Genomic DNA, 115,343 nt, shown 5'->3' on the forward strand with positions numbered 1-115,343 from the left:
GCTGGGGGGCTTGGGGGCGGGGGCAATCTGGCATGACTGGGGCGCGTCCACCACGTATTCGCTCAGCGCCCTGGCGGCCTTGCTGGGATGGTGGGTGGCCTACAGGGGGCTCCGTCTGTCTTCAATGGAACAGGTTGCATAGCCACTGCGCCAAGATGGTGCAAGCCATATATTGCAGAGCAACATTTAATCGCTTTTTGAAGCTGGTCGGCAATAAAACTCTGTGTATAATCGAATGCTCACCTAACTGAAATCCAGACGTCACCATGGCAGGACAAACCCTCTACGACAAACTCTGGCAGAGCCATGTAGTGCATGCCGAAGCCGATGGCACCGTGCTGTTGTATATCGATCGCCACCTGATTCACGAAGTCACCAGTCCGCAAGCTTTTGAAGGTCTGAAGCTGGCTGGTCGCAAGCCTTGGCGCGTGTCGTCCATTGTGGCGACTGCCGATCACAATACCCCGACAGATCACTGGGATGAAGGTATCAAAGACCCGATCTCTCGCGAACAAGTTGAAACACTGGACAAGAATATCCGGGAAGTTGGCGCACTAGCCTATTTCCCATTCCGCGACCATCGCCAAGGCATCGTCCACGTGGTGGGCCCGGAAAATGGCGCGACGCTGCCAGGCATGACGGTCGTGTGTGGTGACAGTCATACCTCGACACACGGCGCGTTTGCCTGTCTTGCACATGGTATCGGTACCTCGGAAGTCGAACACGTGTTGGCAACACAGACACTGGTGGCGAAAAAGTCCAAGTCCATGCTGGTGCGGGTTGAAGGTCAGTTGGGCGCTGGTGTAACTGCCAAGGACGTTGCACTGGCCATCATCGGCAAGATCGGAACGGCAGGTGGCACGGGCTATGCAATCGAATTCGGCGGCTCCGCCATTCGCGGTTTGACGATGGAAGGCCGGATGACACTGTGCAATATGGCCATTGAGGCTGGCGCGCGTGCTGGCATGATAGGGGTCGATCAAATCACTATCGACTACATTAAAGGCCGTCCATTTGCCCCATCTGCCGAGCAATGGGATGCGGCAGTCAACCATTGGCGTACGCTGGTCACAGATGATGGCGCGGTATTCGATACCGTCATCAATCTGGACGCGACAGCCATTTTGCCGCAAGTGACCTGGGGTACATCGCCTGAAATGGTCACCACCATCAATGGCAAGGTGCCGGACCCAGCCAATGAAGCGGATCTGGTCAAGCGTGGCAGTATTGAGCGCGCGCTGAAGTATATGGGGTTGACGGCCAATACGCCGATTGATCAGATCCCGGTCGACAAGGTGTTCATCGGTTCCTGTACCAATTCCCGGATCGAGGATCTGCGTGAAGCGGCCAACATTGCCCGTGGTCGCAAGAAGGCGGATAACGTCAAGCTGGTGCTGATCGTGCCGGGTTCCGGTTTGGTCAAGGCGCAGGCAGAGGCAGAAGGCTTGCATCAGGTGTTTATCGAAGCGGGCTTCGAATGGCGCGAGCCGGGTTGTTCAATGTGCTTGGCCATGAATGCAGACAGACTGGAGCCAGGTGAGCGTTGTGCGTCAACCTCAAATCGTAATTTTGAAGGGCGGCAAGGGCAGGGTGGGCGTACTCATCTGGTCAGCCCGGCCATGGCTGCGGCTGCGGCCATTGCCGGCCACTTTGTCGATGTGCGCCAGTTTGCATAAGGGTGACCATCATGAAACGTATTCTCATGGCGATCTCGGCGGCGTTGGTCGTGCTGGCGCTGGGCGCCTGCAACACTGTGCACGGTTTCGGCAAGGATGTCGAAAAAGTCGGTGAAAAGATCAGCAACGCAGCCAACAAGTAAGCGAACAGCATGCAAAAATTTACTGTAATGAATGGGCTGGTATGCCCGCTGGATCGTGCCAACGTCGATACCGACGCGATCATTCCCAAACAGTTCCTGAAGTCGATCAAACGTGCCGGCTTCGGCCCCAACCTGTTTGACGAGTGGCGTTATTTGGACCATGGCGAACCGGGGATGGATAACAGCGTGCGGCCATTGAATCCGGATTTTGTCCTGAATTTCCCTCGTTATCATGGGGCGCAGGTATTGTTGGCACGAGAGAACTTCGGCTGTGGCAGCTCTCGCGAGCATGCTCCATGGGCGTTGGAGGACTATGGCTTCCGTGTGGTGATTGCGCCCAGTTTTGCCGATATCTTCTTCAACAACTGCTATAAGAATGGCGTGTTGCCAATCGTGTTGCCGGCTGGTGTGGTTGATCAGTTGTTCAGGGAGTGTGAGGCCGCCGAAGGATATCGCCTTGCCGTCGACTTGGCGGCACAGACGGTTACAACGCCATCGGGCGCTGCATTCAGTTTTGATATCACTGGCCATCGCAAACACTGCATGTTGAACGGTCTGGATGAAATTGGACTGACGCTACAGCATGCCGACAAGATTCGTGCCTTCGAAGCGGCACGACGTCAACAGCAGCCTTGGTTGTTTTCGTAAAAACTAGGCATGATGAACCGCCGGTACCAGACGGCTCGTTTTTTCAAGCGACACTGGTTGCTGGCTTTTTTCACGACAGCCTTGGCTTTTTTGGGGTTCGGGTTGGCGTCATACAACCTGATTACCTTGCTACAGGCCAATCTGGTACTGATTGCCGAGCATGGCTGGCAGGCGCTCCGGGACGGGGCGCTGGCGCAACTGATCGAGCTGGTCTCGTCCGGTTTGGGTGCCTTGGCATGTTATCTGATCTTCAAAGCGGGCGAAAAACTGCTCGTCGAAAAACTGACTGGCAACGATTCTTAACGTAAGGCACAACATGAAAATTGCGGTTCTCCCTGGTGATGGCATTGGCCCTGAAATCGTCGCACAAGCGGTACGTGTGTTGGAGCGTTTGAGAGTTGATGGCTTGGCCGTTGAATTGGAACAAGCACCGATTGGCGGTGCTGGCTATGATGCGTTTGGCGATCCGCTACCGGACTCGACGTTGGCATTGGCACGTGCAGCAGATGCTGTGCTGCTGGGGGCAGTGGGTGGCCCGCAATATGACAAGCTGGATCGTCCATTGCGTCCAGAACGTGGGCTGTTGCGGATTCGCAAGGAGCTGAACCTGTTTGCCAATCTGCGTCCGGCCATGTTGTATCCTGAATTGGCGGGTGCGTCGACATTGCGCCCGGAAGTGGTGTCCGGCCTGGATATCATGATCGTCCGCGAATTGACGGGCGACATCTACTTTGGCCAGCCACGTGGTATTCATGTCAATGAACAAGGTGAGCGCGAAGGTTTCAATACCATGCGCTACAGCGAGTCTGAAATCCGTCGTATTGGCCATGTGGCTTTCCAGATTGCACAAAAGCGTAACAAGAAGTTGTGTTCCGTCGACAAGGCCAATGTGCTGGAATGCACCGAGTTCTGGAAAGAAATCATGATTGACGTGGCCAAGAACTACCCGGACGTCGAGTTGAGCCACATGTATGTCGACAATGCGGCCATGCAGTTGGTCCGGGCGCCCAAGCAGTTTGATGTGATCGTCACGGGCAACATTTTTGGCGACATCCTGTCGGACGAAGCTTCCATGCTGACCGGGTCGATTGGCATGTTGCCGTCTGCCTCGCTGGATCAGTCGAACAAAGGCTTGTACGAGCCGTGCCATGGATCGGCACCGGATATCGCAGGCAAGAACGTTGCCAACCCATTGGCCACCATTTTGTCGGTCGCCATGATGTTGCGTTACACGTTTGGTCTGGAAGAGACGGCGGCCCGTGTTGAAAATGCCGTCAAGCGGGTTTTGGCGCAAGGTTATCGGACTGCAGACATTGCAGAAGCTGGTATGGACAAGGTCTCAACTGCCGGCATGGGTGATGCTGTATTGGCTGTGTTGTAACCTGCACAACGCTTTGTGCAGCCAGATTGGGCCGGCTGGGTTTGAATCAAACAGTTTTTTTGAGTACTTTTGGATAGTTAAAGGAAGCAATCATGCGAGTAGGTTTAGTCGGTTGGCGTGGAATGGTGGGCTCCGTGCTGCTGGAACGGATGCGTGAAGAGAAGGACTTCGATCTGATCGAGCCGATTTTCTTTACCACCTCGAACGTTGGCGGCAAAGGTCCGGATGTTGGCAAGGACGTTCCACCACTGAAAGATGCCAAAAATATCGACGAACTGAAATCCATGGATGTCATCATCACCTGCCAGGGGGGTGATTACACGACCGAGATTCATCCGATGCTGCGTGCGGCGGGCTGGAATGGTTACTGGATTGATGCGGCGTCCACGCTGCGTATGGAACAGAATGCGATCATCATTCTCGATCCGGTCAACCAGCACGTCATTGATGGGGCGTTGAACAAGGGTGTTAAAGACTATATCGGCGGTAACTGTACTAATAGCCTGTTGTTGATGGGTGTTGGTGGTCTGTTCAAGGCCGGCTTGGTGGAGTGGGTCAGCTCCATGACCTATCAGGCTGCATCAGGTGCTGGTGCCCAAAACATGCGCGAATTGATTGCGCAAATGGGGTCGGCACACGCATCGGTTGCATCGCTGCTGGCAGACCCCAAGTCTGCCATCTTGGAGATTGATCGCAAATTGGCCGATACCATGCGCTCCGATGCATTTCCGACCGAGCAATTCGGCGTGCCGTTGGCGGGTAGTCTGATTCCTTGGATCGACAAGCAGCTTGATAATGGCCAGTCCAAGGAGGAATGGAAAGGTCAGGCCGAAGTCAACAAGATTCTGGGTACGGAAGCAACGATTCCGGTCGATGGTCTATGTGTTCGTATTGGCGCGATGCGTTGCCACAGCTTGGCGCTAACATTGAAGTTGAAGCGCGATCTGCCATTATCCGAAATTGAAGCCATCATCAAATCGACCAATCAGTGGGTCAAGTTTGTGCCGAACGAGCGCGAACTGACTGTCAAAGAGCTGACGCCAACTGTAATCACCGGTGGGTTGCAAGTGGGGGTAGGACGTGTTCGCAAGTTGAACATGGGTCCAGAGTATGTCAGTGCATTTGTCTGTGGTGACCAGTTACTGTGGGGAGCGGCGGAACCGTTGCGTCGCATGCTGCGGATCTTGCTGGCAAGATAAATAGTCAAACAGGATGGGCCAAACAAAGGGCGGGTAACCGCCCTTTGCTATTTTGAAAACTGGCCTACACTGGAGAAAGTAAACTGCGCAAAAAATCAAGCGTAATATCGCCATCTTCGGATTCGGCTGGCGCCATCAGGGATGAATGCCGAAATGGTGGTTGCCTGAAAATTGTGTGCTGTTATGCCCTTGCTACTGAATAAATGAAGAAATTTCGCCATAAGCTTTGCGTACGGGGCGGGTTCGACAAATGACGTTTTCGGCCAGTGATAATTCCGGTTTGTGTCGCAAGGGGTGCCTAGTCGACAGTTGGATATGATAAGAACTCATCCGCAGCGATTTCGACTTCTAATAATGCGGATTGGCCGAATTATCAAATTAACGATTTCTTTTATACACTAAGAACATACGCTAGACTGATGAAAAACGGCCCTAGCAATTGCTTGCATGGGATATAAGCTAGTGTTAATTTACTCGTCATTTTCTTGGGATAAGGTGTCACTGTGCGGATAAGATCAAAGATTAAGGCATGTGTGCTGGCGTGTTCGCTTATGGGTATGTCGGCCGCCACCTACGCTGCTGGACTCGGCAAAATGACGGTACTGTCCGGTTTGGGACAGCCGTTGAGTGCTGAGATTGATCTCGTTTCTGTTCAGGAAGAAGAAGTTGCTACATTGACGGCCAAACTGGCTTCGCCGGAAATGTTCCGTGAAGCTCAGATTCAATATCCGTCACATCTAAATGGTTTGCGTTTTTCAGTTGAAAAGCGCGCAAATGGTCAACGCTACCTGAAGGTTGCCTCCGGTGCGCCTGTAAACGAGCCATTCATTGATGTACTGGTCGAACTCAGTTGGAATACTGGTCGTTTGGTCAAGGAATTCACTGCGCTACTGGATCCGTTGGGTGATCAGTCGCCTCGTGTTGATCAGTCGCGCGTACCACAGACGCAAGCGGTGACCAGTGATGCCGTGAGCGGCAAACCTGCTCGATCCGGACGCGCTTATGCACGTAAGGGATCACGCGTCGGCGAGCCTACCCCACCTGATCAGGTCAAACACGGCAAGACTAGGCCAACAGAGGAGATGCCACCCGCGCAAACCGCTTCAGAATCCACACCACCTACACCAACTACAGAAGCCGCATCAGGTGATTCTTATAAAGTCAAGCCTGGTGAATCATTGGCAGGAATTGCGGCCAAGTTGAAGCCTGAAGGCGTCAATTTGGATCAAATGTTGGCTGGCTTGTATCGAGCCAATGAAAATGCCTTTGACGGCAAGAACATGAATCGCCTCAAAGCTGGGCGGATTCTCAGTGTGCCGGATAAAGATGCATTGTCTGCGCTTACACCCGCAGAGGCGAGTAAGGAAGTCAAAACCCATTCCATGGATTGGCAGTCATATCGCCAGAAAATGGCTGAGGCTGTATCAAAGACCCCTGGCGAATCTACTACGGGTTCCAGCGCGAGTGGCAAGATCACTGGCAAGGTGGAAGACCGTGCTTCGCAAGAACCTGCGCCTAATCAGGATGTGGTCAAGCTGTCGCGTGGCGAGTCTGCAAAGGGTAGCAAGGGCGGTGCTGAAACCAAGGCATTGCAGGATCGTATCAATTCGATGGAAGAAGAGGCGATTGCACGAGAGAAATCGCTGAAAGAAGCCAATGAACGTGTCGCTGCCTTGCAGAAGAACGTTGAGGAAATGAAGAAATTGATGGAGATGCGCTCCAAGGGTGGTGCGGATCTCCAAGCGCAGGCGGGTGGCAAGTCTGCCAAGCCGGAAATGCCACAGACACCACCACCTGCACCAATTGTGGAAACTGCCAAGCCGGCAGAACCGGTTCCTGCGACTGATCCGAATGCGGGGAAGGTTGAATCGGTGCAGCCGCCAGCCGAGGTGGTGCCGACCGAACAGCCCGTGCCCCAACCAGAGCCAACACCTACTCCACCTCCAACGCCAGCACCGACACCAGTCGTTACTGCGCCGCCGCCTCCGGCGCCAGAGCCGACCGTCATGGATATGGTGTTTGACAACATTGCGTTGATCGGTGGTGGTCTGGTTGCCGTTGGTGCTGGTGTCGGCGCATTGATCTGGTCTCGTCGCCGGAAGCGCCCATCGTTTGAAGACAGCATCCTCACTGGTAGTGATCTCAAGGCCAATACCGTGTTGGGTAACACTGGTGGCGCAATTATCAATACCAATGCAACAGAAAGCTCGTTCCTGACAGATTTCAGTCGTGCGGGTCTGGGTACGATCGATACCGATGAGGTTGATCCTATCGCCGAAGCTGAAGTCTATATGGCTTATGGTCGCGATGCGCAGGCTGAGGAAATCCTGAAGGATGCGTTGGCGAAAGACGGGACGCGTCAAGAGATTCGTCTCAAGTTGTTGGAAATTTACGCAGCCCGCAAGAACGTGGCTACCTTTGAAGACGTGGCGACTGAACTGTATGCTGCTGTCGAAGGGCGTGGTCCGCTGTGGGCAAGTGCATCGGAAATGGGGCGTCAGCTTGATCCGGCCAATCCGTTGTATCAACAAGGTGCGATGGGTACTGCACCAATGCCCAGGTCAGAGGCACCTGCAGCAACATTTGAAAAAACTCAGGTGATTGACCGCAGTGCAGCGGCTGTTGCAGGGGCTGTAGGTGTTGCTGCTACAGCAACAGCAGCTGCGGCAACACCCGATCTTGACTTCCAGTTGGATCTGGATGAATCGAAACAAGCTGTTGCGCCAGTTCCGGCGGCGGATTTGGATCTATCGCTACCTAAGTCGGCGGCACCCGTACCTGTACCCGCTGCGGCACCCATTGCCGAGGGTAACGTGATGGATTTCGATCTGGGTGGCTTTGGAAAGCCAGAAGTACCCGCGTCAAAGAACGCTGCTGCAGAACTGGATATGCCCGCATTGGATCTGGATATCCCTGAGCTTGGCAATGAGTTTGATTTGAGTTTGCCGGAAACCGAGCAGGTTGCCAAAGTGCCAGCTGCAGCACCTGCAGGTGACAATCTACTGGATTTTGACTTCCAGCTGGATGCGGGTAAAGCGCCAGCAACGAATGCGCCGGATTCGTCAGTGCTGGATTTGGGTGATCTGGATTTGAATCTGGATGAAACCATTCAAGCAGGTGCTGCGCCAGTGACGGATGATGGATTGGACAGTGCTGATCCGATGACAACCAAGATTGATTTGGCACGCGCCTATCTGGACATGGGCGACAAAGAGGGTGCACGCGAGATTCTGCAGGAAGTATTGCAGGATGGTAGTACCTCACAGCAGGAAACGGCCAAGTCACTGCTCGAACAGCTGTAATTCTTCTCTCATCGGCGGTGCGCGGAGTATACTCGCGCACCGCCGTTTTCTTTTGTGTTGTTGTGTATGCAATGACACGGATTGCAAAGTTGCCCCTCGTCTTGTGAGATGGCGCCATGTGTTTGCTCCGGTCTTTACATCCTGCTTGTCTATTATTGGTTTGGGTGGCTTCGATATGTGGCTTACAGCGCCTTTCCTGGCCTGATTTGCTCGTCGTCTGTTGTTTCTTGGTATGCCTGTTGTGGCGGGATGGTCTTGTGCATTGGTGGCAGTTGGTCAGTCGGCATCGTGTGCTGTTGCTGTCGGTGTTGATTGCTTATACCTTGATGAGTGGTATGTGGCCATTAACCTTGGATACGGTGGGAGCATCTGCAGTGCAGGTATTTCGCCTGATCGTTACATTGGGTAGCGTATCGCTATTGTGGCATTGTTTGACGTGGGCGCAATTGCTCGCAGGTTTGACAAGTTTATTAAGACCGGTAGCCTGGGTGTGGCCGGCGGTTGGGCGTTTGCCATTGCGTGTGGCTTTGGTTTTGGCTATGACGGAGCAACGTATGACCACTCGTCATCAATTGACTTGGCAAGAGATGTTACATGGTTTGTCAACGGTGGACGAGCTGGCGTGGCAACCAACTTCGGTTCGACCGATGTGGCGGGTCTGGGATAGCCTGGTGGTGTTGGGATTGGGACTGATGATTGTGTTTGTACTATGAGATTGGCATTGGGTTTGGAATACTTGGGGCGAGGATTCTCCGGTTGGCAGTCTCAGCCGGCGGGGTGCACCATTCAGGATACCTTGGAATTTGCATTGGGGCAGATTGCCGGTGAAACAATCCGGGTAGTGGCGGCAGGTAGAACAGATGCGGGCGTCAACGCCTCAATGCAGGTGGTTCATTTTGATACACAGGCTGAGCGACCGTTGACGGCTTGGGTACGAGGTGTCAATCGCTTTTTGCCCGAAGAAATAGCGGTACTGTGGGCTCGTGAGGTGGATGATGCCTTTCATGCTCGTTTTTGCGCCACCGCAAGGCGTTATCGTTATATGCTGTTGAATCGTGGTGTCAGGCCGGCTTTGTTGCGAGGAGGGGTAGGCTGGTGTCATAATCCGTTGAATGTGCATGGGATGCAGATGGCAGCCAATATCCTGATTGGTGAGCATGATTTCAGTGCGTTTCGTGCTGCCGAATGCCAAGCCAAATCACCCATCAAGCATCTGTACCAACTCGATATCCGACGTCAAGGCGCCTTGATCCAGCTTGATCTGCGTGCCAACGCCTTTTTGCATCACATGGTTCGCAATATTGTGGGTTGCCTGATTCAGGTAGGGGCCGGACGTAGGTCGTCAACATGGCTTGAGGATGTATTGGCATCACGGGATCGAAAGCTGGCAGCACCGACGTTTTCGCCAGATGGGCTGTATTTGAGCGGCGTGGACTACGAGAATGTCTGGGGTTTGGGTGACCTGACCATCTCGGATGCTAGGGAAGTGGGTTGTGATGACAAGGGGCGAGTTTGAGCCTGCCTGGTTTGGCTAGCGGTTCCATATCAGTTGATATGTTCCAGCGGCTAAGATGAGTTGGCATATGGATGACATACATGATCTTGACCTTGTGTTGCCACTTGTCTGGTTCCCGTTTCTAGCTAGCGGTTCCGGTCACGACTGACACCGTCAGCACAAGCAGTGCGTGCATTTTCGCCCTGCACGTGGATGTGCATATGTTGAATCTATAAAAAACAAACGACAAGATCATACTCATGGCCTTAAAAACCTTTATTCCGGCATTGTGCACGGCGCTAGCGTTACACGTAAGTGCAGCAGAAGAGCCAATTGCCACTGCAGATGACAAACCGCTTGCCGAAAAGATTGAAGCGCTTCAACGTGCAGTGGCGGAGCAAGAGTCGGCACTGAAAGCGGCGCAAGCACAGAACGAAGCACTACAGGCTGAAATGCAGCAGTTGAGACAAGCAACACAGCCTGCTGTTTTGCCGCCCAATCAGACACTCTCGGCAGACCAGCCCTCTGACCCTAGCTTGCCGCCATGGGTAGGGGAGATTCTTCGGAACATTCAAGGTGATCCGATGCCCTGGGCGGCAGGTGGAGCAGGCGTCATTGTGTTGCTGGGTGCATGGGTGTGGCGCAGCCGTAGCAAGCGCCGTCGCCCCAAAATTCCCTTGTTTGAAGACAGCCTGCTGGCTGTTGGGCCATCGACGACCAATATCTTGGTTGGTGGTGGTGGTGCGGTAATTGACACTACGCTATCGATGACATCGGTGTTACAACCTGGGCATACCGAGCGACGTGATTTGGAGTCGGCTTCGGTTGACCCGGTTGCGGAGGCGGAGGTTTATCTGGCCTATGGGCGTGATCTGCAAGCAGAAGAGATTTTGCGCGATACACTGCAACGCGCGCCAGGCCGACAGGATGTCCGACTCAAGTTGATGGAAATCTATGCAATGCGGAAGGATGTGCCATCCTTGCAGGCGGCAATGGAAACCATGCGTGAGCAGGGCTTGCCGGAGGAGGACGAATTCTGGGTTAAGGCGCTTGAGCTGGTCGCAAGTGTTGCCGACACGCCTTCCGTCGAAACTGATGAGACATTATTGCAGTCCGAGCCATCAGCAGCATCCACTGATACAGGGTCAATACAAACTGAGGTGGCTACGCAACCAGAGCGTTCGCTGGCGATTGATCATCCGTTTGATGAATTGCTGCCTGATACAACCGACGATGCAGTGCCATCTGCCAGTGCGCCGTTGGTTGAACGCGTGGCTGCAGCCGCAGTACCTGCTGAAGCACCACCTATCCACGTCGCTGAGACCTCGCCCGATGCGCAAGTTGTTGAGCTCAAGGAGCGAGTAGAGCCAACTTTGAATCTGTTGCTGCCGGATGTAGAAGTGTTGCCTGCATCACGCCGGAAGCCTGAGACGGCAGGGGGGTTGGAAATCGTCATTGATGAGCCAGCCGAAGCGGCTCCGCAGATGCTATCAGCCCAGCCGGCGTTCATTGACCCAGAGCGGGTGTTGGACTTTGATTTTGAATTCGATCCATCCCAAGCAACTAACGTTTCAACAGCTGAATCTGCCGTTGAATTAACTGAACCCGTGATTGAATTGAATTTGACTGATATTAGCCTGGATTTGACGGCCCCGGTGATGGGTATTGTTGTCGATGACGTGCCCCCGGTTGTGCCGGTGGTGAATAGTGCTACTGACGTACCGGGATTGCCGGTTGTTGAAGAAGATCCGATTGCCATCAAGTTGGATCTGGCGCGCATCTATTTCGAAATGGGCGATACCGAAAGTGCCAACGAATTGCTGGAAGAAGTCATAGGAGAAGGCAGACCAGAACAAATTGAGCAGGCACGCCAGATGCAGAAGCATGGTAGTCTCACTGCCTAAGTCGGTACCTCGCTCAGTTTTTGCTCGCCGATCAGGGCTGGCCGCGGTTATACTCGTTTGCCTGCTATAGACCACTTGGTAAGTATGTCCGCTTGTAAGATCAAGATTTGTGGCTTGACGCGTGAACAGGATGTTGCGGTGGCTGCCAATGCAGGTGCCGATGCGTTGGGGTTTGTTTTTTACCCGCCCAGCCCACGCCATTTGGATGTGGAGCGCGCAAAGGTTCTGGTCGAGAGTGTTCCCCCATTCGTGACCACTGTGGGATTGTTTGTGAATGCGCGGGCAATGGAAATCGAGCGAGTGTTGCGAATGGCCCCGGTCGATCTATTGCAGTTTCATGGTGATGAAGCTCCGGAATTCTGTGGTCAATTTGGCCGCCCTTATATCAAGGCGATTCGGGTGAAAGCAGGTCTGGATTTACATGAATATGCACAGCAGTTTGCGGGTGCGCGTGGCTTATTGCTGGATGCGTTTGTGGAAGGCGTACCTGGTGGCACCGGTAGTATCTTCGATTGGGGGTTGATCCCATCTGATTTGCCAATGCCCATCATTCTTTCCGGTGGTTTGGAATCCGGTAATATCGTGAGTGCGGTCAAACAGGTCAGGCCATGGGCTGTGGATGTTTCAAGTGGTGTGGAGTCTGCAAAAGGAATCAAGGACGCAGACAAGATCGCTGCGTTCATCAATGGAGTGCGCAATGCAAATGTATGACCTTCCTGACGCCCGTGGCCATTTTGGCGAGTATGGCGGAATCTATGTTGCTGAAACGCTGATGACCGCTTTGGATGAGCTGCGGCACGAGTATGAGCGTTATCGTGATGACCCTGATTTTCAAGCTGAATTTCAGTATGAATTGAAGCATTATGTTGGTCGTCCCAGCCCGATCTACCATGCCAAGCGTTGGTCGGAAGTACTGGGTGGTGCGCAGATATTCTTGAAGCGTGAAGATCTCAACCATACTGGTGCACATAAGGTCAATAACACCATTGGCCAAGCCTTGCTGGCTCGTCGCATGGGCAAAAAGCGTGTCATCGCTGAAACTGGTGCTGGTCAGCATGGTGTGGCATCTGCGACTGTTGCTGCCCGATATGGTATGGAATGTGTTGTTTACATGGGATCGGAAGATGTCAAACGACAATCCCCCAATGTGTTCCGGATGAAACTGCTTGGTGCGACGGTGGTGCCAGTTCAAAGCGGCTCTAAGACCTTGAAAGACGCAATGAATGAAGCGATGCGCGATTGGGTGACCAATGTCGAGAGCACCTTCTATATCATTGGCACTGCTGCTGGCCCGCATCCCTATCCGATGATGGTCCGTGACTTTCAGTGTGTCATCGGCAACGAAGCAAAAGAGCAAATGATTGAAATGGTCGGTTGCCAGCCAGATGTGGTGGTGGCTTGTGTCGGCGGTGGTTCCAATGCAATTGGTATCTTCCACCCTTATCTTGGCCTCACAGAGGTCAAGTTGGTTGGTGTGGAAGCGGGTGGTGAAGGGGTGGAAACGGGGCGTCATGCCGCACCATTGTCAGCTGGCCGCCCTGGTGTGCTGCATGGTAATCGTACTTACCTGATGCAAGATCCTGATGGCCAGATCATTGAAACCCACTCAATTTCCGCTGGTCTGGACTATCCAGGCGTTGGGCCCGAGCATAGTTATCTGAAAGATAAAGGCCGGGTGCAGTATGTGGCAGCCAATGATGGTGAGTCGCTACAGGCATTCCATGATCTATGCCGTTATGAGGGCATAATCCCCGCTTTGGAATCCAGTCATGCGTTGGCTTACGCTAAGCGTTTGGCGCCGACAATGAATAAAGATCAGATCGTTCTGGTCAATCTGTCGGGACGTGGTGACAAGGATATCCAGACCGTGGCGAGATTGTCCGGCATTGAGCTTTAAGTCCCGCGGAGCCTTGAGTTCTGCGCGGGTTTTCCCCAATACGCGGCCGTGTAGGCCGTCAAGTAGAGTCCGCTAATAAACATGTCCAGAATTGATTCCAGACTGAATGCGTTGCACCAGCAGCAGCGCAAGGCACTGATCCCGTATATCACCGCAGGCGATCCAACCGCAGCATTGACGGTACCGTTGATGCATGCGTTGGCTGCTGCGGGGGCGGACATTCTGGAGATTGGCGTACCATTTTCTGATCCAATGGCAGAGGGCCCGGTCATACAGCGCGCAATGGAGCGTGCGTTGGCCAACAAGGTCAGTTTGCGTGATGTCTTGGCGATGGTGGCTGAATTCCGCCAGCGCGATGTGGATACTCCTGTTGTATTGATGGGGTATGCCAACCCGGTTGAGGCGATGGGTTATGAGATGTTTGCCCAACAAGCCGCCGCCGCCGGCGTAGATGGCCTGCTGACGGTGGATTTTCCACCGGAAGAGGCGAGTGGTTTGGTGGAAATTCTGGATCGCCATGGCATTGCACCGATTTTCCTGTTGGCACCGACGACACCGGAGTCCCGGATCGAGGTGGTTGGAAAAATGGCGCGTGGATACGTCTATTATGTATCGTTGCGCGGCGTGACTGGTGCGGGGAATCTGGACATGTCCGAGGTGGCGGCACGCTTGCCGCTGTTGCGCAAACATATCAAATTGCCGATTGGCGTGGGTTTTGGTATTCGAGATGGGAAAACCGCCCGTGCGGTCGCTGAAGTGGCTGACGCCGTAGTGATCGGTAGCCGTTTGGTGCAGGAAATTGAATCTGCAGGCGAGCGGGACGCGGTGGAAAGCATCGGCAAACTGGTTAAAGACATTCGAGAGGCAATCGATCATGCCTGATCAGATCGCAGATAGGACGGAGACGATGAGCTGGTTACAGAAACTGCTACCGCCTAAGATCAAAAGCAAAGCCAATGGGGCGAAAACCGGTGTACCGGAAGGCTTGTGGAGCAAATGTTCCGCGTGTGAGGCCGTCCTCTACCGAACAGACTTGGAAAACAACCTCAACGTCTGTCCCAAATGTGATCATCACAATGCGGTATCGGCCCGTAAACGGCTGGAGATTTTGCTCGACCCGGAAGGTCGGTTCGAAATTGGTGCTGAGGTGCAACCGCTGGATACCTTGAAGTTCAAGGATTCCAAGCGTTACCCTGACCGGCTTGAATCAGCTCGCAATGAAACGGGCGAAACTGATGCGTTGGTGGTGATGCAGGGCGCGATTCATCATGTTCCATTGGTTGCTGCAGCATTTGAGTTCAAGTTCATCGGTGGGTCCATGGGCTCAGTGGTGGGTGAACGGTTTGTGCGTGGTGTCAATACCTGCCTTGAGCAGAATCTACCTTTCGTATGTGTCGCAGCAAGTGGCGGTGCGCGAATGCAGGAAGGTCTGATGTCGCTGATGCAGATGGCCAAGACCAGTGCCGCGTTGACTAAATTGGCTGAGCGTCGCTTACCGTTTATCTCTGTACTGACGGACCCGACTATGGGGGGCGTATCTGCCAGTTTCGCTTTCCTGGGTGATGTTGTCATCGCAGAACCGCAGGCGCTGATTGGTTTTGCCGGTCCGCGCGTAATCGAGCAGACCGTACGTGAAACGTTACCAGAAGGTTTCCAGCGAGCCGAGTTTCTGCTGGAAAAAGGTGCTATCGATATGATCGTCGACCGCCGACAAATGCGTGACAAGCTGTCTGATCTGTTAACGTTGATGTTGCGTTTGCCAGCGCGCGATCATTAATACACCCAGGCAGGTGGCGTAGTCGCTTGCTGCAGTTGCAACAGCCGATTTACCAAGCTTGTTTTCATTGTGCTTGGTTGATCGGCTGTCTGTTTGTTGCATGGGTATTGCCATTTGGCACCCGTTGCAACTTTCCTACTTCAACTTGATCTCTGAACATAGTGGCGCAGGATACGTATCTGCATTGCCCTATCTTTGATGGCATTACGATTTGACATGACTGAACCGACAAATTCAAGACAATCTGTTGCGGACTGGCTTCGCTATCTTGAACAACTGCATCCGGTGGCCATAGACCTTGGCTTGACGCGTGTTGACGCTGTGCGCAATCGTATGGGCCTGAAGCTCTCATGTCCTGTCATCACGATCGGTGGGACCAACGGCAAAGGTTCCGTGTGTGCTTTTTTGAGTACGATTCTGGCTGCGGCAGGTTATCGTGTCGGTTGTTATACTTCTCCCCACCTGCTGCAGTACAACGAACGGGTGGCTGTTGATCTGCAGCCCATTGCGGATGCGGACCTGGTCAAATCATTTAATGCGGTGGAGACAGGGCGTAGTGATACGCCGCTAACCTACTACGAGTTTGGTACATTGGCGGCTATTTGGCATTTCGCACAGTCTTCGCTGGATATCGCCATTCTCGAAGTTGGATTGGGTGGTCGGCTTGACGCAGTCAATGCCTTTGATGCTGACTATGCTGCGGTGGTGAGCGTTGATCTGGATCATCAATCCTACCTGGGTGATACCCGAGAAAAGATCGGGTTCGAAAAGGCGGGTATCTATCGAACTGGCAAGGTGGCGGTATGTGGTGATGCACAACCACCCGCCACACTGATTGAACATGCCGATTCAATAGGTGCTGAACTGCACTTGATTGGCCGTGATTTTGGTTTCACCCGGCAAGAGCAGCAATGGGCGTTTTGGGGGCGGCGTGGTAAGCATCTTTCATTGCCTTTTCCAGCCCTGCGTGGCGCATATCAACTGAGTAATGCCAGTACCGCCTTGGCGATTTTGGATGAGCTGCGCGAGCAGTTGCCAGTGGGGATCGGGGACATCAAACGTGGCTTGTTGCAAGTCGAGTGGCCTGCCCGCTTTCAGGTCATGCCTGGACGGCCAAGCGTGATTCTGGATGTGGCCCATAATCCGCATGCGGCCCGAGCATTGGCGGGCAGCCTTAAATCCATGGGTTACTACGAACAAACTTTTGCAGTGTTTTCAATGCTTGCTGACAAGGATATGGCCAGTGTGGTGGCGATTCTCAAGGATCAGATCGATCACTGGTATATTGCACCGCTGACTGGGCCGAGATCCATGTCTGCCGAGGTTTTGCAGCAAGCATTGATCGCTGAAAATGTACCTGGAAAAGTAACGATATTCGAAACTATTTCACAAGCTTATCGTGCTGCCTGTGATAAGGCGGGGGAAAATGATAGAATCGCGGCCTTCGGATCGTTTTATACGGTCGCCGAGGTATTGCAAACCCGTCAGTCCCGGTAGGCCGACACTCAAGGCATGGTCCAACACACTTCGAATGATGAACTCCTGCAGCTGAAAAAACGCGCCCGCCGTCGCTTGGTGGGGGCTATCGCATTGGTATTGGTCGCTGTCACAGTCCTGTGGAATGTTCTGGACAGTGAACCCAAAACCGCTGTGCAGCATGTGGGAGCACAAAATGTGGAAATTGTCAGCAACGCACCACAGTTGCGTACGGAGCCTGCCCCAGATCTGGCGGCTCGTCCTTCTCCACTTGAAAACAACGATCCTGCTGCAATGGTGCCAGTGTTACCAACGCCAGTTCCAGAACCAGCAAAGACCAAACCTGCTGTACCAGCTACCGTAGATGGTAGCCGACCTGTTGAGTCCACACCAGCACAGGCAGAAACCAAACCCTCGCCCAAGCCACAAGAATCCTTGCATGAGCAGGTTGAGGCCAAAAAGCCTGCCAAGGTGGAAGCGCCCAAGCCTAAGAAAGAACCGGTGGAATCCAAAGAGCCAAAGTCTGAAGTGAAGAAGACGGATGCTGGCTCCGTCAAAGCAGATACCAAAGGCTCAGTTGCCATTCAGGTGGCAGCTTTATCTGAAGATAATAAGGCCAAGCAATTGGCCAGTAAGCTACAACAGGCGGGTATGCCGGCCTATGCAGAAGCAAAGGGACCGTTGACGCGTGTACGGGCTGGCCCGTTTGCCAATCGGCAGCAAGCTGAAAACGCGCTGGAAAAGTTGAAGTCCCTAGGTTACAGCGGCGTAATTGTACCTCGCTGACTATACTTTAATCGGCTATTCGCCTTGACCACTACTCACAATGACCCCATTTGACTACGGTGTGCTACTGATCGTTGGTTTTTCAGTCTTGTTGAGTGTGATGCGCGGTTTGCTGCGAGAGTTGATGGCGCTGGCATCCTGGGTAGTCGCATTTTTCGTGGCAAGGAATTACACCACTGAAGTCACGCCATTATTGCCTGATTCAATTCCCAGTGAGGAGTTGAAGCTGCTGGCGGGGTTTCTGGGCTTGTTTCTGGGTTCCTTGTTGATTATGACCCTGCTGACAATTGCATTGGCAGAAGTCATCAAGGTTGTTGGCCTGTCAGGGGCTGATCGGGTGTTAGGTGCAATATTTGGCCTGGTACGTGGATGTTTTATCGTTGTCGTGCTGGTGTTGTTGGCGGGGTTGACCTCGCTGCCTCGTGAGCCGATGTGGAAAAATGCGATGTTCAGCCCTGTGTTCGAGGCCGTGGCGCTTGCCGTCAAGTCTTGGCTGCCGGATGGGCTCGCCAAACACATTAAATATGAGTAAGTAATTATGTGCGGAATTATCGGTGTAGTTGCCAAGACGCCTGTCAATCAATTGTTGTACGATGGGTTGTTGATCTTGCAGCATCGTGGTCAGGATGCTGCAGGCATTGTTACCATGGATGGCCCACGCCTCCATATGCACAAGGGATCGGGCTTGGTGCGCGATGTCTTCCGTACTCGTAACATGCGTTCCTTGCAAGGTACGTCCGGGATTGGCCATGTCCGTTATCCAACAGCCGGCTCAGCGTCCTCACTGGCCGAGGCACAGCCGTTCTACGTCAATTCCCCATTTGGCATTGTGCTGGCACACAACGGTAACCTGACTAATGCCGATCAGCTCAAACATGAGATGTATCGCCAGGATTTACGACATATCAACACCAATTCCGATTCGGAAGTGTTATTGAACGTGTTTGCACATGAATTGCAAAAGCAGACACGTGGTGATCGTATTGATCAGGATGCGGTGTTTGCTGCTGTGTCCGCTGTGCACTCCCGTATTCGTGGCGCTTATGCTGTTGTATCAATGATTGCAGGTCATGGTTTGGTGGCGTTCCGTGATCCAAATGGAATTCGCCCGCTGGTGTTGGGTAAGGCAGAAACTGCACTGGGTACCGAATACATGCTGGCGTCGGAATCGGTCACACTGGATTCGTTGGGTTTTCAGCCAGTACGCGATATTGCCCCTGGTGAAGCGGTCTATATCACACAGGACGGCCAATTTTTCAGCCGTCAGTGTGCCGAGCATACCACCCATACCCCCTGTATTTTCGAGTTTGTTTATTTTGCCCGTTCTGATTCGGTCATGGACGGTATATCAGTGCACGCGTCGCGTCTTTATATGGGCGAATTCCTTGCGGATAAAATCCGCAAGACCATGCCCGATCTGGACATCGATGTCGTCATTCCCATTCCCGATACCAGCCGTGCGAGTGCGTTGCAATTGGCTAACCACCTGGGGCTGCCGTATCGCGAAGGGTTCATGAAGAACCGCTATATTGGCCGTACTTTCATCATGCCGGGTCAGGCAGTGCGTAAGAAATCCGTTCGCCAGAAGTTGAGTCCGATTGCTGTGGAATTCAAAGGCAAGAACGTACTGTTGGTGGATGACTCGATCGTACGTGGCACCACATCTCGTGAAATTGTACAGATGGCTCGCGAGGCTGGTGCGTTGAAGGTGTATTTTGCCTCGGCAGCTCCGCCAGTGCGCTTCCCGAATGTATATGGTATCGACATGCCAACTCGTAATGAACTGTTGGCAACAGGACGTGACGATGTTGCCATTGCTCGCGAAATTGGGGCTGATGCAGTTGTCTATCAAGATCTGGAAGCGCTTGAGGCTGCGGTACATCGTTGCAACTTTGATATCAAGACTTTTGAGACCTCCTGTTTCAGTGGTAAATATATTACTGGCGATATCGATGAGGCTTATCTGGCCAAGATCGAGAGCGAGCGCAACGATTCTGCGAAGGCGGACAAGGAACGAGATCTGGACTTCAATATTGGGGTGGCGGAGCAAAATCTGATCTAATTCCCCAATCAGGATATGTCGTAGCCTACTGTATAGTGGTGTGACTTTCTTGTGTGTAGGATCGTTGTCAGGCTTGACAGCAAACCCCAAGATCACGGACTATTTCAATTGCGCCGATTTTTTACCGCTTGCGGGCGCACTATAAATACAGCTAAACCGTCGAGTTTCTGAGGTTTTGATCCTGAACCCGCTTGGCTGTCCAAGCGGGTTTTGTTTTTTACTGGACCTAAGATGACTGATTTTGCTGACCGAGACTGGCAATTGGAAACCCTGGCAATTCGTACTGGGATAGATCGAACTCAATTTGGCGAGCACAGTGAAGCGATGTTTCTCACCTCCAGCTTTGTGTTCGACAGTGCCGCACAAGCAGCGGCCCGATTTGGTGGTAGTGAGCCGGGCAATATCTATGCACGCTTCACCAATCCAACCGTGACGGCATTTCAGGATCGTCTGGCTGTATTGGAAGGGGCTGAGTTCTGCGTGGCAACGGCCTCGGGCATGGCTGCCATTACCAGCTGCATTATGGGGCTACTGTCTGCTGGAGATCATATCGTGGCGTCAAAAAGCCTCTTCGGCTCCACGGTGCAACTATTCAACACCATTCTCAGCCGTTTTGGCATTGAGACCAGTTATGTTGATCTGGCGGATACCGAGGCGTGGGAAAGGGCTATCAAGCCCAATACCCGGCTGCTGTTTGTCGAGACACCGTCCAATCCATTGACCGAATTGGGTGATATTGCTGCATTGTCAGCTATTGCTCACCGTCATGGTGCATTGCTGGCAGTGGATAACTGTTTCTGCACTCCGGCCTTGCAACGCCCGCTGACGCTGGGGGCTGACATTGTCATCCATTCTGCCACCAAGTATCTGGATGGTCAGGGTAGGGTGTTGGGCGGAGCGGTGCTTGGCAGCAAGCAGTTGCTGGAGCCAGTTTTCGGTTTTCTGCGGACCGCAGGCCCAACGCTGTCTGCTTTCAATGCCTGGGTAATTCTCAAAGGTCTGGAGACCTTGAAACTGCGTATGGAAGCACACAGTCGCAATGCATTGGAACTAGCTGGTTGGCTGGAGCAACAGCCGAATGTCTCCCGCGTGTTCTACCCAGGCCTGCCATCACACCCGCAGTATGCCTTGGCCCTTCGCCAACAGCGCTTCGGTGGTGGTATTGTCACCTTTGAGGTGGCAGGTGGTCGTGAGGCTGCATGGTGTGTTGTGGATAGCACCCGCCTGATGTCGATCACGGCCAATCTAGGGGATGTCAAAACCACCATTACACATCCAGCAAGCACCACTCATGGACGTATTACCCCAGAAGCTCGTACTGCTGCGGGCATCACGGAAGGTATGCTGCGGATTGCGGTAGGATTGGAATCGGTTGAAGACCTTAAGCGTGATTTGAAGGCAGGGCTGGCTCAGTAATGCAAATTGCCTCAATCGATGCAACTGCAACTGTACCTGGCGTGGCTGAAGCACTTTATCAGCTGCAGCAGCTTGCCTACCGTCTGGAGGCTGAGTTGATCGGTTTTCCGGACTTACCACCATTGCATGAAACCGTCGAAGAGTTGGCTCAACTGAGGGAAACCTTGCTGACAGTGAAAGATGGAAGCGGTGCATTAATAGGGATTCTCGGTTGGGTTTGTGAGGATGGTCAGGTGGATATCTGCCGCTTAGCCATTCACCCGCGTCATACTCGTCAAGGATGGGGGCAGCGGTTGCTGCAAGCGTTGTTCGAGATAACCGCCGGTACTGCAGCTACTTGGTCCGTTACTACTGCCGTGGCCAACACACCGGCATTGGCGCTGTATCGCAAGCTAGGTTTTGTCGAGCAGACAAGATTTCATACGGCGGAGGGGTTGGCACTGGTGTCACTTGGCAAGATTTCTAATTCAACAAGTCGTTCGAGTTAATCCCATGACAAAACGTATCACCGCTTTTTCGCAGCAGAATCCTCAACCTACTTATGATCGTCCCAGAGCGGATCGTTTAGTTGTTGGTAATCCGCAACGCACGACCTGGCATCACTTCACCAGTGCTGATGGCATCATGGATTGTGGTATCTGGGCTTGCGAGCCGGGTATATGGCAAATTGCTTTCTCTGACAACAAAGATGAGTTTTTCTGTGTTATTGAAGGGGTGGTGCGACTGCATGATGCAAATGGGCAGGTGACTGAAGTGCGGGCAGGTGAGTCCGCTGTGATCCCAGCTGGTTTTATCGGGCAATTTGAAGTAGTCGAGGCCGTCTGTAAATATTATGTGATTGTTGAACGGAAATAGTAGTCAGTGTCATGAATGACGTTGCAGGTGCCTGCATTGATGCAGTCGCCTACATAATACATTTTCCTGCCTCACTGCCGTTCAACGGAACAGATAACCCATTTGGGCCAATGTGGTAATACAGGGAAATAACCTGCCATCCTTTGTCAGACTTGTACAGCTGAATGCTGTTCACACCAGTGAAGTCGGATTTGGTGGATAATTTTTCGGTTCTGGATTCGACCACACTATAGACGGTGGCAAATCGGTCAAACACTTGCAAGTCACGTGATACTTCACACTCATAAAAACCGGACTCAGTCACCCGATCAAGTGCGCGGATAAACTCCTTGGTGGGCAGAGTGTTCAGATTGGGGTGACCTTCCTTAATATCCGGGCGACGGCCGGGTTCCTTCGATAGCGCTTGCCAGCGCGACGCAACAATGGTTTCAGGAGTGGTTTCTTCAGCACGCAGGGTGGTGGGTAGCAACAGCACAGCCAATAGTAATGTTTTCATGGTGCTTCGTTGTGGCGAACCATTATGTGCCCTTTATTTGCCAAGGTTTTTTGAAAGGTTACCATTTCAAAAGATGGCTGCCTTGGTAATGCATACGGCTCGGATCTTCAGATGACAAAACACCAGTGATTCAGGCTAAGATCAAGGCTGGTAGCCATTTTACGCAAGATGGTGGTCTGCTATGATTGCTCAGCGACTGTATCTGGCTGCCAAGTGTTGCTTGGATTACAGATCGGTCGGTAAGTGGCAGATAACCCCTTCATTTGGCTAATTGACTACCAAATAGTGACGACAGCTAACCCACAGGTATAAAACATGGACCTCATTACACTAGCTGCCCTTGGTGATTTTCCCCATCAGCTTGCGGCTCATTACGCAGCGATTCCCAATGATTTCAAAAATTGGCGCCCTGAATCTTGGGTAGGTATTCCTAGCGAGCCTTTTACTCCGCTTGAACAGATTTGTCATATTCGAGACATTGAAATCGATGGCTACCATGTACGAATTCTGCGAACTTTACGGGAAGAGAATCCGCTGCTCGAATCGTTGGATGGTGAGATCCTGTCGAAAGAGCGAGACTATTCAGTAGCAAATGCTGCAGAAGTATTCGCCACATTTCAACAAGCACGAGCCAAGACGATTGAGCTTGTCACCCAGCTGAGTCCCGACCAACTGGTTCGCCCTGCAATGTTTGAAGGCTGTGCGATCACGCTTCGTGGACTGTTACACTTGCTATGCAGTCACGATCAACAACACCTTGCCGGGCTCCAATGGTTGAAGGCGAGGATCGAATCCCCCATGTCAGTGGATAACATAGCCAAAGCTTGACACGTTGATGTCTTGAGCTATAACTATTAGCTCACTACCATGGTTACTGATGTAAAAAGCCCGGGTTGTTTACCCGGGCTTTTTAATTATGACAATGCAGAAAATGCCTGCTTCAAATCACCAATCAAATCGTCTACCGATTCGATCCCGACAGACAGCCGGATGAGATTCGGGCCAATACCCAATGCCGTGCGACGTTCAAGTGGGATGGAGGCATGCGTCATGGCTGCGGGCAGGCTAATCAGACTTTCCACACCACCAAGGCTTTCTGCCAGGGTGAACAGTTCGCAGTGTTCCAATACTTGGCGTGCGCCGGCTTCGTCACTATTGAGACGGACTGAGATCATGCCACCAAAGCCTCGCATCTGGCGTTTGGCCAAGGCATGCTGTGGGTGGGACTCCAGACCTAGGTAAATGACATCCTTGACCTGAGGCTGTGTAGTCAACCATTCAGCGATTTGCTGGGCATTTTCGCAATGGCGTTGCATGCGTAATGACAGCGTACGTAGACCACGTGTGGCCAAAAAGCTTGAGAATGGGTCGAGGATACCACCAACTGCATTGTGCAGAAAGGCCAGTTGCTCAGCCAGTTCCGGATTGTCACCCACTACAGCAACACCGGCGACCACATCAGAGTGGCCATTCAGGTATTTGGTGGCAGAGTGAAGGGTAATGTCAAAACCATGCGACAGCGGTTGCTGCAGATAGGGCGAAGCAAAGGTATTGTCAACGACCGACAGAATGCCATGCTGCTTGGCGATTGCGGCAATGGCGGCCAGATCAGACAGTTTCAGCAACGGGTTGGTGGGGGTTTCGACCCAGATCATTCGAGTATTGGGGCGAATGGCAGCGGCCAGGGCCTCCGTATTGCCAGGTGCGACATAAGTGATGTCCAGGCCTTGAGTACGGCGCCGTACACGCTCAAACAGGCGAAAACTTCCACCATAAAGATCATCCACTGCAACCACATGTGAACCTTGGTCCAGCAGTTCCAGCACGGTGGACATGGCAGCCAGGCCGGATGCAAAGGCATAGCCACGACTACCGCCTTCGATTGCAGCAACGGCTTTTTCGAATGTTTCACGGGTAGGGTTCTGACTGCGCGAGTATTCATAACCGGTATGCACCCCAGGCGATTGCTGGGCATAGGTCGAGGTGGCATAGATCGGGGGCATGACAGCACCAGTTGCATCCGGGGTATAGCCGGCATGGACCGTCAGAGTATCAAAATCGGACATGCTATTCCTTTCGTGAACAAACAAGTGCCTTGAACAATCTGATGCCTCTCCACGATGAGTGGGCATTCGGGTGTGTCAAGGTACTCAGGATATTGCAAGGCACGATCAAGCCAGTTGATGGCGCCAGTGGTTGAGCAGGTCGGATTTGGTGATCAGGCCAACGAAACGGCCTTGATCGACCACAATGGCGACACGGCCCTGATCAAACAAGGGTTGTAGGGCGCTGATCGGGGCGTCCGGGCTGAGTGTTTGCAAATCACCGGACATTGCCTTGCTGACAGGCTGACGGAAGTTACCTGGCTCGGCATGCACTGCTTTCAAAAGGTCCCATTCGTCAATCAGTCCCAAGACTTTGTCGCCTTCCATGACAGGTAGTTGTGATACATCATACAGCCGCATGCGGGCATAGGCGGTGGCCAAAGTATCGGTCGGTTCTGCAATCACGGTACCCCCCTCAGCATGACGCCGGGTGATCAGGTCGCGCAGGTCGCCGTACTTGGGCAGGCTGATCAGGCCTTGGTCAATCATCCAGAAGTCGTTGAACATTTTCGACAGGTATTTGTTACCACTGTCACAGATGAAGGTGATGACCCGTTTGGGGCTGGTCTGTTCGCGGCAATAGCGTAGTGCAGCAGCGACCAGTGTGCCAGACGACGAACCGGCGAGAATACCTTCTTCTTTCAGTAGCATACGGGCAGTGTCAAAACTTTCCTGATCACTGATCCGGAATGCACGTTTGACTTGGCTGAAATCGGCTTGGGGCGGAATGAAATCTTCACCAATGCCCTCCACCAGCCAACTGCCAGCTTCGCCAAAATGACCTGTCTCGATGTGGTCCGCCAGCACTGAGCCTTGAGGATCGGCCAAAACAAATGCCGTGTGCGGCGAGCGTTTCTGGAAGAAACGGGTAAGGCCCGTCAGTGTGCCGCAAGAACCCACACCGACCACCACGGCATCGATATTGCCATCCAGTTGATCGAACATCTCAGGGCCAGTACCGTGTTCATGTGCAGCCGGGTTGGCTGGATTGTTGAATTGGTCGATATAGAATGCACCCGGTGTTTCTTCAGTCAGACGTTTGGCCAGATCCTGGTAGTAGGCTGGGTGGCCTTTGCCGACATCGGATCGGGTCAGCACCACATTGGCACCCAACGCTTTCAGGTGGAAGATTTTTTCCCGGCTCATCTTGTCCGGTACCACCAGCGTCAGCTTGTAACCTTTTTGCGCCGCTACCAGAGCCAGTCCCAGGCCAGTATTGCCTGCAGTGGCTTCGACGATGGTGCCGCCCGGTTTCAGTCGGCCATCCCGTTCGGCGGCTTCAATCATCGAGAGCGCGATACGGTCTTTGATCGAGCCGCCGGGGTTTTGATTTTCCAGCTTCACAAACAGTCGACACGGTCCGGTATCCAGTTTGGTCAGTTCAATGACGGGGGTATTGCCGATCAGATTGAGTGAAGATTGAGCAGTAGTCATGTATGTCTCCTGATCCCGGGGCGAGGGTGGCTCGCGGTGGGGAATGTGCCTGAGTGTTTGCGCTGGTAGGCAAGGGATAGGTACCTACCAAGCCAGGCATTGTTGATTTGGGTGAAGCGAAGCCTACATTATTACCAAATGAAATAGAATTTCATATTTTCATACTGCATTCGAATAAGCAGATGGTCGGTGCTCAGCAACAATTTGCTGACTCAAATGTTAACGTTACGTTAGGTCTGGCTTAAGTGGTCAGTTGTTTTTTGTTGATGCATAGCCTTGTCCCAATCGTGTTTCCAACCAACGCTGAACCTGTTCGAACGCCAGGCTGAGTACCCAGTAGATACCAGCGGCCGCCAGGTAGAGTGGTAAGGGCTGAAAGGTTGTGGCAATCACTTCCTTGGTCGCCAGCATCAGCTCGGTGACGGTGATGACCGAGACCAGGGAGGTGTCCTTGATCAAGCTGATCAGGCTGTTCGACAAGCTAGGTACAGCCAAGCGCAAAGCTTGCGGCCCAATGATGTAACGCAGCGATTGGCCATAGGTCAGGCCCAGGCTGGATGCCGCCTGCCATTGACCTGGGCCGATACCCTGAATGGCACCGCGCATACTTTCCGATAGATAGGCACCCGCATTCAGGCTGAGCGACAGAATGCCGGCAGTGATCGGTGACAATTCGAGGCCAACACTGGGTAGACCGTAGTAAATGACAAAGATTTGGACCAGTAGTGGCGTGCCGCGCATTAGGCTGACATAGAAACGTGCTATGTAATCCAGGCCCGGAATGGCCAGCACCCGGACAAGTGCCACTGCAAAGCCCATCAATAAACCGCCTAGCATGGAGGCCGCCGCAAATAGCAAGGTATAACCAGCGCCTTTGAGCATGGCTGGAAAGGCATCAATGATCAGGGTGAGAAAGTTCATGTTGGCGCGTGTCTGGCTGAGTGTAGGCCGATGTAGGGTAATACCATCAATGTGACGGGTTCACCAATTGGGTTACATAAAACGCCAATGGACCCGACTGGTGTTTCAGCAGGGTCCATTTCAGAGGCGGGCTCAAAATTGAGCATGTTCAAGCAAGGCTGCAGATTCTCTGGGACCTATGCCGGATATTCATGACAGATCTTCAACAGGTGCTTATACGCCGGGTGCTTTGCTGACATCATGCCCAAACCATTTGTTCGAAATACGAGCAAATGTACCGTCGGCTTTGATCTCGACAATGGCCTTGTCGATGGCCATTTTGAACTGTGGGTTGTTCTTTCGGAACGGGATGGCCATGGTAGTTACGTTACCAACAGCAGCCCCGGCCTTGATCGGCAATTTGGCTTCTTTGATGATGAACGGGATCAACAGACTGTCGTTCAGTGCAGCATCGATGCGTCCCCGAGTCAGGTCTTGCAAGTATTCCGGTGCGCCTGGGTAGGTTTTGACTTCCACACCTGCTGCAGCTTTGGCCATGTCGGCATAATTGCTACCCTGGCCGACCCCCACTTTCTTGCCCTTCAGGTCATCCAGCGACTTGAAAATACGGTTGTCATCATTTTTGATGATCAACTGTGCGCTGGAGAAGGTGTAAGGCTCGGAGAAGTCGAACACACCTTGACGTTGTGGCGTGATGGATACTTGATTGACGATGATATCGAACTTTCCGGCCTGCAGGCCGGCCAGAATGCCGCTCCATTCTGTGGTGGTGAATTCAGGCTTGACCTTCAAACGTTCGGCAATTGCCTTGGCGATTTCAACATCAAATCCAGTCAATTGGCCGCTTTTGTCTTTGAAGTTGAACGGTGGATAGGTGCCTTCCACCGCAATCTTCAGGGTGCCACGTTGTTTGATGGTCTCCAGCAGATCGGCTGCATTGGCAGACAGTGCCAGCCCAGCCAGTACAATAGCGGAAACGATACGTTGCAATTTCATGACGACTCCTATGAACGGAGCAGGTTTGTGCGGAATCCGCATCGGCCTGCTCTGGGCGCTTCGCCGGCTGCGGCCTGGTCAGGGCTGCCATGTGTCCGGCATCATCCAGTGAAACCGGCCCGCTTGGCAATGCCGGTGTGTAAATCTCTGATTTAGAATGCCGAGACGACGGCACCCTTGTACTGTTTTTCGATGAAGGCTTTGACATCAGCGCTGTTCAGCACCGCCGCCAGTTTTTTCACTGCAGGTGCATCCTTATTATCCGGACGAGCCACCAGCAGGTTGGCGTAAGGCGAGTTGGCACCCTCGATGAACAGTGCGTCCTTGGTGGGGGTTAGCTTAGCTTGCAGCGCGTAGTTGGTATTGATCAGTGCCAGATCGACCTGATTCAGTACGCGCGGCAGTGTAGCGGCCTCCAGTTCTTTGATGCTCAGATGCTTCTTGTTTTCGACAATATCCTTGGTAGTTGACAGGATATTGCTTGGGTCTTTCAGTTTGATCAGACCATTTTGTTGCAACAAGACCAAAGAGCGGCCAGCGTTGGACGGATCATTTGGAATTACAACGGTCGCACCATCTGGTAGGTCGGTAGCTTTCTTGTGCTTGAGCGAATAGGCGCCGAAGGGTTCAACATGTACCGGTACTACAGTCACCAGATTGGTCCCCTTGTTCTTGTTGAATTCACTCAGGTAAGGTTTGTGTTGAAAGAAGTTTGCATCCAGCCGTTTTTCAGCGACCTGGACATTGGGCTGCACATAGTCGGTAAAGACCTTGATATCCAGCTCCACCCCTTGCTTGGCCAAGGCTGGTTTTACAAATTGCAGGATTTCAGCGTGTGGCACGGCACTGGCAGCAACACTCAGTTTTTCGGCATTGGCAGTACCAATCACGGCCAACAGGCCAGCGAGCAGCGTCGGGGCAAATTTCTTCATAGTCGTTGTTCCTTAAATCGTTTCAGCAGTGAGTTGGGGCATTTTTGGCAAGGGACGTGAAATCCAGCCAGCCCTCTATCAATCTATTTACGGGTGAAGCGAACCACGATGTGGTCGCCCAGTGTTTGCAGGGCCTGTACCAGTATCAACAACAACAACACGGTAATTACCATCACGTCAGTTTGAAAGCGCTGGTAACCAAAGCGGATCGCCAAGTCACCCAGGCCGCCGCCGCCAATCACGCCAGACATGGCGGTATAGGACACCAATGCAATGGCGGTGACGGTGACTGCTGCCACCAAGCCTGGCAAAGCTTCGGGGAGCAAAGCACCGATCACGATCTGACGGGTGCTGGCACCCATGGCCTGACAGGCTTCAACAATGCCACGGTCCACTTCACGCAGGGCGGTTTCCACCAAGCGGGCAAAGAATGGTGTGGCACCGACTACCAGTGGTGGGATTGCACCGGTAACACCCAGCGAAGTGCCAACCAGCCAAACCGTAAACGGGATCAGTAAAATCAACAGGATCACGAATGGCACTGAGCGCAGCACATTTACCACAAATGATAGCGCAGCATAGAACCAGCGGTTTTCCAGCAACTGACGTTTGCCAGTCAGAAACAACAGTACACCCAGCGGCAAGCCTAGCAGGACGGTGAAAAACAGTGAGCCACCCAGCATCATCGATGTATCCAGCGTGGCTTGGCCGATGTCTTGCCAATCAATGGTAGAAAAATCCATTTATACGACCTCCACATGTACCTGATGGGCTGCAAAGGCAGCGTGAGCTGCGGCAACATCATCGGCTGCACCCTGCAACTCAACGATCAACTGACCATAAGGGGTGTCTTTGATTCGGCCGATGGTGCCTTGCAACAAGTTGACTTTGACAGCATGGGTTTTGGCGACGTGATCAATCACTGGCTGATAGGTGTTCTCACCCATGAAGGACAACTTGATCAGCTTGCCGCGTGGCTGATTCACGTCAAATGCCTGTTCCAGCTCGTCGAAATGACTGCTTTCGGCAACCATGCTGCGAGTGGCGGCATGGCGTGGGTGCAGGAATACATCGACCACAGGGCCGCTTTCCACAATCTGTCCAGCTTCGATCACGGCAACACGGTCACAGATGGTACGGATCACGTTCATTTCATGTGTGATCAATACGATGGTCAGGCCAAGCTTGCGATTGATGTCCAGCAGCAATTGCAGGATGGAGCGAGTCGTTTGCGGGTCAAGGGCTGATGTTGCTTCGTCGCATAACAGTAGCTTGGGTTGGCAAGCCAGGGCACGGGCGATACCAACACGCTGTTTCTGGCCGCCAGACAACTGCGATGGATATTTATTGCGATGTTCAAGGAGTCCGACCAGCGCAAGCAGCTCGGTGACCCGTGCTGCGTGCTCGGCCACGCCAAGCTTACCTGCCAGCTTGAGCGGAAATGCGACATTGTCGGCCACGGTTTTGCTGGAAAGTAGATTGAAATGCTGGAATACCATGCCAATTTGCTGACGCAGTGTACGTAATGCCTGATCATCAAGGTGGGTGATATCGATACCGTCGATTTCAACGGCGCCGCTGTTCGGGCGTTCCAACAAGTTAAGTGTACGGATCAGGGTGCTCTTACCCGCACCCGATCGGCCAATGATGCCGAAAACCTCACCCTGGTTAATGTCCAGGGAAATGTCCTTCAGGGCTGGTAGTGGTTTGCCATCAACCTGATACGACTTGGACACACGACTGATACGAATCAATTGACTACTTTCTGATTGAGCTCATGGCGGAATAGCCAGCTGGTTACATTAGGTAACCGGATTTTTGACGCACCGAACTGGTGCGTTTTGGCCTGTTGCGATGCACTATACCAGCTCTCTATATTTCTAATTAATAGAAAATTTGCATTTGATTATTCGTTTTTAATCTAATGGGGGCTTAGGTGTGATGTTTGCCTCCATCACGTTAAATTCAGGTTGAGTACATCCAATTCATACCCCACGATGATTCCTGGCCCCCGGTACCCGAGATTACATGGTAAGACATCTTAAATATGACATGTATATGTAAGCCTGCCGTTGGCTCTAAATTCGGAAAAAGGCATAAACTGAACTACAGTTAAAGCGTGGCCTGTCGTCGTGTCGGTTTGCGGGTGCAGCCGGCGGTCGGCCCGTTTTCCGGGGAGCGCGTCCATGCGTCATCCGACTTCAGCTGTGGTGTTGGCTTTCTGGTGGTGTATCAGTGCCACCTGTACATTGGCAGAGCAGCGGGATGCTGCCTATCATGCCTATATCAATCATGATTACGAAGCAGCAGGTCGGCTTTATGGGCAAAGTGCCCGGCAAGGTGACACGTTGGCACAGTTCAATCTGGCCATGATGATGATTCGTGGTGAATCATCCGAAGGTTCGCCACATTCTGGGGTGAGCTGGTTGAATCTGTCGGCAGAGGGAGGGTTCGCCCAGGCGCAGTTCAATATGGGTTTGCTCTATGAGCATGGTCATCTTGTACCGCGTTCGCAAACTGTGGCAACGGAATGGTTCCGACGTGCGGCCATGCGTGGTCACGGTGGTGCACAGGAAAGCCTGGCGACACAGGTCTATTTGGGACGCGGTGCGGAAAAGGATGAACGATTGGCTGGCTATTGGTATGAACAGGCAGCCAGCAATGGCGAATTGGCATCGCAATACATCGTGGCATCGATGTACGAATCAGGCGATGGGATGGAGCAAGATCTGAGAAAAGCTATATTTTGGTATACCCAGGCTGCCAAGCAAGGTGATCGCGCTGCATATGCCAAGGCGCAAGAGTTGTCACGACGATTGATGCAAGGTAACCGTTAATCATGACGTTTGCGCGTAGGCCTTGCCTGATGTTGATTTGAAGGTAGAATCCTGTCATTGTCGATATTCTGGTAACAGGCTTACACCCATGAAAAAATGGATATGGTTGACGCTTGGTTGGTTTGGCATGATGTCGGCCAGTCACGCTTCGGAAATCTTTAAGTGCATGAACCCTCAGACTGGCCGGGTAACCTACGCCAATTCACCTTGCCCGAAAGGTGAGTCGCAGACGAAGCCTGAATTGATCGAGAACCAGATCAAATTCAATTATGTCGAACCCAAGGCCAAGATTGAGAAACTGCCCGGTACGGAAGCGTTGCCAACTGGTAACGCGCTGCCACGTACTGCCGATAGCAGTGGGAAGATGGATCAGGAGCAATGTGATCAAGCCTTGAAGGATTACCGTAGTTATGTTCAATCCAAACCGGAACTGAGTAATTTTGATTTGGCCATGTCGGCGGCTGGCGTGTCCGTGCGCATGAAGTGTGGCGAGGCTGCTTTGCCGGTGCCCAAGCCTGATGCCAAGATCAAGGTTGAAAGTTTGCCAGGCGGAACCGGTTCCTGACCGGTATGCCTTGCCAATTGATACAACGCCATCCTTGAGATGGCGTTGTGGTTTATGGAAAGTCAGCGCCTGAACATAGCCGATTCAGCTTGCTGGTACTCGGTGGAATCCCTTATCAGGGCAACAGCATCCCATAATTGGTTGGTGATGGCAGGATATCTGGCCTGAAACGGTTTGCTGAAAATCAGGAAGTAGGGTTTTTCCACCAAAGGGATCGGCACCCGTTCGATTTTGTGGGTGAATTCACTGTTGCTAGCGATGGAGTTGTCACCCTCTGGTGTCAATAATGCCGCGGCAACAATCCGTTTCAGCACCAGCTTTCGCAAGGTGTCGTCAGCTGTTTTGGCGCCGTCGTCCACTTCTATATCGGCCAGCTTCAGCATGTCGGTAATCGAATAGCCGAGTTGTGTACCTACTGGGCCTTCAAGTCCCTGAAAGGTGTTGCCATCCCAGCTGACAGGGCTACCTTTGAGCCGATACAAGCTGTAGCTGTCGAACATCATGCGGCGACTTGAGTCCGGCTTACCATCCTTCATTGGATACACAGAGAATTCGGCTCGATCTGCATTGTAACTTGCCGCAAAGGCCCCGTGCATGGTGTTGTGTTTCACGTCATACAAGCAACGTTTCCAAGGCATCGGGTGCATTTCGAGCTTCAGATTGCTGGCTTTGGCGACTTGTTCCAGCATGATCAGGTTGAGGCCTTTCTGGTCTTTCAATATCCACGGAAAAGAATCTTCCCCCTCATAACACAGCTTGATGGGTGGCATGGTTTTTTCCGCTGCATGCACCGCAACAGTCAACAGGCAGATAGCCGCGGTGATCAGCTGTGCCGCTTTTATCACGCACTCGCCCCCTGTCAGACCATGCTGACTTCCAATATAGGTTTGCCAGAGTGTTTTTGCAGCTTGGTACTCATTGATTGGAGACAGGGAAGAAGGGCAGGGTTCCTGGAGAGCAACAACGCTACCGCATGGTAGCGTTGTAGAGGCGGTGGTTAGGTTAAGGGTCAGCGTTTGAAGAAAGCAGCCTCAGCCTGTTTGTATTCAGCGGATTCGCGAACGCTGGCGACAGCATCCCATACCTGATTGGCTGTACTGGGATATTTGGCCTGGAAGGGTTTGCTGAAGATCAAAAAATAAGGTTTTTCCACCAATGGGGTGGGTACCCGTTCGAGTTTGCCAGTGAATTCACTGTTGGTGGCAATGGAGTTATCACCTTCCGGCGTCAGTAAGGCAGCGGCGGCAATGCGATTGCTGACAAGCTTGCGCAACGTGTCGTCTGCTGTCTTTGCGCCATCGTCCACCTGCGCCCCAGCCTGTTTCAGCACGTCGATGACGGAATAGCCAGGTTGCGTGCCGATTGGCCCGCTCAGGTTCTGAAATTTGCTGCCGTCCCATCCAACACTGCTACCCTTGAGACGGTATAGACTATAGCTATCGAACATCATGCGGCGAGCCGGGTCCGGCTTGCCATCTTTGCTGGGATAGGCTGAAAATTCGGCACGATCAGCCTTGTAACTGGCAGCGAATGCGCCATCCATCGTACCGCTTTGTAAATCGTTCAGGCAACGCTTCCATGGTACCGCGGTCATTTCAAGTTTCAATCCACTTTTTTTGGCAACCTGCTCCATCATGATGATGTTGAGACCCTTCTTGCTTTTCAGGATCCAAGGGAAAACGTCTTCTCCTTCATAGCAAAGCTTGATGGTCGCGGGCTTGTCTTCGGCAAATGCGGTGGCGGTCAGAATGGATAGCATAGCGGTAATCAGATGTGTCGTTTTCATTGTTCAAGGTGCTCCCTGTTTAGCCACATGGATTTTCAATATAGGTAGGCTGATTGCGATTGCCTAGTGACATTGGCTCTGGGAACCCCTGCAAGCAGGATTTGGTCCGTACCCTATAATGAGGAAACACGTATATGCCCGGCTGGCGCTATATCAGGTAAAGGTGAGTGTAGCCAGCAGTACAAGCGGACGGAGACAATGATGCATCTACCCAAACACCTTCCCGAGATGCACTTGCCCAAGCATATCGCCCTGCCCGGAAAAGGTTGGGCAGGCCGGGCGAAACCGCTGTTGGGGCATTTGCTGGCCATGAATATTTACAAGAAGATTCTGATCGCACCAATGTTGGCGGTTGGTTTCTTACTGGTGACTGTTGGGGCCGGGTACTTTGCGCTAAGTCGTCAGGGAGCTGCGTTGGAAGATGTCTATCAAGTCCGGTTCAAGCAATATCAGATTACATCCCGTGCCAGTCAACAACTGGCTGAAGCCCATTCGGGTGTCTATCGGTTGTTCACTTGGTTGAAGAATTACACGGAAGCCAAAATCAAGGAAAACGGCAAGCAACTGGATAGCAGCATTGAAAAAAGCGTGGCTGATGTGCAGGCCTTTTCGCAGGCTGCCGGCTTGTCAGCCGAAGATGCCAAGGCCGCCAAACAGATTCTGGAAAAAATGGATGAGTACCGCAAAAATGTCGCACAGTCTGTCTCGGTGGCTAGTCTGGATGTGAATACAGCCATGGCAATGATGCAGGTGTCAGATAAGTTGTTTCAGGAGATCAACGCCAAACTGGTGGTATTGGTCAAGCAGCAAGCAACGCTCGCGGGGGAGTCTTACGAGCGGGCATTAGGGGTCAAGCGGACGGGGGTCATGCTGTCGCTGGTCATCGGCCTGGCGGCAGCCCTGGTGGTGATTGCTGTTTCCAACATGCTCAGTCGTGCTATCACCAAGCCATTACGCAGCGCTATCGTAGTGGCACAACATATTGCTCAGGGTGATCTGCGCCAGACAATTTCGGCATCAGGGTCTGATGAAACCGCGCAACTGCTGACTGCTTTGAAGCAGATGCAAGATCAATTGCATGCCATGATTGCGGGCATCTCGGATAGCGCTGGTCAGGTATCCCATGCGGCCCATTCGCTATCTGCCTCGACCGAACAGATTCGTGATAGTTCGCAAGGGCAAAATACTGTGGCTGCGGAGGCCGTTGAAGCAGTACAGCAAGTCACGGCCAGTATTGTTCAGGTATCGGATACCGCTCACACGGCGCGCGATGTGGCCGAACGTGCGGCTATGTTGTCCTCTCAAGGGCAGGAACTGGCGGTTAAGGCGGTAATGGAAGTCAATCGAATTGCCGACACAGTGCGATCGTCGTCAGAAAGCATTGCCAAATTATATGAGCAGTCTCAACGTATCAGTGGTATTGCCAATGTGATTCGCGAAATTGCCGACCAGACCAATCTGCTGGCCCTCAATGCGGCCATTGAAGCGGCCCGTGCTGGCGAGGCCGGCCGGGGCTTTGCCGTAGTGGCAGATGAGGTACGTAAGTTGGCAGAGCGAACTCGGAGTGCGACAGTGGAAATCAAGGACATGGTCGATGCGGTGCAAGCCGAAACCATGTCGGCGGTACAAAGCATGGAGGTTGGGTCAGGGCAGGTCAATAATGGCGTATCGTTGATCAACGGTGTAGTTGAGCCATTGGAAAAGTTGCGCAATGATGCAGGAGTGGCTTATGACAACCTGATCAATCTGTCACAGATCACAGAAGCGCAAACCAGCACCAGTAGCCAGATTGCGGATCATGTTGGGCAGATTGCTCACATTTCGCGATTGAATTCGGATGCAGTGTCGGCAGCGGCAGAGTCCGCACGTGCTTTGCAGGATCTGGCGGACCGCTTGCAAAAAGAGGTGAGTCGGTTTACCGTATAAGCGAATTGAGTGAACACAATCGCGCCCCAGGTGTTGGTACCTGGGGCGCCTTATTTTCTATGGATAATAAACACGAATCGATGATGCGGGCTGCATTGCAGCTTGCGTTGCAAGCCCAGGCGGAGGGCGAAGTACCGGTCGGTGCCCTGGTGGTGAAGGATGGTGTCATCATCGGTCAAGGTTGGAACCGGCCGATTATTGCCTCCGACCCAACAGCCCATGCTGAAATCCAGGCCATGCGGGATGCTGCCCGGTATTTGGGTAATTATCGGTTGGTCGATTGCGACTTGTATGTGACGTTGGAGCCCTGTGCAATGTGTGCAGGAGCCATCATGCATGCGCGCGTTCGACGGGTTTTCTATGGTGCACCAGATCTCAAAACGGGCGTTTGCGGCAGTGTGGTTGATCTGTTCGCAGAGACCCGGCTCAACCATCATGCCGAGGTTCTGGGCGGATTGTTGGCAGATGACTGCGCCAACCTGCTCAAGCAATTTTTCAGTCAGCGCAGGCAGGCCAAAAAAGCGGCCCATTGCTGTACCAATCATTTACACGAAGGGAAAGACATGTCGTTTATTGTCAGGAGTGCCGACTGGGCTGCGGATCGACCATTGCTATCGGTAGTGCGCCGGACGGTATTTATCGAGGAACAAGGTATTCCTGCAGAATTGGAATGGGATGTACGCGATGCCGAAGCGTTGCACGTATTGGCGCTGGATGCAGATCAGCATGCCATAGGATGTGGTCGATTATTGCCAACTGGTCAGATCGGTCGGATGGCTGTGATGGCTGATTGGCGTGGTAAGGGTGTAGGGGCGGCGTTGTTGCAGGCATTGATTGTCGCGGCACAACGTGCTGGCCATGGCGAGGTCTGGCTGAATGCACAGGAATCCGCACGAAGTTTTTATCTGGCTCAAGATTTCGTGGAAGATGGCGATATGTTCATGGAAGCGGGTATCCCACACTATCGGATGCGATTGCGCTGAACTTGCGCAATCCGGATAGGTCTACCATGATGAAACATTGGCCCATGGCAGGCCGGTTTGACCAGAAGGAGTTGACATGGACAATATGGCAGTAAGCGGCGCCAATGTGCAGGCGCAGGTACTGCAGGCAGCGGGCGTGTATGCCATGAAAGTGGCCAACAATGTCACCGCATCGACCATGATGACATTGCTATCTTCAGTGCAGCCGGCGACCTACAATAACCCACCGAACCTGGGGAACAGTATTGACGTTAAGGCTTAGAGCCGCTAACAAAGCCCTTCTGGTGTTGTTTGCAAACTGGTCGTACTTCTCGTACTGCCTTCATTTGCACGCCTAACCAGAACCACTTCGCTGGGTTTTGTTAGCGGCTCTTAAGGTCCACGATCAAAACGTGTCGAACCATTCCTGATGTCGCTGGCTTCCCGGTAGCAGGAAGGTGTGGACTCGTCTTTTTGCTTCCAGTTCGGCCATCAACTGGATGAAGGCATGTCGGTTATCAATGCCTTCATAAATCTCCATCCACGTCGCCATATCATCACACTTGCTCAATAGCCGTCCCTTCAAGCCAGCCCTGTCGACGATATCCTGCATCAATTGTTGAATCACTGGCCGAGCGGCTGCAGTATCGGTCACTCGGTAGTAAATATACAAATTCATTGTCAACTGACTGAATAAGGTAGCGTTTTGATGGTCAGTAGCGGGCCTTCCGGTGAACCCAGGTGGATACCATGTGGCAGACTGCTCATCTGGATGACGGCTAGGGCATCAACCCCGCGATTAGGTACAGGAGCAGCATTCACGATCATGCCGATAGCCTGGCCTTCCATTTCAGGGCTGTACAGTTCGGATCCCGCTTTGACATCAGGTTGGTCGATATGTACCAGATACATGCGCCGCTTGAGTTTACCCAGATATTGGGTGCGGGCAACGATCTCCTGGCCAGGGTAACAGCCTTTATTGAAACTGACCGCACCGATCAATTCCATATTGGCCATCTGTGCTACAAACTGTTCTTGAGTCGCAGGTGTAATCCAAGGTGTGCCAGCCTGAACTTCGCGTAACGACCAGCCACTTTGGCCGACAGGCGTGGCCTCGGCAGCCAGCTTCTCCCAGAGTGTTGGAGCCAGCTCGGCCTGCATTGCCAGCTGGAAGCGGTCTATGCCTAGTCGAATGACGGTCACACCATGGTGATGGATGCTGTGCATGGTGTCTGCTGGTACCTCACCTAGATGAGTGGTCAGTAGTGCAGCAGCTTGTGGGCCAGCCAAGCCCAGCAACACTAGTTCATTGCTGAGATTCTCTGCGCGGGTTTTGGTACGCAGAATGTACATCGACAATTTCTTCTGCATACCTTCGCGCAATTCACGGGGTAGTTGTAGCAGATAGTTTTCGTTGTCACGCCAGATCAGGAAGCTGGCCAACATGCGGCCTTTGGGCGTGGAGAAGCTACTCCATTGTACGTGGGTGATATCCAGTTTGCGAACATCGCTGGATAGCAGATTGTTCAGGAATGTGACGGTTTCCTCACCATGAAAACCAATGACGCCAAAAGCCGACAGATCGGCCAAGATGGTGCCGTGACTGGCTGCTGCCAGTTCTATATCAGTTTGGCCGAAGTGGGCGACCTGTTGGTTATCGAAGTGGGCACCGTGTGCAGTCAGGAAAGCTTGCCAGTTGGGATTCATATGAGGTCGAAATACCAAATCAAGTAATGAAGCCGATTATAGGGGAATTGGCCTGCAAATCGTATGCTGGCTAATTTGACGTAACCTGCTTCATTGAGTGTCGGTTGAACTGTTGGGCAAAATCTTCTGCCGGCAAAGGTGGGCTGTGCAGATAACCCTGATTTTCGGTGCAACCCCGGCTCAACAGAAAATCGCGCTGCTCCTCATCCTCCACACCTTCGGCAATCACTTGTAAGTGCAGGCTTTGCGCCATGCTGATGATAGCGGCCGTGATGGCAGCATTGTCCACATCGTGAGGCAGGTCTCGTACAAAGGATTGGTCGATCTTCAATTTGTCGATCGGGAAGCGCTTGAGATAGGATAGACTGGAATAGCCAGTACCGAAGTCGTCAATCGACAGCCGCACACCAATACCTTTCAATCGTCCCATATTGGCAATGGCAGCCTCGGCATCCTGCATCAAGATGCTTTCGGTCAGTTCCAGCTCGACCAATTCAGGTGAGCGGCCTGTCTGATCCAGTGCGTTGATGAGTTTGTCGATGAAATCCTTTTGCCGGAAATGCAGGGCTGATACATTGATCGCAATCGGGATCGCTGGCAAGCCTTGCATGATCCAGGTCTGACCTTGTTCGCAAACGGTACGTAGGACCCAGTCGCTGATTGGGACAATCAAACCGGACTCTTCCGCTACCGGGATAAACTTGGCCGGTGAAACTAGCCCGAATTCCGGATGCCGCCAGCGTATCAGCGCTTCAGCGCCGATGATGGTATGGGTGGTGACATCAACCTGCGGCTGGTAATACACCAGAAACTCTTCGCGCTCCAAGGCGCGGCGCAGGCTGTTTTCCATCATCAAGTGCTCGAACACCCTTGCGTTCATATTGTGGGTGAAGAACTGGTAATTGTTCCGGCCTGAATCCTTGGCGTGATACATCGCTGCGTCGGCATTTTTCACCAAGGTTTCAAAGTCTTCGCCATCATCCGGGTAGACCGAAATGCCGATACTGGGTGTCAGCCGCAGTTCGTGATTCTGTACTGTATAGGGCTGGGTGATGATGTTGATCACCTTCTGAGCACTGGGTGCTGCATCTTCACCATGGCGCAGATCGGTCAGCATCACAACGAATTCGTCACCCCCCAGCCTGGCAACGGTATCCGAATCCCGTACCACTTGCTGCAAGCGATCTGCAACCATTTGCAACAAAGTATCGCCGACATGATGACCCAGTGAATCGTTGATATTTTTGAAGCGATCCAGATCAATAAACAGCATGGCCAGTCGGGTGCGTGCCCGATGGGCTGCCGCAATGGCAGTATGGACCCGATCTTTGAAGAGTTGTCGGTTGGGCAACTGGGTGAGCACGTCAAAGTTGGCAAGAAACTGGATATGTTCTGCCTGGGCTTTACGTTCGCTGATATCGGAGAAGGTAGCAATGAAATTACAGATGTCGCCATTGTCCTTGCGTAACAAGGAAATAGTCAGCCACTCCGGAAATATTTCGCCATTCTTGCGACGGTTCCAGATTTCACCTTGCCAGTAATTGGTGGCCTTCAGTTCAGTCCACATTTCGCGGAAGAAGTCAGTACCGTGTCGGTTGGACGAAAGTAGGGACGGGTTGCGGCCAATCACTTCATCACGGGTGTATCCAGTGATTTTGGTGAATGCTTCATTGACTGACATGATGCGGTTGAAACGATCGGTGATCAGAATTCCTTCACCTGTGCCTTCGAACACCTTGGCATTGAGTCGCAATTCTTCTTCTGCCTGCTTTTTTTCACTGATATCGGTCAGGGTGCCAATCATTCGAATTGGCTGGCCTTGTTCGTCCCATGTGGTGACCTTGCCACGTGCAAGCACCCACCGATATTGGTTGTCAGCCAGGCTGAGTACTCGGTACTCACAAGCATAATGTCCATCTTCCTGTTGAAAACAATGCTCAATGGCTTGATAGACGCGTGGCTTGTCTTCAGCATGAATACGCTGCGCCCAATCCCCCAGGGCGTGGCTTAAGGGGTGTTGCTCACTGGCACCCAGAATGTTCTCATACTGACGAGAATAGAACGCTTCATTGGCGGCGATATGCCAATCCCAGACGCCATCCCGGCTGCCTTCCAGCGCAAAATGCCATCGTTCTTCGCTTCGTCGAAGTGCCGTTTCGATACGGTGATTTTCGATGGCAATGCCGGCTAAGCGTGCCATTCGTTCGATGGCCTCGGATTCGGCCGGGTTGGGTAATCGATTGTCCCGGAAATACACGCCTAATACGCCGATTACCCGATATTGCTTGGATTCGATTGGATAGGCCCAACAGGCCAGCAACTGATGCTGCAACGCCAGCTCACGGTTCTGTGACCAGACGATATCGTCGCCAATATTGTCGACATTGATGGGTCGTTTCAAGACGGCTGCTGCTTGGCACGAACCGTTATATGGGGTTGCTGCCATGCCCTCGGTAGCGCGGACATAGCCTTCTGGCAACTTGCCAGTGGCCAGATAGCTGAGTTCTTTGCTGTCTGGTTTCAGTTCCTGCACACAGGCGAGGGCGCCAGGCAGTTGTGCGGCTAACGAGAGACAGAGTGTGTCAAGTGTGATTTCCAGAGGCTGTCCACTGGCGATCTGTTCCAGCACCTTGCGTTCACCGGCTAACAGTCGTTCGGCATGTTTACGCTCGGTGATGTCCTGTGCCGTACCGCGCAATCCGGTGATGCGGCCGTCTGAGTTGATGCGGGGATAACAAGTCAGCCAGATGTCGGCGAAACGTCCATCTTTCAGGCGAATACGGTACTCCAGCGAGGTACGATGTCGGTCGTGCATGACACGTTCCAGCTGGGTACGAGCCATTTGTCGATCATCCTCGATGATCAGATCGAAAAAGCGGGTCAGGGTAGGGGTGAACTCCAAGGCACGAACATCATGCAAGTGGTACATAACTTCCGACCACCACATTTCATCCGTTTCCGTCATCCACTCCCAGTTGCCCAGTTTGGCAACCAGCTGGGCATCAGCCAGCCTTGCTTCGCTGCGGAGCAAGGCTTCCAGTGTGGTTTTCGATTCGGAAATGTCAGAGATGGATCCTGCCATGCGCAACGGGTTGCCCGCATCATCCCATAAAGCCTGGCCACGCAGCCTGAACCAGCCAAATTGTCCATTGCAGCGCTCCATCCGGCATTCCACATCGAATGGCGTTTTCACGCGCAGATGTGATTCAAGATAAGCAACTACCTGATCGCGTTCATCTGGGTGAATATGGTCGATAAGTGTGGCGAATTCGTCACCCATGCCCTCCGGGCCATAACCCAGCATGGCGGCGAAACGATCTGAATAATGTACTACTTGGCTGGCAATATCCCAGTCCCATAGCCCATCATTTGAGCCATGAACGGCCAATTGATAACGTTCTTCGCTGACGCGCAAGGCCCGCTGCGCTTGTTCACGTTCGGTGACGTCGATCATCAGCTGCACTTCCCCTTTATCGTCGGCAAAGCCCGCCATTTCGACCAGGCGTTTGGAACCATTACGATGAATCAGTTCAACCAGTCGACGGGTCGAGAAGCCTAGTTTGCGATCCGCCTCATACAGCTCTCGCATCACAGATGCTTGATCTTGGTAGACCGCGGTGAACCAGTTGTCCAAGGAGCGAATCTGTTCTCTCGGATAGCCTATCAGTGCTTCCGCTGTTCGATTCAGCCAGACCTGATCTCCTTCTATATATAAGGCGCCTGCTGGCAGTTGTTCCACCAGGTGCTGTAGTCGTGCTTCACTCTGGCGAAGTTGTGTTTCAACCCGAACTCGCTCTGACAGGTCGATATCCACACAATACATCAGCGGTTCACCACCGCTCAGACCTGGGTACATCAAATGACTGGAGAAAATGTTGACAGTTTTGCCGTGCTTGGTGACCAGTGCCAGTTCACTGGCAGGAATCGGAATATTGCGGTGAAACCAGTTTTCCACCGCCTGCTTGACTTGCTCGCGCATAGCGGGCGGAATGATCAGATCCTCCAGCAAGCGGCCAATCGCTTCATCCCTGGAGTAGCCGTAGAGCCTTTCTGATGCGGTATTCCAATATACCACCCGTCTTTCACGATCGTAACCCTGAACGGCAATCTTGTTCATGGCGTCGAACAACTGCTGAAGGTTGGCATCAATGGCACGTAATGGGGGCGAGCTCGGCTTCTTGCTGAAGAAGGGCATGGCGTCAGTCGTTTCCGTTGTATCGGAGATCAGAGGTAATCAAGGTTGGCACTCATTGGTGCGAGTGAACTATATATAGTTATATTGGTTGGCGCAGTCGTTTGCCAGTGTGGGCTGCGTGAACGAGCTGGCTGACCGATGAAACAGGGCAATATCGACTTCCGCTGTCTGGAAAACAAAAAGACGATACCCGAGGGTATCGTCTTGAATTGGCTCCCCGAGCTGGGCTCGAACCAGCGACCTGCGGATTAACAGTCCGTCGCTCTACCGACTGAGCTATCGGGGATCGGTAGAATTTTTTTTCGCAACCACGTGTTAAGGTGGTATTGAAGTATATGCCAAATTTGATGGCTCCCCGAGCTGGGCTCGAACCAGCGACCTGCGGATTAACAGTCCGTCGCTCTACCGACTGAGCTATCGGGGATCGGTAGAATTTTTTTCGCAACCACGTGTTAAGGCGGTATTGAAGTATATGCCAAATTTGATGGCTCCCCGAGCTGGGCTCGAACCAGCGACCTGCGGATTAACAGTCCGTCGCTCTACCGACTGAGCTATCAGGGATCATCGAAAAAATTTGCCAGTTGCTGTTTGTGAAATATGCAACTTGCATTAGAATTTGGCTCCCCGAGCTGGGCTCGAACCAGCGACCTGCGGATTAACAGTCCGTCGCTCTACCGACTGAGCTATCGGGGATCAAAGAAGGCGCGTATATTAATGACCTTTCGAATGTCGGTCAATAGCTAAGAACAACATTAGGTAACGACTCAATGAAAATTTTTAAAATTCTGATCGGAGCGCTGGTGGTATTACTGGCGTTGGTTTTGTTATTTCCTCTTGTTTATCCGATCAATTTGTATATCCCACAGTTACAAAAAGCACTCAGTACTCAATTGCGGCAACCTGTCACTATCAGCAACATTGCCATCGCATACACGCCTATGCCCAAGCTGGTGCTGGAAAACGTCATGGTGGGTGAGCACCAGGAAGTACAGATTAAAAAAGCTTTGGTATTGCCTGCTTATTTGACGTTGTTGTCCGATCAATGGGTTATCAAGCAATTAATGTTGGAAGGTGCTGATGTAAAACAGGAATTCGTGATGATTGCCCCCATCATCCTGAATGCGGGGAAAGGAACAGGTAGTTTCAGAATTGAGTCGGTGAAGTTTACTGAAAGCAATATCAAGATGAACCATGCCACATTAGGTCCATTGAATGCCGAAGTGGCATTCGATAGGGTAGGTGGTTTCAAGGATATCTTGCTGTCTCAGGAAGGCAACTCGGCCACATTGCGTATTGCACCAAAGGATGGCCAGTATAGTTTCAACTTTGTAGCTCAAGCTTGGGCTGCACCGATGGCGCCAGCCGTCAAGTTTGGATCGCTGACCGTCAATGCACTGGGTAATACGGATGGTTTGGTGATCGACGACATTCGCGCAGTGATCTCGGGTGGAACCATGGTAGGTTCAGCCAAACTGGAATGGGCGGATCAGTGGCAGCTGTCAGGCAAGTACACTCTGAATAATATGCAGTTGGAGTCGTTGACCAGTAGCTTGAGTCCTAAAACCTTTGTTGCTGGTCGTGCCAGCATGGAGGGTGTGTTTGGTTCCAGTGGTAAGTATCTTGAAGATCTGCTCCTGTTGCCGCGTGCGGAAGCAAACTTCAAAGTAGAAGAAGGTACATTGAACAACTTCGATTTCATTACCGCAATTCGTTATAACGCAGGGGCACAGGGAGATAGCGGCTTGCGTGGTGGTAAGACACGTTTCGACACTATGACAGGCAAATTGGAAATCAGTGACAAGATATACCGATTCAAGTCAGTAGCGATTCAGTCGGGCTTATTGGTGGCCAATGGTGGCTTGGTGGTTGCGCCTGATCGAAAAGCTAACGGTAGCTTCAGTGTACGAATCAAGAGTACGGTAAACCCTCTGGCAGTGCCAATTTCAGTGAGTGGTACATTGGATAGTCCATTGTTACGACCGACGGGTTCGATCAGGGCTCGTCCGATAGAGACGAATAGTGGTGCCACGGTCTCGCCAGTGGAGACAGAATAGTCCTATATCTTAAGTAAGTAAGAAGCGGTCGACTTTAGGTCGACCGTTTTTTTTGCTTTTCATCAAATCATTTGCATGATCAAACCAAAATAGGTGGCACGTGAAGAGGGGGCTGCCTGATCAGGGCGCTGATGATCAATAGAATAGATAGGGCACTTTGTCGTCTGTTGTCTATAGGGTGGGCAAGTGCATCACGTAACACAGTTGAGATTTCATATAGGACTCAATACATATCATGCAACAGTGTGATTCTGGTTGCTCTGTGCGGGCTTAAATCGTTCGAATCAGTTGTTCGTACCGCAACCACGATGGTGGTGGCAGTATGTTGAAGGTATCGAAAAGCATTATTGGAACAACATGTTAAATTCGTTTTGCCGTGCTGGTTGTTGATGATTACCTTACTGCCAAGTGGCTATGGGTATACGTAGTAACCAATCATCCCGTGCAAATGTCAAGACCACATACGGATGTCGGAATATTTTACATTGCTATGCAATTGCCATTTTTCGTATATTTTTTATTCAGATAAAACAATGGTTTGATTGATGTCATTGGCATTGGCATGATGATTGCTTTAAGTCGCTGCAAGGGAATGTGCTGTCTTTCTCTAATCAAATAACACACAACTACTCGCAAGGATTTAAATATGAAACTCAAGAAACTGGCTCTGGGAATTGCCGCCGGCTTGACTCTCTCCAGTGGTGCTTTTGCAGCCAATGCTGTCCTGTTTGATATGGATGGTGCTGGTGGTGCTTATGCCCCCAAGCTGATTGATTCCTTTGACTGGTTGCCTGGTAACGCACTGTCGATCGGTTCGATCGGTAACTTTGCGCCGTTGCCAGATGGCACCTCCAGCCAGTTGGTATATCAGGCTTCGCTGGCTGTACTAAAGTTTGGTCCCAATGTTTTCCAAGCGCCAGCTGGTAAGGAATTCACCATCCAGGCTTCGTTCTGGGAGCAAGGTAGTGGTGTTGGTGGGTCCACTGCTGTTTTTGATTTGGATTCTACCAAGCCAAGCTGGGTGCGTATCTTCTACGGCGACAAAAACGCCAATGACAAGACCGGTGGCGGTTATGGTGATGGCACCATGATTCTGGAAGGTACTGTTGTTACACAAACTGCAAACATCACTAACAATACTATTCGTCGTCCTGGTAGCTTCCCGGCCCTGGGCCTGGATCAAAAACTGGATGATGGCGATGATGATGGCGGTGTAATGTCCCATCAGACAACCGGTAGTTCGGAACTGGGCGTGAAAGTGAATTTCACTGATTCCAGTTTCTTCCTGTCAGACGTTCAGTCGTTGAACATTGGTATGGAGTTCAACAGCAACCTGCGTTCGCCTTTTACTTCCATCAACCCGTCGGATTCGATCGTTGGTCAGACACCTGTTTATGGATCGAATGGCACGATGAATGGCATGCTGTGCCAAAACGCGGGCAATCCGAATGCAGTATGTGACTTCCACTTCTTGGCTGATGGTAACAACACCTTCAATGCCAAGGTTCCTGAGCCTACCTCGATCGCATTGTTGGGTCTGGGCCTGGGTGCCTTGGGTCTGGGGGCACGTCGCCGCAAGACCAAGTAAATGATCTGATCAATCAGGCTGTCAAGTGAAATTGGCAGCCCTGATAGCATCTAAAAAACCCGCTTCGGCGGGTTTTTTGTTTTGATCGTTCGTCTTGCCTGTGATGATCGATTTCGTGAGGTGGATCGAATGGTGTATTGCGTGACGTACTTTGTCATTGGCGGTACTCAAGCACTGGTCGTCACGGTAGGCATTGGAATGGCGTCGTTTGCAATGCGGACTGCATGGCCTATAACCAAAAAGTTGCGAGACGTGAATGAGTGATGTGTTGTGCTTTAAATGGGAGAAGGCACATGCTGTCAATACTGCGTCCAGCTGCAAGACTGGCGAGTGAGTTGAAGTTTGGGGCCAAATTTTTTTTGATTGGGTCAGTCTTCGGTCTGCCATTGCTGATCATGGCCAGCCTGTTGGTTGCTGATTTGTTTGGCGATATCAAGATGATTGAACGCGAGCGACAGGGGGTGGTATTCAACCAGGCCTTGAGCGATATGCTGTCGCTGGCACAAAAACATCGAGGCATGACCAATGGGCTTCTCAGTGGTGATGCATCCTTTGAGCCGGCGATTCGTGACAATGAAACTGCATTGGAAATGGTTGTTGGCAAGCTGACACAGATCAATCGTGATTTTGGTGCCGGCCTGGGGTTGCAGGCAGACATGGCAGGGGTATTACAAGAATGGCAGCAATTGCTGGGGCAGTGGCGCAGTAGCGATGCCAAAACAAACTTCTCCACCCATACCGTCCTGATTGAGAAGGTTTTGCGATCCATGCTGCTGGTGGCTGATCGAAGTGGCCTGACGCAGGATCCAGAACCGGAATCTTACTACCTGCAGCGACTGGCCTATGAAGATGTGATGGTCGTTGCAGAACGTTTGGCCTTGGCACGTGGCTTGGGTACTGGTATCGCCAGTCGTAAACAGATCACCTTGGATGAAAGGGTGCGTCTGGCCGCGACATTGGGGATTGCAAGACACATGATTGCCACCATGCGTCTGCAGTTGGAGATGGCCTTCGGCCACGCCGAGCCTTTGAAGCAAGCGATGGGTGGGCAGAGCGAGCAATTGCTGACCCGCATTGGCACTACCTTGCAGACGATTGAGCAGCAACTGGTACAGCCTGAAACCATTACGGTCGACCCGAAAGCTTACTTTGCAGAGACCACTATTGCGGTTGAAGAGGCGTATCAATTGCTCGGTGCACTAGGTGGGCAACTCAACCTGTTGTTGGATAGGCGTGCAGTGGCAGCGCGTTCAACGGCTGGATGGCATATTGCATTCGGTGTCCTGCTTTTGACAGTGTCCGTTTGGTTGTTTCTGGGAACCTACCGTTCGTTACAGGGTGCCGTTGGCGAATTGGGACGTGTTTCTACTGCCTTGTCAGCGGGCGATTTGACGGTGGCAGCGCGAATTGGTGGGCGGGATGAACTCCAGCAGATCGGTACAGCGTTTAATGCCATGGTGGTGAGTTGGCGTGAATTGATCAGTAAATTGAGTCAATCGGCCGAGCATGTTTCGCAGGCTGCAGCCGAATTGACTTCCAATGCAGAGCAGATCGCCTCAAGCTCGCTTCAGCAAAGCAACGCAGCAGCCAGTATGGCATCTTCAGTTCAGCAAATGTCGGTCAGTATTGCTCAGGTGGCGGATAATACAGCAGATGCCGACAAACAGGCAGCTGCATCACAGCAGCAGTCGGTACAGATGCACCAGGTGGTCACTGGTGCGGTGGATGAGATCGTGCAGATCGAACAATCGGTCAATGAAACGGCACAGATGGTCAATGCTTTGGGGGCCAGTGCAACAGAGATCTCCAATATTGTCGGCGTGATCAAGGATATTGCCGATCAGACCAATCTGCTGGCGTTGAATGCGGCCATCGAATCGGCGCGTGCTGGTGAAGCGGGGCGTGGTTTTGCGGTGGTGGCCGATGAGGTGCGTACGCTGGCTGCTCGTACAACGGAAGCGACACAGCAAATCAGCATGATGATTCAGGGAGTGCAGGACAAAACCTACCGTGCCGTTACCGCCATGCGGCAAGGACATGAGCGGGTCGGTAACGGGGTACAGCTGGTCAAGCATGCGGGCGAGTCGGTACAGGGCATTCGCGCCACCATCAGCAAAGCCAAGGAGATGATCAACGACATCGCCAGTTCTGCCACTGAACAACGCCAGGCAAGTACACAGATTGCACAAAATGTTGAGCGTGTCGCGCAAATGGCGGAGCAGAATGCTGCAGCTGTGCAGAATGCACTTTACGTATCGCAGCGGTTGCAAACAGAAGCCAGCGACCTGAGTCAGTCGCTGGCGGTGTTTCGGTTGTAGGTGTCAGGCGTCCAGCGTGGCGCCACCATCTACCCTCAAGTCATGCAGCGTGATGTGGCGGGCACGGTCAGAGGCCAGAAAGCACACCGCATCGGCAATGTCCGTCGCATTGGCAATTCGTTGTAACGGGATGCCTAGTCGATGCTGCTCCAGCGAACCGCGCAGTACAGCTGCCGGGCCTTCCGGGCCAGTCCACAGCATGCGCTGCATGTTGGTATCGGTCGAGCCTGGCGAGACGATGTTGCAACGGATGCCAAATTGTGCCAATTCCAACCCCAGACACTTTGTGAATTGGGCACTCGCCGCCTTGGATGCGCAATAGGCGGCCATTTGCGTGCGCGGCACTGATGCGGCATTGGAGCCGACGGTGATGACCACGCCGCGCCGCCTGGGGACCATACGGCGTGCAACTGACTGGGATAACTGAAACAGGCCGTTCGTGTTGACTGCAAATGTGGTGTGCCAGTCTTCATCGGTCACATCCAGTATGGGGGCCATACGCAGTACGCCAGCGACGTTTACCAGAATATCGATTGGCCCAAGCCGGTGTTCCACCCGATCGACCGCTGCCTTGATCTGATCACTTTGCGTCAGATCAGCTGGTATGGCCAAGGCTTGGTGGCCGTGCGCCTGCAAGTCAGTGGCCAGCATTTCGAGCTTGTCTGCCTGGTGATCCAGCAATGCAACATAGGCACCACCGGCTGCCAGTGCATGGGCCACTGCGGCCCCAATGCCTTGTGCCGCGCCAGAAATCAATGCAATTTTGCCGGTGAATTCCATCAAAACGCCCTCGTTACGTGTGCTGCTGTGGTTGAATCAATTGCCACCAGTCACCCAATGTTGGCTTCTCGGCCAGCTCGACAAATGCAGTCTCGCTGCCCGCGGCCCGCCATTGTTCAACCAGACTCATCAAGCGGATTGAATCCAGTCCCAGCAATAGCAGGTTGTCATCCGGCATCAGGTCGGAGGCAGGCATCTGCAGCAGCGTGGCGATCTCAGCGCGCAGTGCTTCATAGCTACCTGGTAATGGGTTCGCTGCGGGTTTCAGTGCGGCCACGGCCTGGGTAGTGTTGACTACCACGCCACAGCGCTGGGTGACATAACGTAGGGCCATAGCATGTTCATCGGCCGAGAAGTCTGCCACTGCATCGCCAACCATGAAGGGTTGGATATCGAACATGAAAGCTTCCACGGCTGTCACCATGCAGCCGATATGGGCATAGACACCACCGATGATCAGTTGGTCACGCCCCTGCGCCCGCATCCGTTCCAGCAGATCGCTGCGGTAGAAGGCGCTGTAACGCCATTTGGTCAGTACGATATCCTGCTCGCGAGGTGTCAGGCCATCAACGATCGGAGTCTGGTCCGGCTTGGCAGTGATGCCGGGGCCCCAGAATGGCTGAAGCAGGCCGCGTTCAGTCAACGGTTGTTCTCCTGGCTGGGCTGTATACACAACTGGTATGCCGGCAGCGTCGCAGGCATCACGCAATGCCCGTAGGTTGCTGATCAATTCAGGAACAGGGGCAGCAGCAGGATCGAAAAAGTTGATGAAGTACTGTTGCATGTCATGAATCAGCAACACCGCGCGTTTAGGGTCGGGTAGCCAGTCCATGCGATTGGTGGGCATGGTGTTAGCGGCGGGCATTGGGTAGGTGGCAATCTTCGGAATGCTCATGATTCTCGTTATCTGAATGCTTGAACAATGCAAGGGCATCGTATCGGGTTGAAAATGAGTGACTTGTCGGTCGGGATTGCACCCGACCACTCTGGGTATCGTCAGGTTATTGATGTCTGGGGTGCAAGTTGTGCCACGATCCGTTCGCGCAGTACGCGTTTGTTGACTTTGCCGACACTGGTTTTGGGGAAGGCATCAACAAACTCAATCCGATCTGGCAGTTTGTACTGCGCCATGCCCCTCGCTTGAAGAAAACGCAACAGGTCGATGGCACGTAATGGTTCACCACGGGTCACGATGAAAGCGCAGCTCTTTTCACCCAGATAGGCGTCTGGCATGGCAACGATAGCGGCATCATGCACTTGAGGGTGAGCCAGCAAGTGGTTTTCCACTTCTTCGGCTGCAATCTTTTCACCGCCGCGATTGATCTGGTCTTTGGCACGGCCTTCAACAATCAGGTGGCCGCTTGGCAGACGTCGAACCACATCACCGGTGCGGTAAAATCCGTCGCTGGTGAAGGCTCGAGTGTTGTGTTCGTCTGCCAGATAATAGCCACGAATCGTGTATGGGCCACGTGTCAGCAGATTGCCAGTCTCACCTGGCGCGACCTCCCGGTCTTCGTCGTCGACAACCCGGATTTCGTCATCAGTTGAAATTGGCCGACCTTGGGTGGTGACAATCACGGTTTCGTCATCGTCAAAGCGGGTGTAGTTGACCAGGCCTTCTGCCATGCCGAATACCTGCTGCAGTTGGCAACCCAGTACCGGTTTGATCCGGCGGGCCGCTTCTTCGCTGAATTTGGCACCACCCACCTGCAATAATTGCAAGCTGGAGAGGTCATCTGGCCTTTTTTGTGCAGCTTCCAGCCAGATCATGGCAATGGGGGGGACCACGGCGGTCATGGTGACCTTCTCGCGGGCAATCAACGGGAAGGCATCATCGGGTGCCGGGCGGCGGGCCAACACCACGCAACCACCGGCATGAAACACACCCAACGTACCTGGCGAGCTGATCGGGAAATTGTGGGCTACCGGTAATACGCACAGGTAGATGCTGTCTGGTGTCAACCCGCAAATGGTGGCGCTTTCGCGTACGCTGTATAGATAGTCATCATGCGTGCGGGGGATCAGTTTCGGCAGCCCGGTACTGCCACCAGACAGTTGCAGAAAAGCCACTTCGTCAGCATTGGGGCCGGGCAAGGCGACTGGTTCACTATATAAAGCGTCGAAGCTGACAAATTCCTGTGCATCACCCACGATGATCACGTGCTGCAGGCTCGGGGCGACCGCCTTTACTTCCCGCGCCAGAGTACGGTAGTCAAAGCCCCCATCTTGATCGGCAATGATATAGGCACGGGCCTGTGCAAACTGGCAGAAGTGGGTGATTTCGGTTTTGCGATGGGCCGGCAGGGCGAATACGGGTAATGCCCCCAATCGGAACAGCGCAAAGCAGGCGACAAAGAATTCCGCGATATTGGGCAGTTGGACAACGACGCGGTCCTGAGCGGTAATGCCCAGCTTGTGAAGTCCTGCAGCCAGACGATCAGTGTGCTGATCCAGCTCAGCATAGCTCCAGCGGCGTTCACCACATACCAGTGCCGTGCGATCGGAAAAAGTATGAGCGCGGGCTTTCAAAAGTTGGCCCAGGGTTTCACCCTGCCAATAACCCAGTTCCCGATAACGCTGGGCAAATGCATCAGGCCATGCGGTAAAGCCCGCTAATGGGAGGCGGCTCATGCAGTTTGCTCCAAGGCGGCTTCCAGGCCCATGGCGCTCAACATGGTGCGCAGTTTGGCACTGGTTTCATTCAATTCGGAAAGCGGGGTGGACCCAGCGACCACGCCGGCTCCCGCAAACACGGTGACGTCCTGCTCGGTGACTTCGGCACAACGAATTGTGACCGCCCATTCGCCATCACCGCTGGCATCGCACCAACCAACCAGACCGGTAAACAATCCGCGATCAAATCCCTCGTGGTCCAGAATGAACTGACGTGCCGGTTCAGTCGGGTAGCCGCCGATGGCTGGCGTGGGGTGCAGGGCAAGGGCGATTTCCAACGAATTGACAGCTGGATCGATCAACTCGCCCGTGATTTCGGTGGAAAGATGCCACATGGTCGGTGTCGACAGCAGCGAAGGGCCAACGGGTATATGCAGATTACGGCAATAGGGGCGTAGGGCTTCGGCTACTGCATCCACAACCAGTGCATGTTCGTGACGATCCTTGGCAGATTGCTGCAATGCTTCGATGCGACGCTGGTCTTCAACCGGGTCGCCGGAGCGGGGTACAGAGCCTGCCAGCGGGTTGGACATGATCAGCTTGCCACGACGTGACAGCAGTAGTTCCGGACTGGCGCCAACCAAGGTACTGGGTCGCGTCTCACCGTGTTCAATTGCAAAGGTATAGCCGCGTGGGCTGCGAATGGCCAAACGAGCCAACAGACTGGGGATGTCGACGGTTGCATCGACCGTCATCGAACGCGACAGCACGACTTTTTCCATCAGCCGGTCGCGAATCTGGCTCAATGCATTGCTGACCAGCTGCTGATAGCCAACCGGGCTGGGTGTGCAGCGTACTGCCAATGGGCCGATCGGCGGTATGGGTGCTTGCCACTGCTCTGCCATCAATGGCGAGCTACCCAGGCCAAAACCCAACATGGCCCCAGCGGGTAATACCAAATGGGCGGGCTGATCGCCACGAAACGGTACGGCGCCAATCAGCATGGGGGCTGGCAGGCCATCACGACTGGCATCGGCCAACACCGCGGTGGCGGCTTGAGCCAGACCTTGCTGGGTGGCTTGACGCAGGATGGTTTCGGCACCGTGGGTGAGAACAGCGCGTTGTGCGGAAACGAACAGATTGGAGCCAGGTTGGTATCGATTCAGCAGATCGGCTGGGCGGCAAGCAAGTGCGGCAGCCTCGCGAAAGCGATCATTCATAACGTTAACCTCATTGCAGTTGCCGGCGCGGATGGACCGGCGTGCCAACAGGGTGAGACGCATGCGGTGGCAATACGTCGGCGGAATAGGTGGCAGGACATGGGTTGCTCCATGCTGCATGCCGGCATATTAAAGCAAAACGATAATTGTTATCAAATGCAAATGAGATTGACTGCTAATTGCAATATTTGGCATGATAGTTGCCACTTGATTTGCCGCAATGCCTTAGCTGTTGCGGTACTGCATGATTGGAAGCAAATGTTTCCTGTATTCACACATCGTTAGATGTGGCAAAGCAGCGGCTGTCATTGGTTTCTGTTCATGTCAGTCCAGCGATGAGACATGATGCGCGCTGCGGGCTGGCCCATCAGGTGTTGCCTGGATCGGGCAGCGTTACGCTGGGGAAAGTACTGGCTATCCAGCCCTGATATCTCCATGCCAGACTGACTGGCTTCGACCGATGACAGTACCGGTGCACCGTTTGTGCAAGCAATGCTGTGTAACCACTGGGTTGCACATCAATTCATTCGATAGCGACTAGAGAATCATGAAACGAGACCTGACCGCGACGCTAACCCATGCGACCAGTCGGCTGGCGCAGGCTGAATCCATTCCAAGCCCGGCTGAACTGCACGCCAGCCTACCTGGCACCCCAGCCACATTTGATACCATCCTGACGGGCCGGCGGACGTTGGCCGATATTCTGGATCGTCGCGATCCACGCTGGATGGTGGTGGTTGGCCCATGCTCGATTCATGACCCGGTAGCGGCGCTGGATTATGCAGCACGTCTGCGCGCGTTGGCAGACGAGCTTTCCGATACCTTATATGTTGTCATGCGTACTTACTTCGAAAAGCCACGCACCACGGTAGGCTGGAAGGGCTTGATCAATGATCCGTATCTGGATGGTAGTTGTCGGATAGCTGAGGGAATGTATTTGGCCCGCGAGCTGATGTTGAAGGTCAATGCATTGGGCTTGCCGCTGGCGGCAGAAGCACTGGACCTGTTTTCAACTCCCTATCTGGGTGATTTGGTCAGTTGGACCGCCATCGGTGCCCGGACCACCGAATCACAGCCACATCGCGAAATGTCGTCGGGTCTACCGACGCCGGTTGGCTTCAAGAATGGTACCGATGGTAATGTGGAAACTGCGATCCATGCCATGTCTGCTGCGGCACGTTCTCACACCTTTCTGGGAGTGGATGAGCAAGGCCGCACGGCTGTATTGCGTACCCCGGGCAACCGCCATGGCCATTTGATTCTACGCGGTGGCGGTGGCCGACCCAATTACGATTCGGTCAGCGTCATGCAGGCAGAAGCGGTATTGGCCAAGCACCACTTGCCAGCCAACATTGTTATCGACTGCGCTCATGGCAATTCCAACAAGCAACCGCAGCGCCAACCTTTGGTCATGGCGGATGTGGTCAACCAGATTGAACAGGGTAACCGTTCGATTGTGGGGGTGATGGTCGAGAGTTTTCTCGAGGCTGGTAGCCAGCCTGTCCTGCCAGAACGTCACCGGATGCGTTATGGCTGCTCAATCACGGATGCCTGCATTGACTGGACCACCACAGAGACCATGTTGCGTCAGGCACACCAGCGGTTGCGCCCGATTGTGGCAGAGCGTCTGTTGGAATCCGCGGCCTGAATGGCTTTGCCCCCTCAAGGGGGTAAAGCATCATATGGCGCACAAAATTGCATGGACGCAGGCCCGCCAGTACCTGCATTGTTGAACTCTCCGCTACAAAACAACATGCTGCATATCGTCTTCATTTCCCCAGTGTGTGGACAGGTTCACCACTTCTGATTCAGTCAACCCACGCGTTGGTTGTCAAATACGTCAAGGCGGGCCGATTGCTCGACCTGGCCCACCAATTACGATAGTCTTCGTCACGTTATTGAACTTGGCATCAACAGGCAGCAAGGGCTGGTCCAGTAGTTGCATAGTGGTCCCTGGTCGCTGGGCTGCGAAATTGGCGGTATTCGCCTGCATAGTGGGAAGCCACTGTCAAGAGGTTGCATGAAAAAGCGAAACGATAATCGGCCAAGTGATGCTGAAAATGCCCAGTGGGCGGGCACACAGGCATGCACCGGCCAATGTGGCCGGTAATTGAGTAGGGCCGGATTCATGCTGGATTACTCAACACTGGAAACCCTACGAACCCATCACCCAGCCTGGCGGCTGTTGGCGTCGCCACATGCACCGCTGGTTGGTAGCTTTCTGCAACGGGTGTTTGTGTTACCCAATGTGCGGGCCATGGCACAGGCCGATCTGGCCGAAGTGCTTGAGGACGAATTGTTTGCACTGCGCGAACGGCTGGGAGCGGATGCTTTCCCAAAATCGGCGCTGGAATATCTGAATGACTGGGCCGCGCCGGATAAGGGGTGGTTGCGCAAATACTACCGACAAGGGTCGGATGAGCCACAATTCGACCTGACACCGGCTACCGAAAAGGCCATTGCCTGGTTGACGACGCTGGCGGAGCGCAGCTTCGTGGGTACCGAATCCCGTCTGCTGACCTTGTTTGATCTGTTGCGGCAGATGAGTGAGGGCAGCGAAACTGACCCGGCCCTACGCATGGCAGAACTTCAGAAACGACGTGACGAGATCGATGCCGACATGGCACGCCTGGCGGCAGGGGATCTGGTCGTGCTGGACGATACGGCGCTGAAGGACCGTTTTCAGCAATTCAACCAATTGGCGCGCGAATTGCTGATGGATTTCCGGGAAGTGGAACACAACTTTCGCCAGCTGGACCGCCGAGTGCGCGAGCGCATTGCATTGTGGGAAGGCGCCAAAGGGGCGCTGCTGGAAGAAATCATGGGCGAGCGTGATGCCATCGCTGACTCGGATCAGGGGCGCAGCTTTCGGGCATTTTGGGACTTTCTGATGTCAAGCCGGCGGCAGGAGGAGTTGTCCGAGTTACTGGAGCGGGTGCTGGCGTTGCCGCCTGTGGTGGAATTGAAACCTGATGTGCGCACCCGGCGAGTGCATTACGATTGGCTGGAAGCGGGTGAACACACACAGCGCATGGTTGCACAGTTGTCACAACAATTACGGCGCTTTCTGGACGACCAGGCATGGCTGGAAAACCGACGTATCATGGATATCCTGCGCAGTATCGAATCGCGTGCTCTGGCGCTACGTGGCGTATCGCCACAAGGTGAACTGATGCAGATCGATGACTTTGCAGCCGACATCGAGCTGCCAATGGAACGACCTTTACACACCCCGGCACATAAGTCGTTGATTGCAGCGGTGACGCTGGAATCAGGGGAAGTTGAGGACGTGGATGCCGGCGTATTGTTTTCGCAGGTGGTGGTGGATCGTGTCCAATTGGCTCGCCATGTGCGCCAAGCATTACAGACCCGGTCGCAAGTGACACTTGCCGAGCTGACGACACAATTTCCGTTGCAACAGGGGGTGGCAGAACTGGTCGCCTATCTACAACTGGGGAGTGATGCATTCAAGGCCATGGTGGATGAAACGGTGACCGATACCATCGATTGGCAGATTGTTGAAACGGATGGCAGCCACACGGTGCGTCGCGCCCGGCTGCCCCGCATGATTTTTGTGAGATAGGGATGGATGAGTCACAAATGCCGGCAAACGGTGCGGATTTGTCAGTGTTGACAATCACGCTGCTTAAAGGGGTGCTGTACCGCGAAGGGGACGAACGACTGTGGGGCGCGCTGCTTAATCTGCAGGCACGGGTGCGTGACTATATACAAGTGTTGGGCCTGGAACTGGTGCTGGATGAGGTGGAAGGCTACGCCTTCCTTCGGGCTCGACCCGAGCTTGAGGAAGCGGCGACCAAGTTGCCGCGCTTGATGGTACGACGGCCATTGTCGTTTCCGGTCAGTCTGTTGCTGGCCTTGTTACGCAAGAAAATGGCAGAGTTCGATGCCGGTGGCAACGACACCCGGCTGGTACTGTCTCGTGACGAGATTGTCGAATTGATCCGAGTCTTTTTGCCCGATAGCAGTAACGAAGCGCGACTGATTGACCAGATCGAAACCCATCTGAACAAGGTGGTGGAACTTGGCTTTCTGCGCCGTTTGAAGGTCACCAATGGCCCAGCCGGTTACGAAGTGCGGCGGATACTCAAAGCGTTTATCGATGCCCAATGGTTGGCCGAGTTCGACGGCAGGCTCGCCGCCTATCAGCTACAGCTGGCAGGTCGCGAAGGAGCTGGCGATGAATGACCCAAGCCTGACTGGTCTCGATGTTGTCACCGACGATGCACTGGCGGGCTTCCGCCTGACGCGGTTGGAAGTCTACAACTGGGGCACCTTCGACGGCCGGGTGTGGACATTGACACTGGATGGCCGAAATGGCCTCCTGACCGGCGACATCGGCTCGGGCAAGTCCACCCTGGTCGATGCGATCACCACGCTGCTGGTCCCGGCCAACCGTGTTGCTTACAACAAGGCAGCCGGGGCGGACAGCAAGGAACGCACGCTGCGTTCGTACGTACTGGGGCATTACAAATCCGAACGTAACGAGGTGACCGGTACGGCCAAACCAGTCAGTCTGCGCGATACCAATCAATATTCGGTCATTCTTGGCGTGTTCCACAATGCAGGTTACAACCAGACGATCACTGTGGCGCAGGTATTCTGGCTGAAAGACCCCCAAGGCCAGCCCGCACGCTTCTTTGTGGGGGCGGAACGTGACTTGTCGATTGCTGGTGATTTCACCCAGTTTGGCACTGACATTGCTCAGTTGCGTAAACGGCTGCGAAAACTGGGGGCGCATGTCGACGATAGCTTCAAAGAGTACTGTGCCTGGTTCAAGCGCCGTTTCGGCATTGATAATGATCAGGCGTTGGAACTGTTTCACCAGACGGTGTCGATGAAGTCAGTGGGGAATCTGACCGATTTCGTGCGTAGTCACATGTTGGAGCCCTTCGATGTGGCGCCGCGTATCTCGGCACTGATCACCCATTTCGACGATCTGAACCGTGCTCATGAAGCCGTGCTGAGGGCCAAACATCAAGTTGTGCTGTTGACCCCGCTGGTGGCCGATTGCCAACGCCATGAAACCATGGTGACGCAGATTGATGAGCTGCGCTGTTGCCGAGACGCACTGAAAGCCTATTTCGGCCGCCTCAAACTGGGTTTGCTGACGCAGCGGATGGCCGCGCTGCAAGCGGAATGGGACAAGCTGGATGCGTTGGTGTCGCGACTGAATGAGCGCCGGGATCAGCAACGTAGCCAGATCGACGAACTGAAGCAAGCCGTGGCAAACAATGGCGGTGACCGCCTGGCCCGGTTAGCAGCTGAGATCAACAAGCTGGAAACGTTGCGTAACGCCCGCCAGGCAAAGGCCGAACGTTATGCGGCCCTCACGACCAACCTTGGAGAGCCGGCGGCAACGGATCAAGTGTCATTTTTGGCGCAACGGGCACAGTTTGTTGCCATGCAGGAAACCTTGGCCAGCCAGGACGCCGATCTGCAGAATACCTTGACCGAGAACATGGTCACCTTGCGGCAAGGCCGTCAGGCTCACGCGGAACTGTCTGCTGAAATTGACAGCCTGAAGCGGCGGCGAAGCAATATCGACGATCAGCAGATCCGTATCCGTGCTGCCTTGTGTGCGGCGTTGGGGATTACTGAAGTGGCAATGCCATTTGCAGGCGAGCTACTGCAACTGCGGGACGACGAGCGCGACTGGGAAGGTGCCGCAGAACGCCTGTTGCGTAGCTTCGGCCTGTCGCTATTGGTCCCGGACGAGCATTATGCGGCTGTCGCGGATTGGGTGGATCGTAGTCATCTGAAAGCCCGGTTGGTGTATTTCCGGGTGCGGGCGATACGTGGCAGTGAGTTGCCAATGTTGCACCGTGATTCGTTGGTGCACAAGCTGATCATCAAGCCCGACTCACCGTTCTATGACTGGCTGGAACGCGAACTGGCGCATCGCTTCGATGTGGCCTGCTGTACTACGCCGGATCAATTCCGGCGCGAGGCGCGTGCCATGACCCAGGCCGGACAGATCAAAGATCCGTCGGGGCGGCACGAGAAAGATGACCGGCACCTGATTACTGATCGCAGCCGCTATGTGCTGGGTTGGACCAACGCAGCCAAGATCGATGCCATGTCCGCCAAGTGCTGTCAGATGGAAGCGATGTTGGCAGGTACGGCCAGCCGCATCAGCCAGATACAGGCCAAACGGAATGCTTTGACTGAACGCTTGACCAGTTTGGCCCGCCTGCAGGAATTCATTGATTTCAATGAGCTGAACTGGACGGTGCTGACCAGCGAGATTGCCGCGTTGACCGATGAGTTGCGTCAGCTGGAAACGGCATCTGACGTATTGACGCAGTTGACCAGCCGGCTTCATGCGGTTCAGGAAGGGTTGGCGCAGACTGAATCGACACTGGACGTGGCGCGAGACAAGCGATCCAGGCTTGCGCAACGGCGCAGCGATGCCGATGTGCTGAAAGCCAAAACACATACCTTGTTGGCCGGTGAAGCCGACAGCAGTGCGCTGACCGACAAATTGCAGCCCATGCGGGCAGAGGCGTTGGGTGAACATCATCTGACGGTCGAATCCTGCGATGGCCGTGAGCAGGAGGTACGTGACTGGCTGCAAAAGCGCATTGATGCAGAGTCACAAAAACTGCAGCGGCTGCGAGATCGGATCATTCAGGCGATGATGGCCTTCAAGGAGCATTTCAAGCTGGAATCGGCCGAGTTTGACGCCAGCATCGATGCTGCCTTTGAGTACCAGAACCTGCTGATGCAATTGGGTCGTGACGATTTGCCACGTTTTGAAGCCCGTTTCAAGGAGCTGCTCAACGTCAATACCATCAACGAGATCGCCAACTTCAACGCGCAGTTGGCTCGGGAGCGGGAAACCATCAAGGAACGGATCGCCCGCATCAACGAATCGTTGACGCAGATTGATTACAATCCGGGGCGTTACATCGAACTGGCTCTACAGGTGACGCAGGATGCCGATATCCGAGATTTTCAGGGTGAACTGCGTGCCTGTACCGAAGGTACATTGACTGGATCGGACGATAATCAGTATTCCGAAGCCAAGTTTCTGCAGGTGAAAGCCATCATCGATCGCTTTCGTGGCCGTGATGGGTTGTCGGATCAAGATCGGCGTTGGACGGCAAAGGTCACCGATGTCCGCAACTGGTTTGTATTTGCCGCCAGTGAGCGATGGCGGACGGATGATACTGAATATGAGCATTATTCGGATTCCGGCGGCAAATCGGGTGGGCAGAAAGAAAAGTTGGCCTATACCATCCTGGCTGCTAGCCTCGCCTATCAGTTTGGGTTGGAGTGGGGGGCGGTACGCTCGCGTTCATTCCGATTTGTGGTGATCGATGAGGCATTTGGCCGTGGTTCGGATGAATCGGCCCAATATGGCCTGCGCCTATTCGCCAAGCTCAATCTACAGTTGTTGATCGTGACTCCACTGCAAAAAATCCACATCATCGAGCCGTTCGTATCCCATGTGGGCTTTGTGCATAACGAGTATGGGCGGGCTTCCAAGTTGCGCAATCTGTCCATTGAGGCCTATCAGGACGAGAAGGCGAGGCTGCTGCAATGAGTTGGACGCAACCGGCCGATCTCTGTGCGCAAGTACAGCGATGGTGGGATCGTGGTGAGCTGCTTGCAGCCCTGGTTACGGGGGAGGCGTTGTATCCTCGACGCCTGGTGCTAAAAACGCCGAATTCTGCGGACTTGTCTGATCACTTTGAGGCTGTACGCAACTGGATCGCCGCCTTGCGTACCCTGACCTGGTGCCGTATTGAATGGCGTCAAGTGTCGCACAGGGTGCTGGGTAGCAATGCCGTGCCGCAGACTGCCTGGGTCGATGATTTGAATGCCGCACTGGGCGCGATCGGCCGCAAGCAGGAGGCGGGGCAGTTTACCGCACTGCTTACCCTGACTCGGCAACACCAGCCCAGTTTGCTGCCGTGGCTTGCCAAACGACCGTTACGGGCGCTGGAACTGGCTGAGGCGTGGCCGTGTTTGTTGTCGATCGTTGGCTGGCTGCAAGCCCATCCCCGGCCTGGTATCTATTTGCGGCAGGTTGATCTGCCAGGGGTGGACAGCAAGTTCATCGAAACCCATCGTAGCGTGCTGTCGGAATGGCTGGATCTGGCGTTGCCGTCCATATCGGTGGAGGCAGGTTGTACCGGCGTGGCACAGTTTGCGGCACGCTATGGATTTCGCGACAAACCGGCACGGGTTCGCTTTCGCCCCCTGGATGATGGGTTGATCATGTTACCTGGCGCGACCCGGCCAGATATCACGCTGGATGCGGACAGTTTCGCAGCGTTGGATTTACCGGTAAGGCGGGTGTTCATTACTGAAAACGAAATCAATTTTCTGGCTTTTCCCGATATGCCGGGCAGCTTGGTTATCTTCGGTGCAGGATACGGTTGGGACGCGCATGCTGGAGCCAAGTGGTTGAACCGGTGCACTGTGCATTACTGGGGTGACATCGACACCCACGGTTTTGCCATTTTGGATCAGTTACGCAGTCGCTTTGCCCATGTCGAATCGTTGTTGATGGATGGCGCCACGCTGCATGCGCATCAATCGGCCTGGGGCAAGGAGCCCAACCCGGTACGGCATGATTTGCCCAGGCTGACGGATCAGGAGAAAGTGATCTACGACCAGCTGCGTGACAACGATATTCAGGTAGATCTGCGGCTGGAACAGGAAAAGGTGGGGTTTGCCTGGCTACAAACTGCACTGGGTAAGCTATAGAGCATGTTGGCCCGCTATGGCCGTGTCATGTGACGTCTGCTATGCTGCAACGCAGCTCAATTCCCCAGCAAAATTGGACGTTTCCTATCATGGCTTCCATTCTTCTATTACATGCTACCGCCGGGGCTGGCCACACGCGTGCTGCACAGGCTGTGGCGGCTGCATTGCTGGCAAATGACCAGACCGATGTCCAGGTGACTGATATTCTGGCCTGCACCAGTTCCCTGTTCCGCAAGATGTATGTGAAGTCCTACATCGATCTGGTGCAGCATGCGCCCAGGTTGTGGGGGTATCTATACGAAAAGCACGACAAAATGCGAGCGGCAGACAGCAAGACTGCGCGTACACGGTTGTTGTTCGACAAGGCGAACAGCCGTCGCTTCAAGGACTTGCTGACAGAAACGAACCCCAAGGTGATTCTGTGTACACATTTTCTGCCATTGGAACTGCTATCCGATCGTAAGCAGCGTGGCAAGCTGACCACGCCGGTGCATGCGGTGATCACCGATGTCAGCCCACATGCATTCTGGGTTTATCCGCATATCGATCATTATCATGTTGCCAATGCAGCCAGTGCCCGCGAGTTGGAATGCAAAGGGATTCCACCAGAACGTATCAGCGTGACAGGTATTCCGGTTGATCCGATCTTTGCGCAGCAGACGTCGGCCCCGCAGATGCGTGCCCAATTGGGTTTGCCGGAGCGGCCAACCGTGCTGTTGCTGTCTGGTGGGTTTGGGGTGGGGCCGTTGCTGGACATGTTGAACTCGTTTGAAGGTGAGGACTGCGGCCTGAGCCTGGTGGTGGTTGCCGGCCGCAATGCCGAACTTGAAGCGGCTTGTCATGAACGAGCGCAAACGTTGAAGACGCCCGTAACAGTCCATGGCTTCGTCAACAATATCCATGAGCTGATGGATGCGGCCGACCTGGTGGTGACCAAGCCCGGTGGGCTGACCACCAACGAAATCCTGGCAAAGGGCAAGCCAATGGCCTTGGTGGCGCCGATCCCAGGCCAGGAACAACGCAACTGTGAACACCTGCTGGAGGAAGGCGCGGCTGTGCGGCTGTATGATGTAGCCGATGCACGCTGGTTCTTCACCCAGTTGTTCAGTAACGCTGAAAAACTGGCCAGCATGCAGCATCACGCTCGTCGTGTTGCCCGGCCACAAGCTGCCATGCACATTGCTGACCACCTGTTACAGCAGTTGGTGGACGGTTGATGCAGAGCGATTGCTGGTATGCAGAATATTATTGATGACGGCTGGGCCACCTTGGGAGGCTATCGTTTTTCCGGGCGCTTGACGGCGGATACGCATCGCCCAGCTGCAGCCGGGAGTGGCCGGCTGCGTAGCACCTATCGTACACTGCGCATGCTGTTGGCCAGCAGTGCCGACGGCCCGGTCAATTGGTCGGTAGGTGGGCTGCATTGGGCTACCCGAGCAGACGAACACGGGTATTGGAGTTTGTCCGCAAATCAACCTTTACCACTTTCACCAGGTTGGTACCCTATCAGCAGCACCATTCCGCATAGCAGCCAAGCCCATGTGCTGGTGCCGGACCCACATAACCAGGTCGGCATCATTTCTGATATCGATGACACGATTCTGATTTCGGATATCTTCAGCAAGCGAAAGCTGGTCAAGCATGCATTGACGTTACCGCCAGAAGCCCGTCTGGTTGTGTCCGGCATGCCGGCCTTCTATCGTCAGCTGCTGGCAGTCAATCCCAATCCAGCACTCAGCCCAGTGTTTTATGTCTCGGCAACACCCAGGCAACTGACAGACAGCTTGCGACGTTTTCTGGCCAGGCACCAGTTTCCGCAAGGGGTGCTGATGTTGAAGGAAGTCAGTCGCCATAGTGCAGACCCGCTGTTCAAGCAACAGGCATACAAGCTGGAGCGGATCACGCAGATTCTGCATGCTTTCCCCGAAGTGAAATTTGTGCTGATCGGCGACGATGGTGAGCGGGACCCGGCAACCTATGCCGAGTTGCAACAGCAATTTCCTGATCGTATCGAGTCCGTGTGGATTCGGCACGTCATGCCCGGCCCAGCAAGCGAGTTGTCGGCCGGGCAGCGATATGTTGCGCCGTTATCGGTTTGAGCTTGTAGCAACCGGGTTGATTGGGGTCAGCGCTGCGGTGCCGTGTTGTCACCAAGGGCGATGGAGTGATCCACCAGCTTGCCGTCGCCGACTTCACCATGTCCTGGGATGACCCATTTCGCCTTCGGGTAACGCGCTTTGATGCGGCGCATCGACACAGGCCAGGCGTTGATATCAGAATCGCTGACTGGGTTGTAGGTGGTGGCATTCCCGGCCTTGATCAGACAGCCACCAAACAATAACCCCTGTTTGGGTAACCAGACTACGATATTGTCCGGCGCATGGCCGGCGCCTGGATAGAACAGCTGAATGTCGGGGGTGACATCAACAGTATCTTGAAATACACGTGTCGGGATTGACAGGCCTTTTGTCCTGGCAATATCTGCAGTCTTGGCATGCGCGTAGACCGGAATATTCTGCTGCAATAAAGTGTCGATACCGCCCATGCGATCGTTATGGGAATGAGACACGACGGCTGCAATGACTGGTTGCTTCAAAGTCTGTTTGATCCAGTTCAACAATAAGACGGTCTGATCGTTGTTCCAGCCAGTATCGACCAGGACTACGCCCTTGCCGGTCTGTACGATCAGGCCATTGGCCGGAATTCGCTCGCCATCCATGATCTCATCGGTGATGTGGCGCCACACTGTCGGCATCATCGGGGTCACACGGACATCTTCGGATAGTGCTGTCACGGGCTCGTCGGCCTGGGCGATTTGGAATAGTCCAAAGTATGAGAACGACAGGATAAGCAGCATGCGGTGTAGAAAGTTCATGGTGAGTCACGTGTTGAAAAAGAAACATCATCATAGCCAGCAAATGGCATAGACCAAGGATGTGCACGTGTAACGTCTGTCACTGCTGACTGGTAATCAGCCATGAATGAGATTGAAGCTGTTCGTCATCAGCCTATGGTAGCGAGGGACGCATGACCATCAGTGTTATCACGCCGGTCAATAGGCTGGTGCTGCACCAAGCCCATATCAGCAATTGTCGGGATGCGGTTCGCCATGAAGCAGGACGGATTCCATATGTCACCATGTCTTGTAAAGCTGCTACCGTCGGCACGCGTAGCAAGCGTTCCAACTGATTGTCGATCAGTAGCAACAGCCCGGCACCCCACAGCCAGGGCTGGGTCAGATAAAAGCCATCCGTTAGCCATAAAAAGCCGATGCCGCTGGCTACCAGCAACATGCCAGCGAGGTTGTAACAACGTTCAGCCATATTGAGTAGTATGAGCCAATGCTCGGCTCGCTCTGGCTGACTGGCGATACGATGGGCAAGTATCGGGTAGAGTAGTGCCGGCCCGACACCCACAATGGCAGCCAGAATGTGGGCAAGTTTCAGGAGTTGATAGATCATGGCAGCAGGCTTGTGTGATTGAATTGACCTGCAGCATACGTTGTGGCGTATTGGGCCGAAATTGGGCTATCGGACAGCTTTTATATCAAATCGGACAAATTACATTGTCGATATTGGATGGGCGTCAAGCTAGTATGGCGCTTGAACCAATGACTGAAACCTTGGTTGGAGTCGTAGCCCAAACGTTCGGCAATCTGATGGATGGGTAATCCCTCAGCCAGCCAGATCAGGGCCAGTCGCAGTTGCAGGCGTTGTCGCCATTGCAGCCAGCTCAACCCGGTTTCTCGTAGAAAGTACCGCCGCAAGGTACGTTCAGTTGCGCCAACCTGATTAGCCCAATCATGTAATGTTCGTACATCGGCAGGGTTGGTCACCAAAGTGTTGCAGATGCGCTTGAGGCGGGCATCCCGTGGCATATCGAGTACCATGGTGTCATGTGGCGCAATGACGATTTCATCGACCAATACGTCGATCAGTCGGTAACCCGCATCAGTCAGTGGGCTATGTTCTGTCAGGGTCACTGCCCTTGCCAGCAGCTCGTGCAGTAATGGGCTGACACGGATCAATGTCGCAGTCGTGGGCAAGCGGGCCAGCCAGTTGGGGGCGTACAGATAGATGACCTGGGAGCATATTTGACCAGCTGCATGGCCACTATGGATTACATCGGGTGGTATCCAGATGGCAGTACCGGCCTGCAGGAGCCAACGGCGGTCATGACTTTCACCGTGCAGAACGCCAGACAGGATATGGACAAGTTGTCCATAGGAATGGATATGAGGTTCGCTATCGTGCCCGTCATCAATGCGATGCAGGGCACGAACAGATGAGCACAGCGCGGGAGGGGATGTAACCGGCGCTGCCATGGCGATCAGTTCAGCTTGGCTGCGTGTTCGCGGGTTGCATGGAACCGTACTTTGGGCCAACGTTCTTCCGTCAGCGCCAGATTGACGCGGTTGGGTGCCAGATAGGTCAGGTTGTCAGCTGCATCGCGTGCCAGATTCATGCCGAGGTTTTTCTCGAAATCTGCCAGCATCCGGTTGTCTTCACAGCTTACCCAGCGTGCGGTATAGATCGAGCATGATTCAAAAATGGCATCGACGCCATATTCATTCTCCAGGCGGCTCTTCACCACTTCGAACTGCAACACGCCTACCGCACCCAGGATGATGTCAGCACCAGACAAGGGCTTGAAGACCTGTACCGCACCTTCTTCACCTAATTGTTGTAAGCCTTTTTGCAGTTGTTTCAGCTTCAACGGATTGCGGATACGCACACTACGGAACAGCTCGGGGGCAAAGAACGGAATGCCGGTGAACGATAGTTGCTCGCCTTCAGAGAATGAATCGCCGATCTGGATATTGCCGTGGTTGGGTACGCCGATGATGTCCCCGGCGTAGGCCTCTTCCACCTGTTCGCGACTGGATGCCATGAAAGTCACGACCGAGTTGGCGGCCACATCGCGTTCCAAGCGCAGGTGCTTCATCTTCATGCCGCGTTCGAACTTGCCGGAACACACGCGCAGGAAGGCAATACGGTCACGGTGTTTCGGGTCCATATTGGCCTGGATCTTGAACACAAAGCCGGAGAATTTCTGCTCATCCGGGTTGACCATGCGTACGGTGGCATCACGGCCGCAAGGTGCGGGCGCCCAATCGATCAGCGCATTCAGGATTTCGCGTACACCGAAGTTGTTGATGGCGGAACCGAAGAATACTGGCGTCTGTTTGCCCGCCAGGAACGCTTCCAGATCGAACGGATGGGAGGCACCCCGTACTAGTTCCAGCTCATTACGGGTATGTTCGATTTCCAGCGGGAACAGTTCATCCAGACGAGGGTTGTCGATACCCTTGATGATTTCGGCCACACCTTGACCCGCTTTGTCTTCACCAGGGGTGAACAACATCACTTCGTCGTTCAGCAGGTGATACACCCCGCGGAAGACCTTACCCATGCCAATTGGCCAAGTGATCGGCGCGCACTGGATCTTCAATACGCTTTCCACTTCATCCAGCAGCTCCAGGTTGTCACGCACTTCGCGGTCATACTTGTTCATGAAGGTGACAATCGGTGTGCTGCGCAGACGGCACACATTCAGCAGCTTGATGGTTTGTTCTTCCACGCCCTTTGCAGCGTCGATCACCATCAGTGCGGAATCGACTGCAGTCAGTACGCGGTAGGTATCTTCCGAGAAGTCCTGGTGACCTGGGGTATCCAGCAAATTGATCACATGCTCGCGATAGTCGAACTGCATCACACTGGATGCAACCGAGATACCACGTTGTTTTTCGATCTCCATCCAGTCGGAAGTCGCGAATTTGCCAGTTTTCTTACCCTTTACGGTACCGGCAAGCTGAATGGCGCCCGAAAACAGCAACAGTTTTTCGGTCAGCGTGGTTTTACCCGCATCGGGGTGGGAGATGATGGCGAAGGTGCGACGACGCGCCACTTCGTTGGCAATATGTTCGGACATGGAAAACAGCCGGAGGGAGAAAAGGGCGGCATTATAACGCTTATTCAGCGACTTATTCCATGTTGCCGCTGATCATGATTGTCCAGGCCGGTATGCAGCCCCTGCCTGGGCCAGGGGCTTGCGGTACCGATAATCGGATGGATTGATTTGAAAGGATTTTTTTGATCACTCCAATCTTTCAGGCAAATGTGATCACCACACGTCGATTTTGCTTGCCTTTGCTTTCAATTTTTTGTACCAGCATGGGGCCGATCTCTTGTGTGTTGCGCACGTGTGTCCCGCCGCAGGGTTGCAGATCGATTTGCTGCATATCGCCGATTTTCAGCAAGCGGACACGGCCAACGCCGCGCGGTGGGGAAACCGACATGGTTTTGATCAGTTCCGGTTGGGCATCCAGTTCTTCGTCGGTGATCCAGTGTGTGCTGACAGGGTGGGCGGCTTCAATCAGTGCGTTCAAGAAGGCGGCGGCGGTGGTCTTGTCGGGTTGCTCGCCTTGTAGATCGAAATCCAGTCGGCCCTTGTCTTCAGCAATCTGTCCACCCGTGACAGGGTAGGGCAATGCAACAGACAACAGGTGTAGTGCGGTGTGGATGCGCATCAGGCGATAGCGTCGGTCCCAATCGATGGTGGCGGTGACTCGATCCCCGACTCGCAGGCTGGGGCTCTCCGGTGCTGGTATGTGAACGATACTGTCGAGACCTTCGCCCTTGCGGGTATCGGTAATGCGAACGATCCGTCCATCGGCATGTTGCAATTGCCCGGTGTCGCCTGGTTGGCCGCCCCCTAGTGGGTAGAACACAGTATGGGAAAGCTGGATGCCACGCTCGTCGATGGCGATCACCTCGGCATCACAGGAAGTCAGATAAGCATCGTCGCGAAACAGGCATTGGGTCATGGCAGGGGCTCCGTTGATCAGTTGTCACTGATCGTAGCCTGCCCCCAAGCCCGCGTGTAGTTACAGTTGGCGGGAAACTGCGTGTGATGGTGTACTGGTTGGATCTGTCAGCCGGGGCTGGCGAAACGGTTCAAGTCCCCTCGTACCCGTGCCTTGTTGATGGCGACATTGATACGTGCCAGCAATGCCTGCTTGTTGGCGTGTTTGGCGTAGGCAAAATGAACGGGATCTTTGATCAGCGGTTTGTCGAGCACGGTAACCTGGCCTGGTCGATCCGACAATTTATCCAGCATGTGCTGGACTTGTTCGCGGGTCTTGTTGTGGGTGCTGAGCAGCACTACATCGACACGGCGCGCCATGAGTTTTCGCAAGCGAATGCTGGTGAAATCGATGTCTTCCTCAACGTGGAACAGTCGGCCACGGTGTTGTTCGAATGCATCTCCATACACATTGCCCCGAAACACACTGACCACCTTGCCGCTTAAATCCTCAATCCCTTGGCAGGTAAAGCCCTCACCAGCTCGGGTAACCATCCAGATGTCGTTGGTACGCACCGGGACTGAAAAATCGAACAATGCCCTGCGTCCGGCCGTAGCGGACATTCCCCAGATCAATCCCTTGCCCTGCTCAGCCAGTGCCTGTGCCCGTTTCCAAGGGTAGGGCTGGATATCGAAGCGCAGGCCCAGTTCTTTTTCCAGGTAGTGAAACAGGGCTTGTTGAAAACGCGGCGGCGGGCCTTCGGCGCCCTCCTTGTTGAATGTCTGCTTCAGCAACAGCACCTCTGTTTCTGGTGCTGCAGCCAGCCACGACGGTAAGCAGCCCGGTAGCAAAGCCAGGCTCAATATGGCCTTGCGGCGTATCATTTTGACCTCAATTGTCTTGCCCTAATCCAATGACCTATATTAACCGATATGCCATTGGATTAATGTGGTTTGCTGAAAATTCTCAGGGAATATTTATTTGAACTGCTCATGATTTGAATACTCACTACGGATATATATGGATTTACGTTATTCTGGGGAGGTGTGTTAGGTGGAAAGCTGGTCACATAGGCGTTTAGCATAGGCGGCCCACATTGGGCTGCACGAAAAGCAGATAGGGCATTGGCGCGTCGATCAGGGCAGGGGATAACCCTGGCATTGAATCTTATCCGTGTATATGAACATTAAAGAATTCTAAAATTTAATCAATTTAATTATTTACATTGATGAACCTACCGTTTTCTTAATCTTGCTGGAAAAATGGCCGCGACAATGTGTCGGCTATTACAGTCTGTTAAACTCGCCAGCAAGGCTTTGTGGACGTGCCATCCGGGCTTGTATTGCCAGGACTGGTCTGCAACGGGATTTTTCCACTATGTTATTCGGGGGGGCGTATGACCATTGGTGATCATCAGACAATATTCCATGGCAAGAAGGTGGCCGATTTCCGTCCAGACGAACCACTGTTGCTGGATACCACGGTGTATCGCATTGCCGTTGAATATGATGACGAGACTTCGGTGGAGGATCTGCTGAATCAGTTTCTGGACCTGGCTGACAAGAGCAAGCTGGATGCCCTGATCATCGGCATCTGGGCCGACGCTTACGAGTCATCACCCCAGCCGGTACTGGATTTACTGGTTGAACGCAGTGCCGAGCTATCGGCGTTGCGTGCGTTGTTTGTCGGTGATATCACCTATGAAGAGTGTGAAATCTCGTGGATCATTCAGGGTCGCTACAAGCCATTGCTGGATGCTTTCCCGCAGCTTGAAGTTTTGCGTATTCGTGGTTCCAGTTCATTGGAGATCGAACCATTCGAGCACGCTAATCTACGTCAACTGACCATTGAATGCGGTGGTTTGCCATCAGACATTGTCAACAATCTGGCGAAATCCCGGTTGCCCAAACTGGATCATCTGGAACTGTGGCTGGGGACGGATGACTATGGCTTTGATGGTGGAATCAAGCCATATGAGCAATTGCTGACAACATTGGATGCCTCGCGCTTGCGTTATCTGGGCCTGAAAGATGCCGAAATTGCTGATGAGGTCGCGATCTATGTCGCCACCCAGCCTTGGTTGGCCAAGCTAGAGACGCTCGATTTGTCGATGGGGACCTTGAGCGACATTGGGGCCGAGGCATTGTTCAATAGTGAATATGTGCGTTCCCTGAAACGGCTGGATGTATCGCATCACTACATGAGCGATGCGTGGATGGAAAAACTGACCGAACTGCCAATTGAGGTAATCGCAGACGAGCAGCAAGAAGCTGAAGAGGATGACTGGCGCTATGTGGCAGTGGGCGAGTAACGCGACGAATGCGGTTGGTGTTATTGGCCCATCCAGCCCATCCGCGCGTGACCAGTTTGCAGCAGGTGTTGGTGGCGCAACATTTGCCACCCGCTGTCGTGGTGTCCTATCGTGACTGGTTGACCGACCCGACCATGTTGTTGGCAGCGCTGCAGGCTCCATGTTGGTTGAAATTGGAAGCCCCGGGCGAGGCTGAACAGATGTCGGATGTATTGATTGCCCGTGGTGCCGCCGCCAGTGGGCAAGTAACACCACCAGCATTAAGACATGGAGAGCTGGCCCATAGTGCCTGGTGGTTCCGCGGTTTTGCCGACGCATTGCGGGAGTTGGAAGTCGCGTTGTGGCAACGTCCCTGGGTTCGTTGTGTGAACCCGCCTGCCACCATTTTGGCCATGTGTGACAAATTGGCCTGCCAGCAGCGTTTGCAACAGCATGGTATAGATACGCCATTACTGCTTGGGGCGGTCACCGGCTTTGCCGATCTGCAGGCACAGATGCAACAACAGGCAATACGACGGGTCTTCGTCAAGCCGCGTTATGGGTCGTCGGCATCGGGTGTCGTGGCATTGGAAACCGATGGTAGAGGCCGTTTTGCCGCTACCACCTCAGTCGAGATGCAAACCAGCCCGACGCCGCAGTTGTTCAATTCGCTACATATTCGGCGCTATCGCGATCAGGCCGTGGCAGTACTGATTGATGCGCTGACGCCCAATGCGTTGTACGCCGAAGCCTGGGTACCCAAGCCGCGATCTGGAAATCAACGCTTTGATATTCGAATGGTGACATTGGCCGGTCAACCGACTCATCGGGTAGTGCGGCTGTCTCACCACCCGATGACCAATTTGCACTTGGGCAATCAGCGCGGCAGTGTGGAGAATTATTTGTCCCTGGCTGCCATCGAGCGCATGGAGGCGACGACAGACCTTGTCGCTGCTTGTTTTCCCGAAAGCCATGTGGCGGGCATTGACATGATTGTCACCGAGCGACGTTGCCACGTGTTGGAAGTCAATGCATTCGGCGACTGGTTGCCGCAGCTGCAGTGGCGAGGTAAAACCGTACATGAAGCACAGGTGGCTGCTTTGTTTGCCGCTGTGCCCGGTGTGATAGCCCCTTTTTGAAAGCCCGATTGGACCCCCATGATTGAATTGCGTCAACTCGAAGCCATGTTTGACAACGTGCGCGCTAATACCGACTGGAATATGGATGGCCTGATGATGTGGGGCTATTTCTTCACCGATCGGTCCGAAGAAAAACTGGAAGCCATCATTCCAGTGCTGATGAAGCTGGGGTATCGCTATGTTGATCTATATATTCCGGAGCTGGAAGACGATCAGGAGCCGTTCTTCTTTCTGCACGTGGAAAAAGAGGATATTCATTCGCCTGCAACGTTGCATGAGCGTAATTTGCAGTTCTATGCCCTGGCGGAGGAATATGGGCTGGACAGTTATGATGGAATGGACGTCGGCCCGGTTCAACGACACTGATCGCTCCCCTTTTGCCTGATTGGCTGTAAAGCATGTCTCAATTCAATATGAATCAGTTGGTAGGCCGATACGATATCGTACTGATCACCCTGGATACTTTGCGTTTCGATGCTGCCCAGCAACTGTTTGCAGCGGGCCGCCTGCCGAACTTGTCCCGTTACTTGCCGGCAAGCGGCTGGGCGCGCCGTCACTCGCCCGGTAGTTTCACCTATGCGGCACATCATGCGTTCTTTGCAGGTTTTCTACCTACCCCGGCCAAGCCAGGTCGCCACCCACGCCATTTTGCAGTGGCTTTTCCAGGGAGTGAAACCACGGCCTCAACTACCTGTGTGTTCGATACCCCCGATATCGTCAGCGGCTTGGCCGGGCGGGGGTATCGCACCATCTGCGTGGGTGGGGTGGGGTTTTTCAACCTGAGTTCGCCATTGGGCAAGGTATTGCCTGCTTTGTTTCAGGTGAGCGAATGGTGCCCGGAATTTGGTGTCACGCATCCTAATTCGACTGCGAATCAGGTGGCCTGTGCGCAGCGGCACCTGGCCGATTGCCCGGGCCGTGCCTTTCTGTTCATCAACGTCTCGGCTATGCATCAGCCCAATCGCCATTATCTGCCAGGTTGTACCGACGATTGCCTGGACAGCCACATGGCCGCCATGGCCTATGTGGATGGCGCCCTGGCGCCCCTGTTCGATACCTTGGCCAAGCGGGGCGGGGCCTTTGTGATCTTGTGTGCAGATCATGGCACCGCCTATGGTGAAGACGGCTTCGATGGCCACCGTATTGGCCATCCAGTGGTGTGGGATGTGCCCTATGCCGAATTCCTGATTCAAGGGCAATCATGACCAGTCTGACCGCGCGTTTACTGTCGGCGCCTTACAGCGCCTATTCCTATTCCTATCCGCACAAGACCGCCTACCGGCCCTTGCCGGTGCCATTGCGGCTTGGCCCGCTATGGGAACCGGAAAAACGTGATGCCTTGTTTTTGTACCTGCACATCCCGTTTTGCGAGATGCGCTGCGGCTTTTGCAATCTGTTCACGCTGGCCAAGCCCAATGCGGCTTTGCCTGATCGATATGTCGCCGCGTTGCTGAGGCAGATGCAGGTAGTGGCCGCTGAGCTGGGTTCGCACCGTATTGTGCGGTTTGCCATGGGTGGCGGTACGCCGACCTATCTATCGATGACACAACTGGCGACCTTGCTGGGTGGGGTGCAACGTCATTTCAATTTGAATATGGCGATGACACCGACCTCTGTTGAGGTATCGCCCGAGACGTTGACCGCAGAGAAGCTGTCACTGTTGAAACAGGCGGGTGTCGACCGCGTCAGCATCGGCATTCAAAGCTTTCTGGAAAGCGAAACGGATGCCTTGATCCGCCCGCAACCCAACCGGGTGGCAGCCGGTGCGTTGGATTTGATTCGCGAGCAGGGTATGTCGACCCTCAATCTGGATTTGATCTATGGCATTCCGCATCAGACCCCACGGAGCTTTCAGGTATCACTCCAGCAGGCGTTGCGTTGGTGGCCTGAGGAAATCTACCTCTATCCACTCTACGTGAGGGATTTGACTGGTCTGGGTGTGATACAGACCCGTACACCGGGCCGCTACCCGACCTTTGTCGTGCATCAGGGTGAGGCGGATCGGCGTGCGCAGTTGTATCAGGTTGGCCGGGACACGCTGCTGGCTGCGGGGTATGAGCAGGTGTCGATGCGCATGTTCAAGCGGCCAAATGCCCCCGGTAAGGCCGCCCCGGTGTACTGCTGTCAGGAGGATGGTATGGTGGGCCTGGGCAGTGGCGCACGTTCCTACACCCGTTTGTTGCATTATTCGACGGAATATGCGGTGGGTCGTCAATCAACCCGCGACATCATCGAACATTTCTGTGAGCGGCCGGCGGACTGGTTCCAGTCGGCGCATTACGGCATCGCACTGGATGAGGTGGAGCGGAAACGCCGGTTTGTGATCCAGTCGTTGCTGATCAAGCCGGGCTTGTCGTTGGCGGCCTATCGCCAGCGTTTTCCGGGGGGCGATGCCCTCATCGATGTGCCGCTGCTGGCCGATCTGCTGGCAGAAGGCCTGGCGCAGCTGCAGGACGACCTGTTGGGTTTGACCGAGCGCGGTCTGGCCTTGTCGGACAGTATTGGTCCGGCGTTGATTTCAGAGCCGGTGCAGGAACGCATGCGGCAATACGCGCTGGCCTGATATGCGACTTTCCCTGCTGTACCGTGGGGTACTGGCCAGTTGCAATTATGACTGCCCATATTGCCCGTTTGCCAAGCGCAAGGATACGCGGGCGACCTTGGTGCAGGACGCGTCCGATCTGGCGCGATTTGTGGACTGGGTGGCTGCGCAAAGCGATCTGACGCTGAATCTGCTGTTCACACCCTGGGGCGAAGCGCTGACGCGTCGTCATTATCGCGATGCGTTGATTCGCTTGTCACATCTGCCGCAGGTCGAACGGGTGGCGATTCAGACCAATCTGTCGGTGATGCCGGATTGGTTGGCGCAGGCTGTGCCGCAAAAGGTCTCGCTGTGGTGCACGTATCATCCCGGCGAAACGCCCTTGCCACGCTTTCTAGCCCGAATCGACCGCTTACAGGCGTTGGGTATACCGCACAGCATCGGCATGGTCGGAATCCGCCGTTTTTTTGCCGATATTGGCGCGCTGCGCCAGCAATTGCCGGCCAATACCTATCTGTGGATCAATGCCTACTGGGATGAAGGCCGACAGTATTATTCGGCAGACGAGGCGACCTGGTTAAGCCAGATCGACCCCTGGTTCGATCACAACCTCAACCCGCCACCTAGTCAGGGTACTGCATGCAGGGCGGGTGAATTGGCTTTGTCGGTGGATGGGCAGGGCAACGTGAAGCCTTGTCATTTTGTTTCAGAGCCATTGGGGAACCTTTATTGCGATGACTGGCGCCAACGGCTTCGTAGCAAGGCCTGTCCGAATACGCTGTGCGATTGTTACATCGGTTATGTACACCAGTACGACCAACCGTTTGCCGAGGAATATGGCATGGGCGCATTGGGGCGGGTGCCGTTGCAGTTTGATTGGCAACCGCCGGCCGGCTGGTCGGCAACCGGGCCTGCCAACCGCCATGGCCGGGCTGGTTGGATACGGCTGCATCCGGCGTAGTGGCTGGGTATACAGTTCAAATAAATTGCCCTACCGGTAAACCCAACGACAGTGTGGTATTCGAAAAAGCCGCTGCATGTGCCCGGGCATGTGGGGACAATAGTCGCAGCAGTACCGCTTTGCCGAGTGTCGTGCTCGACAGGGCACCGGCTTCCAGGCTGCCCAGCACTTCGATTCCCTGCACGCTTGGCCAGCCGGCTTTTTCGTAGAACGCCGCCAACGGTGGGTCGCAAGTGAACAAGCCCAGATCAGCATGGCTGTATTCGATGCAACGGGTGGCTGCCTGCACTGTCAAGCGCCCCAGCCCTTGTTGCTGAAAAGCCGGGTCGGTGGCGACGCAGCTCAGCGCTGCCATGCGAAATGTCTGGCTGGTGTGGGTCAGGAGCAAGTGGACCACAGCGGCATAGCTGACCAACTTGTCGTTACGGTAGATAAAACAGGATAGCGCAGCCAGTGACGGATCGTGTTCATCTGGTACCACCTCTCCTGGTGGTGGCAGATCGGGCCAGACACGATGCATCAGCATCGCAATGTCGCGCCTTACACGGTCGGCGGTTTGTTGATAAGGCAGGATTTGTACGAGATCAGCAGCTTGGGTCATAGCGCCTTTGCAAATAACAGGGTGCCCGTTCAGGGCCGGATAACAATGAAGACAGGAAAGTATTCGGGATGTCGATTCGTCGTGCAACCATTGATGATCTCGCCACCTTGCAGGCCTTGGGTGAACAAACCTATCGCGAACATTTTCAGGAACTATGGACTGAGCCTTGGTTGAATCGGTTCCTTGAGCAGGATTTTTCCGATCAGGCGTTGCGACACAGCTTGCAAGATAACCCTTGCACCACTTGGCTGTTGACTCTGGATGAAGATGATCTGCCGTGTGGTTTTGCCAAGGTCAACTGGCAGGCCACGGCGCCGATTCCGACGATTGCCAGCATCGAGTTACAGAAAATCTACCTGACCCGACACCGGGTAGGAACAGGGATGGGGCGGCGATTGCTAGGTGCCGTCATCGACCTGGCGAGGGTAAATGGTCACCACAGTATCTGGCTGGAAGTGCTGAAAACCAATACCAAGGCACAGCAGTTTTATACCAGCATGGGGTTCGAGTACGTGGGAGAGATTCCCTACGCCACGGACTTGTATGAAATCGGGATGCGGGTGCTGGTGAAGTCGATCTCGCCACGTGGTTGAGTGGATGGCCCAACCACATTTGCTGCTTTGGTTTGAACAACCGGTTCACCATCAGGTGGACAGGCACCCGAGTCCAATCAGCGTGGCCTCGACTGCTTCATCCAGTGGGGTGTGGGGTTCCTGGCCCAATATTGTCAGTAGGCGAGTGTTGTCCATGCGCACAGGTTGGCGCCACAGGTAACGCATCTCCAGCAGTTCGCGCAATGTGGCAACGAAAGGTGAGGCCAGGCGGATCAGCCACCATGGGAAGGCGCGTAGTTTGGGGACTCGGCCGGTTCGCCGTTGAACTGCACGCTGGATGGCTGTGGCCATTTGCTTGCCATCGGCATCCCAATGCCCAGCCATGTGGATATTGGTGAAAGGCGCCAACAGATCCTGCCTGCCAACCAGTTCGACCATGGTGCGTGCCACATCAGGCAGATAAGACCATTGATGCCCAACACCGGGATTACCAGGTAACTGGATGGTATCGATGGTCTGACCAGGTTTGATCATTCCTTGTGCGAACCAGCTATTGCCGACTTGTGGGCCGAAGAAATCACCAGCACGGACGATGATGACCCGTGCACCCAGCTGTGTGGCCGAATGCAGGCGGCGTTCCAGCTCGACACGGATTGCGCCTTTGCGTGTGGTGGGCCGTTGCTGTGCATCCTCCGTGATGAGCGGAAACGCATCAGGGCCAAAATTATAGACGGTGCCCGGCAGTACAATGGTGGCCTGTTCTGCCACGGCGGCGGCAATCGTGTTGTCGAGCATGGGCAGTACAAGTTCCGACCATTTACGATACCCAGGCGGGTTCACGGCATGTACGATGATTGAGCAACCACGTGCTGCCTGTGCCACATCGTCACGTTGCATGGCGTCTCCACGCAGCCAGGTGATGCCGTCACGTAGTTCCGTCTCATTTGCCAACCCGCGTGCCAACCCACGGACTGTCCAGCCTGCATCACGCAATTGCCGTGCTACCTCGCCGCCAATGCCACCTGTGGCGCCCAGTACTAATGCTGTGTTTGCTTGTTTCATGTTGTTTCTCTTTAGTGTCAGTTGTGATGAGAGACATTCTGGTTCAATACAGGGTTAAAAGAAATTGCTTAAAACAAGTGATCGGCTATACATTTATGTATGGATAATGACATCGGTTGGGAGCTGTATCGCTCCTTTTTGGGCGTGCTGGTCGAGGGCTCACTCTCTGGCGCAGCCCGTGCACTGGGGACTACGCAACCCACGATCGGGCGCCACGTTGCAGCTCTTGAGCAATCACTGGGATTGGTGCTGTTTACCCGTTCACAAACCGGGCTGATGCCGACCGAGGCGGCGCTGACGCTGCGAGGTTATGCCGAGGCAATGCACCATATGGCTGCTGCGCTGAAACGTGCGGCGGATAGCCAAGGGCAGGGTGTCAGAGGAACAGTGCGGATATCAGCCAGTGAGGTGATGGGCGTTGAGGTTTTACCGGCCATCCTGAATCCATTGCAGCAGGCACATCCGCAACTCAAGATCGAGCTGGTTCTGACCAATCGGGTACAGGATCTGTTGCACCGGGAAGCTGACTTGGCAGTACGGATGACCCAACCCAAGCAGGGTGCATTGATTGCAAAGCGAGTAGGGGAAACGATACTGGGTCTGCATGCCCATCAACGCTATCTTGATCGATGTGGCATGCCAATCGCACCGGCTGATCTGGCACAGCATGCCTTGATTGGTTTCGATGAAGAAACTCCTTTTCTACGTGCCGCGCGTACAGCATTGCCATCGTGGCAACGAGAGGCTTTCTTGCTGCGTACAGACAGTGACTTGGCACAGTTGGCACTTATTCGTGCTGGTTGCGGTATCGGCGTATGTCAGGTTGCATTGGCACACCGTGATACCGCACTGATTCAGGTTTTACCGACGCATTGGCAACTCAAGTTGGAAACCTGGATAACCATGCATGAAGATTTGCGCCATAGCCCACGCTGCAAAGTCACCTTCGATGCATTGGTTGCAGGGTTGTCGGCCTATCTGAATACAGAAATCCGGTAATGCGTTGCATGCTGTGCTCTGCGGTGTTGGCCGTGGCATAGAGTGCATGACATAACAGGACTCAAAGACGACGAGGTAACTAAGAGGCTGTTCAAGGCCTGTGATGAGCTGTTTGAGTCAAAATTTTTGGTTCATTCAAAAGCCAACCCATAACCGTGTTGCCGTAGGGGGCCAGCCGCATGAACGTGCTGTGGTTTGCACTGTGGACTAGGCATAGTCGAACCGTTGCGTGTGAATGCCAAGCGCGTCGACGCGCATCGGGGTGCCTTCGGGTTGAGCCAATTGGCGAGATCTTGCGGATTGCCTAGTCCGGAGATCGGCACTAGGCCGCACAACGTCGCAACCTAACGCTGCTACTGGCCCGCACCCAGCGGGGTTTCCTGTGAAACCACCCAGGGAAATCCCCCGGCTTTGCCAGGGAGGCAATAGCCGTTTGTCATGATCTATTTTCGCTACCATGGGCATCCATCCCATTGATTCAGTTCAATTCGTAAATTGGGACCGTACTCGTTAATTTTCCACTGATGCTGGCCGGGAGGATTTTTCTTCTGATCATTTATTTTTCCTGGTGAAATGACTCTTCTTTAGTACTGTCTGGTAATATCTCGGCCCCATGAAAGTATAGGGTCATGGGTCTCGGTTAACCTAATTAGCAGCTAAACCGTCAGTATCAACTGCCACTTCTATTTGTCATGGAATAAATGCGCGCAAATCTGTTTGTGGCAAGCGAAATTAGTCTTCTGTAATAGAGTCTGATGATGGAATAGAACCTTGGTGCATCCATACTAGATACAGCATTGACGTACGCAATCTCATGCCCTGTCACTGTGGGTTGAGGAATCCATGAAAATGGACTGCCTGCTCCATTGCAGAAATATGCTAAATCTCTGCATTGTGCCTAGGCCTGAAATGCAAGCTAAAAAGTAAAATTAATTAACCGAGCTATCGTTAAAAATATCAACAAATACGGATGCTTAGATGAGAAGATTTACCTTATTATTGGCGTTTTCGCTGGTTGCACTACTGCCGACATTCGGGCACGCCAGTGAGTTCATTTGCCAGGGACATGTCAGTTCGCTCAACATGTTTATTGAAACCCCACCTACAACGACGTATGACATTAAACAGGGGCAGACAGCTCAAGTTGAGTTAGTGGCACGTACCGTGGAGACCCATCTTGAAGGTTGTCCACAGTATGGTTATGAAACGGTAGAATTTCGTTTTGTTCCTGGTAAGTCGACAGGCTATTGGCTGAATACGAGAAAGATCAGTGAGGAAAAAGAGTACCTGTCATGCCCGACAAGGAAATGCCTTGCCAAGCCTATCAAAGTAACGCGCCGGTTTGCGTTGGAGGCGGCTTTGGGTGAGGGAACCCATGTCATTGAATTCTTTGGTACCGCCAAAGGCGATGTTAGGCAATCGACAGGCTCGCAAACGATTACCGTCACGGTGCCCGGCTTAGTCGATGGCTCCATTGATGGTATTACCATGAAAGATGGCAGACCAATCCTCCGTGGTTGGGCTTGCGAAGTCAAAAAAGAATATTCAATTGATGTGAGTATTTATGCAGAGAAAGCCAATGAACCGAAGGTATTCATGGCACAGACAAATGCCAATCAGCGCAGCGAAGATTCGTTGGTCAGACGCTGTCTGACCAACTTCCGATACTATCGCTGGGAGCTAGATTTAAGTTCCTATCAAGCCAAGCTGGGTGGTAGCAAGATTTATGTGGTCCCCAATACTGGCTCTGGCAATTTGGCCAATAATGGGAAATTTGTCATTCCCGACAATCGGGGGCCGGTAATTGGTTCGTTCGATGGTTTTTACACCAATCCCAATGGTTTCTCTACCGCGTTTGGTTGGGCGTGCGATATCAATGTTCCACAGTCCATTGACGTACTTGCCTATTTGGATGGCCCAGTAGGTGTTGGCCAGGGGCCTTATCGTTTTCCTACATATGTTGCCAGCGAGGCAGGGGTGAGTGCCTATTGCAAAACTTCCAATGTGGCGCATCGGTTCAATGTCGATCTGACACCGTATCAAAAGGATATTGCGGGTCGTCGCCTGTACTTCTATGGGGTCTCCGCTAGCGGACACGAGGATGTGCTACTGCCTGGCTCAGGGCAGCATGTTGTTCCACCCGCGCCGGTACAATAAGTGTTTTACTGACGCGCTGCAGATCGACATGTCACCATGTCGATCTGCTTGGTAGTTGATGGTCATCTTACCAAGACTCCGCCCCGTGCCCTCATGCTCTTGTGTGCTATCCGGTTCCTCCTATGCTCAAACACCAATTACTTCTCCCCGGTTTGGTTGCGGTGCTTGCGACATTCATACTGGCACTGTATTGGATTGTCGATCCGAGTCCCGAACAACCGTCAGCGTCACACTGGAATAGTTCACCCCGGCAAGCAGACTTGCCCATACCTACCAACACAACGCAGACTGTGCCCGCTCCGATGGCGGTGGACATTCTTACTTCGGGACGCTTACCTGGCAACATGCCACCGGACAATTTGGCTTTATCGTTTGGCCAGGCGACAAGTTATCGACAGTTCATTGAGCTGGCCTTGAAACATCCGGAGCAAGGAGGGTACCTTTATGCCCAATCAATTATGGCCCGTTGCGACGGTCTTGTCGCGACCTTGGCAAACACAAAACCTGCCACCCTGCGTAAAGAACAGTTGGCGATGCAAGTCAAAATTTCAGAGCGCTGTGATATGTCAACGGCAGAGATCCTGGAAATGATGATTAGTCGCCCAGGCCTATCACAGCAAGATCCGTTGTACCGTATGCGCCAGCAACTATCAGAGGTAAGCTTGCAGCGGGATATGCGCGCTCGCTCGATCCTGATCACCCAAGCACTTGCCAGCAAAGATCCACAACTATTACTGGAGTCCCCGGGATTTGCGCTGACGCGTGTTGATCCCTTTGGTCAAGGTAACCCACCCGCTCACTATTTCAATGGGAAATGGCTGAATGGCGAAGACTCCACGTTGTTTGCCATGGCTAAACGGCTCGCTGCTTGTGCCTATGGCCAGCCATGCCACACCGACCATGACCCATGGCTGATGGGGGAATGTGCAATCTCTGGGCATTGCTATGCAGATCGGGCAGCGTATATTGAAGCGCAAATTGTTCAGGGCCGGCCGGCTCACCAAAAAAAACTGTGGGAATATGTCACAGCCATTCGTGACGCCATTGATCACCAGAACGTCTCCGCATGGGTGCCAGTCAATTAAGATGCGCTACCGGTGAGTCGCAGCTTGCGGGCCGACCGGGCAACGCGAATCCCCGTCATTCCTCAGTTTGAGGAGCGACCAGGAAGCTCGTCAAACACTTTAAAATCTGTTCAAGGTCTGTGATGAACGGCCACCAGCGGGGTAAAGCGCAGCGCGAAAACCGGAGTGTATGTGTGATGCATGAGGATTTTTGAGCAGCACATGAACCCTGATCTTGGTCGCGCAATTAAGACATTGAACAGGTTCTAAGGGTAACCCAAGCATGGATAGCTTGACGGCTATCTTTGGTGCGGTAAGTTCCCGCCTCAAGGTGGGCATTAAGGTTCGCACAATTGAGACGAGCTGATCTGTTGGTCATCATCCAAGGTTCGAGTGTTATCGAGCCACTACAGATAGGGTGTAGTGCTGCAGTCGCTCGTGACCGGTACCTGACACGATTGCCAGATGGCAGGGTAATTGAAATCGCCGGGGAGCATGAAGATTATTATGGCCCGGACTTTTGTATCTACAGCGACGTGGTTGTACATCAGGGTGATGGACAATTCACATTGTATGCTTATCCTGAAGTCGTCTTCCCGCCAACAGATTTTCATTCAGCTACGTTGGTAGGCGACCATATCTATATTATCGGCAACCTTGGATATCCTCATTTGCGTCGACTTGGTGATACCCGGTCTATCGTTTGCATTGCCATACCTTTGAGATCGAGTGTATTGAGACCCACGGCGTATTTCCTGGATGGATATCAATCAATGGCCATGATGCCCGATATCTCCCTGAAATCCATGCCATCGAGATTGCGGGGACATGTGTTACCGTTTGATCGACGGCAATGCGGAATATCAGGACAATATGGGCGTTTTTCGGCTGGATCTGTACACCGGCTGTTGGTCGGGTGCAAGCGGAGTCTGTCCGGTTTGGCATAACAATTAGTCGACGTCTCGGAATGCATGCGGCTTGACTGCAACCCGGTCAGGGCACGTTGTCACAGGCACCGCCAGCCGGTGCCTGTTGTTTTCTTGAGATGGATTCAGACATTTTATACATAGTAAGAAAGATCGAATGATGACCAGCCCACATGCATCACTGATTCGCGCACTGCCCAAGGCAGAGTTGCACTTGCACATCGAGGGCACGTTGGAGCCCGAATTGATGTTTGCGCTGGCGCAACGCAATGGCATGACGCTGCCGTATACCGATGTGGAGGTGCTCCGTGCGGCTTATGACTTCAACAATCTGCAATCGTTTCTGGATTTATATTACGCCGGTGCCGGCGTGTTGATCACCGAGGCGGATTTTTATGACTTGACCTGGGCGTACCTGCTGCGTGCCAAAGCCGATCGAATCGTCCATGCCGAAATTTTCTTTGATCCGCAAACCCATACCGATCGTGGTATTGCCTTTGGAACGGCGTTCAATGGTATCCGTCGTGCATTGGATGATGCCCAGTTACAACTGGGGATCAGTTCCAAGCTGATCATGTCATTTTTGCGCCACCTGAGTGAAGAAGCTGGCTTTGCTACGTTGGAACAGGCCAAGCCCTTTCTGACGCGTATCGATGGGGTGGGGTTGGATTCCAGTGAGATGGGGCATCCGCCATCCAAGTTTGAGCGCTTGTTTGCAGCCTGTCGGGCGCTGGGGCTGTCATGTGTGGCCCATGCCGGCGAGGAAGGCCCGCCCGCTTATGTCTGGGAGGCGCTGGATCGGTTGGCGGTGTGCCGGATCGATCACGGTGTAAGGGCGATGGAGGATGATGCGTTGGTTGCACGATTGAAGGCAATCAGAATGCCGCTGACAGTCTGTCCTTATTCCAATGTCCGTCTCAAGGTGTTTCCGCAACTGGCAGATCACAATCTGCGTCAGTTATTGGCTGCAGGTTTGTGTGCCACAGTCAATTCGGATGACCCAGCCTATTTTGGTGGTTATCTGCAAGAGAATTACCTGGGCTGTGATCGCGAATTGGGATTGAGTCGTGACGATGTATTGCAGTTGGTACGAAATAGCTTTGAGGCCAGTTGGCTTGCGCCAGAAGAAAAAAATGCCTGGTTGATGGAATGTGATGCAGTGGCGAGATCATACCCAGCTTGATGGTGTAGTCTGTTCTGGTGGTATCAATAAGAAACGGGGCTTGCCCCGTTTTTATTTCAAGTTGATGAACGTTGCAGTAACCGAACCTTGGCTGACTTTGGGCGTAATGAGAACCAGCCTTGTGGTTCCAGCCGGTCCAGTGGCTGGATATCCCAATGACTGAGCAGATAAGCCAGCGTCGGGTAGAGGTCGGCCATTGCCATGGCTGTGCCGGGACAAGCTCTGTCGCCCAGTCCGAACGGGAAGAAAGCGCCTTTGGGTGCACGGGCATCAGTTTGGCCGCGGTTCGGACGAAACTGGTCGGCATTTTCAAACCAGCGCTCATCGCGCTGGGTTACCCAGGCGGAGATCATCACCAGATCACCTTTTTTCAGCGATTGGCCAAGGATCTCGGCTGGAGCGGTTAGCTGGCGCGGGGTCAGGCCATAGGCTGGCGGGTAGAGTCGCAGCGATTCATCAACAGCGGCGCGTAAGTACGTCAACGGGCCGATTTCCTTCAAGGTGCTGGCCTGAATCCAGTTGATCGCATTGATTTCATCACGTACCTCGGCCAGGATGGATGGGTACTGGTTCAGCAGCAACCAGCTCCAGGTCAGGGTTACGCCAGTAGATTGATGTCCGGCAAGTAGCAATGTACCGAGTTCATCGCGATGTGGGGCCAGGCCCAGTGGTGAGGTGGCGGCAATCTCATCCAGGGTGTCGTGAATCTGTCGCAGTGCCCAGCGCTTGAGTGGACAAAGTCTGCTGGGGAACCAGTGCCCAAGCGGGATGCCGGTCGATGTTTCCAGCAGTCCAACGCGGGACAGAATCTTGACTGCCTTGGCCAGACGATAGGCATGTGGCGACAGGTCAACCTGGAACAACACATGCCCGGACAGGGTCAGGCATAGGGCTGCCAGCTCCAGATTCAGATCGATCACCTGGCCATGCTGCCAGCGCTGGCCCCATTGTTCGGCCAGTTCCCATACTTCATGCAAGGGTGCCGGGTTGAGCAAGGGGCGGATTGTTTGCCGCCCGCTGCGTGCCACGTCACCCTCCTTGACGAAGAAGCTGCGGCCATTCCATTGCTGCATCATGCACAGGCTGGGCTGCCAGCGTTTCAGATGGCTGCGATGGTCGATCAGTAAGCTGCGTACCCCATCGGGGTGAAATACACACCAGACACGTTGGATGCCAATCCGCATCAGTGCAATATCCGGAAACTGTTCATGCACACTGTCCAGCCAGGCTAATGGGTCCTTCTGAATGGCGGTCCAGTGTTTGATGCCGAAATGCTGGCAGGGTAGGGTGGGGATGGCGGTCATGGTTATTTATAGTAAAAAACTATCAAAAAATAAAAATAATTAGATTTGATTAATTGTCGTGTGCGGTTTAAGCTGCAAATCATCAGTCAGGTGCTATCACGGTATAGCCATCCTACGTTTCTTGATACATGCCTTTACCAAGAAAGGAAATTGCCATGAGTGACAACAAGAAGTTGACCACTGCTGCAGGATGCCCGGTTGTCGACAATCAGAACGTCATCACCGCTGGCCCGCGTGGCCCGCAGCTACTGCAGGATGTCTGGTTCCTGGAGAAGCTGGCCCATTTCAACCGTGAGGTGATCCCCGAACGTCGCATGCATGCCAAAGGATCGGGCGCATATGGCTTTTTCACCGTGACGCACGATATCACCCAATTTACCCGAGCCAAGATTTTCTCGCAGATCGGGAAACGCACCGAGCTGTTTGCGCGCTTTACAACTGTGGCGGGCGAACGGGGGGCGGCCGATGCCGAGCGGGATATTCGTGGTTTCGCACTTAAATTCTATACCGAAGAAGGCAACTGGGATCTGGTCGGCAACAACACACCTGTGTTTTTCCTGCGTGATCCGTTGAAATTTCCGGACTTGAACCATGCAGTCAAGCGTGACCCGCGCACCAATATGCGTAGTGCAAAGAACAATTGGGATTTCTGGACATCGTTGCCGGAAGCCTTGCATCAGATCACCATCGTGATGTCCGATCGAGGGATTCCGGCAACTTATCGCCATATGCATGGCTTTGGGTCGCATACCTTCAGTTTCATCAATGCCGAGAATGAGCGTTTCTGGGTGAAATTCCATTTCAAGTCGCAGCAAGGTATCAAGAACCTGAGCGATGCCGAGGCCGAAGCGCTGATCGGCAAGGATCGGGAAAGTCATCAGCGCGATTTGCTGGAATCGATCGAGAGCGGTGATTTTCCAAAATGGACACTGTATGTGCAGATCATGTCGGAGAAAGATGCCGATAACGTGCCCTACAACCCATTCGATCTGACCAAGATCTGGCCACATAAGGACTATCCGCTGATCGAAGTTGGGGTGATGGAGTTGAACCGCAACCCGGTCAATTTTCATGCCGAAGTGGAGCAATCGGCCTTCAATCCGGCCAATGTGGTACCCGGGATCGGCTTTTCACCAGACAAGATGCTGCAGGGCCGCCTGTTTGCCTATGCTGATGCACAGCGCTATCGGCTGGGCGTGAATCATCACCTGATACCGGTGAACGCACCGCGTTGTCCGGTACACAGCTATCACCGCGATGGCGCAATGCGAGTGGACGACAACTTTGGTGGCACACTGGGTTATGAGCCGAATTACCAAGGTGAATGGGCACAGCAGCCAGACTACGCCGAACCACCACTGCCGATTACGGGGGCAGCAGCGCACTGGGATCACCGAGTGGATGATGATTATTACTCCCAGCCCGGCGCCTTGTTCCGTTTGATGACCCCTGCTCAACAGCAAGTGTTGTTCGAAAATACGGCGCGTTCTTTGGGGGAGGCACCACGTGCCATCCAGATCCGTCATATCACCAATTGCATGAAGGCAGACCCGGGATACGGTAAAGGGATTGCTAAGGCGCTGGGTATCTCAGAAGACGAATTGTCCTGAACGATCGGCCAGCCGGCAGGGTATCGACCCTATTGGTTGGTCTGTTACAAAGTGAGGTCCACTATGCATACCGACAACCTCAGATTATATGCCTTGCCACATCATGGGTGGCGCTACCTAGTCGGCTTTGCCATTATCTTGCTGGGTGCAGCACACATGATGGCCGATTTGGCCAGCTGATTCGCAAGCACGGCACTTTTTCTGACTGTCGATGGTTACATCGGCAGTTTCTCGCCAGGGTGGCGGCCAGCCCGAGTTGGCTTGGCTACCTTGCGTGAGCGGTTTCATCGAAACATCCAGCATGCTTCCCATTCACCGGAGACCTATCATGGATATCAATCTTGGCATTCCCGAAGCACAACGCAAGCAGATTGCCGATGGCTTGTCGCGCCTGTTGGCCGACACCTATACGTTGTACCTGCAGACTCACAATTTTCACTGGAATGTGACAGGGCCGATGTTTCAAACCCTGCATCTGATGTTTGAAGCACAATATAACGAGCTGGCCCTTGCAGTGGATGCCATTGCCGAACGGATCCGGGCATTGGGTGTGCCTGCACCGGGTACCTATGCCGCCTATGCCCGTCTGACGTCGATCAAAGAGGTGGAGGGGGTGCCCAAGGCCAAAGAGATGATCACTTTGCTGGTGGCGGGTAACGAAGCGGTGGTACGTACTGCACGCAGCATTTTTGCGGTGGTGGATGAAGCCAGCGATGAAGCCACGGCCGATCTGCTGACCCAGCGTTTGAATCTGCATGAGAAGAATGCATGGATGCTACGTAGTCTGCTGGAAGAGTAAGAAGGTGACAATGGTGCCATGGCTGGGTCAAGGCTGGTCATGGTGCTGTTTCGCCATGATCAACGAAGTTGTGCTGTAGTCACTGCTTGGAGAGCGGATATGGTTTGGCAGAATAGCCAGAAGTGTTGCTGGTGCGCCGGAGAGGACTCGAACCTCCACAGCCTTGCGGCCGACAGGACCTAAACCTGTTGTGTCTACCAATTTCACCACCGGCGCAAATGGGGTGAAGCAAGCGAGGCGGGACTATAACAAAGACCTGCCAGCTTGTCGAGCCCATTCATGTTGGTTTTGTGGTTGTATGAGAACGTATTTCGCCATTTCATGTACAACTGTCTGCCAGATCAAGGTGCTATGTCATCTACACTCGGCTGCTCACGGGCAGGTTTCAGGCTTTGGGTACTGCCTGACAAGGATCAGGGCGAGCGTGGGTGGGTAGATGGATAACGCGATCGTATGAAGTCATGTCTGCTTGACTGGTTTCGATGAAACCAATCGATTGGAAATCCTGCCGAGTCATTTTCAACCAACGTGGCACACCGATACCTCGTTGTACATGGCCGTTACCCGCCAATAATACCGCTCCCTGCGATGCATGCTCACTTAACAGCTTGGCCATCCAGACATCTCTGGCAACCTGCGCATCCACCATCTTTCTGGCAACTGTGACAGGTAGGGCATTGCAGTGCCCCTGCATGATGGCTTGTTGCTGTTGTTCAACAAGATCAGAAGCCAGTGGTACATCCAGCTGATAGTGTTGGCGAGTGGAGGCGTCCAGTGCAGCGGCGAAACCATCACGCATGATTCGGCCGGCATCGTTGCGGGATACGTTGGCTGCCAGAATGGGCAGGTGGTATTGCAGCGCCATTGCAATCACCGGCTTGTAGTAAGGCCATTCCCAGCGGGTACTGCCGGCCGCCTGAATTACACAGTCTGCGTCACCACATTGTTGCATCGCCTGATCTAACTGCGGTTGTCGTTCGCGGTCGAATTGTTCCATGACCAGCACAGGGCGCCAACCGGCGTTGATGTACTGCATCAGTAACGATAGTCGTTCCTGATGCCCTTGTGGATGGTCGTGAACTTCGCCAAGCAACACGATGGATGCGGGCGGTGAGAGCGGGATATGTTGGCAGCCAGCTAAGGTTAACAGACTGGCCAGCCCGATCATGAGCGGTTTAAGCATAAGATGGCAGGGTGTGATGTGAATGATGGGTCGGTACATTTTCTGCGATACGCCACAACACACCCGAAGGGTCGATCAGCACAAAATCCCGCATGCCCCAAGGGCGAAGTTCCACCGGCGTCAGCCTGACCGGTGGTTGGACGCCGCCGCTGCGTAGCACATGGGTATGCCAAGCGTCGACATCATCGACCAGCAAATGCATCATCAGATTGTGGGCACACGCTTCGACATAATAATCCTGTAACAGAAAACTGCACTGGCTATGGTGCAGGAAAGCTACGTCGTCCTGAATGGAGGCAACATTGAAGCCCAGCGCGCGATAAAAAGCCAGTGACTGCGTGAAATCCCTGGCGGGGATAAAAGCTTTGATCTCGATGGTATGGGGCGTTGACATGACTGGACACCCGTTTGATGGGATGCATGTCACTGTATCATTGATCGTTATATTTGAGAATAATTCTCAATAGTTTTGTGGTGTGTATGGCTGGGTAGGTGCTGATCACATGGCCCAACCAACACTGGGTCGAAACTCAAGCCTGACCGGATTCAGCCCATTGTTTTCCGTGTGAAGGGGGCAATCGGTCAAAAGAATTCATCCAGCAGGCGATAGAATGCTGCGCGATTCGGATCAAGCTGCATGCCATAGTGGTCAAGGAAAGGGTCAATCCATTGCTCGCCCAGTTCTTCCGCAATATCGCGGACTGCCAGCGCCAGATCCTGATGCCGATCAGCAACACCCAGTCGGCCGCAATCGATGAACCCGGTAAAACCACTGGAATCGACCATCAGATTTGGCATGCAGGCATCACCATGCGTGACGACCCAGTCTTCAATGGATGGCTTCAATGTATGCAATTGCTGATAAAGTGCCTCAGGCGACTGCCCCTGATTCGAATCGTCCAGATCATCATGATCAACCAACCCTGCCATCATGCGTGCCAGTGCACGTTCAATGCGAATCGTTGCCTGATGGTCAAACGGGCAACTGGCTATATCAAGTTGATGCAGCTTGCGCAGCGCTGCGGCCATGATGGCGACGGTGTTGGCTGGTGTCAGTTGTGTAGAAAACAGATCAGTCCCTGGGACTGCACTTAGCAGCAGCCAGTCTTGGCCCGATTCATGTACTTCGCTGAGTACCTGGGCACACGTAATACCTGTTGTGTTCAACCAGCGCAGACGTGCCGCTTCATCGCGTAGTTCGCTGAGTGGTCCGGCAGGCTCGGTTTTGACGAACAGAATGGCGTTGTTGGGCGATGTCAGCCGAAATACCGCAGCATCTGAACAACCAACGGTCTGTCTTGTCCATGTATAACCATCTAGCTGGCTACACCATACACTCGGTGGAGTGAAAGGCTCGGTGTCCATATCAAGCTTATGCAAGCGCTGAGGTTGATCAATCTCATTCATGAAGGTGCTCATCAATATGCTGTCCCGACAGGTCATTGGTGAACTGCGGCTTAAATGTGACGACATCCTATCAACTGAGATGAGGTGTATCCAGGTGAATCAGTGATAGGGGCGGGTTGCCAGAAAAAAAACGGAGGGCCATGGCCTAGCCCTCCGCGCAACTCACCGGAGACCGGCGAGGGTGACACTGGTGCAGTCAGCAGCGATTGCTGACCGAAGCATGCGTTGATGATCAGAAATAATATTCCAGGCCCAGCAGGACGCGGGATTTGTTCCACCAGCCAGTTTCCTTGATATCGTGATTCTTCACATAGCGACCGAATACGACCAGTGAGGGATCAAGGAAAGTCAATGCCTGTACGGCGGTCAGCGAGCCACCGTTGTCGGTAACCGGGCCTTTCAGATCATCGTTCTTGGCATGGGTGACTTTAAATACCCAGTCTTCCATCTTGTAGACGGCAGCCAATTGATAGGTATTACGGGTGTAATCACCCTTGGTAGCGGTACCTAGGTCGGAGCGCAGCTCGGATTCGCCACGCATCCATACACCGTAGGCAGACAGCCCACCAACAATCGGGGTTTCGAAGCCCACTAGGTAGTTGGTGCTGTCGGAGACGGAGCTGCGCTTACGGCTGGATTCAAAGCCCGCATGCAGGGTCACCGGGCCCAGTGCCAGGTGGCCCATGCCGCTGACAACGGATGAATTGCGTACTTCGAAGTCATTCCAGACGTTGTCCTTTTGACCTACGGGGATGACGCGGTCACCGCGCCCTACTGAGATCGAGCCGGTGAATGGCCCAAGCTTGGGCGAGTCGTAGCGGACCTGGTCGGACAGGCGGACAAAGCTGCCACCGCCGGGGACTGTGGTCGCTTCGACAATCGGGCCGACACCCCCATTGGCATAGGGCCAATCCAGCGTTTCACCGAACGGTGTGACCAGCCGGCCAACACGTACTTTACCCAGGCTACCCTCAAACCCTGCCCAGGTATCGCGGGTGCCGAACGTACCGGATTCATAGGTGCGGGCAGTCAGGCCGTTGGGGCCGATAAAGCCGGTTTCGATCTGCCAGATGAACTTGGCGCCACTTTTCAGATCTTTGCTGCCCTTGAAACCGATACGGCTTTCGTTGAGTACTTCGTTGTTCTTGTGACCATCCGCCCCTTCGGTGGACATCAGACCGAATGCAACAACGCCATAAATATCGACATTCTTGATATCCGCATGGGCGCTCATCGACAGGCAAGCCGCGGCGACAGATGCGGCGATTAACTTCACGTGACGCATGGTGTTTCCCTCTCTTATTGGTGGTGCTGACAAATGACTCCTCCATCTGCGGCTTGACGGCGCCGCAACGGGCTGTACCCGAATGCCGTATGGCTACCCTGCTTGGCCAGCTTGCATTTCCAGGGCGTAAGCTGCCCCGTTGGGTCGGTTGACCCAACCTGGTACTGGTCTTGGGGTGGACTTGCTAAATGATCTGCAGTGGTGAGATGGCCCCCTTCAAGCCGCGACGGTCGTTTTGCCGTCGTCCACATGCCATGCTGACCCGGGTAATGGGGGCAGGGCGCGACCGTCACGGTCGAACAGGTGGCAACAGCGGGTATTCAGTTCGATGCGAATGGTGTCCCCGATGCGGTGGTGATGTGCTTCCGGTGCCAGTTTCACGATCAGGAATTCGGTCATGCCAGGCATTTGCACATAGGCAAACAATGCGTCACCAACATGCTCCAGCAAATCGACACGTACCTTGACGCCTTCACCATTGGTGCTGTCGTGAATGTGCTCTGGGCGCAAACCCAGTGTGACTTGTTGGCCAACACGCAAGCTTTGGCCATCCAATGGCACCTTGAAGCGGGTGTCGTCCGGCAACCGAAGGGTGACGCCTTTGGTGTTCAGGGTATCTACCGTGCAGCTCAGCAGATTCATCTTGGGTGAACCGAGGAAGCTGGCGACAAACAGATTGCGTGGACGGTCGTACAGCTCCAGCGGTGTGCCGATCTGTTCGATGTGGCCGTGATTGAATACACAGATGCGGTCGCCCAGCGTCATGGCTTCCACCTGATCGTGCGTGACATAGATCATGGTGGTTTTCAGCTCACGATGCAGTTTGGAGAGCTCCACCCGCATTTGAACGCGCAATGAGGCATCCAGATTCGACAGCGGTTCGTCGAACAGGAACACCTTGGGCTGACGCACGATGGCGCGGCCGATGGCCACCCGCTGCCGCTGCCCGCCAGACAGTGCTTTGGGCTTGCGATCTAGCAGATGGTTGATCTGCAGTACGTCGGCGGCCCATTTCACGCGATCATTGATCTCGTGCACGGAGCGCTTGGCCAAGCGCAGCCCAAAGGCCATGTTCTCGAACACGCTCAGATGCGGGTAGAGCGCATAACTCTGGAACACCATGGCCACGCCGCGTTTGGCGGGCGGTACATCGTTGGCCAATTGGTCGCCGATATACAGTTCACCACCGCTGATGTCCTCCAGCCCGGCAATCATGCGCATCAACGTTGTCTTGCCACAACCTGAGGGGCCGACGAACACCATGAACTCGCCATGCTCGATGGTCAGATCGACACCGGGCAGCGTTGGGGTATTGGCGCCTTCGTAGGTTTTTTGCAGGTTTTTCAGCGTGACGCGGCTCATGATTGGTACTCCTGCTGCTGAACAGTGGGCGGTATCGTCAGGGCGACTGGTGGTTTGCCGATGGGCTTAAACCCGCCACGCAATGCTTCCAGCAGGGCATGCAGCCCCGGTTCGCGGAAGCCGAACGTCACCAGTGCCGGCGCGGCAATATCCATCACCACGAACGGGTTCCATAACGCCAGATGCAAGTCCGGGCGGAAACGGGCTTGTTCGCTCGGACCATAGCGTTTGCGAGTGGTAGAGGCCAGGATGGTAAACCGATCATCGGCGGGCAGGTCGGCCCAGTCGAACTGGTCTGGTGATACAAAGGTCTGCAGGTCTACGTCATAGATTGTCCGCAAGCAGTCGGCCAGCGTCCGAGCACTGATACCAGGCTCGGAAATTCCATCGCAGGGCACGTCATCCTGGGCAATCAGTCGGATTCGGCTGCCTACAGCAGGAATGGATGGATTGCCAATGGCGGACAAGCCACGCATCCAAGCCTGGGTCATGATGCTGCGGTCGTGCATTTCCTGTGCACTGGAATAATCCGGCAACAGGATCGGATAATGCCCAGCCAGAACATTGACACGTGCCACACTGGTCAATGCCTGCTCGGCAGGTAGTTCACCTTTGTCGAGTACTGCCTGAATCTCGCGCACTGCACTTTCGATGTCGGCCGGGTGGCCCAGTACCAGCGCCAGATCGGCACCTGCAACCAATGAACGGGCCGCTGCCCTGGCTTGACCGTAGCGATCATCAATCGCCTTCATATTCAGTCCATCGGTGATCACCACACCCTTGTAACCCCATTGTTTGCGCAGCAGATCGGTCAGAATCCTGCTGGACAGTGTGGCAGGCCAGTCGGCATCCAGCGCGGGGTAGATGATGTGCGCGGACATCAGCATGGGCGCATCGCGCAGGGCGTGGAATGGCTTTAATTCCAAGGCTTCGATTTCGCTCAGTGGCTTGTCCACCGTGGGCAATGCCAGATGCGAATCGACATGCGTATCGCCATGGCCGGGGAAATGTTTGATACAGCAGGCCACACCACTGGCGTGGCTGCCCGTCATCCAGGCGCGGGCCAAGGCAGTGGCCCGATTGGGCTCGGCGCCGAATGAACGCTCGCCGATCACCGGGTTGTGCGGGTTGTTGTTCAGGTCCAATACCGGGCCAAGGTTGACGTTGATGCCCATTGCCTTCAAGCCACGGCCGATGGCCGCACCTACATCCTGTGCCAGCTTCAGGTCATCTGCGGCGCCCAGGCCCATGGCACTGGGTGCCTGCGGCACGAACAGAGCACGCAGTACGGCACCGCCTTCCTGGTCTACCGCAATCAGGGCATTGGGGCCCATCACATCGCGCAGGTCGGCACACAGCCGGCGGATCTGCTTCATGTTCTCGATATTGCGAGCGAACAGGCAGATGGCCCGAATATGATTGCGCCGCAGGAAATCGGCTGTGGCGGGTGTCAGCACGGTATCGGCGATGTCGCACATCACCAGTTGGCCGGGGTGAAGAGAGGTGTGCATGGGCTTGGTTATCCTTTGTTTACTTGACTGCGCCTTCAAAGCCGCGCAGGAAGTAGCGCTGCGTGAACAGGAATACGATCAGGATCGGCAGGATGGTGAGGATGGCACCGGCAGCCACCACCCGTGTCTTGAAACTGAATGCGCCGGACAGATACAGCACGCCAACCGACAGCGGGAAGTTGTCCGGGCTTTGCATGACGATGGCCGGCCAGATGTATTGATTCCAGGCGGTGACCGTGGTCAGGATGGTGATAGCGCCCAAGGCGGGTAGCGCCAGCGGCATCATGATCTTCCAGAAGATCTGCAGTTCGGTCGCGCCGTCCACCCGTGCGGCATCGATCAGGTCGCCCGGTACTTGCTCGAACGCGACCTTCATGATGAAGATGTTCACGGCCGTCACAATATTGGGCAGCACGACACCCAGGTAGGTATCAGTCAGTTGGATCTTGCTGACGGTGATGAAGTTGACCAGGAAGTTGACTTCCGAGGGCAGGATCATGGTGGCCAGAATCGCGCCAAACACCAGATTGCGGCCGGGGAATTGCATCCGTGCCAATGGGTAGGCAGCCATGCTGGAGACGATGATGGTACCGACCAACGTCAGTACGGTAATCACCAGCGAGTTCTTGAAGAAGGTCAGGACATTGATGGTCTTGAATACTTCCACATAGTTGGCCAGCGATGCACCATCGGGCAGCAGGGGTGGCGGGAAAGCGTAGACATTGCCATGGGTGGACAGCGATACCACTAAGGTCCACCACATCGGGTAGAGGCAGATCACGGCAATGGCCGACAGCACCAGATACTGAATGGCCCGTTGCATCAGCTTGCTGCGCAGGGCGCTGGTGGCGGCTTGCTTGCTCATGTCAGGGGTTGCGACGAGGGTTTGGCTAGTCATGTCGCGCCTCACTTTTGACGGGGTTGCAGGTAACGGAAGTTGACCCAGGCCAATACCATGCACACCAGGGCCACAATCGTGCTGGCTGCCAGTCCACGCCCGAAATCGAGCGACTTGATGCCGAACTGGTAGGCGTAGAACAACGCGGTATAGGTCGATTCCGATGGGCCGCCCTGTGTCATGATCTGGACTTCCTCAAAGGCTTTCAGTGCAGCCAGGGTGGACAGGATCGAGCACAGCAGGATAGTGGGCATCAGCAGTGGCACGGTGATCTTCCAGAACTTCTGCCAACCATTGGCGCCATCGAGTGTGGCGGCCTCATACACATCCTGTGGAATGGCCTGCAGACCCGCCAGATACATCACCATGTACCAGCCCAGGCCGCGCCAGATGGTGACGAACATCACTGAAAACAGCGCAATACGGTCATCCGACAGGAAGCCGATTGGTTCGTTGATCACATGCAGGGCATGCAGCACGGAATTGAGGATGCCTTCATCGTTGTACATGAAGTTCCACATCAGGCCGATGACCGAGACTGATGTCACCACCGGCACATAATAGGCCGCGCGAAACAGCTTGATACCTTTCAGATTGTTGTTGACCAGCACGGCAAGGGCGATTGACAGTACCTGGATGATCGGCACGCACAACAGGTACAGCAACGAGTTTTTCAGGCTACCGATGAACAGTTCGTCGTCGAGCAGCTCACGATAATTGTCCAGACCGACCCACTCCGGGGCAGAGATCAGGTTGTATTTGGTAAACGACAGATAGGTGCCGTAGCCCACTGGCCAAAAGGAGAAGATGGCCAGCAGAATCAAGGCAGGGGCCAGGAACAGGTAGGCCTGTACCGTCGAACGCAGCGACGTGGATTGGCGTTTCATCATGTCACCCGAGGTTGGCGGAACACGGTTGACTTGCATTTAGCAGGCGTACAACTGCCTGGTGGCATTGCCAGAGGTGGCCACAGCTACTTGCAAGTCGGGATGTTCCTGGGGCCCGGGGACTGCACCCAACGGCAGGGGCAGCCCCGAGCGGTTATGGCATCGATCTGCGCGAGATCGATCAGCTCATGTACGGCTTACTTGCGGACGATCTTCTTATCGAGGAACTCGGCAGCGTCATTCAGCGCCTTCTGTACCTCTTCGCGACCATTCACCGCTTTTTCCACGCTGGAGGCCAAGCGGTTGGAGACCTGTTCGGAATCCTTCACATTGGCCAGGTAGATGGTGCGGGTTTTATCCAGATTCTTGGCCGCCGTGGCAATGGCTTTCTTCAGCAGATCATCTTTTTCGTATTGCTGAAAGAATGGGTCCAGTGCCGCTGTCTTGGACGTGGGCAGGGTACCCGCTGCCTTCGAGAACGCCAGCTGATTGTCTGCATTGGTCAGGTAGGTGCCGAACTTGCCGATTTCCGCCAGATGCTTGGCATCCACATTCTTGGCCACGCCAAAGTTGAACATCCACCCGCCATCCACGATGCCGGTCGGGCCCACGGGCGAGGCTGCGACATCCAGCTTCTTGTACAGGTCCGGTGCATCGTCGCGAATGCGGGTCAGGGTGCTGGGGGTGGACACCAGCATGGCCATGCGGCCTTGGTTGAAGGCAGCCAGTGATGCCTGGAAGTTATCCTGCGAGAACAGGTTGTCCTTCATGAAGCCGCCAGCCTTGTATACGTCAGCAATCTTTTTGATGAAAGCCGTGTGGGCCGGTGAATTCACCGCCGCCTTGCCATCTTTGACAATATCCAGGCCGTTTTGCATGAAGTAGCCTTCGATTTTGGTCGGGCCGATGGCTGGGGCATAGCCGGCTACGCCGGTCTTGGCCTTGATCTGCTTGGCGGCTGCGAACATTTCGTCGGTGGTGCGCGGCGGCTTGTTCGGGTCCAGGCCGGCTTTCTTGAACAGTTCCTTGTTGTAGATGATGACGTTGGCGCCGTTGTAGTGCGGGAAGGCATATACCTTGCCGTTGAAGGTCACGTCAGCGATGGCGCCGGCAGCGTATTGATCCTTTTTGATCAGGGTATCAACCGGTTGCAGCAGGCCATCCTGAAAATAGTCATATGCCCAGGGCACGTTCAGGTTGATCAACGCCGGTGGTTTGCCTGCCGCGATGGAGGACGTGAACTTGGATTGGATCACATCCCATGGATAATCGACCCATACCCATTCCACATCGGCGCTTTGTGCGTTGTATTTTTTGACCAGGTCTTCAAAGTAGCCGTTGAACTTGGGCGACAGGCTCATCGTCCAGAATTCCAGCTTGGTCTTTTCCGCATGGGCCATGCTGCCCATGGCCAAGCCGCAAGCGGTCAGGGTGGCCAGCGCGATGTGTTTCATTTTCATTTTCCATCCTCCTGTTGATGCACGATTGTTGTCCGGTGCCTGCCTGCGGTGTCCGGCAAGCCAGTTCACCTGTTTTTGGGCAAAAAAGCGCCGCCCACGGTGCATGGCACCGGTGTTTACTGACGCTCTGGGGCGTCTGATTAATTGGTTCTGGTAACTTTGGCCAGGTGGCGCGGCTTGTCTGGATCGAATCCCCGGGCACGGGCCAGCGCTTCCACCATCGGATAAAAACTCTGGATCGCCAGAATCGGGTCCAGTTCGGCCACGTCCGAGGTGACCAGGGTCAGATCGCGTTCAGCGACATCGTCAGGTGCGGCCAGTAATACACGGGCGCCACGGGCACGCATCTCGCGTGCGGTCTGCAACAAGCTTTCCTGTGCTGGACCACGCGTCGCAAAAATCAGTAGCGGGTAACCATCGTCGATCAAGGCCATTGGGCCATGCTTGACCTCGGCGCTGGAGAAGGCCTCGGCCTGGATGGCGCAAGTCTCCTTGAATTTCAGTGCGGCTTCCATGGCAATCGCATGGCTCAGGCCGCGGCCCAACACCATGATGCGATCCGCATCCTGTAGCACCGGCAGGGCGGTTTGCCAGTTCTGGTGTGCGGCTTTTTCCAGCTGAGCGGGCAGTTCACGCAGGGCATCCAGCATGGCTTGATCGTCACACCAGTGGGCGACCAGTTCAGCGCCGGCGGTCAGGCTGGTGATGAAGCTTTTGGTGGCGGCAACACTTCTTTCTTCACCTGCACACAAGGGCAATACCCATTCGGCGCCTTCGGCCAGTGGTGAGCTCGCATCATTGACCAGTGCCACGGTAGTCGCACCCCCTTCGCGCAAATAATGGATCGGGCCGATCAGATCCGGGCTTTGGCCAGATTGTGATACTGCTACTGCCAGCACATCACGGGCTTCAATCGGCGAACGGTACAACGTGATCAGCGACATCGGCAGCGAGGTGACCAGTTTGCCCAGTCGTGCCATCACCAGATAGCCGAAATAAGATGACGCATGATCGGAGCTGCCGCGTGCCACAGTCACAACCGAGCGGGGCTGGTGCTCGCGCAGCGCGTGGCCCAGTTGTGACAATTTGTCCCAATTGGCACGCAGTTGTCCTGCGACGGCTTCCCCCGCAGCGCGGGCCTCGTTAAGCATCAGCGAGGTCAATGGCTTCTCCTTCCACGAAAACAGCTTTCAGTTGTAATTGTCGATTCAAAACCACGATATCGGCCCAGTTTTCTTTCGCCAGCGTGCCGCGGTCGGTCACGCCCAGATAACGCATCGGGTTGGCTGACAGTCGGTTCGATGCATCCGCAACAGTCAGGCCCAGGCTGACCAGATTGCGCAGCGCTTGATCCATTGTCAGTGTGCTGCCTGCCAAGGTGCCATCTGGCAGTCGGACACCACCCAGACATTTGGTCACGGTATGTCGACCCAATTGATAATTGCCATCTGGCATGCCCGCCGCCGCAGTCGAGTCGGTCACGCAATACAGGTGCGGGATACAGCGTAATGCCGTGCGTATTGCCCCTGGGTGCACATGCAGCAGGTCCGGAATGATTTCCGAGAACTCTGCGTGGGCCAGTGCGGCCCCAACCATGCCGGGTTCCCGGTGATGTAGGCCTGTCATGGCATTGAACAGATGCGTGAAACTGGTGGCACCGTGCTGCATCGCATCCACCCCATCTTCATAACTGCCGAGCGTGTGCCCCAGTTGTACCTTGATACCTTGCCTTACCAGCTGTTCGATCAGCTGTTGATGCCCAACCAGCTCCGGTGCTACCGTGACCAGCCGGATCGGTATGATCTCGTGGTAGGCGTTGACTTCCGCCATAACACCGCTGCGCGCATAGTTGGGTTGTGCACCTAGTTTGCCCGAATTGATGTAAGGTCCTTCCAGATGAACGCCCAGCATTCGTGCTCCATTGGCGACCCGTTTCGGGTAGATACAGTGCAAATCCTTCAAAGCCTTGGCAATGTCCTCGGTCGGTGCCGTCATGGTGGTAGCCAGAAACGAGGTGGTTCCATGCGAAGCGTGCATCAGTGAGACGACTTCGCCGGCATTGCCGCCTTGCATGATGTCCATGCCACCACCACCGTGGATGTGCAGATCCACGAAACCGGGCAGAATCAGGTCGCCACTGTCGCTTTCCGCTGCCAGCATGTCGCCGGTAATGTCGGTAATTCGTTCACCAAATCCGATACTGCCGTATACCCAACCCTGGGGGGTCAAGATGTTGCCATTCAATCTACGCATCAGCTTGTGCTCGTTAGTCCGCTTATGCGGAACTTGTTCTCTCTCTGGCCGTGCCAACCCACTGCAGCAGCGCACAAAGCGCAGAGCAAGGGTGATGACAAGCTGCCTTGTCCATTGGCGAAAACCTGGTGGTTAACGCCGCAGTTCGGCGACGAAATCGTAATAATCACTGCGACAGTAGGAATAAGTCAGTTCCACTGCTACATTGTTTTCAAGGTAACCAATCCGTGTGATCAGTAAGATCGCGTCTCCGGGGCGGATACCCGCCAGCTCTGCAACGGTGGGCGAAGCGTTCACGGCCTTGATATGCTGCAGTGCCCTGACTACCGGCGTGCCGCGCTCATCCAGATAACGGTATAGTGAATCGGTCACCAGTGCCGGGTCCGGCAGTATGTCAACCGGCAGGGAGCTGGATTCCACCGCCATCACCACGCCATCCGCTGTACGCAGGCGTTTCAGCCGTGCCACCTGGCTATCCGGCGACAAACCCAGTCGAAACATCTCTTCTTGCGTGGCGGTGCCGACCGAGCGACCTACCCAGCGCGATCCCGGTTCGTAACCACGTTGTTTCAGTTCTTCGCTGAAGCTCGAGAGTCGTGACAGCGGTTGTTCGAGCTTCGGAGCGATATACGTACCCGAACCTTGCTTGCGTACGATCAGCCCTTGATCCAGTAGTAGATCCATTGCTTTGCGGGCTGTTACCCGCGAAATGCCCAGTACCTCACAGAAGGCACGTTCCGAAGGCAATGCTTCGTCCGTCTTCCAGAACCCGGTGTTGATCGCCTCTTCCAGCTTGCGGCTGAACTGCAGATACAGCGGGGTGGGGTTGTTATCGTCCGGCTTCAGTGCCAGCAAGCTTTTCATGTCCTTGACCATGTAAGGTGTGTCCTATCAGCAATAGCGCGCCGGTAGCGGCATCATGTTGTGCGTCGCGAACGCGACGACGTTGCGCCTCCGTCAGATAGGTTAGCATGTAGCGCGCCAGGCCCCCGCACAATGCCAGCGGCAAAACATTGTTATCATCCAAAGCGTCGATCATGCGCGATACCTCAACCCCGGCCCGGCGTAACAAATCCGCTGCGGCTGGGTCGGTCTGTGCATGTTTGACCACGATCGGCGCCAATTGTGCATAAGCAGCCTGGTTGGCACCGCCCAGCCAGGTCAGCAGCAAATGGGTGGAACCACCACAGAAATTCAGCAGATCCCGCGCAAAATCCGTCATCGCTGCGCGGCCATCCAGTGCCTGCTGGGCAAGGGGGATGGCATGCAAACCCAGCCACGCGCCACTGGCTTCATCGCCGGATGGAAACCCCCAGCCCCCCACTTCAATCCGTTTGCCGTCGCCGTTGTGCGACACCCCAACACTACCCGTGCCGATGATGACGATGGCGCCGGCCTGCCCGCCATGGGCGCCCATCAGCGCAGTGTAGGAGTCGGTCTCGGTGACCAGTTTGGCCAGTGGTGGAGCGGTTTGGATGAATTGCCGCGCCCATTCCGGATTGTTGATACCGGAAAGCCCCGCAGCTAGGGCGAGGTGTGCATAGGGCACGTCGCCCAAACCTGCCTTGTTGAAGGATTCGACTAGTGCCAGTTTGATATTTCGCCAAGCTTGGTCGATGCCTTGCCCAAGTGCGGATGGTCCGGCTTCTGCGTAGGCCAGTTCATTACCATTGACGTCTGCGATGCGGACGCGGGTTAGTGTGCCACCACCATCTACACCCGCTAGAAATTTGATTACATTATCCATATTCATCAATATCCGGTATTGCTGACGTCAAGGCGGGCTGCGCTTAAGCGGCCCAAATTGGTTATCAAGTTGTAATAACATTAACACCAAAGAAAAACCATGTAAATACCACTTTGATACTTTTCCGTAAATTGGTATTGACTAATGTACTAACATAGTATGGAGTGATTGTTTTTCAATGGCTTGCGGAAACAATTGCAAGATTGTGTCTTATCAAATATATCGAATTGGTGTTTTGTTTCAGTGTGAGTTCAATGCTTCAGGGGTTGAAACCGGCAGTTCGATATGGGCAATCAGTCCACCTTCAGGGTGATTTCGCAATACCAGTTGCCCGCCATGCGCATGAATGATGTTTCGTGCGATGCTTAGCCCCAGTCCCATGCCCTGTTGGTTTCTGGCTTTGCCGTGTGGCAGACGCATATATGGGCTGAACAGCTTGTCCTGCAGCTCTGGCGGCACGCCCGGGCCATGGTCACGCAACTGCAAGTGAATGACATCCTGTAGTTGGCAAAGACTGATATCGACACGATCTCCATAACGCAGCGCGTTATCCAGCAGATTGCTGATGGCTCGCTTGATCGCCAGGGGTCTGGCCATCAAGGTGGTGGTGGTCAGGTCCAGGGTTACTTTGTGCCCGGCCAGCATGGCCACATGTGCCATCCGTTCCAACAGGGTATCCAGCCTTATTTGTGTCTGGTTCTCATGAATATCCGTGTCCTTGACGCTTTGCAATGCACCTTTCACCATCATGTCCAGTTCGTCCAGATCTTCGTGATAGTCGGCCTTCAGGGTTTCGTCATCCAGCAGTTCGGTACGTAACTTAAGCCGGGTGATGGGGGTGCGAAGATCATGTGAGATCGAAGCAAACAAGCGCTCCCGATCGTCCAGAAAACGTTGAATGCGCTCTTGCATCGCTTGGAATGCTTTGGCAGTTTTCAGGAATTCCTGGCTGCTGTTTTCCGGCAAGGGCCCCATCGATACTCCTTTGCCAAACGCATCAGCATGTTCCGCCAGCTGTGCCAATGGCCGGGTCAGCCAACGCACAACCCACATCGACAGCAGTAGCACTACGCCCAAGGTCAACAGTTGTAACAACAACCGGTCACGAGGGAAGGGATTGTGGCTGTCCAGAAAATACGGATCAGGCATGACGGTAGCCAAGTACAGCCAACCTTCATTCTCGATTTCGGTCTGAATCACCAGTACCGGTGCAGGGCGTGGCTTCAACAGCAAAGTGTGGGCGATCCAGTTTTCCGGTAGGTCTTCGACAGTGGCCCCTTCATCGGATACTGGTAATTGCTGTGGCCAAGCAAACGCCACACGCAAGTCACCTAGTGACTGCTGGCGGATAGTGCGGATGACGGTATCGCTCACTAGCTCAGTCAGCGGTGCATCCTGAATTGATGTGAGTGCTACTGGTGCATGATTCACATTCACAAAAAACCGCGTCCCACCCATCTCCCGTAACTGATCCAATAAAATTGGCCGGTAATTGGGCGGCAACTCCCGAAAAAACCGAATTGCCTCCGCCGCACTCGCCCCAATATGCGTTGCTGCCTCGGTCAATTCCTGCTGCGCCTGATGCTTCAACTGAATCGCCCAGATCAGATTGCCGATCAGTTGGGCAGTCAGCACACCCAATGTCATGACCAGCATCAGGCGACTGCGTAGGGAGTGGGGGAGGTGGGGAGTGAACGGCATGGGGTTAGGAAGAAAATTGGTTTGTGTGAATGGTACTCGGGGGAATGGGCCAACTTTTAACTTATGCGCTAACGGATACCACCCCCGCCGCAAACACATATCCCGCTCCGCGTACTGTCTTGATCAGCGCTGGTTCTTTGCCGTCGTCGTGTAGTCGTTGCCGAAGTCGGCTGATCTGTACGTCCAGTGATCGATCCAGTGGGCCCAGGTCACGGCCGCGGGTTTGTTCAGCGAGCAGGCTGCGGTCGAGGATTTCGCCGGCGTGTTCGACCAAAAAGCGTAATAGTTGGAAATCCATACCGGTGAGGCGGATCAGTTCGCCATCGGGGGCGGTGACGATACGTTCCAGGGCATCCAACACGAATCCATTGAATTGGTAATAGCGGGGCGGGTTGGCTTGATCGGCACCGGTGCGGCGGTGAATGGCCTTGATGCGCGCCAAGAGCTCACGTGGATTGTAAGGTTTGGCAATATAGTCGTCAGCGCCCAGTTCCAGGCCGACGATGCGGTCGGTTTCGTCGGAGCTGGCAGTGAGCATGATGATGGGGACGTTACAACGGCGGCGCACGGCTTGGCACAAGGCGAAGCCGTCAGTATCGGGCAACATGACATCCAGTATCACCAGCGACAATTCATCCTTATGGCGTTCAAATTCGGCCATGAAGCTGGCGCCGTCCTGAGCCAGTTTGACATCGTAATTGTTTTTTTCCAGATAGGTTTTCAGCAGGGTACGGGTTTTCTGGTCGTCATCAACGACGAGGATGCTGCGGGTCATGAGTGTCCTGCCTCAAAAAACGGGTGACGGCGCTCAGCTTACGTTGGACATCTGCGGCAGTCACGTTGTCGTCAATAAAAAAGCGATGTACCTGGGCGATGATGGCATCCTTGAACCGGTCGTCTGCAGCCATGCGGTGTGTCAGGCTGGGCGCCAGCTTGCCACGTGCAAAGCTTTGCCAGGAACTGCGGGCACAGCTGTCCAGCAGGCTGGGGTTGAGATTGCGCAGTACCGGTACCGAGCCCTTGATGCGGTTATAGCCCAGCTGTAGCCGCTGGGTGGTGATCTGGCCGGCCAGTTGCCACTGCATTTCCTGCCGGCTGTAATCGCCGCTGAACATGACCAGGGTATCGATGCTGTACAGGTGTGCATCTTGGCTACCGGGGACTGCGACACACCAGAAATCTTGCTCCGGTTCCATGCCCAGTGCCATTGCTTCACCTTTGGCCCAGTCACCCATGATGAACATGGCGGCTTCGTTTTTGGCAAACCGTTTGACTTGCTCATCCCAGCTGATTTCCTGTAATGGCGGCATCCATTGTTTCAAACGGCGTAACCTGGCCAATGCATTGGCGAAGCGGCTATCTTGAAAGGCTGCCGGCTGCTGGGCAGCGAACAGGTCGCGATAGAGCATGGTTCCACCTTCAGCCAGTACCAGGCTTTCAAACAGGGTGGCGACTTGCCAGGGTTCGCTACTTTGTAATAGAGGTGTGATGCCAGCCTTTTTGATGCTGGCAGCAGTAGATTCAAATTCCGCCCAGGTCTGCGGCGGGGAAAGCTTCAAACGTGCAAACAGCTTGCGATTCACCAGTAGCGTATTGATTCGGTGTATGCCAAGTGGAGCAGCGACCACGTGGTCGCGAAAACGGATGGTGTCATATACCGCCGGGAACAGATTGTCCTGCCATTGGCCATCACGTGCGGTGCCATCCAGTTCCAGCAACAAACCCAGATCTGCCCATTCCATCACCGGGTAACCATTGAGTTGTGCACTGGCTGGTGGTTGGCCGGACAATACTCGGCTTTTCAATACTTTCATGGCACCCGTACCGCCGCCGCCAGGCACGGTGGCATCACGCCAGGGAATATTGTCTTCCGTGACCTGGCGTGCCAGCCAGTCAACAGCGCGACGTTCGCTTTGCGATGTCCACCAATGCAACACGTCCAACGGCTCTGCCATCAACTTAGCGGCGGGCAGTAGGGTTGTCATCACAATCAAAAGGGGGGCGATTAATCGGTACATGGTCTGGAACGGGGCTGACTATAACGTAAGCTTTTCTGCGGTTTTGTAACAAATTATCACGCCAGAGACTGATCCGGCGAGCAGGGAAGTACGGCGCAACCCTTGCTGGATAAGGATTTGATTGAGTGGTGGATTGGCACTTTGTAAGGAAATGTAACAGCGTCTATAGACGGGATGTTGGAATGTCAAATAAAAACAATGGCTTGATGTGTTGTTGCGGATTTGTGTGTGGTACGTGGTGTCACACAGGGCTCGGTGATAAGGTGCACGCCATGGGTTGTTCAGTTGTGACCATTCAAATACCACCAACAAGAGGAGATGGGCATGCAAGCCTATAACAAAATCGCCGCCATGATCGCGATGCTGGGTAGCATCGGCATGGCACATGCTGGTACGTTGACCATTGAAAGCTGGCGTGTGGATGACAAAGTGCTGTGGGAGGATGTGTTGATCCCGGCCTTTCAAAAGCGTCACCCCGGCATCACCATCAAATTCGCACCCACCACCCCGACCGAATACGATTCCAGCCTGACTGCCCGCCTGACAGGTGGCACGGCGGGGGATTTGATCACTTGCCGGCCATTCGACAAATCGTTGGATCTGTTCAAGAAAGGCCATCTGGATAAGCTGGATGGCAAGCCAGGTATGGAAAGCTTCCCAACTGCAGCCAAAGTGGCTTGGCAGACCGATGATGGCAAGGACACCTACTGCATGCCGATGGCCTCGGTCATGCATGGCTTTCTGTATAACAAGAAGATTTTCAAGGATTTGAACCTGACGCCACCCAAAACGGTGGATGAGTTCTTCAAGGTATTGGGTGCCATCAAACAGACTGGCAAGATCACGCCACTGGCCTTGGGTACCAACGATCAATGGGAGACCAACCAGATCGTGTTCACCGGCATCGGCCCCAATTACTGGCAGGGTGAAGAGGGCCGTAAGGCATTGATTGCCGGCAAGGCCAAGTTTACCGATCCGCAATATGTTGCCGCGTTTGAGCAGATGGCCAAGTGGGGGCCTTATCTGGGTAAGGGCTTCAGTTCGCAGACCTATGCCGACAGCCAGAACCTGTTTGCGATGGGCCGTGCTGCCATTTTCCCAACGGGATCGTGGGAAATTGCTTACTTCAACCAGAATGCCAAGTTTGAATTTGGTGCTTTCCCGCCGCCAGTACAAAAGGTAGGTGACAAGTGCTTTATTTCAGACCACACCGATATCGGCATTGGCATCAATCCAAAATCCAAAAATCGGGATGAAGCCTACAAATTCCTGGCTTGGGTTGGCTCGCAGGAATTTGCCGATTTGTATACCAACAAGGTCACGGGCTTCTTCTCGCTTTCCAATCATTTGATTGCAGTGAAAGACCCCGTCGCCAAGCAGATGCTGGATTGGCGCAAGAGTTGCGCTTCGACTATTCGCTTGAATGCGCAAGTGCTGAACCGTGGCGAACCCAATATGGAAACCGAGCTGTGGACGGTTGGCAGCCAGGTGTTGAATGGCAAGATGGCACCGAAGGATGCCGCCACGCGCCTGCAAAGTGGTTTTGCCAAGTGGTACAAACCACAGCAGAAGTCCTGATACACCCTAGGTTCTGTTGACTTAGTTTCATAGCTCGCGCCGATCCGAGTTTTGGGGCAAGACTAGACGCCGCGAGCGCCGTATAGCGGGCTATATCAGCGAGTGGCAACGACGGATTGCCCCAAAAATCGGTTCGGCCCATGGGGTTGGTCTGCTTTTGGGCTTGCCCCGTTGTCGCAAACCGCTTGTATAGATCACTATGTGGCGCGCTTTGCTTCTAGGCGCATGCCCAAAATCAGGCCAACGCGTGCGTGAAACTACGTCAACAGAACCTAGGCCATCGGCAAAACCATGATGGTTTTGCCGATGGCCTGTGGTGAAGGAATGTTTCCGACAGTCTGAGGGCAGCCCGTCTTGAATCAGGGCTGTCACCTTGAGACTGGCTGATATTCCATGCTGCGTTCAACCCGATCGGGGATTGTCATGAAACGCTATTTTCCCTGGCAGGCCATTGTCTTCCTGTTACCTGCCTTATTGATCTATTCCGCGTTCAGTGCTTTGCCATTGCTGGATACCTTGCGACTGGGCCTGTATGCGACGGATGAAACCGGTGCCCAGCATTTTGCAGGGTTGGCCAATTACAAGCTGCTGATGTTCGACCCGCAATGGTCGGATGCTTTCTGGAATGCCATGTGGAACAACTTGAAGTTCTTTGGCATGCACATGCTGGTCCAGAACCCGGTGGGACTATTGCTGGCTACCTTGCTGAGTGTACGCGGCCTGAAAGGTGCCCGTACCTATCGTACGCTGATCTTCCTGCCAACCCTGCTGTCTGTAGTCATTGTCGGGTTCATTTGGCAATTGATCCTGTCGCCACTGTGGGGGGTAGGCGAGCGGTTGATGGGTTATGTGGGCTTGGCTGATCACTTTCAGCCTTGGCTGGGTGAAGAGGGTTCGGCACTGATTACATTGTCGTTGATCTCCGTCTGGCAGTTTATCGGTGTGCCGTTGATGTTGATCTATGCCGCGCTGTTGGCCGTGCCGGAGGAAATTGTCGATGCTGCCGTGGTGGAAGGGGCCAGCGCCTGGCGTATCTTCTGGGAGATCAAACTGCCGTTGATCTACCCCACATTGGGCTTGGTCACCATTTTGACCTTTGTCGGTAATTTCAATGCATTCGACCTGATTTATTCGGTCAAGGGTGCGCTGGCTGGGCCGAACTACAGCACCGATATTCTGGGCAGTTATTTCTACCGCACCTTCTTCGGTTACCAATCGCAGATCGGCAGCCCAACCATGGGTGCAGCCGTGGCCACCATGATGTTTCTGGTCATCCTGTGTGGGGTTGCGGTGTATTTCTACGCTATTCAACGCAAGCTGCAACGTTACGAATGATGAGGCGAACCATGAACCAAGCCGCTTCCACCACCTTTGCCGACCTGGCGGAACAGCCTGTGCCCGCAGCGCATCGCGCCTGGCTGCAACGTGCAAGCAAGCCGATGTCAACCGGCTTGCTGCATCTGACCCTGCTGGCCTATACAGTACTGGCCTTGTTTCCGATCGTGCTGGTATTGATCAACTCGTTGAAAGCGCGTGATGCGATTTTTGACGACCCCTTGGCGTTTTCCAATGCCGAAACGCTCTCACTGATCGGTTATGAGAAGGTATTGGCCAAAGCTAATGTGCTGCTTTACTTTGGTAATAGCTTTACTGTCACACTGATTTCACTGGGCTGTATCGTGCTGTTCGGCGCCATGGCGGCCTGGGCGCTGACAGAATACAAATTGCGGATCAATCGCTGGCTGATGTTGTATCTGGCTTTTGGCATCATGGTGCCGATCCGGTTGGGAACGGTCAGTATCCTATCGTTGATGGTCAAGCTGGAACTGGTCAACACGCTGATGGCGCTGGTATTGGTGTACACCGCACAGGGCTTGCCATTGGCGGTAATGATTTTGTCCGAATTCATCCAGCAGATCCCCAAGGAATTGAAAGAAGCCGCCCGTTGTGACGGGGTCGGTGAATTCCGCATCTTCTTCCAGATCATCCTGCCCCTGATTCGCCCGGCCGTGGCGACAGTGGCCGTGTTCACCATGATCCCGGTGTGGAACGACCTATGGTTCCCGTTGATCCTTGCACCTAGTGATCAGACCCAAACCATCACCCTGGGTGTACAGCAGTTCCTGGGGCAGTTCGTGACGGATTGGAATGCGGTATTGGCCGCTTTGTCGCTGGCGGTGTTGCCAGTGCTGGCGCTGTATGTAGTGTTTTCCAAGCAGTTGATCAAGGGGCTGACGTCGGGGGCGGTGAAGTGAGAGTTCACTAGAACTGGTGGCTTTTCTGGCCTTGTTGCACATTGCAGTTATCAACATAAATCAGGAAAGACTCGATCGGTGGCGCTTCCAAGAACGGGTATCCCGTGTGGCGCGCCGAGTATCGCAAGACTGCGGGGGGATTTCCGCGAGGACTGTTTGAGCCCGTAGGGCGAGTTCCGCAGCGGCTCCGCAGGCTGAGAAGCGCAGGGAACCCTGACTTTGTCAGGGCGCATAACCCGGGTCGCTTTTTCTTTGGATACTTTCTTTTGGCGAGGCAAAAGAAAGTATCTCGGCTGCGGGACGATATCCCGCCCTAATACATACAACCACGACTGCATTGCAAGCGGGCGTTTGCTCATTGCAATTGCAAAGGAAACGACTATGGCAAGCGTAACCCTCAACAACCTCAGCAAATCCTACGACGGTAAGCAGCAGGTATTGTCCGGCATCGATCTCGATATCCAACACGGTGAATTCGTGGTGTTGGTCGGTCCCTCCGGCTGTGGCAAATCTACCTTGTTACGCATGCTCTGTGGGTTGGAAGAGATCACCGGGGGCGAGATGCAGATTGACCGTCGTCGCGTCAATGACCTGCCACCAGCGGAACGTGGCATCGCCATGGTGTTTCAAAGCTATGCGCTGTACCCGCACATGACGGTTTACAAGAACATGGCGTTTGGCCTGCGTGTGGCGGGGGAGGGCAAAGCGGATATCGATCGTCGTATCCGCCATGCAGCAGGGATTCTGAAAATCGATCATCTGCTGGATCGCTTGCCACGGGCGCTGTCTGGCGGCCAACGCCAGCGGGTTGCCATTGGCCGTGCCATTGTGCGGGAGCCCAAGCTGTTTCTATTTGACGAGCCACTTTCCAATCTGGATGCCGCATTACGTGTGCAAACTCGGTTGGAGATTGCCAAGCTTCATCGTGAACTGAATGCGACCATTGTCTATGTCACCCATGATCAGGTCGAGGCGATGACCTTAGGCGACAAAATTGTGGTGATGCATGACGGCCAGATTCAACAAGCTGGCCGGCCATTGGAGCTCTACCAGCAACCTGCCAATCTGTTCGTGGCCACCTTCATTGGCTCACCGAAAATGAACCTGCTGGATGGCTACATCCGGCAGATTGATACAGACCACATACTGGTAGGGCTGGCTGGTGGGCAAACTGTTCGGGCCGAAGTGGATGGCAGCAATCAGCTGGTTGGTGAGGCGGTTACGCTGGGTATCCGTGCGGAACAGCTTGCGGAAGATACATCGCATAGCGAAGTGTTCACCGGCACGGTAAACATTGTGGAGCATCTGGGCGAGGCCAATTATCTCTACCTGATGCTGGACTCGGGGGCCGAACTGGTGGTGCGGGGCGATGGCAATCGTATGATTGGCCGGGGTGAACACATCAGGATATCAGCACCGGCGAGTGCGTTTCATGTGTTTGATCAACAGGGTGTCGCGCTACGACGGTTATGTCCTGGTAATGTTGCTGGGCGCCACTAAGCGCCGCTAACAGAGCTCTTCTGGTGATGTTGCGCAAGCTTGTCGTACTTGATGGCATTGCAAGGTGGGCATCGACTCTGGCTAATGCCTTGGCTATGATGCTGCGTTTTGCGGCAATTTGATTTCATGAAGTTACGTTTCACCCTACTGACCTTTGCTACATTGTTCTCACTGAATACCTATGCCTGCCTTAACACTTATGAAGAAGTAGAGACAATTGTTAATGAGCAGGGGGAAAAGATTGATGCCCGTAACGTGCTCAATATATTGGAGTGGGATTACAAAGAAGCCAATAACTACGCCGTAGAACTGATTTTATCGCATCAGCACCCCAAAGCCATCGAGCTGCTATTGGCAATAGAAGACAAATTTCCTGACCATTTTCGTACGGCGGCCAATCTGGGCACGGCGTATGAACTGGCTGGTAGCAACGAACTGGCGTTGAAATGGATCAAGGAAGGGGTACAGCGCAACCCACAGGATCATCAAGGCACCGAATGGCTGCATGTGAAGATTCTGGAAGCCAAGCTGGCCATGCAGCAGCAACCGGATTGGCTTGCCAGTCATACGGTGACGGGGTTGGATTTTGGCAAGCAGGTGAAGCCGATTTTACCAACAACGATACCCGCCGATTTCCTGGGCCAGCCCCGTACATTGGATGATTACCGCAAGGCGTTATCGTATCAATTGACGGAGCGCATGAAATTGGTGAAGCCGCACGATGCGATTGTGGCCGACCTGCTGTTTACTCAAGCGGATCTGGCAAGCCTGGCGGGCCAGGACAATGCAGCCACCCTGTACCGATCGGCATTGGACTATGGTGCGACCAAGCACGTATTGGCTCGTACCCGGTTACAGGGATTGCCGGATGATGAGGCGGGTGTTTGGATTGCCGCTACAGTGGCAGGCGGGGTCTTGCTGTTGGGTGGTTGGGTTGGGTTCGTTAAACGCCGAAAGAAGATGGATCGGGATGAGTAGAAACGCCAAATATAGGCTGGTCTTACTGGTATCGGTGTTGTTACCTTGGCTGAGCTTCTTTGTTTTATCTGAGTTGCTACAAGCCCTGGCTCATTTTATCCCCCACACTTTCACCGAACGCACACTGCATAACTTGTTCCGTTGTGTGATTGTGTTATCTGCATTGACGGCAATCTGGTCTGCGTGTCAGCTTGATAAGCCTTGGCGAAAGAAAGGTTGGTCGGTGGGTCTGGTACTGGTGTTCGTGACCTTGCCTTATCTGGCCGCAGTCGCCGTCTTGCCCTTGCACCACCACTGCTGGGAGCCCAACCATTACTTGGAACAGCCTTCTACGATGGATGATGTTCCATGTGAATAGTGATAGGGCTGCATACCCCGGTCAGCTGTCAATACGGCCTAGTTTGACTGGACTATTTGCTGATCCGCTTGATTTCCATCACGCCACCCATCTGACTGTAAAAGAAATAGCCTGATTGATTGTCTTTCAACCATGTGATCGCTGCGCGCTGTTTGGGCGGAACAAAGCAGAATAGATCTTCATCATTACCCGCACAATCCGCACCTTGTTGGCTGGCTGGTGGCCAGTCCATTTTCTTCCAGAATGTGCTACGTTCCTTGTCGGAAAGTTTGTGCAGCTGTGTGGTTGAATTGTCGCCATGCATGATCAATTCATAGGTGTTGGCTTTGGGCTGGATGGTCCACACCACTTCATTCGGTTTTTTTACAAATGCATGCCCGAATTGACCTGCCAAAGTGTCTTGTGCAAACAAGGCTGTACTGCATAGGCCAAAGGTGAGCCCGAGAAGGAGATGTTTCATGGTGATTTCCTGTTGTAAACGGCATCAGTGGCCGATGTACGTGGATTTTGCCGTGAACGCGAGGTGCCTGCAATTGCGAATACATCACATCACCTGATCCGGCTACCATAACGAATGGTTTTGACTTCGCCTTCTTCAAAATCCAGATACGTAATAAATTGTCCTGGCCCGGGGTTGTAAGTCCAACGGTCGATGGGTTCCAGCGCGTAGCTTGTTTCGCCCGGCTTGCCGTGCTTGTCGCAGGTAATGGGGACTTTGCGCCAGATGGTTTCCACCATGGCGGGCTCACCGCAGCGTAACTTCACGTCATACTTGCGGGTGCCAACGTCGACGATTTCATTTTTGTCCTGTAATACTTCTACCGCAATGAAGCCATGCTCTGTGTATGCGATACTGTATCTACCCCACTTTCAACAGGATATTCAGCGTGCCCGCTTCATTCTATTTTGATGACCCGGATGAAGGGCTGTCCCGTACGACAAGCCATCCCCGATTCGTGGCTGTGGCGACAGATGACTTCTACTATGATGCGACAGATGATTTCAGCCCGTTTGGCAATGATGATGGCTTTGATGCCTTGTCAGGGTTGGAGGATTGGTATCGCGACTACGGTGCTCGGGCAAATGTCCCGGTGTATCTGGATCAGCTGATCACCAGTTGGGGATTGGGTGTGCCGGCAGAGTTGATCCATGCAGCGGTGAGCGATATAGCCAGCTGGTTGGGCCAGAAGGAAATCCATCTGACTTATCTCAAGTCGGAATGTGGTGCGCGGCTGGCAACGGCATTTGGACAAATGAAGATCGCCGGGAAGATTGATCGTACCGTGATGAAAGAAGGCTCGGCGGCCATTCGATGCATGCTGTGGCTAAATCAACGTGCCCGAATCGAGTTCCCGAATTGGCGATTTGCCGATCATGAACAAAAGCGTCTGGAGGCGATGCAAATGGCGTTGAGTGCGTTTTAAGCGCCGCTAACAAAGCCCTCCTGGTGTTGTTGCGCAAACTTGTCATACTTTCGTAGGGCCTTCGTTTGTACACCTCGTCAGAACTGAACGTTGCGTTACCCACCAGATCACCTCATGACACCGATTACGCGATTTTCGCTGGCCAAGCATACTGGCCCTTATGAGCAATGGCCCAGTCGGACACGATTGTTTTGTGACAGCATTGAGACTGCGACCGACGTGCCGGGCTATTGTCTGTTGCATCAATACCAGTTGCGGGACGGGTATTTGCTGGTGACGGACTGTGACTGCCCATATGAAGAAGAAACGATTTTTGTGCTGCTTGATGCCGAATGCCGCCTGATTGCCTACCTGCCATTCATCCCGTTTTACTACAGCTCTTTCAACCTTGATCGTGTCGAGTGGGTTGATGAAACCAATCTGATCGCTACATTTGAGGGCTACGCACCCTGGCGTATCACGATTCGACCCTGGGGTATTCCATACCTTCGGTCGCGTTTGGTGGCAAAGCGGCTTCGTACTTGAGTCGATGGTCTGCTGAGTTGCCTTTCTGTGCCTTGGTGGCATGAAGTCAGTTCGGTCTCATGCTTTTGCAAACGTAGGGTGTTGACAATCATTTAGGAACATAAAGCGTGTCAAACAAGATTAAAGCTGTGATTGCCATTGTCATGGTGGCATTGTGTACTTGGTTCTATTTCACGCCGCATCTGGCCATTCGTGAAATGCGGGCGGCGGCAGAGGCCAAGGATGCGGTTAAGCTGGCAGGTTATGTTGATTTCCCTGCATTGCGCGAGAACCTGAAAGCCAGTTTCAATGCCAAGATGACATCGGAAATGGCCGCAGGCAGTGGTAGCAATCCTCTAGGGGTGCTGGGTGCCATTTTTGCGGCAAAGATTGTTGATCCGATGATCGATGCGCTGATCACGCCGGAAAGCCTGTTTCTACTGATGAAGGGGAGCAAGCCCAAGGCTATCGATCTACAGCATCAGGATACGGCCACCACTACTGAGTCACAATCAGACAAACCAGAAACCACCACAACTTCCGCCTATGAAAGCTTTGACCGGTTTGTGGTGACGGTGAACAAAAACGGCTCAATCGAACATTCGGTCGGTCTGGTGTTCATGCGAAACGGCTTGTTCTCCTGGAAGCTGTCCGCATTGCGGTTGCCGTTGTCATGATGAGCGGTGAACCGTACACAGTAAGGAAGGCGATGCATGGCGCAGTACACCGCTGAAGTACTCTGGTTGCGTGGTGAGCAGCAATTTCTGGATAACCGATACAGCAGGCGACATCGGCTACGTTTTGATGGCGGTATTGAGGTTGTGGGTTCATCTTCCCCGAACGTGGTCCC

Annotated in this window: 105 protein-coding genes, 5 tRNA genes and 1 pseudogene (1 of these 111 running past the window's edge); 61 read left to right on the forward strand and 50 right to left on the reverse strand. The window is 53.9% G+C overall.

Translation table 11 applies throughout. The features are described from left to right. Positions 1-266 precede the first annotated feature (266 nt). From leuC to FFS57_RS11015, 21 genes are all read left to right on the forward strand, one after another. Complete coding sequence (gene leuC, locus FFS57_RS10915; protein ID WP_137937831.1) at positions 267-1,676, forward strand: 3-isopropylmalate dehydratase large subunit; 1,410 nt, start codon at positions 267-269, stop codon at positions 1,674-1,676. 11 nt (positions 1,677-1,687) lie between these two features. After that, positions 1,688-1,819, forward strand: coding sequence for an entericidin A/B family lipoprotein (locus tag FFS57_RS10920; RefSeq protein WP_137937832.1), 132 nt, complete (start codon positions 1,688-1,690; stop codon positions 1,817-1,819). A 9-nt stretch (positions 1,820-1,828) separates the two neighbouring features. Continuing rightward, the gene (gene leuD / locus FFS57_RS10925; protein ID WP_137937833.1) at positions 1,829-2,467 is read left to right on the forward strand and encodes a 3-isopropylmalate dehydratase small subunit; all 639 of its coding nucleotides are present in this window, start codon (positions 1,829-1,831) and stop codon (positions 2,465-2,467) included. A 9-nt stretch (positions 2,468-2,476) separates the two neighbouring features. Continuing rightward, complete coding sequence (locus FFS57_RS10930) at positions 2,477-2,770, forward strand: hypothetical protein (protein ID WP_137937834.1); 294 nt, start codon at positions 2,477-2,479, stop codon at positions 2,768-2,770. 13 nt (positions 2,771-2,783) lie between these two features. After that, positions 2,784-3,848, forward strand: a complete 1,065-nt coding sequence (gene leuB, locus FFS57_RS10935; protein ID WP_137937835.1) for a 3-isopropylmalate dehydrogenase — start codon at positions 2,784-2,786, stop codon at positions 3,846-3,848. A 92-nt stretch (positions 3,849-3,940) separates the two neighbouring features. Beyond that, a complete protein-coding gene (gene asd / locus FFS57_RS10940) occupies positions 3,941-5,047 on the forward strand; it encodes an aspartate-semialdehyde dehydrogenase (RefSeq protein ID WP_137937836.1) in 1,107 nt (368 codons plus the stop codon). A gap of 551 nt (positions 5,048-5,598) precedes the next feature. After that, entirely contained in the window at positions 5,599-8,349 is a 2,751-nt protein-coding gene (locus tag FFS57_RS10945; protein WP_137937837.1) for a motility hub landmark protein FimV, read from the forward strand. Positions 8,350-8,606: 257 nt separating this feature from the next. Continuing rightward, a complete protein-coding gene (locus FFS57_RS10950) occupies positions 8,607-9,062 on the forward strand; it encodes a hypothetical protein (protein WP_137937838.1) in 456 nt (151 codons plus the stop codon). After that, positions 9,059-9,865 carry a tRNA pseudouridine(38-40) synthase TruA gene (gene truA / locus FFS57_RS10955; RefSeq protein WP_137937839.1) on the forward strand — a complete coding sequence of 269 codons (807 nt, stop codon included), beginning with the start codon at positions 9,059-9,061 and terminating at the stop codon, positions 9,863-9,865. Before FFS57_RS10950 ends, truA begins: the two co-directional genes overlap by 4 nt. Positions 9,866-10,104: 239 nt before the next feature. After that, on the forward strand, positions 10,105-11,748 hold the full coding sequence (locus FFS57_RS10960; protein ID WP_137937840.1) for a FimV/HubP family polar landmark protein: 1,644 nt from the start codon (positions 10,105-10,107) through the stop codon (positions 11,746-11,748). Between the two features lie 84 nt (positions 11,749-11,832). Next, on the forward strand, positions 11,833-12,459 hold the full coding sequence (locus tag FFS57_RS10965) for a phosphoribosylanthranilate isomerase (RefSeq protein ID WP_137937841.1): 627 nt from the start codon (positions 11,833-11,835) through the stop codon (positions 12,457-12,459). Next, positions 12,446-13,645, forward strand: coding sequence for a tryptophan synthase subunit beta (trpB, locus tag FFS57_RS10970; RefSeq protein ID WP_137937842.1), 1,200 nt, complete (start codon positions 12,446-12,448; stop codon positions 13,643-13,645). Before FFS57_RS10965 ends, trpB begins: the two co-directional genes overlap by 14 nt. 81 nt (positions 13,646-13,726) lie before the next feature. Further along, entirely contained in the window at positions 13,727-14,527 is an 801-nt protein-coding gene (gene trpA, locus FFS57_RS10975) for a tryptophan synthase subunit alpha (RefSeq protein WP_137937843.1), read from the forward strand. A gap of 25 nt (positions 14,528-14,552) precedes the next feature. Next, positions 14,553-15,422: an acetyl-CoA carboxylase, carboxyltransferase subunit beta gene (gene accD / locus FFS57_RS10980; RefSeq protein ID WP_137937927.1), complete on the forward strand. Its 870-nt coding sequence runs from the start codon at positions 14,553-14,555 to the stop codon at positions 15,420-15,422. Between the two features lie 216 nt (positions 15,423-15,638). Beyond that, positions 15,639-16,919, forward strand: coding sequence for a bifunctional tetrahydrofolate synthase/dihydrofolate synthase (gene folC / locus FFS57_RS10985; protein ID WP_137937844.1), 1,281 nt, complete (start codon positions 15,639-15,641; stop codon positions 16,917-16,919). Positions 16,920-16,934: 15 nt separating this feature from the next. Then, positions 16,935-17,684 carry an SPOR domain-containing protein gene (locus FFS57_RS10990; protein WP_137937845.1) on the forward strand — a complete coding sequence of 250 codons (750 nt, stop codon included), beginning with the start codon at positions 16,935-16,937 and terminating at the stop codon, positions 17,682-17,684. A gap of 40 nt (positions 17,685-17,724) precedes the next feature. Beyond that, positions 17,725-18,216, forward strand: a complete 492-nt coding sequence (locus tag FFS57_RS10995) for a CvpA family protein (protein ID WP_137937846.1) — start codon at positions 17,725-17,727, stop codon at positions 18,214-18,216. A gap of 6 nt (positions 18,217-18,222) precedes the next feature. After that, positions 18,223-19,746: an amidophosphoribosyltransferase gene (purF, locus tag FFS57_RS11000; protein ID WP_137937847.1), complete on the forward strand. Its 1,524-nt coding sequence runs from the start codon at positions 18,223-18,225 to the stop codon at positions 19,744-19,746. Positions 19,747-19,977: 231 nt separating this feature from the next. Next, a complete protein-coding gene (locus FFS57_RS11005) occupies positions 19,978-21,162 on the forward strand; it encodes an O-succinylhomoserine sulfhydrylase (protein ID WP_137937848.1) in 1,185 nt (394 codons plus the stop codon). Then, on the forward strand, positions 21,162-21,650 hold the full coding sequence (locus FFS57_RS11010; RefSeq protein ID WP_137937849.1) for a GNAT family N-acetyltransferase: 489 nt from the start codon (positions 21,162-21,164) through the stop codon (positions 21,648-21,650). The genes FFS57_RS11005 and FFS57_RS11010 overlap by 1 nt, the downstream gene beginning before the upstream one ends. A 4-nt stretch (positions 21,651-21,654) precedes the next feature. Continuing rightward, positions 21,655-22,017, forward strand: a complete 363-nt coding sequence (locus FFS57_RS11015; RefSeq protein WP_137937850.1) for a cupin domain-containing protein — start codon at positions 21,655-21,657, stop codon at positions 22,015-22,017. 49 nt (positions 22,018-22,066) lie between these two features. Here the strand turns inward: FFS57_RS11015 and FFS57_RS11020 are convergent, their stop codons facing one another. Next, a complete protein-coding gene (locus FFS57_RS11020) occupies positions 22,067-22,513 on the reverse strand; it encodes a hypothetical protein (protein WP_137937851.1) in 447 nt (148 codons plus the stop codon). A 315-nt stretch (positions 22,514-22,828) separates the two neighbouring features. Between FFS57_RS11020 and FFS57_RS11025 the strand changes: the two genes are divergently transcribed. Then, positions 22,829-23,341, forward strand: coding sequence for a DinB family protein (locus FFS57_RS11025; RefSeq protein ID WP_137937852.1), 513 nt, complete (start codon positions 22,829-22,831; stop codon positions 23,339-23,341). 86 nt (positions 23,342-23,427) lie between these two features. Here the strand turns inward: FFS57_RS11025 and FFS57_RS11030 are convergent, their stop codons facing one another. From FFS57_RS11030 to FFS57_RS11060, 7 genes are all read right to left on the reverse strand, one after another. After that, complete coding sequence (locus FFS57_RS11030; protein ID WP_137937853.1) at positions 23,428-24,579, reverse strand: trans-sulfuration enzyme family protein; 1,152 nt, start codon at positions 24,577-24,579, stop codon at positions 23,428-23,430. Between the two features lie 105 nt (positions 24,580-24,684). After that, on the reverse strand, positions 24,685-26,052 hold the full coding sequence (locus FFS57_RS11035; protein WP_137937854.1) for a pyridoxal-phosphate dependent enzyme: 1,368 nt from the start codon (positions 26,050-26,052) through the stop codon (positions 24,685-24,687). A gap of 249 nt (positions 26,053-26,301) precedes the next feature. Further along, positions 26,302-26,973, reverse strand: coding sequence for an amino acid ABC transporter permease (locus FFS57_RS11040; RefSeq protein WP_137937855.1), 672 nt, complete (start codon positions 26,971-26,973; stop codon positions 26,302-26,304). A 213-nt stretch (positions 26,974-27,186) separates the two neighbouring features. After that, on the reverse strand, positions 27,187-27,969 hold the full coding sequence (locus FFS57_RS11045) for a cystine ABC transporter substrate-binding protein (protein WP_502705911.1): 783 nt from the start codon (positions 27,967-27,969) through the stop codon (positions 27,187-27,189). Positions 27,970-28,121: 152 nt separating this feature from the next. Beyond that, a complete protein-coding gene (locus tag FFS57_RS11050) occupies positions 28,122-28,901 on the reverse strand; it encodes a MetQ/NlpA family ABC transporter substrate-binding protein (RefSeq protein ID WP_137937856.1) in 780 nt (259 codons plus the stop codon). Positions 28,902-28,984: 83 nt separating this feature from the next. Then, positions 28,985-29,644 carry a methionine ABC transporter permease gene (locus FFS57_RS11055; RefSeq protein WP_137937857.1) on the reverse strand — a complete coding sequence of 220 codons (660 nt, stop codon included), beginning with the start codon at positions 29,642-29,644 and terminating at the stop codon, positions 28,985-28,987. Further along, complete coding sequence (locus FFS57_RS11060; protein WP_137937858.1) at positions 29,645-30,655, reverse strand: methionine ABC transporter ATP-binding protein; 1,011 nt, start codon at positions 30,653-30,655, stop codon at positions 29,645-29,647. Between the two features lie 432 nt (positions 30,656-31,087). Between FFS57_RS11060 and FFS57_RS11065 the strand changes: the two genes are divergently transcribed. Next, the gene (locus FFS57_RS11065) at positions 31,088-31,738 is read left to right on the forward strand and encodes a tetratricopeptide repeat protein (protein WP_137937859.1); all 651 of its coding nucleotides are present in this window, start codon (positions 31,088-31,090) and stop codon (positions 31,736-31,738) included. Between the two features lie 88 nt (positions 31,739-31,826). Next, positions 31,827-32,303 carry a DUF4124 domain-containing protein gene (locus FFS57_RS11070; RefSeq protein WP_137937860.1) on the forward strand — a complete coding sequence of 159 codons (477 nt, stop codon included), beginning with the start codon at positions 31,827-31,829 and terminating at the stop codon, positions 32,301-32,303. Between the two features lie 62 nt (positions 32,304-32,365). On the opposite strand, the gene FFS57_RS11075 is transcribed toward FFS57_RS11070, so the two are convergent. Both FFS57_RS11075 and FFS57_RS11080 read right to left on the reverse strand, forming a co-directional pair. Continuing rightward, positions 32,366-33,148, reverse strand: coding sequence for a substrate-binding periplasmic protein (locus tag FFS57_RS11075; protein ID WP_137937861.1), 783 nt, complete (start codon positions 33,146-33,148; stop codon positions 32,366-32,368). Between the two features lie 164 nt (positions 33,149-33,312). Then, entirely contained in the window at positions 33,313-34,089 is a 777-nt protein-coding gene (locus tag FFS57_RS11080) for a substrate-binding periplasmic protein (RefSeq protein ID WP_137937862.1), read from the reverse strand. Between the two features lie 198 nt (positions 34,090-34,287). Between FFS57_RS11080 and FFS57_RS11085 the strand changes: the two genes are divergently transcribed. The 4 genes and pseudogenes from FFS57_RS11085 to FFS57_RS11095 all read left to right on the forward strand — a co-directional run bounded on the left by FFS57_RS11085 (position 34,288) and on the right by FFS57_RS11095 (position 37,260). Next, on the forward strand, positions 34,288-36,015 hold the full coding sequence (locus FFS57_RS11085) for a methyl-accepting chemotaxis protein (protein ID WP_137937863.1): 1,728 nt from the start codon (positions 34,288-34,290) through the stop codon (positions 36,013-36,015). A gap of 59 nt (positions 36,016-36,074) precedes the next feature. Then, positions 36,075-36,536: pseudogene (tadA, locus tag FFS57_RS25800) on the forward strand (tRNA adenosine(34) deaminase TadA); the annotation flags it as partial. A 42-nt stretch (positions 36,537-36,578) separates the two neighbouring features. Continuing rightward, positions 36,579-36,998, forward strand: coding sequence for a GNAT family N-acetyltransferase (locus FFS57_RS25805; RefSeq protein ID WP_171013854.1), 420 nt, complete (start codon positions 36,579-36,581; stop codon positions 36,996-36,998). Positions 36,999-37,074: 76 nt separating this feature from the next. Then, positions 37,075-37,260: a putative motility protein gene (locus FFS57_RS11095; protein WP_137937865.1), complete on the forward strand. Its 186-nt coding sequence runs from the start codon at positions 37,075-37,077 to the stop codon at positions 37,258-37,260. A 123-nt stretch (positions 37,261-37,383) separates the two neighbouring features. On the opposite strand, the gene FFS57_RS11100 is transcribed toward FFS57_RS11095, so the two are convergent. From FFS57_RS11100 to FFS57_RS11130, 7 genes are all read right to left on the reverse strand, one after another. Next, the gene (locus FFS57_RS11100) at positions 37,384-37,656 is read right to left on the reverse strand and encodes a DUF4936 family protein (protein WP_137937866.1); all 273 of its coding nucleotides are present in this window, start codon (positions 37,654-37,656) and stop codon (positions 37,384-37,386) included. Positions 37,657-37,658: 2 nt separating this feature from the next. Continuing rightward, positions 37,659-38,684: a CAF17-like 4Fe-4S cluster assembly/insertion protein YgfZ gene (gene ygfZ / locus FFS57_RS11105; protein ID WP_137937867.1), complete on the reverse strand. Its 1,026-nt coding sequence runs from the start codon at positions 38,682-38,684 to the stop codon at positions 37,659-37,661. A gap of 70 nt (positions 38,685-38,754) precedes the next feature. Further along, the gene (locus FFS57_RS11110) at positions 38,755-42,879 is read right to left on the reverse strand and encodes an EAL domain-containing protein (RefSeq protein ID WP_137937868.1); all 4,125 of its coding nucleotides are present in this window, start codon (positions 42,877-42,879) and stop codon (positions 38,755-38,757) included. 210 nt (positions 42,880-43,089) lie between these two features. Then, positions 43,090-43,165: transfer RNA gene (locus tag FFS57_RS11115), tRNA-Asn, on the reverse strand. 62 nt (positions 43,166-43,227) lie between these two features. Continuing rightward, positions 43,228-43,303: transfer RNA gene (locus tag FFS57_RS11120), tRNA-Asn, on the reverse strand. 61 nt (positions 43,304-43,364) lie between these two features. Next, positions 43,365-43,440, reverse strand: a tRNA-Asn gene (locus FFS57_RS11125). Positions 43,441-43,496: 56 nt separating this feature from the next. After that, positions 43,497-43,572 (reverse strand) — tRNA-Asn (locus tag FFS57_RS11130). 74 nt (positions 43,573-43,646) lie between these two features. Here FFS57_RS11130 and FFS57_RS11135 point away from each other — a divergent pair. The 3 genes from FFS57_RS11135 to FFS57_RS11145 all read left to right on the forward strand — a co-directional run bounded on the left by FFS57_RS11135 (position 43,647) and on the right by FFS57_RS11145 (position 48,839). Beyond that, positions 43,647-44,933, forward strand: a complete 1,287-nt coding sequence (locus tag FFS57_RS11135) for an AsmA family protein (protein WP_137937869.1) — start codon at positions 43,647-43,649, stop codon at positions 44,931-44,933. Positions 44,934-45,579: 646 nt separating this feature from the next. Further along, positions 45,580-46,521 (forward strand): PEP-CTERM sorting domain-containing protein, encoded by a 942-nt coding sequence (locus FFS57_RS11140; RefSeq protein WP_137937870.1) that lies wholly within the window; start codon positions 45,580-45,582, stop codon positions 46,519-46,521. A 293-nt stretch (positions 46,522-46,814) separates the two neighbouring features. Next, positions 46,815-48,839: a methyl-accepting chemotaxis protein gene (locus FFS57_RS11145; protein WP_171013840.1), complete on the forward strand. Its 2,025-nt coding sequence runs from the start codon at positions 46,815-46,817 to the stop codon at positions 48,837-48,839. 3 nt (positions 48,840-48,842) lie between these two features. On the opposite strand, the gene FFS57_RS11150 is transcribed toward FFS57_RS11145, so the two are convergent. The 4 genes from FFS57_RS11150 to FFS57_RS11165 all read right to left on the reverse strand — a co-directional run bounded on the left by FFS57_RS11150 (position 48,843) and on the right by FFS57_RS11165 (position 53,452). After that, positions 48,843-49,619 carry a 2,3-dihydro-2,3-dihydroxybenzoate dehydrogenase gene (locus tag FFS57_RS11150; protein WP_137937872.1) on the reverse strand — a complete coding sequence of 259 codons (777 nt, stop codon included), beginning with the start codon at positions 49,617-49,619 and terminating at the stop codon, positions 48,843-48,845. 13 nt (positions 49,620-49,632) lie between these two features. Next, positions 49,633-50,514, reverse strand: coding sequence for an isochorismatase family protein (locus tag FFS57_RS11155; protein WP_137937873.1), 882 nt, complete (start codon positions 50,512-50,514; stop codon positions 49,633-49,635). A gap of 101 nt (positions 50,515-50,615) precedes the next feature. Beyond that, positions 50,616-52,250 (reverse strand): (2,3-dihydroxybenzoyl)adenylate synthase, encoded by a 1,635-nt coding sequence (locus FFS57_RS11160; protein ID WP_137937874.1) that lies wholly within the window; start codon positions 52,248-52,250, stop codon positions 50,616-50,618. After that, entirely contained in the window at positions 52,247-53,452 is a 1,206-nt protein-coding gene (locus FFS57_RS11165; protein WP_137937875.1) for an isochorismate synthase, read from the reverse strand. Before FFS57_RS11165 ends, FFS57_RS11160 begins: the two co-directional genes overlap by 4 nt. A 547-nt stretch (positions 53,453-53,999) precedes the next feature. Here FFS57_RS11165 and FFS57_RS11170 point away from each other — a divergent pair. From FFS57_RS11170 to FFS57_RS11200, 7 genes are all read left to right on the forward strand, one after another. Beyond that, on the forward strand, positions 54,000-55,100 hold the full coding sequence (locus FFS57_RS11170; protein ID WP_137937876.1) for a 3-deoxy-7-phosphoheptulonate synthase: 1,101 nt from the start codon (positions 54,000-54,002) through the stop codon (positions 55,098-55,100). A gap of 480 nt (positions 55,101-55,580) precedes the next feature. Beyond that, positions 55,581-57,035, forward strand: a complete 1,455-nt coding sequence (locus FFS57_RS11175; RefSeq protein ID WP_137937877.1) for a DUF3375 domain-containing protein — start codon at positions 55,581-55,583, stop codon at positions 57,033-57,035. Between the two features lie 17 nt (positions 57,036-57,052). After that, complete coding sequence (locus FFS57_RS11180) at positions 57,053-57,658, forward strand: DUF4194 domain-containing protein (RefSeq protein ID WP_249383972.1); 606 nt, start codon at positions 57,053-57,055, stop codon at positions 57,656-57,658. After that, positions 57,651-61,019 (forward strand): ATP-binding protein, encoded by a 3,369-nt coding sequence (locus FFS57_RS11185; RefSeq protein ID WP_137937879.1) that lies wholly within the window; start codon positions 57,651-57,653, stop codon positions 61,017-61,019. The genes FFS57_RS11180 and FFS57_RS11185 overlap by 8 nt, the downstream gene beginning before the upstream one ends. Next, complete coding sequence (locus FFS57_RS11190) at positions 61,016-62,188, forward strand: DUF3322 domain-containing protein (protein WP_137937880.1); 1,173 nt, start codon at positions 61,016-61,018, stop codon at positions 62,186-62,188. The genes FFS57_RS11185 and FFS57_RS11190 overlap by 4 nt, the downstream gene beginning before the upstream one ends. A gap of 89 nt (positions 62,189-62,277) precedes the next feature. Next, entirely contained in the window at positions 62,278-63,405 is a 1,128-nt protein-coding gene (locus FFS57_RS11195; RefSeq protein WP_171013842.1) for an MGDG synthase family glycosyltransferase, read from the forward strand. Between the two features lie 18 nt (positions 63,406-63,423). Then, complete coding sequence (locus tag FFS57_RS11200; protein WP_137937882.1) at positions 63,424-64,287, forward strand: phosphatase domain-containing protein; 864 nt, start codon at positions 63,424-63,426, stop codon at positions 64,285-64,287. Between the two features lie 26 nt (positions 64,288-64,313). On the opposite strand, the gene bla is transcribed toward FFS57_RS11200, so the two are convergent. From bla to FFS57_RS11230, 6 genes are all read right to left on the reverse strand, one after another. Beyond that, entirely contained in the window at positions 64,314-65,063 is a 750-nt protein-coding gene (gene bla / locus FFS57_RS11205) for a subclass B1 metallo-beta-lactamase (RefSeq protein ID WP_137937883.1), read from the reverse strand. Between the two features lie 133 nt (positions 65,064-65,196). Further along, positions 65,197-65,649 carry a DUF2269 family protein gene (locus FFS57_RS11210; protein ID WP_137937884.1) on the reverse strand — a complete coding sequence of 151 codons (453 nt, stop codon included), beginning with the start codon at positions 65,647-65,649 and terminating at the stop codon, positions 65,197-65,199. A gap of 80 nt (positions 65,650-65,729) precedes the next feature. Further along, entirely contained in the window at positions 65,730-66,512 is a 783-nt protein-coding gene (locus FFS57_RS11215) for an AraC family transcriptional regulator (RefSeq protein WP_171013844.1), read from the reverse strand. A gap of 5 nt (positions 66,513-66,517) precedes the next feature. Further along, a complete protein-coding gene (locus tag FFS57_RS11220; RefSeq protein ID WP_137937886.1) occupies positions 66,518-68,119 on the reverse strand; it encodes a peptide chain release factor 3 in 1,602 nt (533 codons plus the stop codon). A gap of 178 nt (positions 68,120-68,297) precedes the next feature. Then, positions 68,298-69,014 carry an alanyl-tRNA editing protein gene (locus FFS57_RS11225; RefSeq protein WP_137937887.1) on the reverse strand — a complete coding sequence of 239 codons (717 nt, stop codon included), beginning with the start codon at positions 69,012-69,014 and terminating at the stop codon, positions 68,298-68,300. Positions 69,015-69,121: 107 nt separating this feature from the next. Continuing rightward, a complete protein-coding gene (locus FFS57_RS11230) occupies positions 69,122-69,877 on the reverse strand; it encodes a substrate-binding periplasmic protein (protein WP_137937888.1) in 756 nt (251 codons plus the stop codon). Between the two features lie 512 nt (positions 69,878-70,389). On the opposite strand from FFS57_RS11230, the gene FFS57_RS11235 reads away from it, so the two are divergent. The 6 genes from FFS57_RS11235 to FFS57_RS11260 are packed head-to-tail and all read left to right on the forward strand — an operon-like array spanning position 70,390 to position 75,925. Next, complete coding sequence (locus FFS57_RS11235) at positions 70,390-71,304, forward strand: STM4015 family protein (protein ID WP_137937889.1); 915 nt, start codon at positions 70,390-70,392, stop codon at positions 71,302-71,304. 8 nt (positions 71,305-71,312) lie between these two features. Then, a complete protein-coding gene (locus tag FFS57_RS11240; protein WP_137937890.1) occupies positions 71,313-72,422 on the forward strand; it encodes an STM4014 family protein in 1,110 nt (369 codons plus the stop codon). Between the two features lie 18 nt (positions 72,423-72,440). Next, entirely contained in the window at positions 72,441-72,788 is a 348-nt protein-coding gene (locus FFS57_RS11245) for a ribonuclease E inhibitor RraB (RefSeq protein WP_137937891.1), read from the forward strand. A gap of 32 nt (positions 72,789-72,820) precedes the next feature. Further along, entirely contained in the window at positions 72,821-73,627 is an 807-nt protein-coding gene (locus FFS57_RS11250; protein WP_137937892.1) for an STM4013/SEN3800 family hydrolase, read from the forward strand. Then, positions 73,624-74,985: an STM4012 family radical SAM protein gene (locus tag FFS57_RS11255; RefSeq protein WP_137937893.1), complete on the forward strand. Its 1,362-nt coding sequence runs from the start codon at positions 73,624-73,626 to the stop codon at positions 74,983-74,985. Before FFS57_RS11250 ends, FFS57_RS11255 begins: the two co-directional genes overlap by 4 nt. Before the next feature lies 1 nt (position 74,986). After that, positions 74,987-75,925 carry an STM4011 family radical SAM protein gene (locus FFS57_RS11260; protein WP_171013846.1) on the forward strand — a complete coding sequence of 313 codons (939 nt, stop codon included), beginning with the start codon at positions 74,987-74,989 and terminating at the stop codon, positions 75,923-75,925. Positions 75,926-75,941: 16 nt separating this feature from the next. On the opposite strand, the gene FFS57_RS11265 is transcribed toward FFS57_RS11260, so the two are convergent. Next, the gene (locus tag FFS57_RS11265) at positions 75,942-76,526 is read right to left on the reverse strand and encodes a GNAT family N-acetyltransferase (RefSeq protein ID WP_137937894.1); all 585 of its coding nucleotides are present in this window, start codon (positions 76,524-76,526) and stop codon (positions 75,942-75,944) included. Positions 76,527-76,594: 68 nt separating this feature from the next. Here FFS57_RS11265 and FFS57_RS11270 point away from each other — a divergent pair, with 68 nt between their 5' ends. Further along, the gene (locus FFS57_RS11270; RefSeq protein WP_137937895.1) at positions 76,595-77,119 is read left to right on the forward strand and encodes a GNAT family N-acetyltransferase; all 525 of its coding nucleotides are present in this window, start codon (positions 76,595-76,597) and stop codon (positions 77,117-77,119) included. 51 nt (positions 77,120-77,170) lie between these two features. On the opposite strand, the gene FFS57_RS11275 is transcribed toward FFS57_RS11270, so the two are convergent. After that, a complete protein-coding gene (locus tag FFS57_RS11275) occupies positions 77,171-78,142 on the reverse strand; it encodes an SDR family oxidoreductase (RefSeq protein WP_137937896.1) in 972 nt (323 codons plus the stop codon). Positions 78,143-78,241: 99 nt separating this feature from the next. Between FFS57_RS11275 and FFS57_RS11280 the strand changes: the two genes are divergently transcribed. The 4 genes from FFS57_RS11280 to FFS57_RS11305 all read left to right on the forward strand — a co-directional run bounded on the left by FFS57_RS11280 (position 78,242) and on the right by FFS57_RS11305 (position 84,471). Then, the gene (locus FFS57_RS11280) at positions 78,242-79,141 is read left to right on the forward strand and encodes a LysR family transcriptional regulator (RefSeq protein ID WP_137937897.1); all 900 of its coding nucleotides are present in this window, start codon (positions 78,242-78,244) and stop codon (positions 79,139-79,141) included. A 978-nt stretch (positions 79,142-80,119) separates the two neighbouring features. Then, the gene (locus tag FFS57_RS11285) at positions 80,120-81,298 is read left to right on the forward strand and encodes a hypothetical protein (RefSeq protein ID WP_137937898.1); all 1,179 of its coding nucleotides are present in this window, start codon (positions 80,120-80,122) and stop codon (positions 81,296-81,298) included. A gap of 122 nt (positions 81,299-81,420) precedes the next feature. Further along, complete coding sequence (locus FFS57_RS11290; protein ID WP_137937899.1) at positions 81,421-82,383, forward strand: hypothetical protein; 963 nt, start codon at positions 81,421-81,423, stop codon at positions 82,381-82,383. A gap of 1,062 nt (positions 82,384-83,445) precedes the next feature. Beyond that, positions 83,446-84,471 carry an adenosine deaminase gene (locus tag FFS57_RS11305; RefSeq protein ID WP_502705912.1) on the forward strand — a complete coding sequence of 342 codons (1,026 nt, stop codon included), beginning with the start codon at positions 83,446-83,448 and terminating at the stop codon, positions 84,469-84,471. 56 nt (positions 84,472-84,527) lie between these two features. Here FFS57_RS11305 and FFS57_RS11310 read toward each other — a convergent pair whose 3' ends face one another. Beyond that, positions 84,528-85,775, reverse strand: a complete 1,248-nt coding sequence (locus FFS57_RS11310) for a cytochrome P450 (RefSeq protein ID WP_137937900.1) — start codon at positions 85,773-85,775, stop codon at positions 84,528-84,530. 155 nt (positions 85,776-85,930) lie between these two features. Between FFS57_RS11310 and katE2 the strand changes: the two genes are divergently transcribed. Further along, the gene (katE2, locus tag FFS57_RS11315) at positions 85,931-87,385 is read left to right on the forward strand and encodes a catalase KatE2 (protein ID WP_137937901.1); all 1,455 of its coding nucleotides are present in this window, start codon (positions 85,931-85,933) and stop codon (positions 87,383-87,385) included. 117 nt (positions 87,386-87,502) lie between these two features. On the opposite strand, the gene FFS57_RS25200 is transcribed toward katE2, so the two are convergent. Then, positions 87,503-87,673 (reverse strand): hypothetical protein, encoded by a 171-nt coding sequence (locus tag FFS57_RS25200; protein ID WP_171013848.1) that lies wholly within the window; start codon positions 87,671-87,673, stop codon positions 87,503-87,505. Between the two features lie 40 nt (positions 87,674-87,713). On the opposite strand from FFS57_RS25200, the gene FFS57_RS11320 reads away from it, so the two are divergent. Continuing rightward, a complete protein-coding gene (locus FFS57_RS11320) occupies positions 87,714-88,184 on the forward strand; it encodes a Dps family protein (protein WP_171013850.1) in 471 nt (156 codons plus the stop codon). Between the two features lie 129 nt (positions 88,185-88,313). Here FFS57_RS11320 and FFS57_RS11325 read toward each other — a convergent pair. From FFS57_RS11325 to FFS57_RS11405, 17 genes are all read right to left on the reverse strand, one after another. Next, positions 88,314-88,400: transfer RNA gene (locus tag FFS57_RS11325), tRNA-Leu, on the reverse strand. A gap of 169 nt (positions 88,401-88,569) precedes the next feature. Next, on the reverse strand, positions 88,570-89,367 hold the full coding sequence (locus FFS57_RS11330) for a ChaN family lipoprotein (RefSeq protein ID WP_137937902.1): 798 nt from the start codon (positions 89,365-89,367) through the stop codon (positions 88,570-88,572). Next, positions 89,360-89,761, reverse strand: a complete 402-nt coding sequence (locus FFS57_RS11335; protein ID WP_137937903.1) for a DUF8817 family protein — start codon at positions 89,759-89,761, stop codon at positions 89,360-89,362. Before FFS57_RS11335 ends, FFS57_RS11330 begins: the two co-directional genes overlap by 8 nt. Before the next feature lie 188 nt (positions 89,762-89,949). Continuing rightward, positions 89,950-90,732, reverse strand: a complete 783-nt coding sequence (locus FFS57_RS11340; RefSeq protein ID WP_137937931.1) for an APH(3')-II family aminoglycoside O-phosphotransferase — start codon at positions 90,730-90,732, stop codon at positions 89,950-89,952. A 274-nt stretch (positions 90,733-91,006) separates the two neighbouring features. After that, the gene (locus FFS57_RS11345) at positions 91,007-92,059 is read right to left on the reverse strand and encodes a porin (protein WP_137937904.1); all 1,053 of its coding nucleotides are present in this window, start codon (positions 92,057-92,059) and stop codon (positions 91,007-91,009) included. A 216-nt stretch (positions 92,060-92,275) separates the two neighbouring features. Continuing rightward, complete coding sequence (locus FFS57_RS11350) at positions 92,276-93,421, reverse strand: ABC transporter ATP-binding protein (RefSeq protein WP_137937905.1); 1,146 nt, start codon at positions 93,419-93,421, stop codon at positions 92,276-92,278. Then, positions 93,418-94,932: a beta-N-acetylhexosaminidase gene (gene nagZ, locus FFS57_RS11355; protein WP_137937906.1), complete on the reverse strand. Its 1,515-nt coding sequence runs from the start codon at positions 94,930-94,932 to the stop codon at positions 93,418-93,420. The genes FFS57_RS11350 and nagZ overlap by 4 nt, the downstream gene beginning before the upstream one ends. Positions 94,933-94,951: 19 nt before the next feature. Then, entirely contained in the window at positions 94,952-95,830 is an 879-nt protein-coding gene (locus tag FFS57_RS11360; RefSeq protein ID WP_502705913.1) for a carbohydrate ABC transporter permease, read from the reverse strand. Between the two features lie 8 nt (positions 95,831-95,838). Continuing rightward, the gene (locus FFS57_RS11365) at positions 95,839-96,717 is read right to left on the reverse strand and encodes a carbohydrate ABC transporter permease (RefSeq protein ID WP_137937933.1); all 879 of its coding nucleotides are present in this window, start codon (positions 96,715-96,717) and stop codon (positions 95,839-95,841) included. 197 nt (positions 96,718-96,914) lie between these two features. Beyond that, complete coding sequence (locus FFS57_RS11370) at positions 96,915-98,177, reverse strand: ABC transporter substrate-binding protein (RefSeq protein WP_137937907.1); 1,263 nt, start codon at positions 98,175-98,177, stop codon at positions 96,915-96,917. A 140-nt stretch (positions 98,178-98,317) separates the two neighbouring features. Continuing rightward, positions 98,318-99,340 (reverse strand): SIS domain-containing protein, encoded by a 1,023-nt coding sequence (locus FFS57_RS11375; RefSeq protein ID WP_249383973.1) that lies wholly within the window; start codon positions 99,338-99,340, stop codon positions 98,318-98,320. Beyond that, on the reverse strand, positions 99,321-100,430 hold the full coding sequence (gene nagA / locus FFS57_RS11380) for an N-acetylglucosamine-6-phosphate deacetylase (protein WP_137937908.1): 1,110 nt from the start codon (positions 100,428-100,430) through the stop codon (positions 99,321-99,323). The genes FFS57_RS11375 and nagA overlap by 20 nt, the downstream gene beginning before the upstream one ends. 132 nt (positions 100,431-100,562) lie before the next feature. Next, a complete protein-coding gene (locus FFS57_RS11385) occupies positions 100,563-101,294 on the reverse strand; it encodes a GntR family transcriptional regulator (RefSeq protein WP_137937909.1) in 732 nt (243 codons plus the stop codon). Beyond that, positions 101,260-102,177, reverse strand: coding sequence for a glucosamine kinase nucleotide-binding domain-containing protein (locus tag FFS57_RS11390; protein ID WP_249383974.1), 918 nt, complete (start codon positions 102,175-102,177; stop codon positions 101,260-101,262). The genes FFS57_RS11385 and FFS57_RS11390 overlap by 35 nt, the downstream gene beginning before the upstream one ends. A 240-nt stretch (positions 102,178-102,417) precedes the next feature. Then, on the reverse strand, positions 102,418-103,878 hold the full coding sequence (locus tag FFS57_RS11395; RefSeq protein WP_137937911.1) for an ATP-binding protein: 1,461 nt from the start codon (positions 103,876-103,878) through the stop codon (positions 102,418-102,420). A 61-nt stretch (positions 103,879-103,939) separates the two neighbouring features. Continuing rightward, positions 103,940-104,653, reverse strand: coding sequence for a response regulator (locus FFS57_RS11400; protein ID WP_137937912.1), 714 nt, complete (start codon positions 104,651-104,653; stop codon positions 103,940-103,942). After that, positions 104,628-105,863 carry an ABC transporter substrate-binding protein gene (locus FFS57_RS11405; protein ID WP_137937913.1) on the reverse strand — a complete coding sequence of 412 codons (1,236 nt, stop codon included), beginning with the start codon at positions 105,861-105,863 and terminating at the stop codon, positions 104,628-104,630. The genes FFS57_RS11400 and FFS57_RS11405 overlap by 26 nt, the downstream gene beginning before the upstream one ends. Positions 105,864-106,220: 357 nt before the next feature. Here FFS57_RS11405 and FFS57_RS11410 point away from each other — a divergent pair, with 357 nt between their 5' ends. The 6 genes from FFS57_RS11410 (at position 106,221) to FFS57_RS11435 (ending at position 112,565) form a co-directional block, all read left to right on the forward strand. Then, positions 106,221-107,474, forward strand: a complete 1,254-nt coding sequence (locus FFS57_RS11410; protein ID WP_137937914.1) for an ABC transporter substrate-binding protein — start codon at positions 106,221-106,223, stop codon at positions 107,472-107,474. A gap of 423 nt (positions 107,475-107,897) precedes the next feature. Beyond that, positions 107,898-108,809 (forward strand): carbohydrate ABC transporter permease, encoded by a 912-nt coding sequence (locus FFS57_RS11415; protein WP_137937915.1) that lies wholly within the window; start codon positions 107,898-107,900, stop codon positions 108,807-108,809. Between the two features lie 104 nt (positions 108,810-108,913). Continuing rightward, positions 108,914-109,729 (forward strand): carbohydrate ABC transporter permease, encoded by an 816-nt coding sequence (locus tag FFS57_RS11420; protein WP_137937935.1) that lies wholly within the window; start codon positions 108,914-108,916, stop codon positions 109,727-109,729. Between the two features lie 381 nt (positions 109,730-110,110). Continuing rightward, a complete protein-coding gene (locus FFS57_RS11425) occupies positions 110,111-111,229 on the forward strand; it encodes an ABC transporter ATP-binding protein (protein WP_137937916.1) in 1,119 nt (372 codons plus the stop codon). Positions 111,230-111,355: 126 nt separating this feature from the next. Further along, positions 111,356-112,207 carry a tetratricopeptide repeat protein gene (locus FFS57_RS11430; protein WP_137937917.1) on the forward strand — a complete coding sequence of 284 codons (852 nt, stop codon included), beginning with the start codon at positions 111,356-111,358 and terminating at the stop codon, positions 112,205-112,207. Next, positions 112,200-112,565 (forward strand): hypothetical protein, encoded by a 366-nt coding sequence (locus tag FFS57_RS11435; protein ID WP_137937918.1) that lies wholly within the window; start codon positions 112,200-112,202, stop codon positions 112,563-112,565. The genes FFS57_RS11430 and FFS57_RS11435 overlap by 8 nt, the downstream gene beginning before the upstream one ends. 52 nt (positions 112,566-112,617) lie before the next feature. Here the strand turns inward: FFS57_RS11435 and FFS57_RS11440 are convergent, their stop codons facing one another. After that, entirely contained in the window at positions 112,618-113,025 is a 408-nt protein-coding gene (locus FFS57_RS11440) for a hypothetical protein (RefSeq protein WP_137937919.1), read from the reverse strand. A gap of 89 nt (positions 113,026-113,114) precedes the next feature. After that, positions 113,115-113,417, reverse strand: coding sequence for a DUF2845 domain-containing protein (locus FFS57_RS11445; protein WP_137937920.1), 303 nt, complete (start codon positions 113,415-113,417; stop codon positions 113,115-113,117). Positions 113,418-113,452: 35 nt separating this feature from the next. Between FFS57_RS11445 and FFS57_RS11450 the strand changes: the two genes are divergently transcribed. The 4 genes from FFS57_RS11450 to FFS57_RS11465 form a co-directional block, all read left to right on the forward strand. Next, positions 113,453-113,989, forward strand: a complete 537-nt coding sequence (locus FFS57_RS11450; protein ID WP_137937921.1) for a MolR family transcriptional regulator — start codon at positions 113,453-113,455, stop codon at positions 113,987-113,989. 114 nt (positions 113,990-114,103) lie between these two features. Next, positions 114,104-114,514, forward strand: coding sequence for a hypothetical protein (locus FFS57_RS11455; protein WP_137937922.1), 411 nt, complete (start codon positions 114,104-114,106; stop codon positions 114,512-114,514). Positions 114,515-114,621: 107 nt separating this feature from the next. After that, positions 114,622-115,170: a DUF2939 domain-containing protein gene (locus FFS57_RS11460; RefSeq protein WP_137937923.1), complete on the forward strand. Its 549-nt coding sequence runs from the start codon at positions 114,622-114,624 to the stop codon at positions 115,168-115,170. Positions 115,171-115,206: 36 nt separating this feature from the next. Next, positions 115,207-115,343, forward strand: the 5' portion of a protein-coding gene (locus FFS57_RS11465; RefSeq protein WP_137937924.1) for an OsmC family protein. 343 nt of this gene lie beyond the right edge of the window; only the first 137 of its 480 coding nucleotides appear in the window; it begins with the start codon at positions 115,207-115,209; the stop codon falls past the right edge of the window.

The sequence above is a fragment of the Chitinivorax sp. B genome, assembly GCF_005503445.1.
In the GTDB taxonomy this organism is placed as follows: domain Bacteria; phylum Pseudomonadota; class Gammaproteobacteria; order Burkholderiales; family SCOH01; genus Chitinivorax.

Bases quoted from the DNA above. Each gene is read 5' to 3' on its own strand.
- FFS57_RS11250 (WP_137937892.1), top strand. From the start codon at position 72,821: ATGTCTCAATTCAATATGAATCAGTTGGTAGGCCGATACGATATCGTA.
- FFS57_RS11430 (WP_137937917.1), top strand. From the start codon at position 111,356: ATGAAGTTACGTTTCACCCTACTGACCTTTGCTACATTGTTCTCACTG.
- katE2 (WP_137937901.1), top strand. From the start codon at position 85,931: ATGAGTGACAACAAGAAGTTGACCACTGCTGCAGGATGCCCGGTTGTC.
- FFS57_RS11455 (WP_137937922.1), top strand. From the start codon at position 114,104: ATGACACCGATTACGCGATTTTCGCTGGCCAAGCATACTGGCCCTTAT.
- FFS57_RS10995 (WP_137937846.1), top strand. From the start codon at position 17,725: ATGACCCCATTTGACTACGGTGTGCTACTGATCGTTGGTTTTTCAGTC.
- accD (WP_137937927.1), top strand. From the start codon at position 14,553: ATGAGCTGGTTACAGAAACTGCTACCGCCTAAGATCAAAAGCAAAGCC.
- FFS57_RS11320 (WP_171013850.1), top strand. From the start codon at position 87,714: ATGGATATCAATCTTGGCATTCCCGAAGCACAACGCAAGCAGATTGCC.
- leuB (WP_137937835.1), top strand. From the start codon at position 2,784: ATGAAAATTGCGGTTCTCCCTGGTGATGGCATTGGCCCTGAAATCGTC.
- ygfZ (WP_137937867.1), bottom strand. From the start codon at position 38,684: ATGAATCCCAACTGGCAAGCTTTCCTGACTGCACACGGTGCCCACTTC.
- FFS57_RS11235 (WP_137937889.1), top strand. From the start codon at position 70,390: ATGACCATTGGTGATCATCAGACAATATTCCATGGCAAGAAGGTGGCC.
- FFS57_RS11230 (WP_137937888.1), bottom strand. From the start codon at position 69,877: ATGATACGCCGCAAGGCCATATTGAGCCTGGCTTTGCTACCGGGCTGC.
- FFS57_RS11385 (WP_137937909.1), bottom strand. From the start codon at position 101,294: ATGAAAAGCTTGCTGGCACTGAAGCCGGACGATAACAACCCCACCCCG.
- FFS57_RS11225 (WP_137937887.1), bottom strand. From the start codon at position 69,014: ATGACCCAATGCCTGTTTCGCGACGATGCTTATCTGACTTCCTGTGAT.
- FFS57_RS11155 (WP_137937873.1), bottom strand. From the start codon at position 50,514: ATGAGCATTCCGAAGATTGCCACCTACCCAATGCCCGCCGCTAACACC.
- FFS57_RS11035 (WP_137937854.1), bottom strand. From the start codon at position 26,052: ATGACTACTGCTCAATCTTCACTCAATCTGATCGGCAATACCCCCGTC.
- FFS57_RS11260 (WP_171013846.1), top strand. From the start codon at position 74,987: ATGCGACTTTCCCTGCTGTACCGTGGGGTACTGGCCAGTTGCAATTAT.
- asd (WP_137937836.1), top strand. From the start codon at position 3,941: ATGCGAGTAGGTTTAGTCGGTTGGCGTGGAATGGTGGGCTCCGTGCTG.
- FFS57_RS11020 (WP_137937851.1), bottom strand. From the start codon at position 22,513: ATGAAAACATTACTATTGGCTGTGCTGTTGCTACCCACCACCCTGCGT.
- FFS57_RS11215 (WP_171013844.1), bottom strand. From the start codon at position 66,512: ATGGCAGCGCCGGTTACATCCCCTCCCGCGCTGTGCTCATCTGTTCGT.
- FFS57_RS11395 (WP_137937911.1), bottom strand. From the start codon at position 103,878: ATGCCGTTCACTCCCCACCTCCCCCACTCCCTACGCAGTCGCCTGATG.
- FFS57_RS11365 (WP_137937933.1), bottom strand. From the start codon at position 96,717: ATGAAACGCCAATCCACGTCGCTGCGTTCGACGGTACAGGCCTACCTG.
- FFS57_RS11005 (WP_137937848.1), top strand. From the start codon at position 19,978: ATGACTGATTTTGCTGACCGAGACTGGCAATTGGAAACCCTGGCAATT.
- FFS57_RS11275 (WP_137937896.1), bottom strand. From the start codon at position 78,142: ATGAAACAAGCAAACACAGCATTAGTACTGGGCGCCACAGGTGGCATT.
- FFS57_RS11210 (WP_137937884.1), bottom strand. From the start codon at position 65,649: ATGATCTATCAACTCCTGAAACTTGCCCACATTCTGGCTGCCATTGTG.
- FFS57_RS11050 (WP_137937856.1), bottom strand. From the start codon at position 28,901: ATGAAGAAATTTGCCCCGACGCTGCTCGCTGGCCTGTTGGCCGTGATT.
- FFS57_RS11070 (WP_137937860.1), top strand. From the start codon at position 31,827: ATGAAAAAATGGATATGGTTGACGCTTGGTTGGTTTGGCATGATGTCG.
- FFS57_RS11285 (WP_137937898.1), top strand. From the start codon at position 80,120: ATGAGAAGATTTACCTTATTATTGGCGTTTTCGCTGGTTGCACTACTG.
- FFS57_RS11140 (WP_137937870.1), top strand. From the start codon at position 45,580: ATGAAACTCAAGAAACTGGCTCTGGGAATTGCCGCCGGCTTGACTCTC.
- leuC (WP_137937831.1), top strand. From the start codon at position 267: ATGGCAGGACAAACCCTCTACGACAAACTCTGGCAGAGCCATGTAGTG.
- FFS57_RS11180 (WP_249383972.1), top strand. From the start codon at position 57,053: ATGCCGGCAAACGGTGCGGATTTGTCAGTGTTGACAATCACGCTGCTT.
- FFS57_RS11240 (WP_137937890.1), top strand. From the start codon at position 71,313: ATGCGGTTGGTGTTATTGGCCCATCCAGCCCATCCGCGCGTGACCAGT.
- FFS57_RS11100 (WP_137937866.1), bottom strand. From the start codon at position 37,656: ATGAATTTGTATATTTACTACCGAGTGACCGATACTGCAGCCGCTCGG.
- FFS57_RS11390 (WP_249383974.1), bottom strand. From the start codon at position 102,177: ATGGATAATGTAATCAAATTTCTAGCGGGTGTAGATGGTGGTGGCACA.
- FFS57_RS11055 (WP_137937857.1), bottom strand. From the start codon at position 29,644: ATGGATTTTTCTACCATTGATTGGCAAGACATCGGCCAAGCCACGCTG.
- FFS57_RS11040 (WP_137937855.1), bottom strand. From the start codon at position 26,973: ATGAACTTTCTCACCCTGATCATTGATGCCTTTCCAGCCATGCTCAAA.
- FFS57_RS11110 (WP_137937868.1), bottom strand. From the start codon at position 42,879: ATGCCCTTCTTCAGCAAGAAGCCGAGCTCGCCCCCATTACGTGCCATT.
- FFS57_RS11165 (WP_137937875.1), bottom strand. From the start codon at position 53,452: ATGAATGATCGCTTTCGCGAGGCTGCCGCACTTGCTTGCCGCCCAGCC.
- FFS57_RS11400 (WP_137937912.1), bottom strand. From the start codon at position 104,653: ATGACCCGCAGCATCCTCGTCGTTGATGACGACCAGAAAACCCGTACC.
- FFS57_RS10960 (WP_137937840.1), top strand. From the start codon at position 10,105: ATGGCCTTAAAAACCTTTATTCCGGCATTGTGCACGGCGCTAGCGTTA.
- leuD (WP_137937833.1), top strand. From the start codon at position 1,829: ATGCAAAAATTTACTGTAATGAATGGGCTGGTATGCCCGCTGGATCGT.
- FFS57_RS11280 (WP_137937897.1), top strand. From the start codon at position 78,242: ATGGATAATGACATCGGTTGGGAGCTGTATCGCTCCTTTTTGGGCGTG.
- FFS57_RS11045 (WP_502705911.1), bottom strand. From the start codon at position 27,969: ATGAAATTGCAACGTATCGTTTCCGCTATTGTACTGGCTGGGCTGGCA.
- FFS57_RS11175 (WP_137937877.1), top strand. From the start codon at position 55,581: ATGCTGGATTACTCAACACTGGAAACCCTACGAACCCATCACCCAGCC.
- FFS57_RS11065 (WP_137937859.1), top strand. From the start codon at position 31,088: ATGCGTCATCCGACTTCAGCTGTGGTGTTGGCTTTCTGGTGGTGTATC.
- FFS57_RS11440 (WP_137937919.1), bottom strand. From the start codon at position 113,025: ATGAAACATCTCCTTCTCGGGCTCACCTTTGGCCTATGCAGTACAGCC.
- FFS57_RS10920 (WP_137937832.1), top strand. From the start codon at position 1,688: ATGAAACGTATTCTCATGGCGATCTCGGCGGCGTTGGTCGTGCTGGCG.
- purF (WP_137937847.1), top strand. From the start codon at position 18,223: ATGTGCGGAATTATCGGTGTAGTTGCCAAGACGCCTGTCAATCAATTG.
- FFS57_RS11255 (WP_137937893.1), top strand. From the start codon at position 73,624: ATGACCAGTCTGACCGCGCGTTTACTGTCGGCGCCTTACAGCGCCTAT.
- FFS57_RS10990 (WP_137937845.1), top strand. From the start codon at position 16,935: ATGGTCCAACACACTTCGAATGATGAACTCCTGCAGCTGAAAAAACGC.
- FFS57_RS11370 (WP_137937907.1), bottom strand. From the start codon at position 98,177: ATGAAAATGAAACACATCGCGCTGGCCACCCTGACCGCTTGCGGCTTG.
- FFS57_RS11030 (WP_137937853.1), bottom strand. From the start codon at position 24,579: ATGTCCGATTTTGATACTCTGACGGTCCATGCCGGCTATACCCCGGAT.
- FFS57_RS11360 (WP_502705913.1), bottom strand. From the start codon at position 95,830: ATGACTAGCCAAACCCTCGTCGCAACCCCTGACATGAGCAAGCAAGCC.
- FFS57_RS11150 (WP_137937872.1), bottom strand. From the start codon at position 49,619: ATGGAATTCACCGGCAAAATTGCATTGATTTCTGGCGCGGCACAAGGC.
- FFS57_RS11135 (WP_137937869.1), top strand. From the start codon at position 43,647: ATGAAAATTTTTAAAATTCTGATCGGAGCGCTGGTGGTATTACTGGCG.
- truA (WP_137937839.1), top strand. From the start codon at position 9,059: ATGAGATTGGCATTGGGTTTGGAATACTTGGGGCGAGGATTCTCCGGT.
- FFS57_RS10945 (WP_137937837.1), top strand. From the start codon at position 5,599: ATGGGTATGTCGGCCGCCACCTACGCTGCTGGACTCGGCAAAATGACG.
- FFS57_RS11145 (WP_171013840.1), top strand. From the start codon at position 46,815: ATGCTGTCAATACTGCGTCCAGCTGCAAGACTGGCGAGTGAGTTGAAG.
- FFS57_RS11290 (WP_137937899.1), top strand. From the start codon at position 81,421: ATGCTCAAACACCAATTACTTCTCCCCGGTTTGGTTGCGGTGCTTGCG.
- FFS57_RS11330 (WP_137937902.1), bottom strand. From the start codon at position 89,367: ATGCTTAAACCGCTCATGATCGGGCTGGCCAGTCTGTTAACCTTAGCT.
- trpA (WP_137937843.1), top strand. From the start codon at position 13,727: ATGTCCAGAATTGATTCCAGACTGAATGCGTTGCACCAGCAGCAGCGC.
- FFS57_RS11425 (WP_137937916.1), top strand. From the start codon at position 110,111: ATGGCAAGCGTAACCCTCAACAACCTCAGCAAATCCTACGACGGTAAG.
- FFS57_RS11415 (WP_137937915.1), top strand. From the start codon at position 107,898: ATGAAACGCTATTTTCCCTGGCAGGCCATTGTCTTCCTGTTACCTGCC.
- FFS57_RS11270 (WP_137937895.1), top strand. From the start codon at position 76,595: ATGTCGATTCGTCGTGCAACCATTGATGATCTCGCCACCTTGCAGGCC.
- FFS57_RS11310 (WP_137937900.1), bottom strand. From the start codon at position 85,775: ATGACCGCCATCCCCACCCTACCCTGCCAGCATTTCGGCATCAAACAC.
- FFS57_RS11405 (WP_137937913.1), bottom strand. From the start codon at position 105,863: ATGACAACCCTACTGCCCGCCGCTAAGTTGATGGCAGAGCCGTTGGAC.
- FFS57_RS11195 (WP_171013842.1), top strand. From the start codon at position 62,278: ATGGCTTCCATTCTTCTATTACATGCTACCGCCGGGGCTGGCCACACG.
- nagA (WP_137937908.1), bottom strand. From the start codon at position 100,430: ATGCGTAGATTGAATGGCAACATCTTGACCCCCCAGGGTTGGGTATAC.
- FFS57_RS11080 (WP_137937862.1), bottom strand. From the start codon at position 34,089: ATGAAAACGACACATCTGATTACCGCTATGCTATCCATTCTGACCGCC.
- FFS57_RS25805 (WP_171013854.1), top strand. From the start codon at position 36,579: ATGTCGTTTATTGTCAGGAGTGCCGACTGGGCTGCGGATCGACCATTG.
- FFS57_RS10965 (WP_137937841.1), top strand. From the start codon at position 11,833: ATGTCCGCTTGTAAGATCAAGATTTGTGGCTTGACGCGTGAACAGGAT.
- FFS57_RS11170 (WP_137937876.1), top strand. From the start codon at position 54,000: ATGAAACGAGACCTGACCGCGACGCTAACCCATGCGACCAGTCGGCTG.
- bla (WP_137937883.1), bottom strand. From the start codon at position 65,063: ATGAACTTTCTACACCGCATGCTGCTTATCCTGTCGTTCTCATACTTT.
- FFS57_RS11420 (WP_137937935.1), top strand. From the start codon at position 108,914: ATGTCAACCGGCTTGCTGCATCTGACCCTGCTGGCCTATACAGTACTG.
- FFS57_RS11220 (WP_137937886.1), bottom strand. From the start codon at position 68,119: ATGTCCGAACATATTGCCAACGAAGTGGCGCGTCGTCGCACCTTCGCC.
- FFS57_RS11085 (WP_137937863.1), top strand. From the start codon at position 34,288: ATGATGCATCTACCCAAACACCTTCCCGAGATGCACTTGCCCAAGCAT.
- FFS57_RS11010 (WP_137937849.1), top strand. From the start codon at position 21,162: ATGCAAATTGCCTCAATCGATGCAACTGCAACTGTACCTGGCGTGGCT.
- FFS57_RS11015 (WP_137937850.1), top strand. From the start codon at position 21,655: ATGACAAAACGTATCACCGCTTTTTCGCAGCAGAATCCTCAACCTACT.
- FFS57_RS25200 (WP_171013848.1), bottom strand. From the start codon at position 87,673: ATGAAACCGCTCACGCAAGGTAGCCAAGCCAACTCGGGCTGGCCGCCA.
- FFS57_RS11435 (WP_137937918.1), top strand. From the start codon at position 112,200: ATGAGTAGAAACGCCAAATATAGGCTGGTCTTACTGGTATCGGTGTTG.
- FFS57_RS11190 (WP_137937880.1), top strand. From the start codon at position 61,016: ATGAGTTGGACGCAACCGGCCGATCTCTGTGCGCAAGTACAGCGATGG.
- FFS57_RS11305 (WP_502705912.1), top strand. From the start codon at position 83,446: ATGATGACCAGCCCACATGCATCACTGATTCGCGCACTGCCCAAGGCA.
- FFS57_RS11340 (WP_137937931.1), bottom strand. From the start codon at position 90,732: ATGGACACCGAGCCTTTCACTCCACCGAGTGTATGGTGTAGCCAGCTA.
- FFS57_RS11265 (WP_137937894.1), bottom strand. From the start codon at position 76,526: ATGACCCAAGCTGCTGATCTCGTACAAATCCTGCCTTATCAACAAACC.
- FFS57_RS11025 (WP_137937852.1), top strand. From the start codon at position 22,829: ATGGACCTCATTACACTAGCTGCCCTTGGTGATTTTCCCCATCAGCTT.
- nagZ (WP_137937906.1), bottom strand. From the start codon at position 94,932: ATGCACACCTCTCTTCACCCCGGCCAACTGGTGATGTGCGACATCGCC.
- folC (WP_137937844.1), top strand. From the start codon at position 15,639: ATGACTGAACCGACAAATTCAAGACAATCTGTTGCGGACTGGCTTCGC.
- FFS57_RS11335 (WP_137937903.1), bottom strand. From the start codon at position 89,761: ATGTCAACGCCCCATACCATCGAGATCAAAGCTTTTATCCCCGCCAGG.
- FFS57_RS11160 (WP_137937874.1), bottom strand. From the start codon at position 52,250: ATGAGCCGCCTCCCATTAGCGGGCTTTACCGCATGGCCTGATGCATTT.
- FFS57_RS11095 (WP_137937865.1), top strand. From the start codon at position 37,075: ATGGACAATATGGCAGTAAGCGGCGCCAATGTGCAGGCGCAGGTACTG.
- FFS57_RS11345 (WP_137937904.1), bottom strand. From the start codon at position 92,059: ATGCGTCACGTGAAGTTAATCGCCGCATCTGTCGCCGCGGCTTGCCTG.
- FFS57_RS11245 (WP_137937891.1), top strand. From the start codon at position 72,441: ATGATTGAATTGCGTCAACTCGAAGCCATGTTTGACAACGTGCGCGCT.
- FFS57_RS11185 (WP_137937879.1), top strand. From the start codon at position 57,651: ATGAATGACCCAAGCCTGACTGGTCTCGATGTTGTCACCGACGATGCA.
- FFS57_RS10930 (WP_137937834.1), top strand. From the start codon at position 2,477: ATGATGAACCGCCGGTACCAGACGGCTCGTTTTTTCAAGCGACACTGG.
- FFS57_RS11410 (WP_137937914.1), top strand. From the start codon at position 106,221: ATGCAAGCCTATAACAAAATCGCCGCCATGATCGCGATGCTGGGTAGC.
- trpB (WP_137937842.1), top strand. From the start codon at position 12,446: ATGCAAATGTATGACCTTCCTGACGCCCGTGGCCATTTTGGCGAGTAT.
- FFS57_RS11200 (WP_137937882.1), top strand. From the start codon at position 63,424: ATGCAGAATATTATTGATGACGGCTGGGCCACCTTGGGAGGCTATCGT.
- FFS57_RS11350 (WP_137937905.1), bottom strand. From the start codon at position 93,421: ATGAGCCGCGTCACGCTGAAAAACCTGCAAAAAACCTACGAAGGCGCC.